Raw genomic sequence first — 115,343 nt, forward strand, 5'->3', positions numbered from 1 at the left:
ATTCAAAACAATTAAAGAGTAACCAGTTAAGGGGGTGATGTCAAGATTGCATCCCTTCCCACTCCGCATAAAGCGCGGCGATGCGGGAGGTCAAGGTTTCGTGTTCTTCTCCCATCCGGCGCGCCGTCCCATGATCGGCAAAAGACTCAGGGGCTGCCATTCGCTCTTCCAGCCCGGCAAGCACGTTTTCAGTCTTTTCTATTTCGGCTTCCAGCTCAGCCAGGCGTTTCTGGCGCCCCTTTTCCTCGCGTTGCCGCTGCTTCTCTTCCTCGCGCTGGCGCAGTCTGTCCTCTTTGGAGGCGGTTGCTGGTCGTTGGTCGGCGGTCGGTGGTGCTTGGTTGGCTTGCTCTGCCAGAGGCACATCCTCTGCTTTTTTGGCTAGATAATACTCATAGTCTCCCATGAAGCTGTTTATCTTCCCGTCCCCAACCTCCACAACCCGGGTGGCCAGGCCGTCGATAAAGTGCCGGTCGTGGGAAACGAAGACTACGGTGCCGGAAAAGGCCGCCAGGGCGCCAAGCAGCACCTCCTTGCTGAACAGGTCCAGATGGTTGGTCGGTTCGTCCATGAGGAGCAGGTTGGAGGGGCGTAGGAGCATCTTGGCCAGGGCCAGGCGGTTGCGTTCGCCACCTGAGAGCACCGAGACCTTTTTTTGGATGTCGTCCCCGGAGAAGAGAAAGGCGCCGAGGATGTCCCTCAGCTGCGGCACCATGTCGAAGGGGGCGTCGGCCAGGATCTCTTCATAGACGCTCTGCTCGCCGTTCAGCTCCTGGGCCTGATCCTGGGCGAAATAGTCGCGGACGACGTTATGGCCAAGAGTCAGCTCTCCCCCCTGGAAATTCCCTCCGGCCAGCACCTTCATCAGAGTAGACTTGCCGGCACCGTTGTGCCCCACCAGGGCAACCCGTTCTTCCTTTTCTATGGTGAGATCGATGCCATCGAGGACCACATTGCTGCCGTAGGCTTTGCGCACCCCCTTCAGTTCCACCACCATCCGGCCGCTCTTGGGCGGATCGGGGAAGCGGAAACGGATTCTCTTTCGCTCCGGCGGCAGGACGATCCGCTCGATCTTTTCCAACTGCTTGATGCGGGACTGGACCAGGGCCGCCTTGTCCGCCTTGTAACGGAAGCGGGAGATGAAATCCTCGATCTTTTGCACTTCTTCATCCTGGCGGCGTTTCGCCTCCCGCAGGGCCGAAACCCGCTCTTCCCGCAGGACAAGATAGCGGCTGTAGTTGCAGTGGTAGTCGGTGAGGGTGTGGTTCCAGACCTCGGTGATGCGGGAGCAGACCTGATCCAGGAAAAAGCGGTCGTGGGAAACGAGGATCACCGAATAGGGGTAGGACTGGAGGTAGCCCTCCAGCCAGTTGCGCGCCTCGATGTCCAGGTGGTTGGTGGGCTCGTCCAAGAGCAGCACGTTGGGCTTTTGCAACAAAAGTTTGGCCAGGGCGATGCGCATCTGCCAGCCACCGGAAAACTCGCCGCATTCCTTCTGCCAGTCGCTGGCGAGAAAACCCAGGCCGGTGAGGACATTGCCCACCTCGGCTTCCATGGCGTAGCCCCCCTTGAGGCGGAACTCCTCCTGGAGATGGCCGAAGCGGTACAGGAGTCCTTCGTGCCCCGGATCTTCATGGGGCATTTCGGCCAGCCTGGCCGTGAGAACGGCCAGTTCCTTTTCGATGGCCTGCAGCTCCGAAAGGGCGGTCATCACTTCGGCAAAGAGTCCTCTTCCCTTGGTGACGATGCCGTCCTGGGGGAGATAGCCGACGGTTGCTCCTTTGGCGAACTGGAGATCGCCGCTGGTATGTTCCACCTGGCCGGCGATGATGCGCATGAGCGTCGACTTGCCCGCTCCGTTCTCGCCGACCAGGCCGACCCGCTCCCCCTTCTTCAGGTGCCAGTCGATCTGGGTAAAAAGCGGCTTACCCGCAAAATCTTTGGAAAGTTGTTTCAGGTGCAGCATTGGAAATCCTTGGAGATAAGTATGAACAACGGCGGGTATTGTAGGGGCGAGGGGTGATTTTGTCAATTAAGGTTCGGATTGCACCCGATTGAAACAGACGAAGAAGGCGAGTTAAAAAATAAAACTTATGTCTCCACATTCATGTATGCCGGTTCCATGCTTCACAAATTCTGCGTCGGCAAGCTTATCCAACGCCACACGTGCCTTTGACAGAAAAGACCTTTGAATATCCAATCTTTTGTGACCAGGCAGAAGCCTCGACACGTGCTCAATGGAATCTATACGTTTTATCGAATCGTGTAACTTCCACGGGTCCGTGCTCGGGTAGCTGGCGTACACAGTGCCCTCATAAAGAAGATCTCCGGTGCAAAGGTATCCCGTCTCTTCCTCAAATACGCAGATATGTCCGGGCGAGTGTCCCGGTGTGTGTAATATTTTGAGCTGCCGGTCCCCCAAATTGATTACATCGTTATCATGCAAAACATGCCGGGGCTTTCCCACGAACGGGTGATAGTTGTATGGGTCGAAACACCTTGGCAACTTTTGCGAAAATGGTTCTTTAAACAAGTTTGACAGGATCTCCTGTGACGAAATCGGCAAACCGTGTTCGAGCCATCCTTGATCATCTTCGTGAATGGCCAATTCATCGAATTCCCCGTGCCCACCGATATGATCCCAATGACAGTGCGTCGTAAGGACAACAATCTGAAGTTGCGTCAGCTTGCGCACAACGTCACTTATCCGGCCAATACCCAACCCAGTGTCTATCAGTGCAGCCTTGCGGCTTCCTTCGAACAAGTAGGAATGGCCCTGTTCCCAGTGTCCATATTCACTGATCGCTGTAGTTCTGCGGTTGATACATTCTATTGTGAACCAAGAATTTGTCATATTGTATTTTTGCAGGCGGAGAAAACAGCGGGATCAGCCGTCGACATGAGGCAAAATCTTGACTGTTTCGTCCTCAACAATGCACTTTGTCCTATGTCGAGGGCAGACCCTTTATCTGTCCCTTAATGCTAAGGTTTGTAGATTTTTTGGAGCATTCGGATCACTTCTGATGAGGTCGAATTGATTTTGGCCTTGTCAGTGTAGAAAATTCAGAACTGAAAGTTGTAAGCGCTACTATTGCCTCGCAGTGGCTAAATCATTTCTTCCGCTTATCCCCCTGGAGATAATCGGCCAGGATCGACCGGCTGTGCTCGTCATCGTGGCAGTAGACACAGAGGTTTTCCCAGTTGCTGCCGTCGGGCGGGTTGTAATTATGATTGCCGTCCTTGTGATGGACGGTGAGCAGGTGGAGATTGTCCAGGTCGAATTCCCGGCCGCACTTGGCACAGATCCAGCCATGGAGCTTGAGGGAACGCTCCCGGTAGTTGTCCGGCGCCTTTTGTCCTGCCTTCATTTTGCGAATTATCTCATCGGCTTCTTCTTGTGTTTTTGCCACAGGTTTCGGGGCGCGTGGACGAAAGGATGGGGCCATGATTTCCTCCGGTTTTCCTTAGTTTTTTATAGTAAAGATCGTCTGCAAAAGCCAGCACATTTTCGGAGCTGTAGTCATTCAAACTCCTGTAGAAGGGGTAAATATCAGCGAGATAATAGTTTTTTCTTATGAAGTGTTGCGAAACTCTGTTATACTCTCAGGGTTTTGTGTGCGGTACAGCTGCCGGTGTGGCGGCAGTATCTCTCAAATGCCATGAAACAAGGATTCCGCCGCGCGGGGGTTACCCCCTGCTGCCAGGCTATTAAACAAAGAGGGTCGATGGGCGAAAAAACAGCCTGTCCCCGGTAAAGGATTGAGAATGTCGAAAAAAATGTTGATCAATGCGCTCCATGCCGAAGAGGCGCGGGTGGCTATCGTCGAGGACGGTCACCTGGTGGAGCTGGATATCGAGATTGCCGGGAGCGAACAGACCCGCGGCAACGTCTACAAAGGTGTGGTGGTCCGGGTGGAACCTGGCCTGCAGGCCGCATTTGTGGATATCGGCCATAAAAAACTCGGCTTTCTCCAGATGGGGGAAATTCACCCGGAAAACTGGCAGTGGCGTGACGATGTGCCCGAAGAGCAGCGTAACCGGCGGCCCCGCATCCAGGAGATCCTCCGCCGGGGCCAGGAGCTCATCGTTCAGGTGGAAAAGGGTGAACGGGACAATAAGGGCGCCGCCCTGACCACCTACATTTCCCTTCCCGGCCGCTATATGGTGCTCATGCCGGGAAGCGACTCCGCCGGTATCTCCCGCAAGGTGGAGAGCGAAAGCGAGAGGAAAAAGCTCAAGGAGATGGTGGCTGACCTGGAGATCCCGGAAGGTATTGGCTACATCATGCGCACCGAGGCGATGGGGCGGACCAAAACGGAACTGGCCAAGGATCTGCAGTACCTGGTTAAGCTCTACAGCAGCATTCGGGAAAAGGGGGCTGAACTCAAGGGCGCCGGTCTGATCTACCAGGAATCGGATCTGGTTATCCGCACCATTCGCGATTACTTCAACGCCGAGATCGATGAAGTGCTTGTGGACAGCAAGGATGTCTACAAGCAGGCACGGGCTTTCTTCAAGGAAACCATGCCGAAATATGAAAAGCTGGTGAAGATGCACCAGGAAAAAAGGCCGATTTTCTCCCGTTATCAGCTGGAGGAGCAGATCGACCTTATCTACGAGAAGAAGGTGCCGCTGAAATCGGGAGGCTCCATCTTCATCGAACCCACCGAAGCCCTCGTTTCCATCGATGTTAACTCGGGAAAATCCACCGGCGAAAAAGGGGTCGAGGATACCGCCTTCAAGACCAATCTGGAAGCGGCCGCCGAGGCGGCCAGACAGCTGCGCCTGCGCGACCTTGGGGGGCTGATAGTCATCGACTTCATCGACATGCGCGAACGCAAACACAACAACGAAGTGGAGAAAGCGCTGAAGACCGCCCTCAAGGGGGACAAAGCCAGGGTCACCGTTGGCAAAATATCCCAGTTCGGCCTTTTGGAGATGTCCCGGCAACGGATCAAGCAGACCATCAACCAGGCCAGCTCCCTGGAGTGCCCCCACTGTGAAGGTCGGGGCAAGGTCAAATCGGTGGAGGCCATGGCTGTATCCTTTTTGCGTAAGGTCCATGCTGCTGCCGCCAAGGGTACCGTCGCCGAAGTGCGTGGTGGCCTGCCCCTTGAGGTTGCTTATTTTCTGTTGAACCGGAAGAAGCGGGAGTTGGCCCAGATTGAGACCGATTACGATCTGGATGTGACGGTAAAGGGGAAGCCATCGTTTTTGCTGAACCAGATAGAGCTTGAGTTGATCAAGCGGGAAAAGCCATTTACGGAAGAGATAGCGCCGGAAGTCCCCACTACGGAAGCGGGAGTGCCTGCTTTGGCGGCTGCTGCAGCAGAGGCGCCTCCTGCCGAAGAAGGGAAACCGAAGAAAAAGAGGCGGCGCAAGAAGAAACACCATGTGGAGGGGGAAGCTGCACCACTGGGCGAAGAGATCGCGGTACCTCCCGCCGTTGAATCGGCTGAAGAGGAAGGACACGAGGCTGCAGCGGAGACCACCGAGACCGTTGAAGTATCGGGAGCCGAAGTTGCCGAAGAGCACAAGAAAAAGCGCCGGCGTAGACGGCGCCGCGGCGGCAAGGGGGCAGGCGAGGCTGTTGCTCCGGCAGAGACCTCCACAGTGCCGGAGATCGCAGCCTCTACCGGGGAAGCAATATCTGAGCAGGCTGCTGAACCGGCAACGGAAGGTGAAACCACTGCCGAGGAAAGCAAGAAAAAACGCCGCCGCCGTCGCAAACGAGGTGGCAAGCAAGCCACTTCCGAGGCCGTAGCCGGGGCCGGGGCCGAAACGGCTCACGCCGGGGAAGCTGCCCAGGAGGTGCCGCAACAACCTGAAAAGCCGGCGGAACAGCCGGCAGAGGAGAAGGCTAAAAAACCCCGCGCTCCGCGAAAAAAGAAGCCGGCGGCTGAAGCTGTACCGGAAGCTCCTGCACCGGTAGAGGTGCCCGAAACAGAGCCGGCAAAACCGAAACGGGCTGCGCGCCCTCGAAAGGCAGCGCCTGAAAAGAGTGAGGAACCCCAGGCCGAGCCGGCTGGCGAAGCTCAGGAAAAACCCAAGCGCAAACGGGCTCCACGTAAGAAGAAAGAAGAATCCCCGGCTGAGTAAATTTTTATATCGCCAGTTGCGGAGGATGTATGGATATCTTCAAAATCGCAGCGGTCGCAGTTCTTATTGCTTCATCGACGGCTAACGCCGCCCGGTTTGGAGGGGTGGAAGAGGTTTCGGCGTACCTGGCTCCCCACTATTTCCAGTGGGAGGAATTCCATCAGGGCGAGAAATTGCTCCGGGAGCAGGGCTGGTTGATGGCCGCCGGCGGAGTCGCCAGAATAAACCTGGTCAAGGCAGAGGCAGGTTCCCTTGTCGCAACGGGCAAGGCTGAGCTGTTCGGCGGGATTGCCGATTACGACGGGCAGACGCAGGGGCCGGAGAATCTGCCGGTGAAAACTGACGTCAATTACTTCGGTACAAGGGAGGATATCGACCTTGGCTGGCGAATTTCCCAACAGAAGGTGTCCATGGAGCCTTTCTTCGGTTTTGGTGCCCGCTGGTGGCTGAGAGATCTGGAAAATTCCATGACAATAGATAGAGCGGGCATGCCCGTGGAGGTGAATGGCTATACCGAGGACTGGCGCAGCTTTTATCTGCGTCTGGGGGGGCGGCTGGACGTTGCCGTGACTGACGACTGGCGCATCTTTACCGAGGGGGGGGCGAAATACCCTTTTTATACCGAAAACGTCGTGGAAATCTCTGGTAGGGATATCACGATCAAACCGGACGGAAGCTGGTCTGCCTTTGCCGAGGTGGGGGCACGCTACAAGAAGCTCAAGTTCAGCACTTTTTATGAAGGTTTCCGCTACGACCAATCTCCAGGAGTCCTGGTCGGAACCAACCAGTTCTTCCAGCCCACCTCAAAATCCGATATCTTCGGTCTCAGGCTAGGCTGGGCCTTCAGGTAAATATGCAGACGGTTATCTTTATAGGAATATTCGGCGCATTAGGGTGCCTGTGCCGCTACTACCTTTCTGGCTGGGTCTATGACATCGTCGGCAGGGCTTTTCCCTACGGCACCTTTGCCGTCAATATTATCGGTGCCTTTCTCATCGGTCTGATCATGGAGTTTTCCCTGCGCAGCACGCTGGTTTCTCCCCAGTTGCGCGTTGGGCTGACCATCGGTTTTCTTGGAGGGCTTACCACCTTTTCCACCTTCAGCTACGAAACATTCCGCCTTCTTGAGGATGGGGAACTGCTGATAGCTTCGGTAAACGTGCTCACCAGCGTCCTGGTATGTCTGGTGTTTACCTGGTTGGGAATCGCGGCGGCTCGATATATCTAGACCCTCCTTCAATCCCCCCATTCCATAGGGGGAAAGCGAACATACGTGAGCAGGAGAGTGCAGGAGGAATTGACTATGACCAAGCTGACCGGCGAACAGGTATTGATGCGGATCTTTATCGGTGAAAGCGACCGCCACGGCCATATCCCCCTCTACGAGGCACTGGTGGAACTGTTGCGCAGGGAGGGACTCGCCGGGGCGACGGTAATCCGCTGCATTGCCGGCTTCGGCGCCCACAGCGTCTACCATACGGATAAATTACTCCGTCTCTCCACCGATCTGCCCGTCATCGTCGAGGTGGTGGACAGCCAGGAAAGGATTGACGCCGTCATGCCTGCCATCGACGGGATGATGGACGGCGGCATGATCACCCTGGAAAAGGCCACCGTCATCCGCTACAGCCACCACGATAAAAAATAAGCCTGACTTCCCCCACCTGCCGCTGTTTTTCTTCTGCAAGTTGCATCGTCTCGCCCCTCTGCTATACTTCTCATGAGCTTTTCGCCATGTTCCCCTCTATGGCTTCTCATCGCATTCCTGCAAAGGATTTCCCATGCCGTTCAATATGAATTTCAGTCCTGAATGGATTGAAGAGCAGTACCTTCTTTGGCAAGAACACCCTGAGCGGCTGCCGGTCGACCTGCAGGCATTTTTCAACGGTTTCGAGTTGGGGCTGGAAGGTGGCGAAGGCAAAGCAGACCTTCGTTTTGCGATCAAGCAATCGGCGGTGCAGTCGCTTATCTACCGCTACCGGGACATCGGCCACCTCCTTGCCTGTACCGATCCCCTTTCTCCCTGCCAAATCGACCACCCCCTGCTCAGTCTTGAAGCATTCGGCCTGGATGCCTCCGACCTGGATAAGGTTTTCCATACCCGCCGCTTCATGAAGGAAAGTGCAACTCTGCGAGAGATCCTGCAGGTAATGCACGATACCTACTGCCGCTCTATTGGTGTTGAATTCATGCATATCCAGGAACCGGCGGAGCGGCAGTGGCTGATGGACCGCATGGAGCCGGTGCGAAACAGCCCCTCCTTTTCCATTGGCCAAAAGCAGGAGATAGCCGGCCATATTTACCAGGCAGCGCTATTCGAGGCATTCCTCAACCGCAAGTTCGCCGGCCAGACCCGCTTCTCCCTGGAAGGGGGGGAAAGCCTGATACCCCTACTCAAGTGGCTTATGGCAGGAGCGGCCGAACGGGGTGTCACTGATCTGATCCTGGGGATGCCCCACCGTGGGCGGCTTAATGTATTGGCCAATGTGTTTGACAAGCCGCTGGAGGAAATTTTTGCCGAGTTCGCCGATAACAGCCAGCATGGGATCATCGGCGAGGGAGACGTAAAATATCACAAGGGATATTCCATAGATGTAACGCCGGTGGGCGGCCATACCATTCATCTTACCCTGGCGGCCAATCCAAGCCATCTGGAGGCCATCGACCCGGTGGTGGAAGGAAAATGCCGGGCACGCCAGGATCGCTGCTGCGACAGCCGCGGCGACCTGGTCCTGCCGGTCCTTATCCACGGCGATGCCGCCTTTTCCGGGCAGGGGGTGGTGGCCGAAACCTTCAACCTCTCCCAGCTGGAAGGCTACCGCACCGGCGGCACTGTGCACATTGTCCTCAACAACCAAATCGGCTTTACTACCCTTGCTGCCGATGCCCGCTCCAGCTGTTATGCCACCGATGGGGCGAAAATGGTCCAGGCTCCCGTTTTCCACGTCCAGGGGGACGACCCGGAGGCGGTGGTCCATGCGACGAGGCTAGCCCTGGAATACCGGCAGGCTTTTCGTCGTGATGTGGTGGTGGAGGTCATCTGCTACCGGCGCTACGGACATAACGAAGGAGACGAGCCCTACTTCACCCAGCCCCTCATGTACGAAAAGATCAAGAACCGTCAGCCGCTCCATGAGCTGTACGCTATGAAACTGAGAGATGAAGGCGTTGACGGCGCTGAGCTGGAAAAGCTCTTCCGGGCAGTTTCTGCCCATCTTGAAGCCGCTATCGGGCAGGAAGCCACCGACTCCGACGTGGGGTTCCGGGAAGGGTGGGGCGGAATCGAGCGGGATTACGCCCCCCATAAGGTCGAAACCGGAGTCGGGGCAGGAGAACTTATTTCCATGATGGAGGTTCTGACGGCCTTTCCGGATGGCTTTACGCCACATCCGAAACTGGCAACCCTGCTGAAACGGCGGCTTGAAGCGGTGAAACAGGGCAACGGCATCGACTGGGCCACCGCGGAGAATCTGGCCTTTGCTTCACTTCTGCAGGAAGGTACTTCCCTTCGTCTTTCCGGACAGGATGTGAGAAGAGGCACCTTCAGCCAACGTCATTGCACCTTCTTCGATTATCACACCGAAAAGATGCATGTTCCCCTTGCTGCCCTGGCCAAAGATAATGCAGTATTCAACGCTTACGACAGCATGCTTTCCGAGTATGCTGTGCTCGGTTTCGAATACGGCTACTCGGTGGAGTCCCCCTTGGGACTGACCGTATGGGAGGCCCAGTACGGAGATTTCGCCAACGGTGCACAGGTTGTCATCGATCAGTTCGTCTCCTCGGGGGAAAGCAAGTGGGACCGGGGAAGCGGTCTGGTCCTGCTGCTTCCCCACGGCTACGAGGGGCAGGGAGCCGAGCATTCCAGCGCCAGGATCGAGCGGTTCCTCCAGCTCTGCGCCATGAACAACATGCAGGTGTGTTATCCGACAACTCCGGCCCAATATTTCCATCTGCTGCGACGTCAGGTAAAGCAGCCCTTCAGAAAGCCGCTGGTTATTTTCACTCCCAAAAGCCTGCTCCGCAATCCCCTCTGTGTCTCAACCCTGGATGATTTCGGCGGCTGGTTCCGGGAGATCCTGCCCGCAGAAGACAACCCGGACAAGGTTCGGCAGGTGCTGATCTGCTCAGGCAAGATCTATTTCGAGCTGCTTAAGGAGAAGATGGCTGCGGGGCGGGAAGACGTGGCACTGGTGAGGATCGAGCAGCTTTATCCTCTGCGTCTTGACCTGCTTCGCGATACCCTTCTCAGATACCGGCAGGCCTCCTTTCGCTGGGTACAGGAAGAACCGCGCAACATGGGGGCATGGATTTTCATCCGGCCGCAGCTTGAGGAAATAACAGGCGGCAAGGTGGCATACGTGGGGAGGGAGGAGGAAGCGGCGCCGGCCGTCGGGTCCCATCGGCAGCACATGGTGGAGCAGGAACGGGTGATAAATGATGCATTTGCCTAGAAATTTATGGAGAGACCCATGGAAATAAAAGTTCCGGCAGTGGGGGAATCGATCACCGAGGCGCTGGTTGCCAAGTGGCACAAGGGGGATGGCGAGCGGGTGGAGAAGGATGAGGTCCTCTGCGAGATCGAGACCGACAAGATCACCCTGGAGATCAATGCAGATGCTTCCGGAACCCTTGCCATCCGGGCAAAGGAAGGGGAAACGGTGCAGATTGGCGCTGTCATCGGCACCATTGATGAAAAAGGTGCGGCAGGGCAGGCCTCTGGCCCGGCGAAGCCATCAGGCCCGGAAAAGGAAAAAACAGAGCCGCAGCCGCCGCTTTCTCCGGCGGTGCGGAAGATGGCCCAGGAAAAGGGAATAAAGGCTGAAACCATCAAGGGGAGCGGCAAGGGGGGCAGAGTAACGGTGGACGACCTGCTCAAGCAACAGCCTGAGCCGAGTCCGCAACCTACTCTTTTCGTCCGCTCGGAGGAGCCTGCGCCATACCAGACCGTTGAGGAAAGCAGGATCACCCGCAAAAAGATGACCCCGATCCGCAGAAAGATTGCCGAAAGACTGCTGGCGGCGCGGCAGCAGACGGCCATGCTCACCACCTTCAATGAGGTCGATATGGGCAGGATCATGGAGCTGCGCCGGCAGCACAAGGAACACTTCCAGAAGAAATTCGGGGTGACCCTGGGGTTTATGCCCTTCTTCATCAAGGCCTGTATCGATGCCCTCCGTGAATTCCCCATGGTCAACGCCCGCATCGACGGCGATGAAATAGTCCAGCAGCATTTCTATGACATGGGTATAGCCATTGGCGGCGAAAAGGGACTGGTGGTGCCGGTTATCCGCGATGCCGACCGGTTGACCCTTGTGGAGATGGAGAAAAAGATACGATCGCTGGTGGAGCAGGTCGAGAACAACCGCTTGAGCCTTGAAGATTTGACCGGCGGCACCTTCACCATCAGTAACGGCGGCGTTTATGGTTCCATGCTCAGCACCCCCATACTCAATCCGCCCCAGAGCGGTGTGCTGGGGATGCATGCCATTCAGGACCGGCCGGTGGCCAGGGACGGGCAGGTGGTGATCCGTCCCATGATGTACCTGGCGCTCTCCTACGACCATCGCATTATCGATGGGCGGGAGGCGGTGGGGTTCCTCAAGAGGGTGAAAGAGTATGTCGAGGATCCGGAGGAAATGCTGTTGGAGGGATAGCGGCTTCGCCAAAAGTCCATCTGCGGCGTTGCGCACCCACTTCGTCACTGCGGCGTACCTGGTGTACGCCTCATTCCTCAGTGGCTGCACGCCTTGCAGCTGGAACTTTTTGCTGTGCCGGAAATTGTCTGGCAAAAACATATTGGAAAGGGAGTTTATGCAATGTCCGATGAAATGTACGATCTGATCATTATCGGTGCCGGGCCGGGGGGCTATGTGGCGGCGATCCGCGCTGCCCAATTGGGGATGAAGGTGGCGGTGGTGGAGCGTGGCGAACGCCTGGGCGGGGTTTGCCTCAATGAGGGCTGCATTCCCAGCAAAGCGCTGCTTGATTCCAGCGAGCTCTTTGCCCTGGCACGGGATAAATTTGCCCTCCATGGTATCGGCATCAACGCACCCACCCTGGACTTGACGAAAATGATGGCCCGCAAGGACGACGTGGTGAAAAAACTCACCGACGGCATCGCCTTCCTTTTCAAGAAGAACAAAATAATACGCATCCTGGGAACGGCCAAGCTTGGGGCGGCCGGCAATGGGGAGCGGCGGGCGGTGGAGGTCCTGGGGGCAGGGGGAGAAAAGCAGGCGATAGTCGGCAAACACATACTTCTTGCCACCGGCAGTCAGGCCATAGAGGTGCCGGGGCTCCCCTTCGACGGCGAGACGGTGGTGAGCGCCCGCGAAGCGCTATCTTTTCCGGAAGTGCCTGAGCACCTGCTGGTGATCGGCGGTGGTTATATCGGACTGGAGCTTGGTTCGGTCTGGCTGCGCCTGGGAAGCCGGGTGACAGTGGTGGAGATGTTGCCGAACATTCTGCCCAACACCGACCGGCAGGTTGCCGACACCCTTTTGCGGTCCCTGAAAAAGCAGGGAATGGGATTCATGCTGGGGGCCAAGGTTGAAGGTTTGCAGAAGAAGGATGGCAAGGCATCCGTCACCGTCAATGTCGCCGGCAAGGGTGAACAGCTTTCCTGTGACAGGGTGCTGGTCGCTGTGGGGAGAAAATCGCTTACAGACGGGCTCGGGGGGGAAGAGGCCGGTATTGCCTTCGACTGCGGCAGGATCAGAGTTGACGATAATTTTGCCACCTCTGTCCCCGGAATTTATGCCATCGGCGACCTTATTCATGGCCCGCTCCTTGCCCACAAGGCGATGATGGAGGGTGAGGTCTTCGCCGAAAGGCTGGCAGGTCAAGCCTCGGTGGTTGATTATGAGTTCATTCCCGGTATCATTTACACATGGCCTGAAGCGGCATCGGTTGGAAAAACCGAGGAACAGCTGCAGGCGGAGAGCCTCTCTTATTCTGTCGGACGCTTCAATTTCATGGCCAATGGCCGGGCCAGGTGCATGGACGAGACGGAAGGATTCGTCAAGGTGCTTGCCCACAAGGATACGGGCCGGGTGCTCGGTGTCCATATCATTGGTCCCCGTGCCTCGGATATGATTGCCGAAGGGGTGACGGTGATGACCTACGGCGGCACCGCCGAGGATATAGCACTCACTTTCCATGCCCATCCGACGTTGTCGGAGGCGGTTAAAGAAGCAGCGCTGGATGTGGAAAAACGAGCAATCCATGCGTGATTCGCGTTGAAAAACGCCCATCTGCGGCGTTGTCTTCGTCGCTACGCTGCTCACATACTGATGTATGCTGCGCTGCTCGCTCCTCGACGCCTTGCACCTGGGCATTTTTGAACGCGAATGAAATGGGCGGGTTGATATTCAAGAGGGGGTTGTTATGGGAAAGAATTTAGCAATCAAGATCCTGGAAGCACACCTGGTTGAAGGGGAGTTGGTGCCCGGCAAAGAGATCGCCATTCGCATCGACCATACACTCCTTCAGGATGCCACCGGTACCATGGCTATCCTGGAATTCATGGCCATGGGGGTGGAACGGGCAAAGGTGGAGCTGGCGGCCCAGTACATAGATCACAACCTGCTCCAGACCGATAACAGGAATGCCGACGACCATGTCTTTCTCATGACTGCGGCCCAGAAATTCGGCATTCACCTATCCAAACCGGGGAACGGCGTTTCCCACCAGGTGCACCTGGAGCGTTTCGGCGTGCCGGGCAAGGTCATGCTGGGTGCCGATTCCCATACCCCGACCGCGGCAGGCCTGAGCATGCTCGCCATCGGCGCCGGGGGGATGGACGTGGCCATGGCCATGGCCGGGCATCCATTCCACCTCTCCTGCCCCAAAATCATGGGGGTAAAGCTCATCGGCCAGCTGCAGCCATGGGTTTCCGGCAAGGATGTCATCCTGGAGATGCTCCGCCGCCACACGGTCAAAGGGGGAGTAGGGAAGATCATCGAATATTACGGGCCGGGGGTGGAGACCCTTTCGGCCACCGACCGGGGGACCATCGGCAACATGGGTGCCGAGCTTGGCGCCACCACCTCCGTCTTTCCTTCCGACGGGCGAACCAGGGAATTCCTTGAATCCCAGGGGCGAGGCGACTGCTGGCAGCCCTTTGCCGCCGATGCCGATGCCACCTACGATGAATACGACGAGATCGACCTCTCCCAGGTGGTGCCCCTTATCGCCTGCCCTTCCTCACCGGACAATGTGGTGCGAGTCAAGGACGTGGAGGGGATCAAGGTGGACCAGGTAATTGTCGGCAGCTCGGTGAATTCCTCCTTTCGCGACCTGATGACCGTCTGCCGAATTCTGGACGGGCGACGGGTGGCGCCCCAGCTCTCATTCAACATCAATCCGGGGAGCCGCCAGGTGCTGGAAAACGTGGCGGACCGCGGCGGGCTCATGTCGCTGCTCCTGGCGGGTGCCCAGGTCCACCAGCCCGGCTGTCTCGGATGCATCGGCATGGGCCAGGCACCGGGCACCAACCAGGTCTCCCTGCGCACCTTCCCCCGCAACTTTCCCGGCCGAAGCGGTACCAAAGACGACAAGGTCTACCTCTGTTCACCGGAAACCGCAGCTGCCGCAGGTCTTTTCGGCGTCATTACCGATCCGCGCAAGCTCTCCGACATGATGCCATGGCCGAACGTGCAGAATCCGGAACGTTACGTGGTGGATGATTCCAGCGTCATCTATCCAATTGAGGATACCAGCGGCGTGGAAATCGTCACCGGCCCGAACATCGTGCCATTCCCGGATTTCGAGCCGTTGCCGGAGGACCTGCAGGCCGAGGTCATCATCAAGGTGGAGGACAACATCTCTACCGATACCATCATGCCCGCCGGCAACAAGGTTCTTCCCCTGCGAAGCAACATCCCGGCCATCAGCCAGTTCGTCTTCGGCCAGATTGACCAGGAATTTCCCCAACGTGCCCAGGCAAAAGGCAACGGTGTAGTGGTGGCTGGAGAAAACTATGGGCAGGGCTCATCCAGGGAACATGCCGCCCTGGCGCCCCGCTACCTGGGTATCCGCGTCAAGCTGGCCAAGAGCTTCGCCCGCATCCATAAAGCCAACCTGATCAACTTCGGTATCCTGCCCCTTATCTTCAAAGATCCTGCCGATTATGACCTGATCGTGCAGGGTGACGTCCTCACCTTCAATGGCCTGCGCCGACAGGTGGCAGAGGGGGCCACGGAAATACCTGTGAGGATAGGGGACAGGGAAATCAAAACAATTCTGCAGGTATCGGAGAGGGAAAGACAGGACCTGCTGGCCGGCGGTACACTGAATCACGTGAAAAAAGGGAATCTGTAGGGGCGGCCCCATGTGGCCGCCCGAAGCGCACGCGCTGTGTGACCCACCAAGGCAGGGCACTCACGCGGGGGTGCCCCTACATTCCGTAACCAGTCGAGGTACATATGGAAACACATCTGCGCGACGTATTTCCCGATGAGGATCTGCTCCACATGTACGGACAGACGGCTCTCTGCCGCGAATTCGAAGAGTCGTGCGCCGAACAGTATACGAAGGGGCACATCACCGGGTTTCTCCATCTTTACAGCGGCCAGGAAGCGGTGGCGGTCGGTTCAACCAAGGCGCTGCAGCAGAACGATTACATCCTTTCCGCCTACCGGGAGCATGCCCAGGCCATCGTCCGCGGCGCCGAACCCAAGAGGGTCATGGCGGAGCTGTTCGGCAAGGCGACCGGCCTGTGCAAGGGAAAAGGGGGCTCCATGCACCTTTTCAGCCCCGAGCTCAACTTCATGGGGGGCTATGCCATAGTCGGCGGCCAGTTTCCTATTGCCGTAGGACTAGCCTTTGCCTCCAAATTCAAGAACGAAGGGCGTATCGCCGCCTGCTTCTTCGGCGATGCTGCAGTCAACCAGGGCAATTTCCACGAGGCGCTGAACTGGGCCAGGGTTTGGGAACTGCCGGTGCTTTTCATCTGCGAGAACAATTTTTACGGCATCGGCACTGAGGTGCACCGCTCCTCCGCCCTGCCGGACATCCACCGCCGCACCTGCGGCTATGATATGCCCTCGGAACGAGTGGACGGCATGGACGTGATAGCAGTTTATCAGGCAGTCAGCCATGCCGCGGAATGGGTCAGGGAGCAGAGTCGCCCCTATCTGCTGGAGGCCATGACCTACCGCTTCCGCGGCCACTCCATGGCCGACCCCGGCAAGTATCGCAGCACCGCCGAGCTTGAGTTGTGGAAGAGCCGGGATCCACTGCTCAAGCTCGGCAGACGACTGGTGCAAGAGGGAATTGCCGAACAGGAAAGACTTGATGCCATTCGTGCCCAGGCGGTGGAGACGGTGCAGGAGGCGGTCAAGTTTGCCGAGGAGTCTCCGTGGCCGGAGGATGGGGAAGTCTACACGGATGTGTATATCTGACTTTCACCCCCTTTCCCTTGATGTACCCGCAGGGCATAAAGGAGAGGGTTGGGGATAGGAGAAACCGGAATGCTGGAGCATTGACCCCCTCATCCGGCCTTCGGCCACCTTCTCCCTCAAGGGAGAAGGGTAGATCGAGTGAGAACCGGAAGTGACATGAAAAAAAGAGGTCCACATGTCTGAAATGACATACAGAGATGCAATCAACCTGGCCTTGAAGGAGGAGATGCGACGCGATCCGCTGGTGGTGACCTGGGGCGAGGATGTGGCCCTGTACGAGGGGTCATTCAAGGTAACCAGGGGGCTTTTGGCCGAATTTGGCGAGGAGCGGGTCCGAGACACACCTATTTCTGAAAACACCATCATCGGCGTTGCCATCGGCGCGGCAATGGGGGGCTTAAGACCGGTCCCCGAGCTGATGACGGTTAACTTCGCCCTGCTTGCCATGGACCAGATCATCAACCATATGACCAAGATCCGCTACATGTTCGGCGGCCAAGCGAAGCTGCCCATGGTCATCCGTGCTCCAGGCGGCGGGGGAAGCCAGCTGGCGGCCCAGCATTCCCAGTCCCTGGAAACTTTTTTCATGCATACCCCCGGTATGTACGTGGCGGTACCTTCGACCCCGGCCGATGCCAAAGGGCTGTTGAAAACCGCCATTCGCAATGACAATCCGGTCCTCTTTCTGGAACATGAGCTGCTCTACAACAGCAAGGGAGAGGTCCCCGAAGATCCTGAATACCTGGTTCCCTTCGGCAAATGTCAGATCAAGAAGACCGGCAGCGATGTCACCATCGTCACCTATTCGCGCATGACCATACTGGCCCTGGCTGCGGCCGAGGAACTGGCCAAGGAAAAGATCAGCTGCGAGGTGGTGGACCTGTGCACCCTGACACCGCTGGATAGCGACACCTTTGTCGGCTCTATTCAGAAAACTGGACGGGCGGTGGTGGTGGAGGAATGCTGGCGGACCTGCGGACTTGGCGCGGAAATAACCTCCCGCATTTACGACGGCTGCTTCGATATGTTGCTGGCGCCGGTACAGCGTGTCGCGGGGCTGGATGTGCCCATGCCATATTCACGCAAGCTGGAAAAACTGTGCATCCCACAGGTGGGGGATATCGTCACGGCGGTGAAGGAAACCCTGAGCGGGAAATACTGAGGAGATAGTCTGATAAGGTATCACCCCCTCCCTAACCCTCCCCCATGAAGGGGGAGGGAATGTTAGTAAATACAGGTTGCGAGGTTCCATATGGCCACTGACATAACAATGCCCAAGCTGTCCGACACCATGACCGAAGGACGCCTCATTTCCTGGAAAAAATCGGTGGGGGACCAGGTAGAACGTGGCGACATCATTGCCGAAGTGGAAACGGACAAGGCGAACATGGAATTGGAGTCGTTCGGTGCCGGCATCCTGCTGGAGCAGCGGGTAAAGCCGGGAGAAATGGTGCCGGTGGGAATGGTAATCGGAGTGGTCGGGGCACCGGGGGAGAAGGCGGAAGCGAAGCCTGAGGTGGTGCCGGAGCAGCCTGCCGCCGAAGTGATCCCCCCGGCGGTCGACAAAACCTCCAAAAGCGCGGCACAAGGCTCCACCGGTGCCATGGCCGGTGATGTTCCCGAACGGATCATGGAATTGCCTGAGGCGCGGGAATTTACCAAGCCAGGTGCCGGAGATAAGGCTTCGCCAAGGGTTCGGCGCCTGGCAAGGGAAAAGGGGATCGACCTGACGCAGGTTACCGGCAGTGGGCCCGAAGGGCGTATCCTGCAGGAAGACCTGGCGCGGTTTGGGGTTCATGAAGAGAAGAAGGAGAAAAGACCCGCTGGGGAAGCGGCAGAGCAGGCAGAAGCTCCATCGGCTGCCGGACAGCCACTAAGCCGCATGCGGACAGCCATTGCCCGCAAGGTGAGCGAGTCCTGGCGGCAGATTCCCCATTTCACTGTAATGGTTGCCGTCGAGGTCGGTGAGGCGGAGAAGGTCTACCGGGAGCTGAAGCAGGCCGGCACGGCGGTAACTCTCAACGACATCATCATTAAAGCCGTTGCCGCCACCATCGGCAAATTTCCCCTCGTCAACGCTTCCTTCAGCCAGACCGGTATTGAAACGCACGATGAAATCAATATCGGTGTAGCGGTAAGCCTGGATGAAGGACTAGTGATGCCGGTAATCAAAGGCTGCCAGACTCTTTCCGTCAGGGAAATTGCCGCACGGAGTCATGAAGTCATCGACCGGGCCCGCAATGGTACCATCGGCGAGAACGAGCTCAGCGGCGGTACCTTTTCCATTTCCAATATGGGCATGCTGGGGGTCGAACAGTTTTCCGCCATCATTTATCCTCCCCAGGGCGCCATACTGGCTGTTGCCGCGGCATTAGACGAGGCCGTGGTGAGGGGAGGGCAGGTGGTTCCATCCAGAATCATGCGTATGACCCTTTCCGCCGACCATCGCCTGATAGATGGCGCCTATGCGGCTCGCTTCATGGCAGAGCTGAAACGGGTGCTGGAGAACCCAGTTGTCCTACTCATCTGACAGAAGATGTTCTCTGCATACCAGGGAGCTCGGCCTTATGGATTTCGCCGCCGCCCATTCCCTGCAGGAGCGTCTTGCCGGAGATGTCTACAGGGGCGAATCTCCTGAGACGCTGCTTCTGCTGGAGCATCCGCCAGTCTATACCATAGGCAGCGGCGGCGATGCCGGCAACGTTCTGGACAGCGCCATCGAGGTGAGGCGAATCAACCGGGGGGGAGACGTGACTTACCATGGTCCGGGTCAGCTGGTCGGTTATCCGATCATGGACCTCTCCCAGCGGGGCCGCGACCTGCAGCGCTATCTTCGTTTTCTGGAACAGGTGCTGATCGATACTATTGCCGATTTTAAGGTGGCGGCCTTTCCTGTTGCAGGCAAAACCGGTGTCTGGACCGGCAGGGGAAAGATTGCTTCCATAGGGGTCGGCGTGAGGCGTTGGGTCACCATGCATGGCTTTGCCATGAACGTGGTCAACGACTTGATACCCTTTTCCATGATCAATCCTTGCGGCATGGCCAACTGTCCGGTTACTTCCCTCGGTGCAGAAACAGGCGCCCGGATTCCCATGGAAGAAGTACGTTCACATCTTTCTGCCCGGTTCCAGGAGTTGATGGATATATGGCTGCCGCTCAGTACCTGTTGACAAGCAGCACATTTTCCCAGGAGGTTGCATGGTTATCGATGATCTGAAATTACCCGTGGAAAAGCTCAGATGGGAATGCGATCCCCAAAGCTTCGATTTTGAAACCACCAGCGATATTCCCGGTCTGGAGGGGACCGTCGGCCAGGTGCGGGCGCTGAAATCCATAGAATTCGGCCTGGGGATGCAGGAGGATGGTTTCAATATTTTTCTTGCCGGGGAACCGGGCACCGGACGCAGCACCACCATCAACAACCTGCTCAGCAAAAGGGCGAAGTCCGAGCCTCCTCCCAAAGATTGGTGCTATCTGCACAATTTCAAGTCCCAGGACAACCCCATTGCCATTCCTCTCCCCGCCGGCATGGGCTGCCAATTTGCTTGTGACATGGATGAATTTGTGGAGGGGGTCAAGGCAAACATCCCCAAGGCCCTGGAAAGCAAGGAGTATGAGACGAACAAGCTGGCGATAATGGAGGATTACCAGGAAAAGAACAGTGAGCTGTTCGGCAACCTGGAGAAGGAGGCCGGTGAAAAGAGCTTTGCCCTGCAGCGAACCGTGTCGGGCCTGGTGATGGTGCCGCAAAAGGAGGGACGGAGCTACACCCAGGAAGAATACGATGCCCTGTCGAAGGAAGAACGGGACAAACTGGACGAGGTCGGCAAGGAACTGTCGGAAAAACTCAATGACGTGCTCAGGCAGGTGCGGGAGAACGAAAAGTCCACCAAGGAAGAACTGGCCAAACTTGACCGGGAACTGGGGCTTTTTTCCGTCGGTCACCACCTGGATCCGCTGCGGGATAAGTACCGCGAATTCCAAAAAGTGCTCGACTACCTGGAGACGGTGCAGGAGGATATCCTTCTCAACCTGGAGGACTTCAAGCCCCAGCCGCCGGCGCCGCAGCTACCGGGTATCAGGCTGCCGCGGCAAGAGCCATCCTTCGAGCGTTACAAGGTCAACTTGTTTGTGGACAACAAAGAAATCCAGGGAGCACCGATCATCTTCGAGGCCAACCCCACCTACAACAACCTTTTCGGCCGCATCGAACACGTCATGCAGATGGGGGGAGCCGCCACCACCAACTTCACCCTTATCAAGCCGGGTGCGCTGCACCGGGCCAACGGCGGCTATCTCATTGTCGACGCCCGCGAAGTGCTTATCAATCCCTTTGCCTGGGATGCATTGAAGCGTTGCATCAGAAACGGCGTCATCAGAATCGAGGATGTGCTGGAGCAGTACCGGTTCATGACGGTGGTTTCACTGAAGCCGGAGCCGATTCCTTTGCAGGCAAAGATCATCATGATCGGTTCACCCTGGATCTACTACCTGCTTTATTATCTTGAGCCGGATTACCGTAAATTCTTCAAGGTCAAGGCCGAGTTCGACAGTCGGGTGAATCGGACGCCGGAGATCATGAAGGATTATGCGCTGTTCGTCTCCATCCACTGTCGGGAGGAGAAGCTGCTTCCCTTCGACCGCACCGGGGTTGCCGCCCTCTTGGATTACTCGGCGCGCCTGGTGGAGGACCAGGAGAAGCTTTCCGCCCAGTTCATGGAGATCTCGGACATGATTCGCGAGGCTGATTATTGGGCCCAGAAGGAAAACAGCCCGGTGGTTACCCGCGAATATGTGAAGCGCGCCATAGCCGAAAAGAACTACCGCAGCAACCGTATAGAAGAGCGGATGCAGGAGATGATCACCGACGGCATCATTCTGGTGGACACGGCGGGGGGGGAAGTAGGGCAGATAAACGGCCTTTCAGTTATCACCCTGGGAGATTTCGCCTTTGGGAGGCCTTCGCGGGTGACGGCACGGGTCTATATGGGACGCGGCGGTATGGTGAACATCGAACGGGAGGTGAAACTCTCCGGGCCGATCCACGACAAGGGCGTGCTGATTCTAACCGGCTACCTGGGGGGGAAATATGCCCATGACAAGCCCATTTCTTTTTCCGCTTCCCTCTGTTTCGAACAATCCTACGAAGGGGTGGAGGGGGATAGCGCGTCATCGACCGAACTCTATGCGCTGCTCTCGGCCCTTTCCGGTGTGCCGCTCAAGCAGGGCATCGCCGTTACCGGCAGCGTCAATCAGCTGGGCAAGGTGCAGCCCATCGGCGGCGTCAACTACAAGATCGAAGGGTTCTATGCCGTATGCAAGGCCAAGGGGCTTACGGGTGACCAGGGGGTGATCATTCCAAAAAGCAACGAGCGCCATCTGATGCTGAGCGACGAGGTGGTCGAGGCGGTAAAAGAGGGAAAATTCCACATCTGGAGTGTTGAATCCATAGATCAGGGCATTGAGTTGCTGACAGGTGTCCCTGCCGGAGAGCTGCTTGCCGATGGCACCTACGCTGCAGGAACGATCAACGGTATGGTGGACAAGCGTTTGCGCGAGATGCAGGAAAAGATGAAAAAAATGACGGCAACGGGCGAAAAAGAGGAAAAGGCAGGTAATAACAGGAATGACAAGTAACTTCCCGGTCGGCGTGCCAATGGTTCATCCACCGTGTGGGGACTGTTTCAGGCGCAGGACCAGACAGGTAAGTTCGAACCAGAGACGGACAAGGATCATTGCCGCCAGCCGGCCCGGCAGATGGTCGGAAAGGCGGTCGAGAAAGCGGTCGTAAAATTTGAGGAATACATGTTTTCCCGCTCCGGTGGCAAGCCCTTTTCTAAAGTTGTGCCGTACATCCACTGCCAGTGCCAACTGCCAACCGTTATCGCGGACATAGGTGCCGGTATCCAACCAGAGTTTTTGCCGTTCCCGCCACGGCAGCGCCTGGATGCGGCGCCTGAAGAGCTGGAAGAAGGGGCGAAGCTGCAGTTCGGTGGTGCGGTCCTGGGTTGCATAGATGCGGGGAATGTCCAGCAGAAAATCTTCCCTGCCGATTGCTGCCAGATTGAGAATGAGGGCATTTAAGGTTTGTCGGGTCGAAAGCCCCTCACTTTCGAAGCGGCGGGCGGATGTGTTGACGATTGCGGGAATGAGAATCCATTCCCCCTTTGCGGCTACGGCTTCGGCAAGCCTCGTATCTTCCAGAAACGGCAGTGATTCTTCAAAGAGCCCTATTTCGCGAAAGAACGAGCGGCGCATGAGAAAGCTCTGGTCGCCGTGGATACAGTGGCGACGGGCAAGCCTGGCCTTGGTTTCCAGGTAGTGGTAGCCGAAAGAGCGTTTCCCGTAATCATGCAGAAAGCGGAGGGCAAAATGTCCCGCCACCCGCTCGTCGTCCCGTGCGGCGATGGCGCCATTCAGGCACTGCATCCCTTGTTTGAGAGCATCGCCTGATGCAAAGCTTGAATCGGCATGGAGAAAAAGAATGGTCTCGCCGCAGCTTGCGGCGACGCCGGCATTGAGCTGGCGGCCGCGTCCCTTCTCACTGTGGATTACCGAAACGGGAAAGGGCGCTTCTTCCACCAGGGACCAGGCCCTTGCCACCGTTGCATCGCCCGAGCCGCCGTCGCAGATGATCAGCTCGAATGCCACCCCATCCTGGGCCTTCAATGTGTGGAACAGGTCGTCGATGACTGCAGCCTCATTGTAGACCGGCACTATTATGGAAAGTTCGGGTTTTATCGCAGGAAATGCCATTCTGTCTCAGTGCTGAATAAGGCTGTCGGCCCTTGACACCAGGTCGGGGAGGTCAGGTTTGGTCAGGATGTCGTTGGCGCCGATGCTCTTCCATTTATTCTTATTATCTTCCGAGGCCAGGGAAGAAAAAATCACCACCGGCAATCCTTCGAATCCACTTTCTTTCCTGATCAGAGAGGTCAGGTGCAACCCATCCATCTTCGGCATTTCGATGTCGGTAATAAGCAGATCAACCTCGCTTCTCAAGTCGGTATTGGCGCTTCTGCTACGGGCCAGCTTTTCGTTCAGCAGATGCCATGCTTCCTCGCCGTTTTCAGCCTCATCCACTTTGTAGCCTGCGTTGCGTAACGTTGTGCAGATGGTCTGGCGGATAAATGCCGAGTCGTCAGCCACCAGAATCCTTTTGGCTGACCTGTCGAAAACGGGTGACATCTCCAGCTGTTTCTGCCCCAGTTCGGTCATGACATCTGCAGCGCACAGTTCACCGACAATCTTCTCAAAGTCCAGGAGGAGAATGATCCGGTTTTCCATCTTGACCACCCCGGTTATCCTTGAATCGCTGGCGTGCTTCACCGGAGGTTCAACCGATTGCCAGGAAATGCGGTAGATGCGCGATACCGAATGTACCAGGACACCGACGATCAGCCTGTTGAATTCAAGGACGATGACCTTGTCCGTGGCAATACCATCGGTATTTTTGTTCAGGACGATGGCCAGGTCGATCAGGGTAATCACCTTGTCCCGCAGCTTGATCATTCCCTTGATGGAAGGGGACGGGTTGATGGTTGTCCTGATCTCCGGCACCCGGATGATCTCCCGAACCTTGGCTACATTGACGCCGAAGTAGCAGGGAACGACCTTGCCGTTGCCGTCAATTTCATCAACCCGGAATTCGACTATTTCCAGCTCATTGGTGTCGCTTTGCAGCAGAATATTGTTGTTAATGTCCATGGGGCTCTCGCTTTGCAGGTTTTATTTGAACTGCCCATTTAAACTCTATCGGCAGTTAGCCGCGAAAGCTTAGGGGTAAATCATTTTTTATCATCCATGGCACAAATATCCACCTTGTTGTCGTAAAAGGTGCTGCCTTCTCCCCTGTCGGTCAGCCGTTGGGAGGTGAGGGCATTGACCGACCGTGACCCCGGCGCGTAGGTCAGCCACCATACCCCTTCAGCAACTACTACCCCCCTGGGCACCTTTGAGGTAATGCGCAAGGTGAAGGTTACCTCGCCCAGGTCATTCCGGGCGCGTACGGCCTTTCCGTTCTCAAGGCCCTTTTCCTCGGCGTCCAGCGGGTTCATCTGCAGAAGCATTCCTCCCTGCTTGCGGCGCAGCTCTTCCTGTTCGTAAAAAGACGCGTTGAGGGCATATGGCGTGGGCGCCGTCATCAGTCGAAAGGGAAATGGGTCGTTATCTCCGTGGGGGGGGAGGTAACAGGGAAGGGGATGCTCTTCCCGCGGGTTGAAAATCTCGATTCTGCCCGAGCTGGTGCGGTACGGGAAGCCTGTCTCCGGCAGCCGAAGCTGGACGGCCCTGCCGACCGCGAGCGCTTCAACGTCAATGTCTTGTCGAAGACTGGTGGGAATGGACAGCAGGTGATCGATGAGATCATCGGCGGTCTGGCGGAAGAACGGATCATCCAGTCCCATGGCCTGGGCAAGCAGGCCGAATACCTCCCGGTTTGACTTGCTCTGGCCGACGGCAGGAATGACAGCCCTGGCTCGCTGGATATGGTAAGTACCGTAGCTGCGGTAGAGGTCGCTGTGCTCCAGGGATGAGGTGGCGGGCAGGACGATATCGGCATGGCGGGCGGTGTCGGTCATGAACCGCTCGTGGATGACGGTAAAAAGGTCTTCCCGCAACAGCCCCTTGATGACCGCATTCTGATCAGGGGTCACGGCGGCCGGATTGGAATGATAAACATAGAGGGACATGACCGGCGGATCATTCAGCCCGTTGAGGGCATTTCCCAGTTGATTCATGTTGACGATGCGGGTGGGAGCGGCCATGAAATCCTCCCGCGTCACCTCCTTCATGGCGAAGGCCGGGCCGGTGGATGTGCCGGGGAAACAGCCTCCTCCTTCCCTGCCGTAGGCGCCGGTGATTGCCGGCAGGCAGGCGATGGTCCGGATGGTCATGGCGCCGTTGCCATAGCGTGAGAGCCCGCTGCCGAGTCGAATGTATGCCGCTTCAGCTTTGCCGTATTCCCTTGCCAATCTCTCGATCTTTTCTCCAGCAATTCCGGTGATCGCCGCTACTTTCTCAATGGAGTAATCGGGCAGAACCTGATCCTTCAGCTCCTGGAAGCCCTGCACCCGTTGTGCGACGAATCCGTGATCCACCAGATCATCCCGCACCAGAATGTGCATCATCCCCAAAGCCAGGGCGCCATCGCTGCCGGGGCGTACCAGGATCACTTCATCGGCGGCTGACGCGGTTGCCGTTTCATAGGTATTGATCAGCCAGATCCTTGCCCCGTTCCGCTTTGCATCCTGCACGCCGCGCAGGAAATGGATACTGGTCGCTGCCGCGTCGATTCCCCACAGGATAACCAGGTCGCTCTTGGCAACGGATTCCGGTGGCGGTGGTGGCGTTTCCCCCATCACCGCCTGCCACCCGGCATCCTTGGCCGGTGAGCAGATGGTCCGGGCCAGGCGGGAGGCGCCCAGTGCATGAAAGAACGGATGGCCGCTGTTCCGCTGGATCAGCCCCATGGTGCCGGCATAGGAATAGGGAAGAATGGCCTCGGCACCGTATCTGCCGATGATCTCCCGCCAGCGCAGGGCGATTTCACCGATGGCGTCATCCCAGGTGATCGGCGTGAAGTTGCCGCTTCCTTTGGCTCCGCTCCGTTTGAGCGGCGTGATCAGTCGCAGCGGTGAATGGACGGTCTGTTCATAGTGGAGCATTTTCGGGCAGAGCAGGCCACGGGTATAGGGATGATCAGGGTCGCCGCTGACCCTGACGGCCTTGCCCTCGGAGATTTCCACCAGTAGCCCGCAGGTATCCGGGCAGTCATAGGGGCAGGCAGAGCGTTTTATCTGAGTTGTCACACAAAGCTCCCTTTCGTTACCGAATGAATAAAGACCTGCCGAGTTTAGCATGAAAGCAGGCACACAGCTTCACCCTCGTTGACTGAAATACCATAACTTGCGCCAAGGCGGTTTTTCCTGTTATAACTCACCCATGGATAACGGGCGCGAACGCATTTCCCTGGGGGAGATTTTCACAACCTTTTTTTATATCGGTGCAACCGGTTTCGGCGGCGGCATGGCTATCGTTTCCCTCATGGAGCGGTTCTGTGTCCACCGCAAACGCTGGCTCGGCCTCGATGAATTCATGCACGGCCTGGCCTTCGGCCAGATCCTTGGCCCTTTTTCCCTGAATACCGCCATCTTCATCGGCTATTACCTGCGCGGCAGCTTGGGTGGCATCACGGCTGCGGTGGGCTTCATCTCTCCGTCCTTTTTTCTTATTTCGCTTTTGTCCTGGCTCTATTTCAGATTTCACGAGCTGCCCCAGCTGCAATCGGCTCTCAAGGGGACAAATCCGGTGGTAATAGCGCTGATTGTAGTGGCTGCAGCCGGAATGGTACGCAGTAAGGTCAAGAGCGTCAATGACTGGCTGCTGGTGGCCATATCCTTTGCCGCAGTTGCCTTCTTCAAAGTAAATGCGCTGGTCGTTCTTGTGCTGGCTGGGATATGGGCCTTCGGGCGGGGATATTACCGGAAGGAACACCAATAATGGCCGCCATCTTCAACCTTGCCTGGATATTTCTCAAAATCGGCTTCATTTTTTTCGGTGGCGGCTACGTTTTGATACCTTTGCTGCATCGGATCATGGTCGAGCAATACCAGTGGTTGACTCTGAGGGAATTTCTCGATGGGGTGGCTCTGTCACAGCTGACTCCCGGTCCACTGGCCATGCTGGCCACTTTCACCGGTTTCAGGGCCGGCGGCTTCATGGGAGGTCTGATAGCGACCATTTTTATTTTTCTGCCCGGCACGGTCCTGATGCTGTTCTTTGCCAACCGTTACGAGAAACTGCGTGACATGGAACTGATGAAAGCCGCTCTTGACGGCATACTGCCGGCGGTGATAGGCTTGGTGGCTTCGGCGGCCTATAATCTGGGCACCACCTCGCTCGGTTCTCCCCGGGATTTTGTCATGCTCGTTGCCGGTTTTCTGATCCTTCAGTTCACCAAGGCCAGCCCCATGCTGGTCATACTGGGGGCTGGGGCAACAGGCTATTTCCTGCACTTTTCCTGATCATTCATGCTCAACTGACACCTACATCGCTTTCATCTTCCGGCCATCGGTGCATGCAGTAAACGCACTCTTCCGTGCCATGGAGGATGGTGTCCCGAAGCTGTTCCCCTTCATATCTGGCCGGGCATCTCCGGGGGAGCGGATAACGGTGTATGGTGTTATTTTTGATAAAAAACATGCTTGTCTCCTTTGCCGGAAGGTTTGAACATGCTCCCAACCGCACAAAAACCCCGGGGCCCCTTAAATCGTTGCATGGGGGGCGAACTGGGGTCCTTCATGTTTCTTCTGGCAGTTGACACAGTAAATGGCGTCCGGCACGACCTTCATCCGCTCGGTGGGTATCTCCTCGCCGCAGTCTTCACAAATGCCGTAGGTCCCTTCTTTCAGCTTGCGCTCTGCTTCTTCCAGGTGGGAAAGTTCTTCCTTCCTGGAATCCGCAACCGAGAGCCCGGTATCCCCTATGACATCCAGCAGGCTACGATCACCATCATCCAGAGCATTTTCATACTGGGCGTTGCTCTGTGCGCCCAGATTTTCGAACAGTTCAACCCGCAGGTCATTCCATAACCGGCGTTTTTTCTCCATCAGGATTTCTTTCAGCTCTTCATCGCGGCTGCCCATGACAACCTCCCGGATGTGGGATGAAAGGACTCAATAAAACTTTACCATGGATGGGAAAAAAGGAAATTACAGGGGTTTTTCCTCTTCAAGGACCTGCACCCGCAGCCCCTGGCCGGGAGCAGAGATGTAAAGGAAAAGAAGGTCCACCCGGTTAGGAAGATGAGGCTTGATACGGAAATCCTCTTTGAAGCTCCATCGGAAACTTCTGACTTTGCTGTCTTCGGCAATGCCGAGGCGGCGGATGATTTCGCCGGTCCTGCCCCTGGGGACGGCACTGTTGACGGTTTCGATTTCGGTGAAAAAGGAGGGGAGCCTGCCTGCTGCCGGATACTCGGCAAGGCAGAAATCATAGCAGAGGGATTCCCTGATCTTTTCCCCTCGGGAAGAGGGGAGAATGGTTTCAGCAAAGTGCCACAGGCTTTCAAAAAGCCCCGACAAGGGGGTATGCATGGGGATGTCCTGCTCTTCCCAGTAATGGGCAGCTGCATGGAAAATATCGGCCAGGGGGGCATGCTCCGCCAGTACGGACAGCGATGTGCCGAATCTGCCGCTGTTGTAGAGCAGGTCCACCAGTCTGGAGATTAATTCTATCCTGCAGATATCTCCATAGGTCAGCCAGGGAGTGCGTAAAATCTTGTATGGCGGGGCGGCAGAATAGGCATAGCCTTCGCTGTCGGCGATCTTGCGCATGGGGGCGCCCTTCAGCACCTTGAGCGGTTCTACCTGGATATGGTGAGGGTTCAATTGGAAAAGGCTCTGCAGGGAATGGAGAAAGCCCTGCAGGTCTTCTTCCGGCAGCCCCGCCACCAGGTCCAGATGGATGGTGACGTGAGTGTCCTGCCTCAGCCTTGCCACATTGCTAAAAAGTCTTTCCAGATCGGATTTCCGTCCGACCCGTTCCAGGGTTTCCGCATCCCTGGACTGGACTCCGATTTCGAAGCGGAAGGTGTCCCGGGGAACTCTCCCCAGCAGCTCTACGTTCTCATCGGTCAGAAGATCGGCGGCAATCTCGAAATGAAAGCGGCTTTGCCGGTTGTTGCAGAGGATGAAGTCCCAGATCTCGTTGGCGCGGGAGGCATCGTAGTTGAAGGTCCGGTCCACCAGCTTGACGGTCTGGACCTCCTTTGCCATAAGAATGCCCAGATCGTCCCTGATCCGCTCCATGGAGAAGGAGCGCACTCCCCGTTCCAGGGATGACATGCAGAAGGCGCAGGAGAAAGGGCAGCCCCGGGATGTCTCGAAGTAGACCAGCGGCTTTTTCAGGTCGGCAAGGCCTGCAGCAAAGGGGGATGGGATCGAATCAAGGCAGGCGATGGGGGCCCGTTCAGGGGCTGCGATTATATCTGCTCCCGTGCGGCAGAGGATGCCGTCAATATCTTCAATGGGTTGATCAGACAACAATGCCTCCAGCAGTTGCCGGCAGCTGGCTTCTCCTTCGCCCCTGACGATGCAGTCCACAGCCGGATGGCGGTCGAGGAGTTCAAAGACGCCATGGGATGCCTCCGGCCCGCCGAGGACAATGCAGGTTTCAGGCTGTACCAGCTTCAGGTCGGCAGCCAGTTTCAAGGTCTGGTGGATATTCCAGATGTAGCAGGAGAACAGTACCACATCCGCCTTTTCTGCCACGAGCTGGTGCAACACTGCGTCGGAGGGCTCGTTGATAGTGAATTCTCGGATGATGGTTTCCAGCCCCGCCAGGTCCCTGCAGGCAACGGTCAGGTAGGGAAGGGCCAGGGAGGCGTGGACATACTTGGCGTGGAGGGTGGTAAAGAGAACTTTCATGGCGGAATTGTAGCGGATGGGTATGTGAATGGCCAGTAAAAGTTAGGCAAATATCTACCGTGTCAGTTGCTGGTCATGGAATTGTTATGCTACTGTAGCGGTGTCAAAACCGGAAGGAGGAGAACATGAAAACAAGAATGCCTAAAATGCTTTACGCCGATGCAAAAGGAAACATCTTCGACCATCCGGATTTCTCTATGGCCGGCATGAATGGTACGGAAGCGGTGCTTCCAGAGGATGTGGAACTTATTCCGCTGCCGGAAGACAGCCGGCTCTTTACCATTCCCGATACGCCTCCCATTGCCTGGGACCGGAAGCAGGGGCGGTTTGTCACGGTGGATACGGTCCGCGAGGGAAAACGCAGTCAGCGGGTGCAGGCGGTCTCGGCTTTCATGGCTCCCGGCTATATGCGAACGCTGCTTCCTGCTTGTGATTACAGCCGAAAAAAGATCCATCTGCCGCTCTGGTCTTACACGGCCGTGGGCTGGGATGAGGAAAGCGAGCGTTTCGTGGTGGCGGCCAGCAGGGTGGACAGCAATCAGAACTGGAACCCTTGCAACTACGACGATCGCAAGCTTGATCCACTGGTGCGCAAACGCCTGCGGGAGATGCCGGACAACCGCCTCTTGGAGCAGCTGGCCCGATGTGCCGTGGATTACCATTGTTTTGCCGCCAAGAATTTATTTTTCCGCCGGTGGGAGGCGCCGTTGCCCACCTCTCCCGTTTGCAACTCACGCTGTCTCGGCTGTATCAGCCTGCAGCCCTCCGACTGCTGTCCCTCCAACCACGAGCGCATCTCCTTCGTGCCAACACCAGAGGAGATCGTCGAGCTGGCGCTGCCCCACCTGAATGAAGCCCCCGACCCGATTGTCTCCTATGGTCAGGGTTGCGAAGGGGATCCGATCATGCAGGCCGACACCATTGCCGAAGCCACCCGCCGCCTCAAGGCTGCTACCAGCAAAGGGACCGTCAACTTCAACTCGAACGGCTCGTTTCCCGAAAGGGTGCGCATGCTCTGCGATGCCGGAATGGACTCCATGCGCTTTTCCATGAATTCGGTGCAGGAGGAATTCTACAACCGCTACTATCGCCCGGTGGGATATAAATTTGAAAACGTGGTGGAGTCGGTGAAATGTGCGAAGGAACGAGGCCTCTTTACCATGATCAATTACCTGGTGTCGCCGGGGCTGACCGACAGTGAGGCCGAGGTGGATGCGCTGCTGAAATTCATCGGCGAGAGCGGAGTGGACATGCTGCAGATGCGAAATCTTTCCATCGACCCGGATTTTTATAATAAAAGGATGCAGCTCTCCGGACGGGGCATCGGCATGTATCGAATGTTGGAGCGGGTGAAAAGGGAGTTTCCGAGGATTCAGTTCGGTTATTTCAACAGGACCAGGGAAAACTTCTATCCGGAAGGACTGGAAAACAGCTGGCCCATCAAAAGTTGACGGGCGGAGTAAGGAAGGATCAGTCTCGCTTGTGGCAGTCGCTGCAATGCTGGAGCGGTCCTACCCCCAGCTTTCTATGGCAACCCAGGCAGAGCTTGTGGGCAGAGTCGTGATCCAGCTCGATGAAACGCGGTGGCCCATTGTGGCAATCGCCGCAGGTGAAATTCCTGCGGTGATTGACGTGGTCGAAGGTAATGTCGCCGTTATAGGCTTTGAAGGTATAGGCGCTTTCTGCGACGACCGCACAGGATAAGAGCATCAGCATCAGGAATATGCTTTTTTTCATAATTATTACCGTATAATCGCCGTTTAGAAATTTAGGTAATGTATAGATAAATGTCGCAACATTGTCAATGAGATCTTCCTTCAAGTTTCTCGCCAATCGCCCAACTCCAACTACCCTTTATTTGTAGTCGTCACAAGAATCTCGCAGTTCTCGCGATTTAACGGCGGCATGTTAAATAGCGAGCCTCTACTTTTTTAAACACCCTTGTTGTTACCCCTGCATTTTTCAAAATAATAGTGAAGTCTGCATGTCAAAACTGGCAGTTATCCCACGTAAAAAAGCACCTTTATGCATCGGGCGCGATAATTGCACAAATATAAAACGTTTTAATCTTGGCCCGATTTCAGTTCTTGTCTCTATATCTCATCACAAGTTTCACATTCGATCTGAATTCAATTAAATAATCAAAGGGAGGGCTTATGGGAAATGACTTGAGCAGTAAATCATTACCGCCTGAAAGGGGTAAGGGAAGGGGGCTGCTGGCGAATATGAGCGGGCATGCGAAGCTATCGCTGCTCGGGGGACTTTTAATGTGTCTTCTGACCCTGGGCTTTTTATTCGTTATGAACGCTCCGGTACAAGCCTTCGTAACCAAGGGGGCCTCGTGTTCTGCAGGATCTTGTCATGGGGCAACCAACACTGCAGCAACCATCACTACTTCAATCAACGGAACTCCGGGGACATCAATCACGGTAACCGCCGGTAGCACAATTGAAGTCGATTGGTTTTATACCAGCATGCTGACCAACGCGAACAGGTACTCCGGTACTAACCCTGAAATTGCAATTCCTGCAAACTGGACAATTGCAGCCGGTACTGCCAATACCACAGGCCTTACTGGTTGGAACACTGCATGGAATGCCACAGACGGTGCTACATGGAATACCAGCTATAGTACAGCCTCAGAGTTTCCCAACAGCCCTCAGGGGTTCTCTACCGATTATACCGGCACTTCATGGGATAACGGCTCCCGAAACGCTGCTTTCGATGACGGGACCGCTGGTGACCTTGATGGCACTGCAAACAGGATGGGGAGCGATGCACGAATCACTATTCCTTCAAACACACCAGCAGGGACTTATAATATTGTTGTACTTGGTATAGGTCATGATGCTGCTAACGCTAAAGCTCATGTTGAACAGGTGTTGACAATAACCGTTCAAACAGTAGCAAAGCAAACTCCAACTATCAATACATGGCCTACAGCCAGTGCAATCACTTACGGACAGGCACTTTCCTCCTCGACTCTGAGCGGCGGCAGTGCATCAGTTCCCGGTACCTTTGCCTGGATTACATCATCGACAACACCAGCTGTAGGAGCACCAGCACAAGCTGTTCGATTTACTCCTACGGATACTGTCGGTTACAACACCGTTGATGGCACTGTTCCCATTACCGTTAATAGGGCCGCTCTCACGGTAACCGCCAGTAGTCTGAGTAAAACTTATGGTAGTGCCAACCCGGCCCTCACCGTTGCCTACGCCGGGTTTGTTCTTGGCGATACCGCTTCCAGCCTCACCACTCAGCCGACTGCAACGACGTCTGCCACGGGTTCAAGCCCAGCAGGTACCTATGCTACGGTGCCCAGCGGCGGCGCCAGCAACAACTACAATTTTACCTATGTGAATGGGACCCTAACGGTTAATAAGGCACCTTTGACCGTAACCTCAAGTAGCCCGAATAAAACTTACGGCAGTGTCAACCCGGCACTCACCCTTTCTTACAGCGGCTTTGTCCTTGGCGAGACCGCGTCTAATCTCACCACCCAGCCCACAGCAACAACAGCGGCCACGGTTTCCAGTCCGGCAGGGACCTATGCTACTGTTGCCAGTGGTGGAGTGAGCAACAACTACAGCTTCACCTATGTAGATGGTACACTGACCGTTAACCAGGCAGCACTTACCGTTACGGCAAACGATGCCGGCAAGACCTATGGTGCTGCGAACCCTACTCTGGCAGTGTCATACAGCGGTTTCGTTCTCGGCGAGACCGCTTCTAACCTGACAACTCAACCAACTGCATCCACAGCCGCTACAGCCTCCAGTGTGGTTGGTACCTACCCCATTACTGCCAATGAAGGCGTAAGCAGCAACTACAGCTTTACCTACGTTCCCGGCACGTTGACTGTAAACAAAACAATGTTGACAGTTACGGCCGACGATAAGTCAAAGAGCCAGGGGACAGCAAATCCGCCCCTTACTGTTTCTTACGTCGGCTTCGTCCTTGGCGAGACTGCATCAAATCTTGCCACCCAGCCGACGGCAACCACTACAGCAATTGCGTCCAGCCCGGTGGGAACCTATCCCATCACGCCAAGCGGCGGCGTCAGCAGCAACTATGACTTCAATTATGTCGCCGGTACGCTTACGGTGACTGACTTCGTCAAACTTGATCAGACCATCACCTTTGCAGCTCCCTCCGCTAAAACATACGGAGATACGGATTTCAACCCGGGTGCCACGGCCAGTTCAGGTCTGCCGGTCAGCTACACCAGTTCCAACACTTCCGTTGCGACCATCGTTGGTGGCCTTATCCACATCGTTGGAGCCGGTACGACAACCATTACCGCAAACCAAGCTGGGGACGCTACCTATAACGCCGCTACGCCAGTCCCCCAGACGTTGACAGTGAACACGAAGACTTTGACTGTTACTGCCGGCAGTGCCGGCAAGACCTATGGTGCTGCAAACCCGGCACTCAGTGTTGCCTACAGTGGTTTTGTCGGATCTGACACTGCAGCCAGTCTGACTACGCAGCCGACTGCAACCACAGCCGCTATAACCACCAGCCCTGCCGGTACCTATTCAACAACGGCCAGTGGCGGGGTAAGCAATAACTACAGCTTCAACTACGTGGCCGGAACTCTGACCATTAACAAGGCCGCACTTACCGTAACTGCCAACGCCTCCAGCAAGACCTATGGTTCAGCCAATCCCCTCCTGACCGTAGCCTATACCGGTTTCGTTGCCGGTGACACTGCCGCTTCACTTATCAGCCAGGCAACTGCAACCACTACCGCAACGACGACAAGTGCCGCCGGAACTTATCCGATCACCGCATCGGGCGCAACAAGCGATAACTACAACTTCACCTATGTTGCCGGTACGCTGACCGTTAACAAGGCAACTCTTACCGTAACCGCCAATAACGCCAGCAAGCTCTACGGCGCTTCCAACCCGGTCATGAGCGTTATTTATGCCGGTTTTGTCAATGGCGACACCGCTGCTTCTCTTGCCACTCAACCAACGGCGTCCACAACGGTAGTCGTAGCAAGTCCTGTCGGCAATTATCCGATTACGGCAGCCGGTGGAGCCAGCAACAACTACAACTTCACCTATGTTGCCGGAACCCTGACCGTTGACAGGGCACCGCTCACCGTAACCGCCAACAATGCCGGCAAGACTTACGGCGCTGCCAATCCGGCCCTGACCGTAGCCTACACCGGTTTCGTTGCCGGTGATACTGCCGCATCACTTACCAGCCAGGCTACCGCAACCACCGCCGCAACGACAACCAGTGGCGCCGGCACCTACCCGATCACCGCAGCCGGCGCAACAAGCAACAACTACAACTTCACCTATGTTGCCGGAACATTGACCGTTGACAAGGCACCGCTTACCGTAACCGCCAACAATGCCGGCAAGACTTACGGCGCTGCCAATCCCGCCTTTACCGTAGCCTACACCAGTTTCGTTGCCGGTGATACTGCCGCATCACTTACCAGCCAGGCAACCGCAACCACCGCCGCAACGACAACCAGTGGCGCCGGCACCTACCCGATCACCGCAGCCGGCGCAACAAGCAACAATTACAACTTCACCTATGTTGCCGGAACCCTGACCGTTGACAGGGCACCGCTCACCGTAACCGCCAGCAACGCCGGCAAGATCTACGGCTCTGCCAATCCGGCCCTGACCGTGGCCTACACCGGTTTTGTTGCCGGGGATACCGCCGCATCACTTACCAGCCAGGCAACCGCAACCACCGCCGCAACGACAACCAGTGGCGCCGGCACCTACCCGATCACCGCAGCCGGCGCAACCAGCAACAACTACAACTTCACCTATGTTGCCGGTACGCTGACCGTTGACAAGGCACCGCTCACCGTAACCGCCAACAATGCCGGCAAGACTTACGGCGCTGCCAATCCGGCCTTGACCGTAGCCTACACCGGTTTCGTTGCCGGTGACACCGCAGCATCACTTACCAGCCAGGCAACTGCAACCACCACCGCAACCACGACCAGCGGCGCCGGAACTTACCCGATCACCGCAGCAGGCGCAACCAGCAACAACTACAACTTCACCTATGTTGCCGGTACGCTGACCGTTGACAAGGCACCGCTCACCGTAACCGCCAGCAACGCCGGCAAGACCTACGGCGCTGCCAATCCGGCCCTGACCGTAGCCTACACCGGTTTTGTCGCCGGTGATACTGCCGCATCACTTACCAGCCAGGCACCTGCAACCACCACCGCAACCATAACCAGCGGCGCCGGCACCTACCCGATCACCGCAGCCGGCGCAACCAGCAACAACTATAACTTCACCTATATTGCCGGAACCCTGACCGTTGACAAGGCACCGCTCACCGTAACCGCCAACAATGCCGGCAAGACTTACGGCGCTGCTAATCCGGCCCTGACCGTGGCCTACACCGGTTTTGTCGCCGGTGATACTGCCGCATCACTCACCAGCCAGGCAACCGCAACCACCGCCGCAACCACGACCAGCGGCGCCGGAACCTACCCGATCACCGCAGCCGGCGCAGCCGGCAACAACTACAACTTCACCTATGTGGCCGGTACGCTGACCGTTGACAAGGCAATCCTGACCGTGACGGCGGATGACAAGACCCGTGCTGTGGGTGCACCCGATCCAGAATTCACTGCAAGCTACTCAGGTTTTGTCGCCGGTGATACCTCAGCAGTCCTAAGCGGTTTTCCGATCTTGAATACGACCGCTACAGAGACGAGCCCTGTCGGTACCTACCCGATTACACCCGTTCAGGGAACACTGGCCGCGGCAAATTACGACTTCACATTCGTCAACGGTACTTTGACAGTGGAGGCGGCCTCAGTTACGTACCCACTCACGGTATCCATTGCAGGGGCTGGCAGTGTCCACAGCAGCGACGGCTTTATCTCCTGCACCGGCACCACAGGCTGCAGCTATGATTATGCCAGCGGCACAATCGTTACGCTGACAGCAACAGCTTCCAACTCTACTTTTACCGGATGGAGCGGTGCCTGTACCGGAACCGCCCCCTGCGTTGTGACAATGAATGCAATTCAGAATGTTACAGCCACATTTGAGTCGGCTCAAAACGTCAGAATTGGCTCAAACTACTACCTATCGATTCAGTCTGCTTACAATGCGGCCAATGATGGTGCAACCCTGGAAGTAAGGGATCAGAGCTTTATGGAGTTCATGGAAGATATTTTGTTCAACCGTCCTGTTACCGTCATACTCGATGGCGGTAAGGACGCAGGATGGAATAGTAGCGGCTTCAGTTCTGTCAACGGCTCATTGACTATCAGCGATGGAACAGTGGATGTAAGGGGTTTGGTAATTCGTTGAATGGCTATTCTAAAGCAGCAAATGGAAGAGGCTCAATATGAACGGACAAACAGCAAGAAGTGAAACTGAAGGGCGGCGCCAGATGGCGCCGCCTAAGCCCATGACAATTTTAGGCAAGGTGGCAAAAGTCGGTTTTTACCGAGATACACTGCCGCTCTTGATAATAAACATCAAGAAGGAAGATGCCGGCCCCCTTCCTTACAGGGAAGGCGAAAGAGTTTCCATTCCCTTTGTGGTAAACGGGCTACCTTACATTGCCGGGCTGCGTGCAACAACTCGCTCAACCACAGTGATGATCTGTTCTGATCTACTGGATGCGCAACTGAATTCGGTGCGATTGGTGGATGTATTATTCAGCCTTGGATGGACTCACAGGGAACCGGCTTTGGAACTTACCTTCAGGAGTGGAACGGTATGCTGCCTCTGAGTTGATAACGGCAGTGCCGGCTGGTTGAGGTGCATATCCGACAGAAAATCTAAAAGGCAAGAAGCTGTGGCTTAAATGCCCTTGCTTTCTTGCCTTTTTTTCTGACGGCTAATGTGCTGCTTCAATAGGAAATACGAAAACTCTCGAATTGCCCGGAAAATGGCTCTTTCTTTACATTGACTCCGCTTACCTCTGCCCGACTTGGTCCTTCATGGCACCACCCAATCAAGGTCTCCACATCGGTTTCTTCACCCTCGAAACATCCCTGAACGGACCCGTCAGGGAGGTTTTTCACCCAGCCGCAGACATTCAACCTCTGTGCGGTCTGCTGGGTGCTCTGGCGAAAAGCCACCCCTTGCACAAGACCGGTTATTGTTACCATGGCACGAATCTTCACTTGTCATCCCTCCAGCATCTTCAAGAATTCATCTTCCGTCAGCACATTCACACCAAGCTGCCGGGCCTTGTCCAGTTTGCTTCCCGCCTCGGCTCCGGCAACCACATAGTCAGTCTTTTTCGAGACCGAGCCGGCGGCGTGCCCACCTTCATTTTCTACCATGTTTTTTGCATCATCACGGGTGAAGCGGGTGAGGGCGCCGGTGAAGACGAAGGTCTTGCCGGTAAAGCGTCCTCCCAGCCTTTTTTCTTCCACAGCCGGTCTGACTCCTGCGGCAAACATGCGCTCGATCACCTCCCGATTGGCCGGGTTGCGGAAAAAGGTGCGGACGCTCTGGGCCACCTGGGGGCCGACTTCGCGGATGGAAAGCAGCTCCTCTTCCGTCGCCTTTTCCAGGTGCTCGACGCTGCCGAAGGCACTGGCCAGAAGCTTTGCCGTGTGCTCCCCAACGTGCCTGATGCCCAGGGCGAAGATGAAGCGTGACAGCTCCCGGTGCTTGCTGGCCTCTATGGCATTAAGCAGGTTCTCCGCCAGTTTGTCCCCCATGCGCTCGAAACGCATGAAGTCTTTCTTTGTCAGATAGTAGAGGTCGGCGACGGTCTTAACCAGCTCAAGCCGCAGCAGCTGCTCCACGTACTTGTCACCCATCCCCTCTATATCCATGGCATGGCGCGAGGCGAAATGGATGATGGTCTCCCTGATCTGGGCCGGGCAGGTGAGCCCCAGGCAGCGGATTGCCACTTCTCCCGGTATCTTGACGATCTCCGAACCGCACTCGGGACAGGCAGCAGGAACCGCCAAAAGCTCCGCACCCTCCAGCCGCTTCTCTGTCATGACCTTGACCACGGCCGGAATGACATCGCCGGCTCGCTCCACGACCACCGTATCTCCTTTACGGATGTCTTTTTTCTCCATTTCTTCCCAATTGTGGAGGGTTGCCCTGGACACCATCACCCCCGAAACCTCAACCGGCTTGAGATGGGCAACGGGGGTGATGACACCGGTGCGCCCAACCTGGGGAACGATATCTTCGACGACCGTTACCGCTTGTCGCGGCGGAAATTTCCAGGCAATGGCCCAGCGGGGAGAGCGGGTTTTTTCCCCCAGATCGCGCTGCAGATCGAAGGAGTCCACCTTGATCACCACACCGTCAATTTCATAGGGGAGCGACTCCCGTGTCTCGCCTATTTCCCGGTAATAGGCCAGGACAGCGTCGATACCGGCAACTTTTTTGATCAAAGGGTTTACGGGCAGCCCCCATTGGGGCAGGGTGGCGAGCATTTGGCTTTGGGAGGTAAATTCATATCCTTCAACAAGACCCGGCGCATAGCAGAAGATGGAGAGGGGCCGCCTGGCGGTAATCCGTGGGTCCAACTGGCGCAGGGAGCCCGCAGCAGCGTTACGCGGATTGGCAAAGGGGGGAAGGCCGGCTTCTTCCCGATCCATGTTCAGTTTCTGAAAGGGGGCCAGCCCCAGGTAAACCTCGCCCCTGACCTCGACCAGGCTGGGCGGGGGCGAGCAATGGAGGCGCAGGGGGATCGACTTGACCGTTTTCAGGTTCTGGGTGACATCCTCTCCCACATAGCCGTCGCCGCGCGTGGACCCGAACGTGAGGGAGCCTTCCTCATAGATAAGCTCCACCGCCAGCCCATCCATCTTTGGCTCGCATACGTACTCAATCTCCTTTGCCATGGGTAGGCCCAGGTAACGCTTGATGCGCTCGTCGAAATCACGCATCTCTCCCTCATTGAATGCGTTTTCTAGGGAGAGCATCGGCAGGCGGTGGCTTACCTGGTTGAATTTATCCAGGGGGGCCGCCCCGACCCGCTGGGTGGGGGAGTCCGCGGTGACAAGGTCCGGGAATTCCTTTTCCAGCTGTTGCAGTTCGCGCAGGAGCAGATCATACTCGGCATCGGTGATTTCGGGCCGGTCTTCCACATAGTAGAGGTAATTATGACGGTTGATTTCCCGGTGCAGCTCCTGTATTCGAAGCTGTGCGGCTGTTCTGTCCATGGGTGGATTGGCTCCTCGGCGGGGTGTACGAATATGGTGTTTATAGCACAGCGGGGGAGGGTTGGCAAATGCAGGGAAACCCAACGTATTTTTAGCTGACAATAATTTTTGTCATGGGTAAAATGCCCCCCCTCAATCCCCTTATTAGGCAACCAACTGCGGGAGCGGGCGGGTATCAGTCAGGAAAAGCTGGCGGAACACGTCGGGGTATCAAAGGGTCAGATACAAAAATATGAATACGGCAAGGACAAGATGAATACGGATAAGCTTCAGCGGGTGGCGGATGCGCTTTCAGTGTCTGTTCAGGAGTTTTTTGCAACCGGAGAGGATGTACTGCCCCTTGCCGTTTCCGAAAAACTCCTCCTCGACGCCTACCGCTCCATCCCCAACAAAGAAATTAAAGAAAGTATCCTCAAGATAACCACCAACGCTACCAGGCACGACGATAAGGAATAACAGTCGAAATCTGTCCTTAAAGTTGTCATGAATTTTGGGATGTGTTACTGTTTTCGTGGTAGCGGCCCTCTATGACTTCTGACGAGGAGACAGATATGAAAATAACAATGGAAGAAATGACGATAGAGCTTTTGGGACTTCCTGTTGCGAAGCGGGCCTTGCTGGCAAAACAATTGATCTCCAGTCTCGACAATGCGGAGGGTGAAGACGTCGAGGCGCTGTGGGTGCTGGAGACAGAAGCCCGCTATGCAGAGATTGAAAATGGTACTGTGGAATGCCAACCGGTGTATGAGGCGTTGAAGGAAGCAAGAGAAGAATTGAAATGAAGCCTGTTGTCATCCACCCTGAAGCGAAAAGGGAGATGATTGCTTCTGCCGTTTTCTACGAGGAACGCATTTCCGGACTTGGCAAGCTCTTTCTTGACGAGGTCGAGAAAGGTTTCAAACTGATAGCCGAACGCCCCGAAGCATGGACCAAATTTTCTTCCCCGAATCGGCGCTTGATCCTTCCCGCTTTTCCCTTCGGCATTATTTTCCGCAATGAATCAGATCGAATTTACATACTTGCCGTCATGCACTTGCGACGTGAGCCGGGCTACTGGAGACGTCGCCATTAATCGGACGCTTGGCACACATATCGCCTCCTTGATTTAAAAATCTGCCTCTGTTATCAATGACCAGCCGGGTACAATCTGACCCGGCTGTTTTGTGTCTGACGATCCCATGGGAGACGGAATTTGCTCGATTTATTCAACCTCAATCCCCAGCAACTGGCGGCGGTAAAACATACCGAAGGGGCGCTCCTGGTCCTGGCCGGGGCGGGTTCCGGCAAGACCGGGGTCATCACCTACCGCATTGCCCATCTGCTTCTGGACAAGAAAGTGCCGCCGGCCAATATCCTGGCGGTGACTTTCACCAACAAGGCGGCCAAGGAGATGCGGGAGCGGGTGGATGGACTGGTGGGGCGGGCCGCCTGCAAGGGGCTCATCATCTCCACCTTCCATTCCCTGGGGGTGCGCATCCTGCGCCGGGACATAGAGCGGCTCGGTTACAAGAAGAATTTCTCCATCTATTCGACCACCGATCAGATCGGCCTGATCAAGCAGATCATGCGCGAGGTCAATATCGACGGCAAGAAGTTCGATGGGGATACCATCATCTGGAAGATCTCGGCGGCGAAAAACAAGCTGATCACCCCGGACCGCTACGTTCCCCGCTTCGGCGACGAATACGAGCTGCTGGCAGCGGAGGTCTATCCCCGCTACCAGTCGGCACTGAAGGCCTTCAATGCCATCGATTTCGACGACATCATCATGCTGACGGCTGACCTGCTGCAGAATCACCCCGAGGTGCTAAAGCACTGGCAGGAACGCTTCCGCTATGTGATGGTCGATGAATATCAGGACACCAATGCCTCCCAATATCTGCTGGTACACCTCCTGGCCGGCGGCTACGGTAATCTCTGTGTGGTGGGGGATGACGACCAGAGCATCTACGGCTGGCGCGGCGCGGACGTGGGCAACATTCTTGATTTCGAGAAGGATTTCAAGGAGTGCCGGGTCATCAAGCTGGAACAGAACTACCGCTCCACCGGCAATATCCTGGAGGCAGCAAACCATGTCATCGGCCACAATGAAAAGCGTAAGGAGAAACGGCTCTGGACAGCTTCCGGCAGCGGCCGTCCCCTGGACATCATTGTCGTTCAGGATGATGAAGAGGAGGCCACCACGGTGGTCGAAAGGGTCCAGGTGGAGCGGCTGGCCCACAATCTTGCCTACAGCGACTTTGCCATCCTTTACCGTACCAATGCCCAAAGCCGTGCCTTCGAGGAACAACTGCGCTTCGAGGACATACCCTATGTGCTCATCGGCGGCATGCAGTTCTTCGAGCGCAAGGAGGTAAAGGACGCCATTTCCTACCTCAAGGTGATCGGCAACGCCAATGACGAGATAGCTCTGTTGCGCATCGTCAACTTCCCCAAGCGGGGGATCGGCGACAGCACGGTGGTGAGGATCAACCAGTGGTCCATGGAGCAGGGCTGTCCCCTGTTCGAGGCCTTCGGTAGGGTCGACGAGATCGAGGGGGTCGCAGAAGCGACAAAGCTGAAAGTGCGGGATTTACACCGGCTGCTGGCCGAGGAGATGACCATTTTCGAGCAAGAGGGTGAACTGGCGGAAAAAGGGAAGCGGCTTTTCAAACGTCTGGGACTGGAGGACGAGCTGTACCGGACCATAGATGATCCGGTGCTGGCCAGGAGGAAGGCGGAAAACATCGAGCAGATCGTCAACTCCATGGCTGCCTATGAGGAGAGGATTCCCATGCCTTCCCTGTCCGGTTTTCTGGAAAAAGTCTCCCTCATGGACGAGGACCGCTTCTCGGGCAAGGACAAGAAGGAGCACGGCCGAGATGCCGTGACGCTCATGTCGCTCCATTCCAGCAAGGGGCTGGAGTTTCCTTTTGTCTTCCTGGTGGGGATGGAAGAGGAGATCCTTCCCCACAAGCGGTCCATCTATGAGGATTTTTCCGTAGATGAGGAGCGCCGGCTCTGCTATGTGGGGATCACCCGCGCCAGAAAACATCTGGTGATGACCCGCTGTCTGCAGCGCAAGAAGTACGGCAAACTGCAGGAACGGGTGCCGAGCCGGTTTCTTGAAGAAATTCCGGCGCATCTGGTCAAAGAGCAGCAAGGCATCGCAGCCAAGACCTTGACCGAAGAGGAAACGGATAAAATGGCCGATGATTTCTTTGCCAGGATGAAGGCGATGCTGGAATAACTGCTGTCAGGGCAACGGCAGATTTTGCTCCGGCGACTGGCATTTCCATTTTCCCATGTTACCTTTATTACTGTAGGGATTCCTGCGGTGGGGAGGAGCTATGGACCTTTATCAATTTGCCATGAAGATGGAAGTGGACGGCAAGGCTTTCTATGAAAAAATGGCGGCAGAAACCCCGCACCGGGGCCTGAAGAGTGTCTTCTCCATGCTTGCCGCCGACGAGCAGAAACACTATGACACCATTGTCGCCATGCGGGAAGGTGGCGCTGTGACAATGGCCGACACGACGGTTCTGGAAAACACCAGGAACGTTTTCGAAGGGATTCGCGCTGAAAAGACCTTGGCGGAAGGCCTGAGGAAGGAGCATGACGCCTTCCAGTACGCCATGAAGATCGAGGCGGACAGTGTACGTCTTTACGAGGACATGGCAAAAAAGGAAAATGATGCAGCGATTATTGCCCTGCTGCAGAAGATAGCCGATGAGGAGAAGAAGCATTACAACATCGTGGAAAACCTCTACGACTACACCCTGCGGCCGGAGTATTTCCTGGAGTGGCGGGAGTTTTCCAATCTGAAGCCGCTTTAGAACAACCTGCTCGTTCACTTGCCGATGGTCTTCTGCCCCGGCTTCCAGCCAAGGGGGCAAAGGGCGCCGGACTGCAGGGCTTCCAGCACCCGCAGAGTCTCCTCGACGCTTCTGCCCACATCCATGTTGTGCACCACCTGGTACTGCAGGATTCCTTTGGGGTCGATGACGAACAACCCCCGCTGGGCGACCCCTTCCGCTTCATCAAGAATCCCGTACTGTTCTGCGGCTTCCTTTTTCAGATCGGAAAGGAGAGGATAGTTCAGCTTGCCCAGGTCGCCCCGCTTGATCCAGGCCAGATGGGCGTATTTGCTGTCCACCGAAACGCCCAGCACTTCCGCTCCCAGTTTTTTGAACTGGGGAAGGGCTTCATTGAAACCCTTGATCTCGGTGGGGCAGACAAAGGTGAAATCCATGGGATAGAAAAAGAGCACCAGCCATTTTCCGCTGTAATCCGACAGGCTGATGGTGGAGAATTCTTTCCCCGGTTCAGTTCCGACAACCCCGTCAAGGGTGAATTCCGGCGCCGGTTGTCCCACCTTGGCCTGCTTTGCCTTCATCATATCCTGCATGCTGTGCATCATCATCCTGGCCGGCATGTCTGCAGCTGCCTGTACCGGTGTTGTGGCGAAAAATAAACACACCACGCCTGCCATGACGACCATGTATCTCAAGTTCATCTGTGGCTCCTTGTGCCTGGATTTGTCATCTGTTGATTGTATCCAAGCAGGATGGCTTTGCAAGGCTTTGCACCGGCGAAAAACAGTTCTCCTTTGCCGGCTTTTGTGGTAGAAGGAGAACATTCTTATGTGAAAAGGAGAATTGGTGATGAGTGAAGAGCAGAATCCCCAGGTGGTGATGGAAACATCTATGGGAACGGTAAAAATTGAGTTGTTCAAGGACAAGGCGCCCATCTCGGTGCGCAATTTCCTTTCCTATGTGAAAGACGGCTACTACGACGGCCTCATATTCCATCGTGTCATAAAGACCTTTATGGTCCAGGGGGGTGGCATGGATGCCGACATGCAGCCTAAAAAAACCAAGTTCGCCATCAAAAACGAAGCCGCCAACGGGGTTTCCAACAAGCGCGGCACCCTGGCCATGGCCAGGACCAGCGTTGTCGACAGCGCCACCTCGCAATTTTTCATCAATGTGGTTGATAACCCGTTTCTTGACCACCGGGGCAAATCTCCCGACCTCTTCGGCTATGCCGTTTTCGGCCAGGTGAGCGAAGGAATGGATGTGGTCGATGCAATCAAGGAAGTCAAGACCGGTTCCAAGGCAGGTCATGGTGACGTGCCGGTGGAGACAGTTTTCATCAACTCCATCAAGCTGGTCGAGTAGTTGCATTTACGCACAAAGAAAAGGCCGGGGAAGATTCTGCGGCCTTTCCTTTTGCCTGAAGCCTGCTCCCCTGCTCACCCCCCCTCGATCCCCCCTATGAAACAGGGAATCACCCCCTGCTCACTCCGTTCGCTTCCCCCCTATGAAATAGGGGGGACTGAGGGGGGTCACATTGCCGCTATGGGGCAGAGGAGATTACCTCTCCCGTTACCTTTTCCCGTTCCACTCCAGTTATCCTCACCAGTTGCTCCGTCTTCAACAGGTCATCATCCCCCTCCATGAAAACCGGAATATAGTTGCGGGACAGCCCCTTGAGCAGGTCGCCTTCCCGGGTCTGGACAAGTACCTGAAGTTTTTCGCCGATGAAGCTGCGGTAAAAGGATTTTTTCTTTTCTTCGGACAGCTTGCGCAGGGCCTTGGCCCGCTCCTTGATGACACTGCTGTGGACATGACCTTCCATGGTTGCGGCTGGGGTTCCCGAGCGGGGAGAAAAGGGGAAAACGTGGAAATAGGCAAGTGGCAGGGATTCCAGGAACCGGTAGCCATCCTGGAATTCATCATCGGTCTCGCCGGGGAAACCGGTGATGATATCGGTGCCGATACAGATGGAGGGGAGGTCGGTATCGAGCTTCTCCATTACCGAGCGGAAATCAGCGGTGGAGTAGTTGCGGTTCATGGCCTTGAGCACGCGGTCGTGGCCGCTCTGCAGCGGGATATGCAGATGGGGACATACTGTAGCTGATTTGGCAAGGAAGCTGATCAGGGCATCCGAAACCTCGGTGGGTTCCACCGAGCCGATGCGGATCCTTTCCACCAGCCGCTCTTTTTCGGCGGCGTTCAATAGGTCGAGCAGCGACAGAGGCGGGTTCAGGTCCAGCCCATAGGCACCCAGATGGATTCCGGTAAGGACCACTTCCTTAAAGCCGCGCTCGGCAAAGGTCCGGATACCGGCTAAAGCTTCTTCCAACGAGACGCTTCGGCTTCTGCCCCGTGCATAGGGGACGATACAGTAGGAACAGAAGGCATCGCAGCCGTTCTGCACCTGGAGAAAGGCCCTGGTATGCTCGGCGAAGCTCTCCAGTCGTGTCCCCCGTTCATTCAGTTCACGGGAGATGTCTGACACCAGCACCCGCTGGTTTTCGCCAAGATCCTTGAGCATTTCGGCAATGCCTTTTTTTTCGCTGTTGCCGAGGATGAGATTGACCCCCGGCATGTCCTGCAGTTCTTCGAAGGCGACCTGGGCGTAACAGCCGGTGACGACGATCTTTGCCGAGGGATTCTGCCGTGATGCGCGGCGGATGAGGCGGCGGGATTCGGCGTCGGTTTTGGAGGTGACGGTGCAGGTATTGATGACGTAGATATCTGCAGCACCATCAAAGGGGACAATGGAGAAGCCTTCCTTGCCCAACGTTTCGGCCATGGCGGCCGATTCGAACTGGTTTATCTTGCAGCCGAGCGTGGTTATGGCCACCGTCTGTTTTTGTTTATTCACCATTCACCATCACCCATCTATTGCTTGTGGTACCGTCTGTTTTTTCCAATCACCAATCACCAACAACCATCAACTGCTTTTTCGATCCAGCCGCCGCCCAGCACAGTGTCCCCTTCATAAAAAACCACCGCCTGTCCGGGGGTGACCGATTTTTCCCGCTCGGCGAACCTGACCTCCACCCGGCTACATGGCAGCGGCTTGACCGTGCAGGAGACGGGCTGGTGACGGTACCTGATCTTGCATGTTGCCACGATGGCAGCATCAGGTGCCGGGTTGATCCAGTTGGTGTTGGCCGCAACAAGGCCATGGCTGAACAGGGCATCCTTCGGCCCTACCACCACCTCTTTTGTTTCGGCGTTCAATTCAAGGACATGGAGCGGCTCGGGATGGGCAATACCCAATCCCCGGCGTTGGCCGATGGTATAGCGGTAGGTGCCCCGGTGCCTGCCGAGTATCTTGCCGCTCCGGTCGACGATATTGCCGGAGAGAAGCTCCTTGCCCCGCTCTTCCTCGATGAAACGTACGTAATCGTTGTCGGGGACGAAGCATATTTCCTGGCTTTCCCCCTTTTCCGCCACCCGCAGATTGTACCTGGCGGCAAGTGCCCGCACCTGCGTCTTGGTCATTTCCCCCAGGGGGAAAAGGGTCATGGCCAGCTGTTCCTGGGTGAGGGTGAAGAGGAAATATGACTGGTCCTTGGTCTGGTCTACCCCCTTAAGGAGATGGAAGCGGCCAGTGTCGTCCCGCAGGGTCCTTGCGTAGTGGCCGGTGGCGATAAAATCGGCACCGAGCCCACGGGCTTTTTTCAGGAGCAGTTCGAACTTGATCCATTGATTGCAGCGGACGCAGGGATTGGGGGTGCGGCCCTTCAGGTACTCATCGACGAAGTCTTTAATGACCAGGTCTTCGAATTCATCCTCGAAATTGACCACATAAAAGGGAATACCCAATTGCTCCGCCACCCGCCTGGCGTCATGGATGTCGTCCAGGGAGCAGCAGGTATCGAATTTTTCGCCCTCGGCGGCAGCAAATTTGCCATAGTCCCAGACCTGCATGGAAATGCCGATCACTTCAAAGCCCTGCTCCTGGAGAAGGGCTGCCGAAACCGATGAATCGACGCCACCGCTCATGGCGATGACAACACGTTTTTTGCTCTTTTCTTTATTCATGGGCCTTATCTGTCTCTATTTTTGCTGAAGCCGCTGCAGGATCTCCGGCAGGACCCCCAGTAAGTAATTTACCTCTTCTTCGGTATTTGTCCTGCCCAGTGAGAAACGAACGGAACCTTTGGCCGAAGCAGGATCGACCCCCATGGCAGCGAGGACCGGTGATGCCTTGAGGGTTCCTGAGCTGCAGGCGGAACCGGACGAGACGGCGATGCCTTGCAGATCCAGGTTCAAGAGCAGTGAGTCTGCCTCAAGTCCTGTGAAAGATATGTTGGCAGTGGTCGGCAGGCGGTTTTCACGATGGCCGTTCAGACTTGCCTGTGGAAAGATGGCCATGATACCCTCTTCCAGTCGGTCACGCAACTGCTGCACTCTTGCAGCCTCGGAAGACATCTCCTCCCTGGCGATCTGGCATGCTTTGCCCAGAGCGACAATCCCTGCGACATTCTCCGTGCCGGCTCGCCGGTTACGCTCCTGGGCGCCGCCGTGGAGCAGGGGATGCAGTTTGATCCCCTTTCTGACCACCAGTGCACCGATACCTTTGGGGGCGCCAATCTTATGGCCGGAGAGGGATAACAGGCCAATGTCCATGCCACGGCAGTCAACCGGTACCTTGCCCACCGCCTGCACGGCATCGCAGTGGAAATAAACTCCGCGTTCCCTGCAGATGGCCCCAATTTCCCGAACAGGGAAAAGGACGCCGGTTTCATTGTTGGCAAACATGGCCGATACAAGAATGGTTTGGTCGCCGATAGCCGACTTCAGCTCCTGCGGGTCCACGAGGCCATCTCTATCGACCGGCAGCCTGGTAATCCGGTATCCCTCATGTTCCAGATAGTGGCAGCTGTTGAGCACGGCTGGATGTTCAACTGATGTGGTTATGATATGGTTGCCCTTGCTGCGATTGGCGGCGGCGACACCTTTGATTGCCATGTTGTCCGACTCGGAGCCGCAGGAGGTGAAAATCATCTCGGACGGTGCGCAGCCCACCAGCCCGGCCACCTCTTCACGGGCTTTCTCCACCGCACCCTTGACCATCCTGCCTGCCCAATGGATGCTGGAAGGATTGCCGAACTGCTCCCGGTAAAAGGGGAGGATCGCCTCAAGAACTTCCGGATGGACCGGAGCTGTGGCATTGTAATCCATGTAAATCATTTTGACCTGTAAATGTGTAGGATTATGAAGGTAATGGCAGGTGGCAAATCAGGCTTCCAGGTTGCGTCGCGCTTCCTGGGCCAGGTCTTCCAGGGTAATACCATCGAGAAATCCCCGGATTTTTTCCCCCAGCCCTTTCCAGATGTTGTGGGTGACACACTGGGAGATTCGCGAGCAGCCGGTGCTGCCCTCATCCATGCAGGCCACCGGGCTGAGCGGCTCTTCCACGGTGACGACGATCTCTCCGACTTTGATGAGGGAACTCTCTCTGGCCAGGATGTAGCCCCCCCCGGGCCCACGGATACTGGTGACGATGCCGCCGTTTTTCAGGCGGAAGAAGAGCTGTTCCAGGTAACTCAGGGGGATTTCTTCCCTTTGGGCTATTTCTTTGAGCGATACAGGCTTGCTGGTAGAGTAAAGGGCAAGATCAACCATTGCCCTTACTGCATATTGAGCCCTTGTTGACAAGCGCATGCTACTTTCCTTCTTCGATCCGCTTTTTCAATTGCTCATGCTCAAGGGTGAGAGCGGAAAATTTGCGTTCTAATTCCCTGATCTGGTCGAACAGGCAGGAAATGGCCTTGGCTTCAGGATCCGGAAGCTGGCCATGCTGCAGATCCATTTTTTCCGCGGGTTTTTCAACGGCCATTACGGCCCGGCCAGGTATGCCGACAACGGTGGAATTGGGGGGGACTTCCTTAACGACGACTGAATTGGAGCCGATCTTGCTGTCCCTGCCCACGGTAAACGGTCCAAGGACTTTGGCCCCCGAGCCGACCACCACGTTGTCTTCCAGTGTGGGATGGCGCTTGGTTTTCTCCCAGCTGACTCCACCAAGGGTTACGCCATGGTAAAGGGTGACGTTGTCGCCGATCTCGGCTGTTTCGCCTATCACCACTCCCATTCCGTGGTCGATGAAGAAACCCTTGCCGATCCTGGCGCCGGGGTGAATTTCTATGCCGGTGAAAAATCTTCCCCAGTGTGAGCAGAAACGGCCGAGAAAGAACAGCTCGTGCTTCCACAACCAGTGGGAAACACGGTAGAACCAGATGGCATGAAGACCCGGATAACAGAAAAACACCTCCAGCTTGCTTCTTGCTGCAGGGTCCCTGTCGAATACCGCCTTGATGTCCTGTTGTAACCTTGAAAACATGGCTTTCCTTTCATGGCTGCACAAAAGTTAAGCCAGATTAAACCATACCTTACTATTTCAGTCAATTATTATGTGAGGGGGATTAAACCGGGGGAATTTCAGCGTGTCAGGGGGATGGCGAAGGAGAAAGTGGTTCCTCTGTCCTCTGAGCTTTCGACCCAGATGCGGCCGTTATGGGCATCGATTATCCTTTTGCTGACGGCCAACCCCAGACCGCTTCCTTTTTTAAGGGAGCCCTTGGCTGATTTCAAGTGGTAAAATTCATTGAAGATCCTGGTCACGTAGGCTTCCGGAATTCCTTCCCCTGTGTCCGATATGGAAATCTTCAGCTCAAGATCGTCCGCATCCACCGAAATGCCGATCTCGCCGCCCCGGGGGGTGAATTTGATAGCATTGCCGATCAGGTTGGTAAGGACGCATTTGATCTTGTCGCCGTCAAAGGATCCAAAAATATCGCTCTGTAGAGAGGTTACGGTCATCTGCACCCCATTGCCGCTGGCAAAAGGAGCGAGGACCGTGTAAACCTCCCGGATGGGATCCATTATGTTCTGTTTTCCTATGGTCAGGGCATAATCCTTGAGATCGAACCTGGAGCTGTCCAGCAGTTCCTCGATAAGGTCCATGAGCCGGTCGCAGCTTTCAATGGCGGCGTCCAGATGCTCGCACTGTGTTTCCGTAAGGTTCTCCGTGTCCGACTCTCTCAGTTGCAGGCAATTGCTGTGCAGGACTGCTACCGGCAGACGCAGGTCGTTGGTGGCCGTGTAGATGAATTCCGATTTGAGCAGGTCAAGGGCCTTCAGTCGCTCGTTTGCCTCGGCCAGCAGGTGCTGGTCCCTTCTTTCCCGGGTCACATCAATAAGGGCAAGGATGGCGTAGTTTCCTTCCAGGCGGTGATTACTGACCGAGACGGCGACACAACGCTTTTCCCCTGAGGATGTCTTGAAAAGGACGTCGTATTTTCTGGAAAATTCACGCCCCAGGAAGAAGTTGATGTGGTTTTCCATGCCCACCTGCAGGCTTTCTTCTGCCAGGAAATCCTTCAACGACATTTTCAGCATCTGCTTTCCACTGTAACCGAGCATTTCAGCAGCGCTTCTGTTGACATACTGCGGCTGTCCAGCCGCATTCAATACCATCAGCCCTTCCGAAGCATGTTCGAAGAGACCTTCGTAAACCGTCTTCTCTCTAAGTTCTTTTTCCAGCTTTTCTTTCGTCTCCCGCAGTTCGTCCGATTCCTCAAGAACTTTCTCAAAAAGAGATGCATTTTTTATGGCATTTGCTGCGGCATCGGCGATCGATTGACAGAAAGCAAGCTCGCGACTACCGAACGAATTTTCCCCACCCTTTGTTCTCAAAATAAGGGCGCCGATGATCTCCTGTTCGTGGTGTATGGGGATGACGAGGATGGTGTCGAAATCAATATCTTCAATGTATTCCCTGACCTCAGCCAGAAGTGGATGACGCTTGGCATCTTTGACGACAAAAGCCTTGCCGGTGCGGATCATCTCCTGCAGTTCGGGATAACGGGACAGTTCGATTCTTAATCCCTTTGCTGAGGGATCGTCGTTGGAGGCGAGAACATGACCATGGCTACTGTCGCTGAACCTGACGATGGAGCAGCGCCTCATGTTGACGTGTTCAGCAATCCTGGCGACAATGATCTGCAGAATCTTTGCGGCATTGAGCGTAGAGGCAATTGAGAGGGAAAGGTCAAGGATGATCCCGGCATCTGTTTTCTTCTGTTCCACCAGTATCAGTGCGTCACGTTTGTAAAGGTTCGCCTGGACTCGTGCCAGGAGCTCATTGGTGGAGAAGGGCTTGGTAATGTAATCATCGACTCCTTCGGCAAAAGCGGAGAGCAGGTTGTTCTTTTCCTTGCTTGCCGTAATGACGAGGATCGGAATGGAGGCTGTCTGGAGATCGCTTTTGATCAGGCGGGAGGCTTCGATGCCGCTCATGTCGGGCATCATCAGGTCCATTAGAATGATATCCGGGCGGAAATCCATTGTCTTCATGACGGCTTCGCGGCCGTCACCGGCCTCTTCGATTACAAATTGAAGCGGGGCCAGGATGTCGCGCAACATCTGCCTGGCATACTTTTGATCGTCTACAATGAGAATTTTCGTCGCTTTCATCGCACCACCCGGTTTGTCATTGCAGCAAATAACATACCAGCAGGGCCATCAGTTCTGAAGCGTGGCTAGTCGCGGTCAATGGGCGGGCAAGATGATAAGCAGGGATTCTGGCGGGTTATCCGCAAACCGATATCGGCAGATTTCGTCTCAGAAAAACGATATATGAGAGGCTTTGAATGTTGAGGTGGTAACAAGATAGGTGGTGAAAAGGTGTTATTTGGTTAAATCACGTTTCTATGGGGCAAACTGGCGCTTTTGCAATGTTTTTAGCTGGTCCGCCACCCTTTCAGCCGGGGCCTCGCCTGCCAGACGAAGGAATTCCGGAACACATTCATGGGGACTGCAGCAGGGAAAGGCCGTGGCGGAGAGGTGGTGGACCAGTTTCATGGTCCTCAGGCCGTCGAACCAGTCATGAAAAGCCTTATGCCGAGACCTGTGGTCCTTGTTGTTCTGCCGCAGCTTGTCCCAGGTGGGTGAAAACACTGTCTGATCAAGAAAAACAGTTAATTCCGGCGATATTCCTTTGGCTAGCTCCATTAGCTGTGCTGCTTCGGAGCCAAGATTGTCGGCGACCAGCTTCAGCCATTCCTTAAGGATCAGAAAGCATTCGCTCTGGTGGAAGACGATGGCATTCGGCTCGCCGGCCAGCACTCGGGACATGGACCTGCCGGTACCGAACGGCACCCGATGGGAGGCGCGAGGGGAAGGATGTACCACGGTGCCGCACAACTGCGAGACTCCGGCAACCCGGTGCATCTGCTGAAGGAAATAGAAGTCCTCGCCGGCGGCACGGCTGTTCATTCCGCCCATGCGGGCATAATCCATGGCGCGGCAGGCCATGGCGCTTCCTACCGTGTGGAAGGCATAGGGGGACCCGGCAATCTCCAGGCCCAGCACATAACAGCGGAGAAAGAGCTCATAGGTGTCGATCGCCTGCTGCTCCGCATATGTTGCCGGCTGCTGGTGGCGAAAGGGGATAACGGCGCCCCCTGCCGTCGAATACTGAAAGTGGCGGGTAATTGCATGGAGGTAATCGGGCTCGACCAGCGTGTCGGCATCAAGGTAGATAAGAAGAGGACTGCAGCTGGCATAATCGAGACAGGGGAGGGCCAGGTCGGCGCCGATTTTTCGTGCAAGGCCTACTCCGCCCCCCTTGATGGGCATTTCACTTCCGGGCGAGGCAGCATCCACCCATGCCAGATTAGGTATGGACAGCTCGGCATCACCCGATTCAAGCATTTTGAGCGTAGCATCGTTATCCGTCTTGTCCTCTGGCGGCGCATCCTCCCGGTGATTGACCACCACCAGCACCAGGAACCGGTCGAGTAGCTCGGGGGGGTTCTTTGCCAGCGACTTCAATGTATGAAAAAGTCGGGGGCTTTCTGCCAAAGCCGGGATGATGACTGCTCCGGCATGGAGGGTCTCCGTCCTGCCGGAAATGGACCAGGCGCGGACACCTCGTTTACGGAGATAATCCGAGACAGGGGTGGGAATCATGGCCGGCAAAATGGAGTGGACTGGGTTTTTTGATGGGAAAGGATCCCCAGTGCTTCCGCCAGGGGATCTGCGGCGCCGTCCAACCAATGGATGACCGTGCCGTGCCGTTCCATGCGGGAGAACCACGTGCACTGGCGCTTGGCAAAGTCGTGGATGGCGCTGTTCAATTTCTGGAACATGTCGTTGCGGCTCAGTTCCCCCTTGAGGTGCCTGGCAATGAAGCGATACTCCAGACCATAGAATTCAAGGGTCTCGAAGGGGATGCCGGTGTCGTGCAGCCGTTCCACCTCCTGGATCATCCCCTGGTCGAGCCTGAGTTTCAGCCTCTCGGTTATGCGTTGGCGAAGGATCGGACGATCCCACTGGATGCCGAAGATCAGGGGGGACAGGCCGGGGAGGAACGGCGCCTGCGGGGGAGCCTCATATTCGGCGATTTCGATGGCCCGCACCAGGCGGTGATGGTCAAGGAGGTCGGTGGAGTTGTGGAGACGGGGATTGGCGTTTCCAAGGCGCTCCATGAGAGCCTCGTGAGAAAAACCGGCCAGTTGCCGTCGCAGCTGGGCGTTCTCAGGCACTTCTACCAGTCTGTACCCCTTCAGCACCGATTCAAGGTACATGCCGGTTCCCCCAACCATCACCGGCAACTTGCCACGCTCCGTAATATGGTTGTAGGCTTGCTCGAAGCGGCGCTGGAACTCAAAGACATTGAATTCATAACCGGGATCGACGATATCGATCAGGTGATAGGGAACTTCCCCATACTCGGACAAGTCCTTGCCGGTGCCGATGTCCATGCCCCGATAGACCTGCCTGGAATCGGCGGAAAGGACCTCGCCGAAAAACCGCCGGGCCAGTTCCACCCCCAGCCTGGTTTTGCCCGAGGCGGTCGGGCCAAGTATGACAAGAAGGTTGAAGAGCATCGAGGAACTACTTCTTCATCTTCAACTGGGACAGCATGTCGATCCCCTTCAAGAGGTCCAGTGCCCTTGAGAGCTGGTAGTCATCCTTTTTCGACTTGTCGACAGCGCCCCTGGGGGCAGGCTTTTCCTGCTTCTGTTCCTGTTTCTGCTCCGTTGCACCCCCTTTTCCCTCGAAATGGTTCTCCAGGTCTTTTTCCCTGATGGCCTGGTCCTTGTCCGGCTCTCCATTCTTCGGTTTCATCATGCTGACGACGATATCGGGGGTGATCCCCTTGGCCTGGATGGATCGACCATTGGGGGTATAATATTTTGCAGTGGTGAGTTTGAGGCCGTCGCCGTTTTTCAGGGGCAGCACGCTCTGAACCGATCCCTTGCCGAAGCTCTGGGTGCCCATGATGATGGCCCGTTTATGATCCTGCAGTGCTCCGGCGACAATTTCCGAGGCGCTGGCGCTGCCGCCGTTGATCAGCACCACCATCGGATAGCGGGGTTCCTTTTCCCCCACATAGGCGGTCCAGCTTCTTTTTGCCGACGGCTCACGTCCCTCGGTGTAGACGATGAGGCCGTTGGAGAGCCCTTCGCCAATGAAGCGATCAGCCACCATGAATGCCGAATCCACCAGCCCTCCGGGATTAAAACGAAGATCGAGCACCAAGCCGCGCAATGTGCCACCATTTTCTTCCCGCAGCTTCTTCAGGGCATTGGTGAAATCTTCACCGGTCCTCGCCTGAAACTCGGCAATGCCGATATAGCCGAAACCCGGCTCCAGGGTTTTTGCCTTGAGACTTTTAGTTTTGATGATGTCCCGTACCAACGGGAAGATCAACGGGGTGCTGGAGCCGTTGCGCAGGATGGTAAGGGTGACGCTGGTTCCCTTTTCGCCGCGCATCAGGCTGACCGCCTTGGAGATGTTCATGCCCCTGGTCAGCTTGTCGTCGATCTTCCAGATGTGGTCCGCCGGCTTGATGCCGGCCTTGAAGGCAGGGGTGTCTTCGATGGGGGAGACCACCACCAGCTTGCCGTCCAGCATGTTGATTTCGATGCCCAACCCGCCGAAGGAGCCGGACATGTGCACCTGCATTTCCTTGAACGGTTCAGCCGCAAGGTATTCGCTGTGGGGGTCGAGGGAGGCGAGCATTCCCTTGACCGCGTTCTGCATGAGCTTCTTGCTCTCCACCTCTTCAACGTAATGTTTTTTGACGATGGCGACAACCTCGACGAACAGTCGAATGTAGTCCTGGTCGTCAGTCCGGGTGATGCTTTTCCGGGTGTTGATGATGCCGATGATGGCTGAAGCCAGGATAATGATGATCAGGATCAGGGAGAGGATTATTTTTCTGCTTCTGCCCATGCGGGACGCGCCTCCATTCTGTGAATAAGCCGAACGGCTTAATTTAGATTCACCCCGGCAAATTGTCAACTTGAAAGCAGTTTCCCCTTAACCATCTTTTAATTTGCCTGTAACACCAATGCCACATAGTGCATTTAGGATGTGGCCAGTCAAAACGATCCGCGAATCTAAAGCCGGGTTATCCGGCAAACCTAAAGGAGGAGAAAATGAAAGCAGGAGTTGCAGCAGTGGCACTTTTAACCGCCGCTCTTATGAGCCAGGGGGCAATGGCCAAGACACTGGAGGATGTGCTCAAGGAAAAAGGCGTTATTACCGAGGAAGACTACAAGGCCGTGACCAAGAGCAAGCCCCTGGATTACAAGCTTGGGAAGGGGTTCACCTTTAATTCCCCGGATGAAAAATTCCAGATGTCCCTGGGAGCCCGCCTCCAGAGCCGTTATACGTTTACCGACAGTGATGGCGGCCAGAATACTTCCGAATTCAGGGTCCGCCGGATGAAGCTGTTCATGAACGGCTATGCCTACAGCAAAGACCTCACCTACAAGCTTCAGGTGAATTTTGCCGATTCGGGAAAGCTTCTTGAGGATGCCTGGCTCAATTACCGGCTCATGGACGAGGCACAGTTTCTGGTCGGACAGGAAAAAGTCCAGTTCGCCCGTCAGGAAATCACCTCTTCCGGCTCCCAGCAGTTCGTCGACCGCTCCAATGCCACCGATACCTTCAAGATGGGACGCGATACCGGGCTCATGGTCCACGGCAAGATTGCCAAAGGGATATTCAACTACAACCTGGGCGTTTACGGCGGGGTAGGTCAGAACACCCAGCGCAAATTCACCAACAACGCCTTTGCGGCAAGGGTCGCCGTCAACCCTTTCGGCGACATGGCCTATTCTGAAGGGGATCTGGACAATAGCCAGAAACCGCTCCTGTCCATCGGCGCCGGCTACTTCATGGATACCCTGGCAAAAACCAGCGCCACAGCCCTGGAGAGCAACAACCTGACCTTTGCCGGGTCCAACGGCTGGCTGGGTAAAGGATTGAGCAAATTCGGCACTGAAAAGATCGATACCAACAGCGTCGGCATCGATGCCGCTTTCAAATGGATGGGCTTCTCCGCTCAGGGTGAATACTTCCTCGGCCATGCAAACGGCCAGGATACTGATAAGACCCTCCGCGCCCACGGTTTCTATGCCCAGGCCGGCTATTTCATCATTCCCAAACATCTGGAAGTGGCAGCCCGTTACTCCTTTGTGGACCCTGACCGGGACAAGGCCAACAACATTCAGACGGAAACCGCCGGGGCCGTTTCCTACTACTTCAACAAGCACAACCTGAAGCTGCAGGCTGATGTGACCAATATTCACAAACAGCCGGCTCGTTCAGACGACATGCAGTACCGTTTGCAGGCACAGATTATCTTCTAATCAGGCTGCCCAGCTTGATAAGCCTCCTTCATTGTTATCGGCCCGCCTCCCGGCGGGCTTTTTTTTATTTCGTCACAGCTCCCGAAGCCATGAGGACCTGTTTTTACCAATCATTAACCTTTTTGTAACACCACCGGCATATTCCTTGGCTACCCTGTAGGAAAAGAAAAGGACAAAAGGAGAACGAAAATGCAATTAACGCCAATGGGAGACTACTACGTCTGGTACTGTGAGTGGTGCGACTCGCGCAACATGACATTGTGGACAAGAATGGACAGCAAGGAAGTTTCATGTGGTTGCTGTCACCGCAGCTTTCCCCTTTCTGCCGAACCCCCATCGAAAAAAAGCACCGGGTTTGCCGCAGCTCAAGCCAACCTTCACTAAGAGGAACATTTGCTGATGATCAACAAAATGAAAAAATATATGGCAATACTGGCAGCGGTAGCCGTGACGCTTTCAGCCGGGCAGTCCTTTGCCGAGACGGTACTCAAGGGGGCAGGAGCAACCTTTCCGTATCCTCTGTACAGTAAGTGGTTCAGGGATTACACCCTGGTTGATCCGGTCGTGGCATTTACCTATGATGCCATCGGCAGCAGCGGGGGGGTAAAGCAAATCATGGCGCAGGCGGTGAATTTCGGCGCAAGCGACCGCTTTCTCACGGATGAGGAGCTGGCAGCCGCCCCGGGAAAACTCCTGCAGATCCCGACAGTAATGGGGGCAGTAGTGCTGAGTTACAATATCCCGGGCCTGCATTCGGAACTGAAACTTACCCCGGAGGCCGTCAGTGCCATTTATCTGGGTGAAATCAGCCGCTGGAACGATTCCCGGCTGGTAGCTCTGAACAAAGAGCTGAAGACCATCGATCAGAAAATCATTGTTGTCCACCGCAGTGACGGCAGCGGCACCACCAGCATCTTTACCGATTACCTTTCCAGTGTCAGCAGCGAATGGGCCGGAAAGGTAGGCAAGGGTAACACCGTCCAATGGCCGGTCGGCATAGGGGGCAAGGGGAGCAAAGAGATGGTCGAGCACATCAGAACGGTGCCCTTTTCCATCGCCTACATGGAAAATGCTTATACCATGGTCAATAATCTCCCCACAGCCGTGCTGAAAAACAAGACCGGCCGCTTTGTCAACCCGACCATGCGCTCCATCAGGGCAGCGGCGGTTGATGCCATAAAACATGTGAAGAATGATTACCGCGTATCACTGGTAAACCAGGCGGGCAAAGACGCCTATCCCATAGTCGGACTGACCTGGCTGCTTGTCTATCAGGAACAGAAAGACCCGGTGAAGGGAAAGGCGCTTGTGGAGTTTTTGAACTGGGAGTTGAAGAAGGCAGAAAAAATGACCTCGACGCTTTTTTACACGCCCCTTCCCGAAAAGCTGGGCAGTATGGTAAACCAGGTGATCCGGAGCATCCGTTACTGAAGGATATCCATTTTTTACCTAATAAAAAAAGCCATTTCCTTGCGGAGATGGCTTTTTTAATGCAATTTCTTCGCGATCAGCCCTGCTTGCTGAACTCGACCAGGCTCCTCACCAGTTCTCCCTCCAGCGTCGGGTCAATATGGGGAATCTTGCTTTGGCCGCCGAGCTTGCCCCGCACCTCTTTCGACCACCGATAGATCAGTCCTGCCTCAACCTGGATAACGACCGGCTCCTTGATCCTGCCTTGACTGCGAAAGGTGGCATAGTCGTCGTTTTGGGCGGTCAATGCCTTGTCAAGCCGGTCTGCCAGGTTAATGCCGCTCACATTTCCATTCCCAACCGCCAATACCCAAAGGTGGCGTCTCTCCGCAATTTGAGGGCCGACCATGAATTCGCGGATGTCCGCTCCTGAATGGCCGTTAAGTCCGGCGACGGCAGCTTCAACTTCCCCTTGGGTCACCTTCTCTTCAAAGCGGTCGAGGAATTTGTCACGGCCGGTGAATTCAATGAACAAGGGATCGCGAGCAGTGAAGCGGATGGTATCGCCGATGTGGTAGCGCCAGAGGCCGGCACAGGTGGAAAGTATTACGGCATAGCGCCGGCCTGTTTCTATTTCTGCCAACGGTACTGCAGCCACATCGGCCGGCGGGATGCCGCGGTCATTCAGATGTTCGAAGGGAACAAATTCAAAAAAGGCACCGTAGTATGGGGCCAGCCGCATTTGGGGGTCGCCGTGCACCTGGAAGGCCATGAAGGCTTCCGAGGATGGCAGAACCTCCAGGAAGTGGGGAGGGTGTTCCTGGAACAGGTCGGCAAATTCGTGCCGGTAGGGGGAAATGCTGGTACCGCCATGAATGATCAGCTCCAGGTTTGGCAGCAAGCTTGGGAGCGGCGCCTTTCCCAGCTCTGTACAACGCTTCAATAGGAGCAGAATCCATGGGGGGACGCCGGAGATGGCCCTGATGTTCCTGTCCCTGAGAAGCAGGTGGGCCAGGCGCTCCAGTTTCTCTTCCCAGGGGAGGGCGGCGGTGGCTGCGTCGGGTGCTATGAACGGATTAAGATATAAAGGGGGATGGCTCAGGGTGATGGCGCTCATGTCGCCGCTTTTGATGCCATTCCCCATGTCATTCAGCTGGGTATTGCCGGCCATGTAGAGCAGTTTCCCACTGAAGAGGCGGCTGTCCCGGTTCTGATGCAGGTACATGGCCGTCAGGTCCAGGGCTGCCCGCCGGTTGGCGGCAAACATCTCCATGGAAAAGGGAACATACTTGCTCGGCGCGGTGGTGCCGGAGGTTTCGCAGAAAAAGGGAATCTTTCCCGGCCAGGTCTGGTCTTTCAGCAGCAGTTGCCGTCGCCCTTCCTGCACCTGCCAGCCCTTGGCCAGATAGTCTTTGCGGAAATCGTCATAGGTTCTGATCGGGACCCTCTCCCGATAAAGGGGATAAGCCTGGGCAAAGGGAAGGCGTGTAAGTTCCGTAAACCCGTAGTCCATGCCGAAGCGGGCTTTACTGCCGCGAACAAGCAGGTGGGAAAATATTTTTTCCTGGGCTGCCACAGGATCGCGTTTGAGGAATTTCCTCGCCGCTATGGAGGCTCCGGATTTGAGAATTTTATCAAAAATGGGATTAGCAAGGTAGCTGGAAATTTCCATATCTAGACCACCGCAAACAGCACTGGCGCAACCAGCTTGTCATACCAGGCCTTTATGATGGGATTATAGTGCAAATGGTGAAATATGAGCGAGGCATGGGCGACGCTATCTCCTGCAGAACCGGAACAGACAACCCGTACCTTGCCCCGTGGGAACAGTTGTCTGCATGTATCGGGGGTACGCAGTGCTGCCATGGTTGGCGAAGTCGGGACTAGCAGGTCGCCTTCCTGTTCAGCCAGAAGTGTCAATGCCGGGCCGTTGAAAATGGGCCGATGGGGGAGGGGCCTGGAAAATCCTTTGAGCGCCAATACCCGCTGGTAGCCCCCGGCAGCCGAAGTCCTCTCAATGACATCCATGATTTTTTTCCTGATGGTCAGGTGCCGGCCGGATAACTGCCGGTTTTCCGCACCTGCTTCGAAGAGTGCCTTGAAACAGCGGCGGGCGCGGTCAATCTGCCTGTTTACGTCTTCTTCGGCGGATGGATCGGCCTTGAGAATCCGTTTCAGATTGATCTCAAGCATCCGGACGCCGCCTGATTTATCCCGTTCCGGCCTGATCAGGTCCTCGGTGCAGAGCACCGGGCTGGCCATCACTATGCCTTTGATGCCAAGTTTTTCGGGTTCCATCCATTCCTGGAGAAACCGTGCCAGAAGGCCCGAGCCGAAACTGACGCTGAAGATGACCGGCTTGTTGCCGTGGTTGTTTATATCTTCGATGAGATCGGCCAGCTGGGCAAAGAATAATTCTGACGTGAACCCGTTGCGCGGATAGTTCATATAATAAATGCTGCCGTATTGCCTGAAGAGATCCCGCTGGAATTCGACCAGCTCGGTGGCGTCGGGGACGAAACCGCCGATAACGATGGTGGGGGTGCTGCCATATCCCTTTTCCTTGAAGATTTGAGAACGATTGGCAAGGATGCTGGCAACGCTGTCCCTGAGCTGGAATTCCCGTCGCCGGTTCCGTGGGGTGAAGGGCTTTAGAGCCATGTGCCGGAGCAAACCGGTGGCAGTTGTCACCGCTCCCAGCAGGGCGGGATGCCTGGTGAAATTTTTCCGGACAAAGGGGATGACTGATCCGTTCATAATGTTCCTCCCTAGGGGTTTGCACCATTATGAACGGGAATGGTTACGGACGTGTTGCGGTTCGGGAAATTATCTGTGGAGAATGGAACTGCAGGAGACAGGTGCGTTGGAAGGTCTTGCCAGCAGGTATCCCTGGCCGAAAGATACCCCCATTTGCGTAAGGAGGTCTAATTCCTCCTTGCGTTCTATGCCCTCGGCGATGACCTTTGCTCCTATCTTGCCGCAAAAGGTCACCAGCGCCTCCACCAAAGCCTGCCTGGTTGCCGAGGTGTCGATGTCACTGACCAGGAAACGGGCCAGCTTCACGTATTCCGGCTCCAGCTGGGCGAGCATTTTCAGGCCGGCATAACCGGAACCCAGGTCGTCTATGGCAATGGAATAGCCCTGTTCCCGGTAATAGGAAAGGACCCGGTTGAAGAGGCCATAATCTTCGATCAGTGTCCGTTCCGTAAGCTCAAAGGTGATGTTCGATCGCTCGATGCCCAGTTCTTCAAGGAGTGCAGCGGTGACGCCCCGTTCGTGATCGTTGGCCTGGAGGAGGCTCGGGCAGACGTTGAGGAAAAGTCGTTCGGAGATGCCCAACTCCTTTGACCGGATCAGCGCATTCCTGCGGCAGAGCATTTCCAGCTGAAAGGTAAGTCCATGTTCAGCGGACTTGGCAAAGAGCAATTCCGGATCGGAAAAGGGGCTGGGTCTGCCGACGCGGCTCAGTGCTTCGTAGCCATGGACGGTGCCTTCACCCAGGGAAAAGATGGGTTGAAAGACAGGAGTTATCAAGCCACCGGAGATAATATCTTCAATTTCCTGTCGCTCATGGAGATGTACCGGACTTATGGACGTAGAGCCGCTGAACAGCTGCTGGAATGCGCGAAACAAGGTGTTGTCTGCGTTTTCCCCGCTATTATTGGCAAGAAATACACCGTAGATGGTGAACAGATCTTCTGCCCGTCTCTCGCTAAAGTTCCTGCTCATGTGCGGCAGGGAGAAATAACGGCACAGCTCGTGGCGGATGGTTGCCAGGTCCCCTTGAAAATCACTTTCACGGTAATCCCTGTCCGGCACGATGAGCAGGAAAAATTCTCCTTCGCTGGCTTTGTATCCCCCTTCGATGCGACCTGACAGCTTTCTGTCCATGGTTCTGATAAAAAGGGCAATGGACTTGCCAATCTTTGCATGAACCGGTTCTACGAATTTGAGGGCGACAATGGCCGCATGACCGCTTCTTTTAAGATGTTCCTTGAATTTCAGAAACAGGTAGCTGCAGTCGGAGAAGGAGTTTTCCAGCCTGGGAATGCGCCGCTGGTCCGGGGCAAGGTAAAGGGGTTTCAGTTGCAGATTGTTCATGGGTCCTCCTTGGCTTTTGGCCAGGTCGTCAATCATTGAGCAGTGCAGCCAGTTCGCTGCCGTAGTGGCGGATGTTGGCTTCGCGGTAGGAATCCCGCAGCTCCCTCAGCTTGTCTATCTGCCGGTCCAGTTCCGAAAAATCCACACCAAGAAATCTGAAAATAAATGATTTCACAGTTCCTCCTTTTAAGGCCTCAGTCTTTGGCTGCTGCCGCCAGCAGAAAAATGCCGGTCATCTTGAAGAGCATGGTGTTGGTTGCGTTAACTTGCAACACTTGTATCTCTGCCCGCTTCTCCTCTTTGATACGTTTGAAGCAACGCAGAAGCAGGGCTATGCCCATGGAGTTTATCCGCCCTGCATTGCCGAAGTCGAATTTTACCAGTTGCTGGTTCACCTTTGCCGGCAGCGCCATGAGCTGCGTCTCGGCCTGGGCGTCTATATTTCCTGCCAGTGAGAAATAATTGCACAGCACCTTGGGGTGGGGCACGATCTTGAATGATGCATCCATTGTTCTTTCTCCTCCTTTTTTGTTCAACCGGTGGTTGTTATGTGAAAGCCATGTATGGTTTCCGGCGGGATCTGTGATGACTTTTTAAGATGTCCGCCGATCAAAGTCTCTTTGCCCGGATTTACGCAAACATGGAAATGATCCAGGAAACGCCAGATGATGAAAAGTCCTCTTCCACCTGCATCATCTGCCGCTCCCATGTCCGCCGAATTTTTTGCCAGATATTCAAGCACCATGTCGGCGCCGAGGCTGCCCCAGCCGTCTTTAATTTCCATGGCCAGGGTTTCCCCATCAAAGGCGAAGCGGAAAACTATACCCTCGTCCGGCAGAATCTGTCTTCTTTCCCCCTTGCGGAAGATTTTCATACCGTCATCACTCTTGGGAGCGCCGTAGAAAGCATTTTCCAGCATTTCATCCGCCAGCAGCGCACCCTTTTGGCGGAGCATCTCGTATTCCATCGAGTCTCCGACGATGGAATCCTCAAGTGCCTTGATGATCTGTTCCTTCTCTTCCGAAAATGAGAGTTGGAATTCTTGAATTTCTGTCCCCCTTTTCACATATTGGCCAAGGTGCCACTGCCTTTTTAAGATGAGATTACCAATGGCGACGGACAGGGGCTGATCTCCATCGCCGGTCGCTGCCTTTTCCTGCCGATTTTCTATGATCAGATGCCGCACCTGGTCGAGCATGAACCTTTCCAGTGAATGAGGCGGCATTGATGCCGGCGCAAGGACCAGTATCTCCAGCCCTGGGAAGTAACCGCGCAGTTCTTCCACCAGCTGTGGCCTTTTCCCCGGATAGAGAGCACTTGAGATCACTGCCAGTCCGGGATCTATCCGGGCAGAGGCAATTTCGCCCAGGGTTACTTTGAGAAAGCGGTCGGCTATGACGCTGATAACTTCGGGGACATGGAAGAAACAGCTGCTCATGGCCTCAGCATCGGCATTGTCGGCGAAAAGCGCGAGAATGGTTTTATTCTGCTGCATGGGGGGCTCCTTTAAATGTCGAAGAGGCGATGAAAATAGTCACGTCATCGGGGAACGATTCGCTGCCGGTGAAAAGCTCTGCCTCCCGCAGCAGTTTTCTTTTCAATACGCTGGGCTTTAAATGGATATTTTTCGCCAGGGATGCTGACAGGCGTTCATAACCGAATTCCTCGCCAGCCCGGTCGGTACATTCCACAATGCCGTCGGAATACAGCAGCATGGTGTCGCCATATTCGAAAGAGGTTAAACACTCTCCATAGCTGTTATTTTCTTCGAACCCCAGGGGAAAGCCGGAGACGCTGTCCAGCATCATGAGCAAACCTGAACCGGACCGGTGGATATAGGGAAAATTATGGCCGGCATTGGCAAAGGTAACCTTGCCGTTTTTGGTGTCTATGACGGCTATGAGGCAGGTCATGAGCAGTGTCTGGCGGGCGGTGGCCAGAATGGCATTGTTCATGCCGAACAATAATCCGGCAGGGGTGTCAACCCCTTGGGAAATAAGGCAATTCAGGCTCGCTTTGGCCGCGGTAGTGACCATGCCCGATTGGACACCATGGCCGCTGACGTCGGCGACCAGCAAACCGATTCTGTCTTTATCCAGCTGAAAATAATCGAAATAGTCTCCGCCTATTTCCGAGGAAGTGGTTATTTCTCCGCTGACGGTCAATCCCTCGAAGCTGAATTCGGAAACGGGAAGCAGTGCCTGCTGTATTTCACCAGCTTTTTTTACCTCACTCTGAATACGTTCGCCGAGACTTTCCAGTGTTTGAACCAGTGATGCCTGTGTCATAGAGATGGTCATCATCAGATCCGATACGGAAACCATCCCCGCGTACCGCTGTGCTTCAGTGATTACGAAGCAATCTGTCTCAAGGGACGGATCAAAGTCCAGTAATCGCGAAAGTGCCCCATTCACGTCCAGGTCCGCTTCCATTGTCATGCAGTCTTCTTCTTGAAGAACCATGATCGGTTTTTTGCCAAAGAGTTCCATGGCGAATGGACGCCCCAGATGGTTGTAAAAAAGAGCTCTCCGGCTGATAATGCCGGTAAATGTCCCTTCCGCTAATATGGGCAGGGCCAGCAGCGATGGGTTTTTCTGGAAAATCTCCACTACCTCCGATACCGGTAATTGGGGGGAGATCGGTTCCTGTTTCTTGAGAATTTCACCTAACGTTGGAATGATATGCTGGCAGTATGTCATCGTTCATCCGCCTCTCTCTCATTAACTTTGTACCTATCATAGGAGCGAAGCGTTAAGATGATGTTACAGGCGGATAAATGTTCAATGAAGGATGATAATTTCTGATTGGAAAGACTGGAACAAAGAAAGGGCACACTGTCGTGTGCCCTTTCCGGATGCCCATGATGGATAGGTTTTATTTGATGGTCTTGATGGTCTTTTCCACCATCTTTGCCACATTGGCCGGAAGGGGCGCATAGAGAATCTTCTCTGCCATCTTCTGGCCGTGCTTCAGTTCCCAGTTGAGGAACTCGACCAGCTTCTTCCCTTTGGCCTTGTCCTTCTGATCCTGGTAAACGAGCAACCAGGTGAAGCCGACAACGGGGTAGGAGTCTTTGCCCGGCTGGTTGACCAGGGAGACGCGGTAATCGGCGGGCATGGATTTGGCGGCGCCGGCAGCGGCGGCGCTGGTGGATTTGATGGTCGGCTCGACGAAGACGCCGCTCTTGTTCTTGAGGCTTGCATAGGGCAGCTTGTTTTCCACGGCATAGGCCAGTTCAACGTAGCCGATGGTGTACTGGGTGGTTTTGACCTGTCCGGCGACCCCTTCGTTACCCTTGCCGCCAAGACCTACCGGCCATTTTACCGAGCTTCCCTTGCCCACTTTGCCGGACCATTCCTGGCTTACAGACGAGAGGTAGTCGGTGAAGATGCTGGTGGTGCCGCTGCCGTCGGAGCGGTGAACAACAATGATCGGTTGGTTGGGGAGATTGACGCCCGGGTTGTCATTGGAGATCTTCGGATCGTTCCATTTGGTGATCTTGCCCAGGAAGATATCGGCCACATCTTCGGAGGAGAGCTTCAAGCCTTTTGCTACGCCGGGAATGTTGTAGGTGACGACCACCGCACCCATTACCGTTGGGATGTGGAGCAGCTTACCTGGAGCGGCCTTCAGGTCGCTATCGCTCAAAAATTTGTCGGAAGCGCCGAAATCGACGGTCTGGGCGGTGATCTGTTTGATGCCGCCGCCGCTGCCGATGGACTGGTAGTTGAATTTGACCGACGGATCGACCTTGGCATATTCGGTGAACCATTTTGAATAGAGGGGGTAGGGGAAGGTCGCCCCGGCGCCGTTGATGAGTGTTTCGGCCGAAGCCGCCCCGCCAGTGGCGGTCAGCGCCAGGAGCAGCGCTGCTGCAAGTTTTTTGCGAAAAAATACCGACATTTGTTTCCTCCTTTTTGTGGATGTTGCTTTTATTCTGGTTATAGTGAACTGCTTTTGTTACAGCGTTGTTACTGAAGGGCAAAGATTGGGTGGATATTCTATTCTTCCTCGATCTTATAGCCGAAGCCACGCACGGTCTTGATCATGTCCCCGGCAGACCCCAGCTTGGTTCGCAGTCGCGTCACATGGGTGTCGACGGTTCTGCTGTCCCCCACATAATTGTAGCCCCAGACGTTCTGCAGCAGGATGTCTCTGCTTTGAACCCTGCCGGCCCGCTCCGCCAGATCCAGAAGCAGTTTGTACTCTATAGTGGTGAGGAGGATCTCTTTATCGGCAACGGTTACCAGATGACGTTCCGTGTCGATGGAGACCGGCCCGACACTGAAGACCTTTTTCCGTGGCTGTTCCGGTAGTGTCCGACGCAGCAGTGCCTTTACCCGCAACATGAGTTCCCTTGTGGAGAAGGGTTTGACAATATAATCATCGGCACCCACTTCGAAACCGACGACACGGTCTATCTCCTCCCCCTTGGCGGTCAGCATGATAACCGGTATGGAGGCGGTTTTCCCATTGCCCTTCAGGATTTTGCAGATCTCTGTGCCTGCCATGCCGGGAAGCATCAGGTCAAGCAGAATAAGGTCGGGCGGATTCTTGCGCGCTGCTTCGAGGCCGACAAGCCCATCGAGGGCAATAAGCGGCCGGTGCCCTTCCTTTTCCAGGTTGAAGGCAATCAGTTCCGCCAGGTCCCTTTCATCCTCGATTACCAGTATCGTATGCATCGTTCCGTTCTTTCCTTAATAGCCTGCCGATCGATTGGTGACCATGCTACGGGGTTCAGGTTGCATTCATGTTACAGATCTGTAAAAAGAAGGTGATAGGAGTTAGTTTCCATCCGGAAACTCCGGATGAGAAACTAGTGGTTTCCGATTCGGAAAGAGGGGATTTTTTGTTCTGGCAGGGAAATCAAGGGCTTGCGCGGAGACGTACATCGGTACGTCGCACAAGTAAGCCCGCAGATTGATGCCGCCAGGGCAGAAAAGAACCCTTTCCGGATGGAAACTAGTTAATATCCTGAGCGTTTCAGCAGATTGGCAAGGGGAGGTATTTGTTTGGGCGGGATCGGATGGGAGACGGGCGGATGCCCTGTCGCTATTGGCGGCAAGGCATCCGCCCGCAAATGGAATAATCTGGTCTAGTTCGGTAGAGGATCGACGGGTGCGGCTTTATTTCGGGCAGTCCTGCCGCCAGAGGCAGCTTTCCTGACCACATTCCGAAGCCTTGCCGCTGGCAAAGCAGGGGTCGTTTCCTTCGGTATCCTGGATGGTCTTGATCAGATCGGTCTTATTCAACTTGCCGGCTTTGATGCCGCGCTGTTTGGCTATTTCCTTGACTTCATCAACTTTCATCGCTTTTCCTCCTGGGTAAATTAACTTGAGTTCGACAATAATTGCTAATTCTACCAGGAGAAAATCCCTTTGCAACCGGTGATGAAATCTTTTGTTTATTCGTTACGGCATGTTGCAAAGGTTTTTTTGTTGTGGACGGGGATAAATATGGCATGGTAGATAGGTAGGCAATACAATGGAGGGCTTAAATGATCGACAGACAGCGGTTGTATGCCACGTTCATGGAATTGTGCAGCATCGACTCCGAACCGAAAAACGAGCGTCCCATGGCCGACCGGCTTACGGCGATACTGAAGGAATTGGGCTTCAGCGTGACCGAGGACGACACCGGCACCAGGATCGGCGGTAATGCAGGCAATCTGATCGCCCGTCTCGAAGGCACCAAACCTGGGGCTCCGCTGCTCTTTTCCTGCCACATGGACCGGGTGGCACCGGGTGTGAGGGTAAAGCCCCGCATTGAGGGCAATTACATTGTCAGCGACGGCACTACCGTGCTCGGTGCCGACGATGCAGCAGGCTTGGCGGCGATAATCGAAGGGGTGACGGTAATCCGTGGGCAGAACATTCCCCATCCCACCCTGGAGGTTCTCTTTACCGTAGCCGAAGAGCTGGCCCTGACCGGTTCCGCCCACCTGGAGAGCAGCCGGATAACCTCCCGCTGCGGTTTCGTCCTCGATGCCGGCGGTCCGGTGGGCGAGATCGTTGTCCAGGCCCCCGAGCAGGCGAAGATCAATGCCGTTTTCCATGGCCGGAGCGCCCATGCCGGTTTTGCCCCCGAAGAGGGTATATCGGCAATCCAGATGGCCGCCCTGGCCATAACCCGCATGAAACTGCTGCGCATCGACCCGGAAACCACCGCCAACATCGGCAGCATCCAGGCTGCAGGTCCGACCAACATCGTCTGCGACCGCTGCAGTCTGCAGGCCGAGGCCCGCTCCCTGGACCCGGCCAAGCTGCAGGCCCAGGTGGAAGTGATGGTGGAGGCAATGGAAAATGCTGCCGCTGAAATGGGGGGTAGCGTGGAGGTCGATGTCCAGCGCTGTTATCCATCCTACCGGCTGGAGCAGGATGCGGAGCCGGTGCGACGTGCCGCCGAAGCTGCCGGACGGATCGGCGTGCCGGTCCGGTTCAAGCCCACCGGCGGCGGCTCGGACGCCAACCATTTCAACAACCGGGGTATTCCGGCGGTGGTTCTAAGCTGCGGCTATGAGAAGGTCCATACCACCGGGGAGCGGATAGCCCTGGAACAGCTGGATTTGCTGGGCCGGTGGGTGGTTGCGATTGTTTCGGGGGGGTGAAAATGCTCATGGGGCTTAGGGTGGTAACACTGAAAAGAAAGTAACTTGCCCAGGTCCATTTTACGGGGCAAACAGTTCAGAAAGAATCGTCAAAACCTCTTCCTGGGTCGGTTTAGGGATTTTACCGAGTCTCTGAATCAGCCGAGTCTTATCGACGGTCCTGATTTGATCGAGCACCACTTGTCCATCCTTGCCCTTGAATGTGCAGGTCACTCGTGTGGGGTAATCTCTGCCTTTGGTCGTCATCGGCGCAACGATGACCGTGGCGATATACCGATTCATTTCGTCGGGCGAGATAATGAGGCATGGTCGTGCCTTGCGGATTTCACTACCGACAGTCGGGTCAAGGTTGACCAGATAAACATCGAAACGTTTGACTACCATTCCCATTCATCCCGGTCCCATTCAGACTGCCCGCTCAAATTCTCATCGACCATCTTGTCGTCACCGCTTTCAGACATCAGCCTGAATGCATCGGCCCACCCCTGCCTTGGGTGGGAAGCTGAGCGAATGATGATCTTCTCGTCTTCCACTTCCAGGTCTACTTCGGTCCCCAGATTGCTTTGCTCAAGAAGAATCTTGGGAATCCGAATCCCCTGAGAATTTCCTATTCGAATTATGTTTGTGCGCATGGGCATTTCCTCTTCGAAAAAAAAGATCCGTATGCACATTGTAATTACTTTTCTTCGGAGGTCAATAATTTTTTGAGGCTCTCTGATAAACGGGGTTGTGGTTTTGCAGCATCGGTGGGAGCGAGGGCAACAGCATCCGCCAACAAATGTGCAGGTTTGTTCCCTTTATGCTCCTCCTTTTTGGAGAGTCAGCAGATAATTGAATTCGCCGATCTCTCCCAGGTATGTCTTGAGAAAACCGTGTTTTCGGAGAGTCTCTTCAGCTTCCTGTTCGGACAGACGTATGCTTACCGGAGGTCCGGGCCCTTTATCTATTTTCTTGAATTCTATCACGGCAAGCACGCCATCATTCTTGAGAACCCTTTTGATCTCCTTCAGCGTTTCGTCCTGCCCTGCCGGTGACAGGTCGTGAAGGATCGTGGCCATGAGGCAGAAGTCGATGGACCCGTCATCAAGGGGAATGCGCTTGGTTATATCGGCCCTGACCGGCTTGATATTCCGTATCCCCTGTTGCCGGATCGATTCCTTAAGGAGCTCGATCCCCTCTTCCCACATGTCCACGGCATGAATCATTCCCCGTTGATCCAACAGCTTTGCCATTTCCATGCTGTACCGTCCCACTCCGCAGGCCACATCCAGCACCTCGATGCCCGGGGCGAGGGGTATCCGGGAAAAGAATTCGGTGGTGTCGATCAGGTCGAAGCTGCTCTTTCCGGCAGCAACCGGTTTTTTACTCATATTTTCTCCTTGTTATGGATTTTTCCGCTATGGGCGATCGACACCCATTTTCTTCTGGGGACGACCAGGTTTCCGGGGAATTACGGACACAATGCTTAATTCCTCTGGCTTTGGGTTACCTCATTTTAGGGCATCAAGGAATGCCTACAACTGAGCATTTTGCACCGACCTCAGCTTCTTTCGTCGTACATGCATATCGGCGCCGCCGATTTCACTTATGGCAAACAAGGCTGCCACCATCACTACACCAAAAATGTGGTCATCTCAATTGGAAAATTAAAAATATTGGCCTCCGAAAGGAAAAGGAAGGGGAGGGTTAAAACAAAACGGCCGGGTGCTGATGACCCGGCCGTGGTACGTCCTTCCTAGAGCATTTCAGCCGTCGATTTCACTCTTAGAGGCAGTGCCAGGCTTGCACTTTTGGAATTACGACTCTAACTGCAGGCCCGGCAATATTGGGTTCCTCTGGTTTCCTGCGATTATTTGATCTTCCAGAGAACGGCATGCCTTGCGATTGACCCCTGGCTGAGTTGGCTGCGACCCACCGCCTGCCCATGATCGTTGATGTCCACGGCGAAGCTGTTCCCGCCCAGTGTGCCCAAGTCTGTCATTACGCCTTTCTGCCAAACGAAGGCCTTTGTCGTGCCTAAAGTTCCCGTACTGTAACCTACCACCTGTCCCTTATCGTTCACATGGAACGCTCCGCTTTCACCTCCGTCAAGAGTCCCAAGGTCGGTCATGACCCCATCATTCCAGATGAAGCCATGCTGGGAACCCGTTGAGGATGCGCTGTCGCCTATGACCTGCCCCTTATCGTTGATGCCGGAAGCAGTACTCCAATTTCCACCCAGCGTACCAAGGTCCGTCATCTTTCCTTTCTGCCAGATGAAGGCATGTCTGGCCCCTGTAGACGTATAACTATAGCCGACCACCTGGCCTTTTTTGTTGATGGCATAAGCGTAGCTGGATCCCCCGCCGAGGGTTCCCAGGTCGGTCATGACGCCGTCCTGCCAGATGAAGGCATGCTCACCTCCCGAGGATAGTGTGCTAGAGCCTATGACCTGCCCCTTATCGTTGACGTCGAGAGCAATGCTCTTATTTCCACCCAGTGTTCCCAAGTCTTTCATCTTCCCTTTCTGCCAGATGAAGGCATGAGCGGTCCCTGCAGAAGTGCCACTATAGCCAACCACCTGGCCTTTCTTGTTGATGGCCAAACCGTAGCTATACCCCCCACCCAGATTTCCCAGGCCTGTCATGGCGCCGTCCTGCCATATGAAAGCATCCACGGCACCTGAGGATGTCAGGCTTGTGCCCACCACCTGTCCCTTGTCATTGTTGGCCAGTGGCTCACAATAATCTCCACCCAGCGTCCCCAGGTCGGTCATTACGCCGTTCTGCCAGATAAAGCAATGAGACTCCCCCAAAGATGTACTGCTTTGACCAAACACCTGCCCCTTTTCGTTGATGCCGCCGGCAGCACTCGGATTGCCGCCCAGTGTTCCGAGGTCCGTAATCGTTATCCCTTTAATTTTGCTCGAAGCAGCACCTTCTTCACTGCCATCCCCATTACAGCAAAGGGCGTTGGAAGGCAGCAAAGAAAGCAGTGCTAAAGGTAAAAACGCTTGTATCACCAAGTTTTTAAACATGCCCTTCTTCTTTGGATGCCCGGAGAATTTGAAAACCGAGTGATGTCCCTCTTCCTTTGAGACCACCATGTCTTTTTCCTCCTTTTTGATGTTTGTCCCATCCTTTTGGGCCGCGCTTTGTTTATAGAAAAACGGTACCAAAATTAGCATGCACTGCCACTACCCACTGCGTGCATTATTAGAAATTTCTACATGTAGCAGGTGCAGGGGTCACTGTCGCCACTGGACTATTGTTCGCGGACTGCCCATGGATCGGGAAAAGGAGGGGGAAAAGCTGGTAGTATGTGACAGGTTCTATTAAAGAAAATAATAGTGCATCCCCTGAATTTTAATCAGGGGATGCATCGGGGATCAAGGCAGGGAATATCAGACAATGGTGTGGTGGATATTCTTGCCCTGACTATGTAAATGACCGTCTCGGCTACTTTGGTGGCGTGGTCGGTGATGCACTCCAGGCACTTGGACATGTAGCTCATCTTATGCGTGGCTGATTGTCTTGGGGGCCGAGAGCATGAAAGTGAAAGCTCCAGCTGGATCTGCTCGTTCAGGTAGTCGACCAACTGAATCATTTTTATGGGAAAAGCAGTGCCAAGCTTGCAGTTACAACTCTGCTGCTAGCCTGGCACTATTGGTCCCTCTGTTTTCCCTGCGTCTTACTTAATGCTCCAGAGAACGGCATGCCTCGCTAACGACCCCGGGCTGGTCTGGCTGTGACCAACCGCCTGTCCATGATTGTTAATGCTCACGGCCCAGCTGTCCCCGCTCAGCGTGCCCAAGTCGGTCATTACGCCGTTCTGCCAAATGAAGGCCTTGGTCGAGCCGTAACTTGCCGTACTGTAGCCCACCACCTGTCCCTTATCGTTCACATCGAACGCTCCGATTAGATCTCCGGCAAGCGTCCCCAGGTCGGTCATGACGCCGTTCTTCCAGATGAAGCTATGCTGGGAACCCGTGGAGGATGCGCTATCGCCTATGACCTGCCCCTTTTCATTGATGCCGCTAGCAATGCTCCAACTTCCACCCAACGTCCCCAGATCGGTCATCACCCCCTTCTGCCAGATAAAGGCATGCATGGCTCCTGTAGTATTACTATAGCCAACCACCTGTCCGTTCTTGTTGATGGCATAAGCGATGCTAGATCTCCCTCCGAGTGTTCCCAGGTCGGTCATGACGCCGTCCTGCCAGATGAAGGCCTGCTCACCTCCCGATGAGGATGATCTATAGCCTATGACCTGCCCCTTATCATTGATGCCGACAGCAGTGCTCCAATCTCCACCTAGCGTTCCAAGGTCGGTCATCACTCCGTTCTGCCAGATGAATGCATGCATGGCCGCTGTAGAAGTCCAACTATAGCCAACCACCTGTCCGTTCTTGTTGATGGCAGAAGCGTGGCTATATCCTCCCCCGAGACTTCCGAGGTCGGTCATAACGCCGTCCTGCCATATGAAAGCAAGCGGGACCCACGAGGATGTCACGCTTGTGCCCACGACCTGTCCTTTGTCATTGATAGCGACTGGCTCACAATAATCCCCACCCAGCGTCCCCAAGTCGGTCATTACCCCGTTCTCCCAAATGAAGCAATGAGCCGCCCCCGAAGACGTACTACTTTGACCCATCACCTGCCCCTTTTCGTTGATGCCGCCGGCTGAACTCCGATCTCCGCCGAGTGTTCCAAGATCAGTAATAGTTATCCCCTTAATCCCGCTCGAAGCAGCAACTTCATCATTGCCATCCCCAGCCCAGCAAACAGCGTTAAAAGACAGAAAAGAAAGTAGTGCTAAAATTCTGAACGCTCTCTTGATCTTTGAGCATGCGGAGAACATTAATGCTGAGCCATTTCCCTCTTCCTTTGGGTAGTTCATGTTGTTTCCTCCTTGTAGGTGTTACCTTTACGTGGGTAGCTTCGTTCGATGATGCTGCGGCTATTTGATGGTCCAGAGAACAGCATGGCTCTCCATAGATCCCTGGCTTGTCTGGCTGAAGCCCACCGCCTGGCCATGATTGTTTATGTCTACGGCCCAGCCGGCCCCGCCCAACGTGCCCAGGTCGGTCATTACGCCATTCTGCCAGAGGAAGCCTTTGGTTTGGCCGAAACCCGCCGTACTGTAACCCACCACCTGTCCCTTATCGTTCACATCGAATGCTCCGCTTTCAACTCCGGCAAGGGTACCAAGATCGGTCATGACCCCATCCTGCCAGATGAAGCCATGCTGGGAACCCGTGGAGGTTGCACCAACGCCTATGACCTGACCCTTGTTATTTATGCCATAAGCATGGCTCCAATTTCCACCCAGCGTTCCAAGGTCGGTCATCACCCCCTTCTGCCAAATGAAGGCATGCATGGCCCCTGTGGAAGTATAACTATGGCCAACCACCTGTCCGCTCTTGTTGATGGCATAAGCGATGCTATAGTCCCCCCCGAGGGTTCCCAGGTCGGTCATGACACCGTTCTGCCAGATGAAGGCATGCTGTCCTCCCGAGGAGGATGTGCTATAGCCGATGACCTGACCCTTATCATTGATGCCGATAGCAAGGCTCCGATCTCCACCCAGCGTTCCAAGGTCGGTCATCATTCCATTCTGCCAGATGAAGGCGTGCGAAGCACCTGTAGCAGTACCACTGTCGCCAACCACCTGTCCGCTCTTGTTGATGGCATAAGCGCTGCTATACCCGCCCCCGAGCGTCCCCAGGTCGGTCATGGCTCCGTCCTGCCATATGAAAGCGCGGTAGGCATGCGAGGATGTCACGCTTGTGCCGACCACCTGTCCTTTGTTATTGATGGAAGTTGGCTCACAATAATTCCCACCAAGCGTTCCCAGGTCGGTCATCACCCCGTTCTCCCAAAAGAAGCAATGGTCCTCCCACAAAGATGTACTACCTCGACCCATCACCTGACCTTTTTCGTTAATGCCGACGGCGCCACTCGTATATCCGCTGAGTGTTCCCAGATCCGTAATAGTTATTCCTTTAATCCCGCTCGAAGCAGTAACCCCATCGCCGCCATCCCCACCCCAGCAAAGAGCATTGAAAGACAGTAAAGAAAGCAGTGCTGAAGATAGAAGCGCTTGTGTCACCACCTTTTTGAACATCCCCCTCATCATTGAATTGCCGGAGAACATGAGCACTGCGTGATTTTCGACTTCCATTGTGACCACCATGTCTTTTTCCTCCTTTTGATGTTGTCCATTCCTTTTGATCCATGCGGGACGGCTGGAAACAAAATAGCAAAGTTATCTCGCACTGCCACAACCTGCTGCGTGCATGATTAGAAAATTCTGCACGTAGCAGGTGCAGTGGTCACTGCCGGCTTTGGGGCATTATTCAGGTCATACCCATGGATCAGTAAACAAAGGGGAAAGGCAGGTGGTACAGGATGGTTTATATTGGAAGAAAATAATGTAGCATCCCCTGAATTTTAATCAGGGGATGCACCGGGAGAATGAAAGACGAGGAAAATATCAGGCGATGGTGTGGCGGATGTCCTTCCCTTTAACCATGAAGATGACCATTTCAGAGATATTGGTGGCGTGGTCGGCGATGCGTTCCAGGCATTTGGACATGTAGTTGATCTTGATGGCCCGGCTGATGGTGGCGGGGTCCGAGAGCATGAAGGTGAGGAGCTCCCGCTGGATCTGTTCGTTCAGGTCGTCCACCACCTGGTCGTCCTTGCAGACCTTGATGGCCAAGTCTGCATCGGCGCGGACAAAGGCATCCAGCGATTCCTTGACCATGAATGACGCGGCCTGGGCCATGCGGGGCATGTCGATGAAAGGCTTCAGCGGCGGCTCCGCATTCAGCTCCCGTGCCCTTTTGCAGATGTTGGTGCACTGGTCGCCGATCCGCTCCAGATCTGTGACGATCTTCAGGGCCAGGGTGATGAAGCGCAGATCGCGGGCAGCCGGCTGGCGACGGGCAAGGACCTCCAGGCATTTCTCGTCGATCTCCATCTCCAGACCATTTATCTGGTGGTCGAAGGCAATGGTCTGCTCCGCCAGCGGAGTATCCCTTTCCACGACCGATTTCATGGCGTTGGAGATCATCGATTCCACCTTACCACCCATTTCCAGGAGCTTTTCCCGGATGACGTTCAATTCCGCATCGTAATGTTTACTGAAATGTTCCCGTTCCATTTAAATCCTCTTTAAAGTTCGATGTTCGAAGTTCGACGTTCGAAGTTGATTAAATAAAGTTCGATGTTCGCAGTTCGACGTTCGAAGTTGTAAATCTTTGAATTTCAGAGGTTCGATATTTGGGGGTAGCCTTAACCTCGAACTTCTAACCCCGAACGTCGAACGTCGAACGTTTTTTAACCAAACCTTCCGGTAATGTAATCCTCTGTCTGTTTCTTGTCCGGCGTGGTGAAAATCTTACGCGTTTCGCCGTCCTCCACCAGTTCTCCCAAGTAGAAAAAGGCGGTATAATCGGAAACCCGGGCCGCCTGCTGCATGTTGTGGGTGACGATGATGATGGTGTACTTCTCTTTCAGTTCCTCGATCAGTTCCTCGATCTTCAGTGTGGAGATCGGGTCCAGTGCCGAGGCGGGCTCATCCATGAGAATAACTTCCGGCTTGACGGCGATGGTCCGGGCAATGCAGAGACGTTGCTGCTGTCCGCCGGAAAGCTCCATGGCATTGCCTCTAAGGCGGTCTTTCACCTCATCCCAGAGGGCCACCCTTTTCAGTGACGATTCGACAATGCCGTCAGCCTCAGCCCGGTTGATCCTGCCGTTCAGCTTGTAACCGGCTATGACGTTATCATAGATGGACATTGCCGGAAAAGGGTTGGGCTTCTGAAAGACCATGCCCACCCGCCGCCTGATGGTGACGGGGTCGGCGCCCTTGTCGTAGATATCGGTATCGTCCAGAAGTATCTTGCCGGTTACCTGGGCCGATGGTACCAGATCGTGCATACGGTTGATGGCCCGCAATACCGTTGATTTGCCGCAACCGGACGGACCGATGATGGCGGTAACGCTGTTTTCGGGGAATTCCATGGAAACGCTTTTCACGGCATGGTTAGCGCCGAAATGAACATTCAGTTGTTCGAGTTTTACCTTGTTTTGCATTGAAACCTCATTTATCAGTTTTTCTGTCTGCTTCTACCGAAGTACCTGGCCGAGAGGCTCAGGGCGAACATGATCGTTACCAGCACCAGTGCGCCGGCCCATGCCAGCCGATGCCAGTCCTCATAGGGAGAGATGGCGAAGTTGAAGATCTGCAGCGGCATGGCAGCCATGGGTGAGGTAAGCTTGTTGCTCCAGAACTGGTTGCCAAGGGCGGTGAAGAGCAGCGGTGCTGTTTCACCAGCCACCCTGGCAATGGCCAGTAGTACTCCGGTCATGACCCCGGTCATGGCGCTTCTCAAGGTGACCTTGATGCTGGTCCGCCACAGGGGGACGCCCAGGGCGAGAGACGCCTCGCGCAAGGTACCGGGAACCATCTTCAATTGCTCCTCGGTGGTGCGCAGGATAATGGGAATCATGATCATTGCCAGGGCCACGGCGCCGGCCAGGGCGGAAAAGCCCTTCATGGGCACCACCAGCAGCGTATAGGCAACCATCCCGGTGATGATGGAGGGAATGCCGGCCAGGACATCCGCCGCAAAACGGATGGTGGTAGAAATGCGGCTGCCGCCAAACTCGGCCAGGTAAACGGCTCCGAAAATACCGACGGGAAGGCCGATTACGGACGCCATGCCAATCATCACCGCCGAGCCGGCCATGCCGTTGGCCATGCCGCCGCCGGTTTCACCGGTCGGCTTCGGTATCTGGGTGAAAAAGTCAATACTGATGGAACTCAAGCCCATCTTTACAATATGGACGAAGATAAATATCAACGGTACCAGCACCGCCAGTGCTGCGGCAAGCATAAGGCCGGTCATGGCCATGCTGGTTGTTTTGCGCAGGGCAACGCTTTTCATCGGCTACCTCCGCTTTGTCCTCTGGTCACGCTCCAGATAAGAAATCTGGCCAGGGCGTTGATGACGAGGGTCACCACCAGCAGGATCAGGCCGATTTCCATCAGTGCCGAAGAATGGATATTGGAGGTGGCTTCGGCAAACTCGTTGGCAATGACGCTGGGCATGGTGTAGGCGGGGGAAAGGAGTGACAGTGATATCTGCGGCGTGTTGCCGATGACCATGGTTACCGCCATGGTTTCGCCGATGGCCCGGCCCATGCCGAGTATGACTGCGCCGAGAATGCCCGATTTGCCGTAGGGGAGGACCGCCATGCGGATCATCTCCCAGCGGGTGGCGCCAAGTGCTATTGCCGCTTCCTTCTGGCTTTGAGGCACTGCCAGCAGCACCTCACGGCTGATGGAAGTAATGATCGGCACCACCATGATCATGAGGATGAAGATGGCGGCCAGCATGCTCACCCCGTAGGGTGCCCCCTCAAAAAAGGGGAGAAAGCCGAAATGGTCGATGAGAAACGGCTGAACAGTCTTCTGCAGCCAGGGAGCCATGACCAGTACCCCCCACAGGCCATAGATAACGCTGGGGATGGCCGCCAGAAGTTCCACCAGGGAGGCTACCACGGCGCCTACTCTTTTCGGGGCTATCTCGGTAATGAAGACGGCGCTGCCGACACTGAGGGGGGTGGCCAGGGCAAGGGCCAAAACGGATGAAACCACGGAGCCGTAGATGTAGGGGAGGGCGCCGAATTCTTCTTGCACAGCATCCCAGTTCTGGCCGGTGATGAAGCGCCAGCCCGATTTTGCCATGGATGGCAGACTTTGGTTGACCATCTCGTAGATCATAAGGAAGAGAATGGCGAGAATGCTGAAGGCGAAGATGACGGTGATTCCCTTGAAGATGAAATCACCGTTCAAGCCTGTTTTTATTTTCCATCGGTTGGGTATTGTTGCCTGAGACACTGTATGCTCCAAAATGATTCATGGGTGTGGCTGCCGCAACTTCGTCCGTTCGTTCGGTCGCCACAGCTGCAGACCTTGCGCCTTCTCTACTGTTCGCTGCTGCATCATCGCTTGTTCCAGCTTTGCTTCCGATCATGCACCGGCGGGTGTCCGCTCGCCGCTGTGGCTCTGTCACTCTCTCCCGAAGCCGCGGCAGCCGTGGGCAAATAGGCTACTTTATTGTCTTGACTGTCTTCTCCACCATCTTTGCCACATTGGCCGGCAACGGCGCATAGAGGATCTTCTCAGCCATCTTCTGGCCGTGCTTCAGTTCCCAGTTGAGGAACTCAACCAGCTTTTTCCCCTTGGCCTTGTCCTTCTGATCCTGGTAAACGAGCAACCAGGTGAAGCCGACGATTGGGTAGGAGTCCTTGCCCGGCTGGTTGACCAGAGAGACGCGGAAATCGGCGGGCATGGACTTGGCGGCGCCGGCAGCAGCGGCGCTGGTTGATTTGATGGTCGGCTCGACGAAGACGCCGCTCTTGTTCTTCAGGGAAGCGTATGGCAGCTTGTTTTCCACGGCATAGGCCAGTTCAACGTAGCCGATGGTGTATTGGGTGGTTTTGACTTGTCCGGCAACCCCTTCGTTACCCTTGCCGCCGAGTCCTACCGGCCACTTTACCGAGCTTCCCTTGCCCACTTTGCGGCCCCATTGCTGGCTGACGGAGGAGAGATAGTCGGTGAAGATGCTGGTGGTGCCGCTGCCGTCGGAGCGGTGAACGACAATGATGGCTTTTGCCGGCAGCCTGAGACCGGGGTTGTCTTTGACGATCCTGGGATCGTTCCACTTGTTCAGCTTGCCCAGGTAGATATCGGTCAGGTTCTCAGACGAAAGCTTCAGCCCCTTGCCGATGCCGGGTATATTGTAGGTCACGACCACTGCGCCCATGACGGTCGGGATATGGAGCAGCTTACCGGGCACCCGCTTCAGTTCGTCATCATTAAGAAATTTGTCTGAAGCTCCGAAATCCACGGTCTGGGCAGTGATCTGCTTGATGCCGCCGCCGCTGCCGATGGACTGGTAGTTGAATTTAACGGAGGGGTCGACCTTGGCATACTCGGTGAACCATTTTGAATAGAGGGGGTAGGGGAAGGTTGCCCCGGCGCCGTTGATGAGGGTTGCAGCCGAAGCTTGACCGGCCATGGCCGTTATCGCCGTGATGCTTAAGGTCAGGAAAATGTTTCGAACGAAGTTGAACATTGGATGCCTCCTTTTCAGTGATGGCTACCTTGATACCGCTGCAATGTTACAACTGTGTTACAACGGGGGAAAGATCAGGTAAAAACGACGATACAGTTATTTTAACAGGCTAATATTGGATTACAGCTCTGCACGATGACTTCTGGGCGAAAAGCGCACGGCGATGATCCTGACCAGTGCCAGAGACAGGACGAGACTAATTACCATCGCCAGTTCCTGCCATTCCATATCCCTGTACCAGAAGGCCATGACCTCGGTGAGAACGGTGACTATTACCGTGTCTATGATGTAGGTGACTTTGACCCTCCCCTCGGTGAAATAGGCGAGAGCGGTTCGCAACACCTCCACAATGGAGAGAACGGTCAGCACATCCACGAGGATTGTTCTGAAGGCTCCATGGAAATCCATCTCCATGATCAGCCGCAGATCGTAAAAAGTATAGAGAACTCCCGCCAGGATCGCTGCCAGGATGGCAATGATCAGCAGGCTCAGGAGCACCCGTGCCGATTGTTCGAAAAAGCGGCTCAATTTCAGATCTATTACATCTTCTTTCCACATATATTTCTCCTTTTTGGGAAAGGAGTATAACCTGCTAATGTTACAATTCCGTCACCTTCCGGTGAAAAATTGGAAACTGTTGACATTGGCGGGGGAAAAGGTATCTTCTGTCAGTTAAATTGGGCATTCAGTTGACGCAGGGAGTGAACATGGAAAAACTTTTGAACCATCTGAAGGGAAAATTCCTTGCCGGACTTTTTGTCGTTATCCCGGTGGGAATTACCATCTTCATCCTCATCTTCCTTTTCAACTTCGCTGACGGTATCCTCGGGTCCTATCTGGACAGCCTCTTCACTGCCATGACCGATGAGGAGATTCACTTCCCCGGGCTCGGTATGCTTACCGGTGCAGTGGTCATTTATCTTTGCGGGCTCTTGGCAACCAACGTGCTCGGTACCCAGCTTCTCAGATGGTGGGACAGGTTGCTCTCAAGGATTCCACTGGTGAAGTCGATATATACATCAAGCAAGCAACTCACCAAAGTCTTCAAAGAGGGTAAAACCTCCTATCGCCGGGCAGTGTTTGTTGAGTGGCCGCGCCGGGGAGTGCGGGCCATCGGTTTTGTCACCGCCGAAATAGTGCGGGACGGCGAGCCCCTGGTAGTGGTTTACGTGCCGACGATGCCCAATCCCACTTCCGGCTTTGCCCTCTTCTTCAAGCAGGATGAAGTTTTCGAAAGTGGAATGACGGTGGAGGAGGCGGTCAAGTTCGTTGTTTCCGGTGGAATGGTGGTAAGTTAGACCCCCTCCCGATCCCTCCCCCGCTGGGGAAGGGATCGGGAGGGGGCGGTGAATCCGGAGTGTGTATGGGTGTTTTGTTACAGGTACAGACTGATTTCATGTCTGTCCCCGATGTTATGCAGTGGATAGATATGAACAGGCTCTCCTGCGTGGTGACCATAACTCTCGATGGCGACCGGGAAATGACTGTCTACATGGAGCATGGCACCATTATTTATGCCGCTTCCCAGCACAAGGGCTTGCGCCTGGGGGAATACCTGGCAAAGACAGGCGCCATGAGCGAGGTCCAGGTACTCCAGGCCCTGGGAGAAAGCCGCAAATCCGGTATCTCCCTTATCCGTTACCTGGCCGACAACAAGATAATAGGGCTTCCTGCTCTAACCGAGGTCTTCACCAATCTGGTGGAAGATCTGCTCATGGAAGTTGTTCAGGTGGGCATGGCTTCGGTAACCGTCACGTCTCCGCTCCCCGATTTTGTCCTGAACGGGCCGGTCCACCTGCAGACCGGCCAGCTGGTCTTCGATGCCGTGCGCAAGCTGGATGAACTGAACCGGGACCGCCAGCAGCGGGACGAGTCCATAGAAAAGATCAGCCGACGCCTCTACGAGGAAGATTTTCAGCTGCCGGTCCTGCCCAACATGCTCATGCAGCTCATTTCCATCATGGAGGACGAAAAATCCACATTCCAGGATATGGCCAGGATTATCATGACCGACCAGGTCCTCATTTCCAGGATTCTCAAGGTCGCCAACTCCCCGTTTTATGCGGCCACCGGTCAGGTTGATTCCATCCAGTTCGCCATCGTCCGCCTGGGCATGCGGGAGATCATGAACATCGTCACCGCTATCCAGATCAATTCCCTCAATTTCACCGATGTTTCCAAGGAAAAGCTGCAGGCGATCCTGGACGATGCCCTGAAGACCGCTTTCATGGCCAGCGGCCTGGCCCGCCATTGCCGGCTCGATCCGGAAGAGGCATTTCTGGGAGGGCTGCTCCTGGACCTGGGGAAGACGGTAATTCTCAGTGTCGCAAAAGACTTCAACATCAATCAGGCGCTACTGGATGACCTGCTTAGCGAGCAGCATGCACAGATCGGCTCCCTCATTGCCAAAAAATGGAATTACCCCGAATCGATCCAGAATCTGATCCGTTACCATCACAAAAAGAATTTCGGCGGCATGGTCAACAGGATGATCGCCCTGGTCCAGGTCGCCGACAACTTCATCCAAACCGGTACCGACAAAGGCATCGATCCGGAAGTAATGGCAGCCCTGGCCATTCCCCCCGAAATTTTAACCCAGACCTATGAAACCTCCATTGCTTCATTTAACCAGATAAAGGCTTCCTAGATTACCAGGAAAGAACTAACCGCACGGGACACTAGGCCCCCTCGTCGCCCATCTCTTCTTTGTTTTGCTTCTGCAAACATGGGCGGAAATTTTATTCAATCCTGAATTTGGCCACCATTCCTTTTAAATCCATCGCCTGTTGGGAAAGTTCTTCTGCCGACATGACCAGCAACTCCACGGAGGAGAGATTTTCCTGGGCAAGTTCACTTATGTTCTCCACGGCCTTCACCACCATTTCCCCCCCTTTGCGTTGTTCAGCCGTGGCGTTGGCAACCTGCTGGGTCATTGAGGCCATGCCGTCAACTGATGCTACTATTTGCTTCGCAGACTTTGCCTGCTCCCGTGTGGCGAGGTTTACCTGCTGGGTGACCTGGTTCATATTATTCACGGCAAGCCGGATCTGCTGGTTTCCCTGGGCTTGTTCACGGGCTGAACTGGCAACCAGCGCAGTACTCTGCCTCATTTTATCCACGGCTTTCAGCACTTGACTGGAGGCATTCGCATGCTCCGCCGTCACGGTGGAGATGTCGCTCATCAGGCTGCTCGTTTGCTCAATGCCCTTGACGATATTGGCGAGGGTGTTCCCAGCCTTGGCGGAAAGCTCCATGGATGCCCGGGCTTCCCTTGAGGCCTTCTGGCCATATTTTACGGAGTCTTCGGTATCCGCCTGGACCTCTTTGATTACCTGGCCGATTTCCTTGGTTGCCCCGAAGCTCAGCTTGGCCAGTTTGCGCACTTCGTCGGCCACGACGGCGAAACCGCGTCCTGCATCACCGGCCTGGGCCGCCTCAATGGTCGCATTGAGGGCCAGCAGGTTGGTCTGGTCAGCTATATCGTTGATTACCTTGACGATGTTGCCGATTTCATTGGAGTGCTTCCCAAGGTTGACGATGGAAGCTGCTGTCAACTCGATCACTTCCGCCACCCGCTGCATCGCGGCAAGGGCCTCCTGGACAGCCTGCTGACCCGCATACCCTTCTTTTGCCGCCACTTTTGCCACGTTGTCTGCGTCAGCCACATTCTTCGCCACCTGCCGAATGGAGACAGCCATTTGCTCAACGATCACGGCAGTCTCCCCCGCCACCTGCTGGAGTACCTGACTGCTCCCCGCCACCTGCTCGTTCGAGACGGTCATTTTTTCAATAGTGGACGAGGTTTCGGACACTGAGGTCGCCATGATATCGGCGCTTCTTGCCACCTGCTCGCTGGACGCCCCCATCTCCTGGATGGAAGATGAAAATTCATCGGCATATCCTGCCAGTGAGTTGGCACTTTCTGCTACTGTCTGGATGGATGCCGCCATTTGCAACATGTTGCTGGAAGTCTCTTCACTGGCCGAAGCCTGGCTGTGAGCCGCCTTGGCCAACTGAGATGAATTGTCCGAGATTTGATTGGCAGCAGAGGCTACCTGCCCGGAGGTCTCCCGGATTTTGCCGACGATGGCACGCAGATTGTCCAGCATGCTATTCATTGAACGGCCCATTTCGCCTATTTCGTCATCTGCCCGTATCTCCAGGGTTTCCGTAAGATCGCCGTCAGCTACTTTTTCCAGCATGCCCTTCAGCTTCCCAAGAGGGCGCAACGCCAGGCGGCGGAAGAGCAGGTAAAATACGAGGGATATGCCCACAATGGAAGCAGCTGCCAGACCCAGTATGATTAATTGAGATTCCCGCAATTTTGCCTTGCTGTTAAGGGTGCTCAATACGATCTTGGCCATGCCGATTTGTTCGCCGTTTTGCATGACTGGGGTGGTGAACTCCAGCAGGTACTCCTTCTCGGCTTTTGCCCTGGCTGCATGTTTTTCGTCAAGCTGGGTCAAGGCTTGCCCTTGTTTATCCAGAAACTGTGCATAGACGATTTCCGCGTCGTTGGCGGAAATATCCCGCACATAGTTCTCCAGGTAGATATAGTTGAAACTGACGATGGGCTCCGCACCAATCGTGGCGAGAAAATGAACGAGGTTCTTTCCCCTTCGGTTCATGTCCGCCATCACGGAATTTTTTTCATAAAACGTGAGGGAAACGCTCATTACAGAGAAGACCAGGACCAGGGTCGCCAGTATCCCAGCTAAAAATTTTCTGGTAAGATTCCACCTCTTCATTTATCGAATCCCTCCACAAAAAGTGCTATGGCAATAAAACGCCCGGCATCCCTGTTCCAAACCCTGGAATAGAGGATGCCGGGCAAAAAATTCAGCTAATTATTTCACCGGTATGCTGACACTGATGGCCCCGCGCACATCACCTTCCTTATAGCCTTCCTTCTTTCTCCCTGAGATGTCCATGTCACCGGCAGGAGAACCATGGCAGGTGAGACACATCTGGGTAATATAGACAGGCGCCAGGTAACGGAAGGTCTTTTTGCCGCCGCTGGTTGTCTGTTCTGAATATGTTTTGCTGCGCACCCATCCATTTTCGAATTTCTTCAATACATCTGTTTCGAATTTGTCCGGTTTATTGGCAGGATTGCGATATTTAAGGCTGGTCTGCTTTACGGTAATACCGGTTTTTTTCAAAAACTTATCTCCCGTCTTCTTTCCGTATATTGCCGGAGAAAAACCTTTAAAAGCTATTCCCGGCTGGTTGATCTGGGGTTGAGCTTCGGTGACAACTTCTTTTGCCGAGTTATGCAGTTTCTGCAGAATGCCGCTGTTATAGTCTGAAGTGTTCAGGTTTTTAATGTCCAGGCCGGTCATTTTTTTAAAATCATCGGCAAGCTGCGCTTCATAGACTGCAGCTGTAAATCCCTTATCGGCTTTGCCTGACGTATTTATGAGGGATTGATTGTTGGCGATTACGGCTCGCCCTTTCAGCAAATAGTCGGCAAGGAGCTTTGCCAGCTTTTCATCATTTTGGGCGGCAAACAGATTTTGCGCGAAAAGAAGTGTTGCTGAAACAAGTCCCATCACCAGTACCACCGAAACCCTTTTTTTCATCATCGATGTATCCTCCTTATTTTTGCCTGCAGTTGCCATCATCTCCGGCAATCAACCAGGACGGCCATTTCATTCCATCAACTCGAAGAGAAATGCATTGTTAATCATTAAATCCTATTCCCACGTGGGAGCTTACAATTTTCTCAGGATGATTAAAACTCTTTTTTATGGAAACTTCGATTAGCAGTGTTCTTTTTGTCCAGACGGGTCCTGCCATGTTCAGCAAAGGTGTTGAAAATGCTTCAATTCCACCCGGACAGACCCTCTTTCCAATCCTCCTCTATTTTTATGATCATGCTCATTTTTGTCCTTGCATCTTCCTTTGTTATTATTTATTGTGATCATGGTCATATGATGGAGACGCAAATGCGCATCAGCGAGCAGGCAAAACAGGAGAGCCGGACACGGCTTCTGGAAAAGGCTGCAGAGTTATTCGTAAACAAAGGATTTGAGGATACCACCACCCGAGACATTGCCCAAGCGGCTGGGTTGGCTGCTGGTACCATGTTCAACTATTTCCCCAGCAAGGAAACCCTTGCCATGACCATGGTCACGGAAGCTTTGGAAAACGGCATCGGCGATTTTAACCGCCGGCGTACCGGAGAAGAAGACCTGGCCGAGGAGCTGTTCCTGTTCATCAGCTCAGGACTGCGCCGGCTGCGGCCGTTGCGCCACTTTCTCGGCCCGGTCCTGGAGCGTTCCCTGAGCCCCTTTCCCCGGAAGAACATCTGTCATGAAGGAGAGGCTGCTCGTCTGCAGCACCTGAATGCCGTGCAGGCCATTATCGAGCGGCACGGCTTCACGGAGGCTCCCGATGAGGTAACCATAACCATTTACTGGTCCCTCTTTCTCGGCATTCTCGCCTTCTGGACCAGTGACGAATCGGTGAATCAAGAGGCAACCCAGGCTCTGATAGACTACTCCATCCGGACCTTCGTTCACGTGATCAGCGGTAGCGGATCGGAAGGGAGTGTACACGATGCAGTGTGAAAGCGGCTATAGGACCGATTCCGCCGGCAGAACCGGCAGTACCCTCACCAAAGAGACCGAGAGGCAACTGGCGGAATTGATAGAGCGGGTTGCTGGTAAGAAGCCGCCGGTCAGTTCTTACTCACGCATGTGGATCATGGGGTCGACCCAGGCGAAGGTTGCCATGACCTTCTTGGCATCATGGGTTCAGTGCCTGTTTTCCGATGCCGACCGAAAGGAGCGGATGCGGAACGAGGCGCGGCTGAAGGCCGCCCTGGAGCTGTTGGGGACCATGGGGTACCTGCGGGGTGCCGTCATGAAACTGGGACAGCTGCTGGCAAACCTGCCGGAGGTGATCCCGGAAGAGGTGGCGGAGATATTGGGGAAGCTCCATTTCCAGGCGCCGGCCATGCATTTTTCCATGGTTCGCGAGGTCTTTCTCGACGAGTTCAGACGGGAGCCTGAAGAGATCTTTGCCTCCTTCGAACGCAAGGCTTTTGCTGCGGCTTCCCTGGGGCAGGTGCACCGGGCGCGCCTCCACACCGGCGAAGAGGTGGCGGTGAAAATCCAGTATCCCCACATTGCCAGGACGATCCGGGCAGACATGCGCAACCTGCGTCTGTTGCTGCAACCCATGCGCATGACCGAGGATTGGCCGAACCTTCTGGATAAGCTGGCAGACGTGGAGCAGATGCTTCTGATGGAGGCCGATTACCAGCAGGAAGCCGCCTTCGGTACCGAGATACGGAGCCATTTCTCTCCGGAGGAGGGTATAGTGGTTCCCCGGGTGTTCGGGGAATACTCAACAGGCCGAGTCCTGACCACCGAATATCTGCGCGGACTGCACCTTGACCAGTTTCTCGCCCTCGATCCCGATCAGGCTCTGCGGGATCATTTCACCCACCTTTACACTGCAGCGACCATGCGGCTTCTCTACCGGGTCCACTGGCTCATGGCCGATCCCAATCCCGGCAACTATATCTTCATGGAGGACGGTCGGCTGGGAATCGTCGATTTCGGCTGTACCCGCGTCCTTTCGGAAGATGAATGGTCTCTCCAGCGCCAGGTGGAAGACGCTGTCTTGAAGGGTGACGAGGCGGAAATGAAAAGGCTCGTTGCCAAAGCCAGCCTCTATGAAAGCGCTGAAGAAATGGGACCGGAACGCCTGGAGGTTGTCGGACGTTCCATCCGGTGGATGTTGGAGCCGTGGCAGACGGAGGGGCTATTCGATTTCGGCGACCGGGATTTTTTCTGCCGAGGTGTCGATGCGCTGATGGATGTGGCGAGGAGGCGCTATACCCGCGGCATGCCGGTCCATATCTGGAGCACCCGTTTCATTCTGGGGGCGCGGGCAATCGTCTACCGGCTTAAGGGGCGCTGTGATTTCAGAAAGATCTATGACAAGGAATCGGGCGGAGCTGACAGAACACGAATTCATGCAGCTGATGAGGTTTTCAATGACTGATGAAACGCTTATCAAGGCAATGCCCAAAGATGCGACCATCGACCCGACCGGGGAGCGGCTGGCAGAACTGGTGAGCAGCATTGCCGGCAGGAAAATGCCGGTCTCCTCCTTTTCCCGCATGTGGAACCTGGGTTCGGCCCACGCCAGGGTCACCCTGGGTTACTTTGCCTACTGGCTCCGCAGTCGCTTTGCCGATGATGATGGGAAGCAGCGCCTTAAAAACGAGGCGCACCTGGCGGCAGCCCTGCAGTTATTCTCCACCATGGGATATCTGCGGGGTGCAGTGATGAAGGTGGGGCAGATGCTGGCCAACCTGCCGGAGATTGTCCCGGAGGAATTTGCCGAAGTCCTTTCGGCGCTCCATTTCGAGGCCCCTCCCATGCATTATGCCATGGTCAGGGATGTTTTCCTGGACGAGTTCGGGCGAGAGCCGGAGGAACTGTTCGCTTCCTTCGACCGTCAGGCTTTCGCCGCCGCTTCCCTGGGGCAGGTACACCGCGCCCGGCTGCATAGCGGGGAGGAAGTGGCGGTAAAGGTCCAGTATCCCCACATCGCCCGGACTATCAAGGCAGACCTGCGCAATCTCCGAATTCTGCTGCAACCCATGTGTCTCACCAGCGACTGGCAGAACACCCTGGACAAGCTGACGGATTTGGAGCACGTGCTGCTCATGGAGACCGATTACGAAAATGAGGCCCGTATCAGCAACGAGACGAGGCAGTTGTACGGCGACGAAGACCAGGTGGTGGTGCCGAGGGTCCATGAACAGTATTCCACGAAGCGGGTTTTGACGACGGACTATCTGGCCGGCAAGCACCTTGAGCAACTCCTGGCTGAAAATCCCAGCCAGGAGGAGCGTGATCATTTCTGTACGCTCATTTCCAAGGCCATTTACAGGATTTATTACCGTCTGCACCGGGTGCATGCCGACCCGCACCCCGGCAACTTCATATTTATGGAGGATGGACGCCTGGGGCTCATCGATTTCGGCTGCTCCCGGGTCATCACCGATGATGAGTGGCGGCTGATGATGGCTATCGAGCAGGCCGGCATCGACGGGGATGAAGAGGCTTTGAGCCGTTTGATTGCCGAAGCATGCCTGTGCAAGAACCCCGGGGAGATCGAACCGGACCGGCTGGAAACGGTGCGGCGCGGGGTCGATTGGCAGCTGAAGCCTACGTTGACTGAAGGGCTCTACGATATGGGGGACCGGGAGGAATTTCTGCGAGGCGTCACCAGTTTAATGGAGATGACCCGCAAAGGATATACCCGCGGTTCCCCCTTGTACCTCTGGACCAATCGCTTGTGCCTCGGTGCCAGGGCAGTGGGGTACCGCCTGAAAGGACGCGTCCATCACCAGAAGATCCAGCGGCAGGAATTTGCCGCCGTAAAAGGAGATGCTCCATGTTGAGACTACGCGATGTAACCAAGACCTATGACGGAAAGTCGGAAGTGACGGCCCTTGCAGGGATCACCCTCACTATCGATCCGGGCGAAATGGTGGCGATCATGGGGCCGTCCGGCTCCGGCAAGTCAACCTTGCTCAACCTTTTCGGAGGGCTGGATGTTCCTACCTCGGGCCAGGTCATGGTGGCGGGGAAGGATCTGGCGGGGGAAAACGAGAAGGAACGGTCGCTGTTTCGCCGCTCGAAAATTTCTTATATTTTCCAGGCCTATCACCTGATGCCGACCTTGAAGGTAAGCCAGAACGTGGCGCTGCCCCTGCATCTGGCCGGCGTATCTTCCACCGAGATCAGTCGCAGGGTTGCCCAGGCCCTGAAGGACGTCGGCTTGGAGTCGCGGGCGAATCACCTTCCCGACGAGCTTTCCGGCGGCGAGCGCCAGCGGGTCGCCATTGCCCGGGCGCTGGTGACCGGGGCGCCGCTCCTTTTGGCGGACGAGCCCACCGGCAACCTGGACAGCGCCCGTGGAGAGGAGATCCTGAAGCTGCTCCGTACCATCCACCGTGAGCGGGGCACCACCATCGTCATGGTCACCCACGACCACCACGCCGCTTCCGCCTGCGACCGCCTGATAAGCCTGCGGGACGGCAGGGTTGAGGGGGATGGCGCCGTTGGAGGTGGGAAATGAATTTCCTGCTTCGCACCCTGTCTCTCTCCTACGTCAGGCGCCACCTGATGAAGACGCTGCTGACCCTGCTGGGTGTCGTGGTCGGCGTCGCCACCTTCAGCGCCATTCGCAGCGCCCAGGGAACACTGGTCAAGGGAATACGCTCCACTGTCGACCGTGTCGCCGGCAAGGCCCATCTGCAGATAACCATGGCCGGCGGAGTGCCGGAGGAGGCCCAGGAGAAGGTCCGAACCCTTCCGGGTATCCGGGCCGTCTCACCGGTCATCGAACAGATCGTGGTGCCGGAGCGGGGCGAACTGGGGAGCCTGATGGTGATCGGCATTGACCTCCTGGGGGACCGGGAGATGCGGGAATACGGTTTCGAGGGAGATGATGCCGACCTGGACGATCCGCTGCTGTTCCTCGCCCAGCCCGACTCGGCCATCTTCACCCGCGACTTTGCCCAAAGGGCGGGGCTAAAGACCGGTGACACCCTTCCGGTGCGGGTATCTACCGGGGTGAAGCGGGTTGCGGCACGGGGACTCCTTTCCGCCAAGGGTTTTGCCGAGGCCTTCGGCGGCAACCTGATGGTGGTGGATGTTTATGCCGCCCAGGAGCTATTCGGCCGGGGCCGCCGCTTCGACCGCATCGATGTGCGGCTTGCGGAGGGGACAACGGTGGCCCAAGGGACGGCAACGCTTCAGAAGGTCCTGGGGCCTGCCTATGGCGTGGAGACGCCGGACCGTCGGAGTGCACAGATGGAGCAGACGGTGAACAATTTCGTCGTCGGCTTCAATGTTACCAGCGGCTTTGCCCTTTGCATCGGTACCTTTCTCATCTTCAACGCCTTCAACGTGGCGGTGAACCGCAGGCGGCGCGACATCGGCACCCTGCGCGCCCTGGGGGCCACGCCGCGGCAGGTGCAGTCCCTCTTTCTCTTGGAGGCGCTGGTAATCGGCCTGGTCGGGGGTGCTGTCGGCTGTCTGGCTGGAGGTGCCATTTCCGAAGGGTTTCTCCGCATGATGGGGCAGACGACGGAAACGGTGTACGGGATTGCCTCCTCCGGAAGCTCCGTTATGTTTCCCCCTGGAATCGTCCTTGAGTCCATGCTGCTCGGCGTTGTCGCATCTCTCGTGGGAGCTTGGAATCCAGCGCTTGCCGCCTCCCGGATTTCTCCGACTGAAGCCTTTGCCAAAGGGGCTTTCCAGGCAAAGATTGCCGGAAGCCATGGGCTCCGAATCGCAGCCGGCGCCGTTGCTTTCGGCTGCGCCATTCTCATTGCCCTTTTTCCCCCTTTTGGCGGGAACCCACTCATCCTATCCGTGATGGTCCTCGGCGGAATCGGAATGGTGCTCCTCGTCGGCCCGTTTTCCCGCGTGCTCCTGCGTTTCTTCGCCCCGCTTCTTATGGGGTTTTCGCCGGTTGCGGGACGTCTCTGTTCCAATGCCCTCCTGGGAGCTCCCCGCAGGACCTCCGGCACGGTCATGGCCATGGCGCTTTCACTTACATTCGTTCTCGGATTCGGCGGATACATGGGATCTATGACAGAATCGATGGCCAAGTGGATGGATGATGTCCTCACCAGCGACCTTTACGTGCGGGCGTCCGCCAACTGGTCGCGCCCCGATTTCCTCTTTCCGGGAACATTGCGGCAGGAACTTCAGAAGGTGTCGGGCGTGCGGGCAGTTGAATCGGTGAGGACGATCCGCCCCATGTACCAGGGACATCAGATCGTAATCAGCTCCTTCGAGGTTGAGCCGGTACTGAAGCGGATCGAGTACGAATATTTCAGCGGCAACGAGCAGTCCATACTCCAGGGGGTCGGCAGGCAGGGGATGTGCTTCGTTTCGGATAATTTTCAGAGCCGCTTCAACCTGGGCGTTGGGCAGGAAGTCGAACTGATAACCCCCCAGGGGCCCGTGCGGTTTCCCATAGCCGCCGTTGTGCGCGATTTTGGCTCGGACCAGGGTTCCATTTATATGGACCGGAGTACTTATCTGCGCCATTGGCAGGATGACCGAGTGGATATCTATGACGTGTCAGTGGTTGGCGGAGCTGATGTGGGCCAGGTCCGCAACCTGATTCGGGCGCAGTTGGCGGGGAAGATGCCGGCTCTGATCTCGACCAGGCAGGAGTTCGTTGCCGAGATCAAGAAGGCTATCGATGCCTTTCATGCCCTGACACGGGTCACCCTGTTCCTTGCTTTGGCGGTGGCGTTCCTGGGCATCGTCACATCGCTTCTAATTTCAGTGTCGGAACGGACCCGGGAAATCGGCGTATTGAAGGCACTCGGCGCGATCCCGTCGCAAATCGTCCGGAGCGTCGTGGCGGAGGCACTCGTCATCTCCCTGGTGTCGGTCTTCGTGGCAATCCCTGCCGGAAATCTTTTTGCTGCCTTCATGGAGGGGGCGGTGGCAAGGTTCTTCACCGGCTGGAGCATGCCCCACCTCTATCCATGGAATATCCTGATCCAGCTTTTCATCGCCCTTCCGTTCGTATCCGCGTTTGCCGCCTGGGTTCCGGCGCGCCAGGCGGCACGGCTGAAGATAACCGAGGCAATCGAGTACGAATGACCCTTTCTCCCCCTTAAGAAAGGGGGCTGTGGGGATTTTTCTGCGATAGTATAAATCCCCCTGAATCTCCCTTTCCTAAAGGGGGACTTGGTCCGGCGGCAGTTTGCGAACATCGGCAAAACCTGTGGATAAGGAGGTACACATTGGCGGAAATAGCGATAAAAATAGGCGGAGTCCTCTCCGCCCTGGTCGGCATCGGTCACTGTTTTTTCTACCGTGGTTTCGGCTGGCAGGAAGATTTCGAGAAAACCCGATTGCTGACTGCCCAGGTGCTTTACACAATCCATCTGTTTCTTATCCCCATGTTTTTGTTCTTTGCCTACGCTTCCCTCTTCCATACGAGTGAACTGGCTGGAGGAAGCCCGCTCGGTATTGCCGTCAGCACCTTCTACGCACTTTTCTGGTTTTTTAGGCTTTTCTGGCAGATGGTCTATTTCAAGCCGGCCCAGATAACCGGATTCGAGAAGCTCTTGCCGTTGCATTACTTTCTGATGGTCTGCTTCGTTGCTTTAACCGCGGCCTATGCTCTTCCGCTAGTATGGCAGCGGTGATGATACAAGGGAAATTCGGCTGAAGTTCCCTTTCCCTGTCGGTTTGCCAAATATCAGCTATGGAGACAGTCATGCACAAAAAAAACGGATTATCGATTACAACTGCGGCATTGTTGCTCTTAGTCTTCACCACCACCCTGGCCCTGGCGGCACCCGATGCCCGGGCACTGCTCAAAGAGTCTGAGGCCCGCCACCGGACGAAGACCCAGCAGTATTCCGGCAATCTTGCCGTGGTCAACAAGGATGGCAAAGTCCGCAAAAAGGGCTGGAAAAGTTACCGGCAGGGCTACGCCGGTGACGCCAAGACCCTGACCCGGTTCACCGAACCGCCGGAGGTGAAGGGGGTCGGCTTCCTCTCCATCTCCCGCCCCGCCGGACAGAATGCCGACCAGTGGCTCTATCTCCCCTCCATGAAACGGGAACGGCGCATTGCCGCCCAGGATCGGGATGCGTCATTCGTCGGTACCGATTTCAACTACGAGGACATGGAGGAGTTCGACCACGAAAAGCACAAAGTGGCCATGCAAGGAGAACAGACCGTGGATGGGCAGCTTTGCTATGTGATTACGGCGATTCCACTGGAAAGCGCCGGCAAGTCGGTCTACGAGAAGAAGACCCTTTACCTGCGCAAAGATATCCTCTACCTGTTGCGTATGGACCTTTACCGGAAAGGTGACAAGCAGCCCGGCAAGATATTCAGCCTTTCCGACCTGCAGAATGTGGAGGGGCACTGGGTCGCCAAGAAATGGGAAATGAGCGACCTGAAAAAGGGGAGCAAGACGACGGTGATCTTGAAGGATGTGACCTTCGACAAGCCCCAGCCGGCAAACCGCTTTACATTGCAGAACCTGAACCGTGAAGGTGGCGATTGAACCATGTTTGCCTTTCCCTTTGCCTGATCCTGCTGCTCGTCTGTCCTTATTCAGCTGAAGCGGCGGAATATTCAGGCTATGCCGAGATCAAGGGATTCCTCTATCCCGAACGGACCCACGGCCACAGTCCGTCGGTGGTGGGCTGGGGGACGCTGTTCAACAAGGTGGAGCAGCGGCTGGGGGAGGCTCAGCTGACCGGATCCCTGCGGGGGGAGTGGCTTTCCACCGATGATCGGGGAGGGCGCCTGTTCGATCCGATCGACCGGCACATCCGCCGCCCGCCTTTGTCGGTGCAGGATTTGTGGCTGCGCTTGCCCCTGTCGCCTGACGTGGATCTGCAACTGGGGCGCTTTCAGTTGGGGTGGGGCAAGACCGACGGGTATTCTCCGGCCGATGCCTTTCTCCCCCGTGATCTGACTGATCCCTTTGCCGACGAGAAACTGCCCCTCTGGGCGGTACGGCTGTCTGGACAGAGGGGCTCCGTGCGCTACGAAGCGGTCGGCAGCCCAATTACCACACCCTGGCGCCTTCCCGTACTCGGCAGCAGGACTGCTCCGCTCAATGGGGAGATTCCCGGCACCGTGACACTGGAAGAAAGGGACAGCTCGCCGCCGGTGCCCGGATTCGGCGCGGTGCGGCTGTTGGCCACCCTGGACCAGTGGGATGTGGGGGGCTGGGTGCGCGCCGGTATCCGTCCCGCTCCCCTCCTGGAGTTCCAGGTTGATCAGGCTCTGGAGACTGCCAACGGGCTGGTGATTCCGGTGGAGCGCCGCTATGTGGAGGAAGAAGGGGTTGGGATCGAGCTTTCGCGGGTGGTGGGCTCCTGGGTGATCCGGGGGGAGGTTGCCGGGCTCTTTTCCCGTGACAGGGAGCTGGGCAATGCGGTCATTGGGGCGCTGAGCGCCGAAAAAGGCTTCGGCGACGGAACCTTGCTCATGACCCTGGCCGGGAATGCCATCGATCCGCCGGTGGATGAAATCCTGCTCTTCGACCGGGCGATCCTCCCGGCGCTCATTACCGCCTGGACCCGTACCGAGGAGTGGGGAGAGTGGAAGGCGGTCTGGAGTGTGGGGCTTAAGCATGGGGATGGTCTCGTGAAAGCTGAGGTTTCCTACAACCTCACCGATGTCTGGAAGCTGACCGTGGGAGGGGAGGCCCCTTACGGATCAGGCCAGGGGGGATTCGGCGCCCTGGATGCAGCCAGGCGCCTGCGTATGGCGGTTCGCCGGAGCTGGTGAAAAGATTCGGTTGCTAAAAACAGAGTGAGGAGGGGGTATGAGCATGTTAGGCATTGACAGAGTGAAGGAACTTTTTCACGCGACATCATCTTCCGTCAGCTTGGGGACCAGCAGCAAAGGGGAGTTGAACATTGCTCCTGTGGGCAGTGCCTTCATGCCGGACGAAAGCAGCATAATCCTGTTGCGGGGGCCGTTGCGACAGACCTATCTGAATTTGCAGGAAAATCCTGAAGCAGTGTTTCTGGTCGCGAACAAACATCCGTTCCGCTGGCTCAAATTTTTCGTGACCGGAAAGTTCGGCGCATCTTTCGGATATCGGATACACACCCGGTTGAGAGAGGTCAGGCCCGTGACCAGTGCGGAAACCGAAGCCATTCTAAAGAAGCGCTTCGGCCTGGTAGCCGGGTCGAGGGGAGGCAGGAAAATTCAGGCCACTCTGAAGCATATGATGATCTTCGATATTACGCAGATAAGGGAAGTAACGCCTTTTTAGTATCTTACACAAGGCAGGAGGGGAAAACATGGCAAGCCTGCAGAGCGTGGTCCAAAGATTGAAGCTGAAATACAACAAGTCCTATACCGCTCCATGGGTTCACCTGGAAAAACTACGGGCGATACAGGAAGATGCTGCTGAGCGGATTCCGTTGCCCAAAGACGTGAGGACTCAGACGGTTGTTGCCGGGGGGGTGGATGCCGAATGGGTGCATCCCCATGAAGCGACAAAAGAGAAGGTGCTGATGTATCTCCACGGCGGTGCGTACGTCATGGGGTCGTGCAACACCCACCGCCCGCTGGCGGCGCAGATCGCCAGGGCATGCGGAATGCGCGCCCTGTTGCTGGAATACCGGCTTGCTCCTGAGCATCCCTATCCTGCGGCAATTCATGATAGCGTCGCAGCCTACCGCTGGCTGCTGTACAATGGGGTTCATCCCGACGATCTTGTTATTGCCGGGGATTCAGCCGGGGGTGGCCTTGCCCTGGCGACTCTCTTGTCTCTGCGGGATTCGGGAGAGCCCATGCCTGCGGCTGCGGTATGTATCACCCCATGGGCCGATCTGACTGGTGCTGGCGAATCCGTCAAGACCCGTGCCAAGGCCGATCCCTGTCTGTGGCCCGACCATTTTTCCTTTGCCGGTCACTATGCAGGTGCCCATGATCGTTGCGATCCGCTCCTTTCCCCCTTGTACGCGGACCTGGCCGGATTGCCGCCCCTGTTGATTCAGGCCGCCGGCGACCACATCCTGTTGAGCGACTCCACCGGGCTTGCCCAGCGGGCGAAGGATGCGGGCGTTGCCGTCACCCTGGAGGTCTGGCAGGGGATGTGGCACGCCTTCCATCTCCATGCGCCGCAGTTGCCGGAGGCCAGGAGCGCCATTGAAGCCATCGGCAGCTTTGTCAGGCGACAGCTGCAAACAAGGGGACTCGGCGCGCGTGCCTGTTTATAGCTGCAGTCGGCGGTCGGCGGCTGCCGATCGGCAGGGATGTGACGAACTATAAATGAAAAAGGAGGTTCTTATGTTTATCAAACGTGTGGTCGGCGGGCTGCTGGCGTTGGTAGTAATGATGGGGCTCGGCGGGTGCGACAAGCGTTCGCTCTTCCAGTCGATCATGAATCGTGAACGTGAAAGTGCCAAGCTGACCGTCAAGATGGAGAATCTCCCCTATGGCAAGGTGGTCTACCTGACCAATGGGCCTGCGGCCGGCAGCGAGCCTCCCATCGTCATGCTGCACGGCTTTGGCGGTGAGAAAGACAACTGGAACCGTTTTTCGAAGGAACTGACCGATGAGTATCGCGTGATCATTCCCGATCTTCCGGGGCATGGGGAAAGCGTTCAGGATTCCGGTCTGAATTACGGGATCGACGAGCAGGCAAAGCGCCTGAAACAATTTCTCGATGCGTTGGGGGTAAAAAAGGCCCACCTGGTGGGCAATTCCATGGGGGGCGCCATTGCCCTGCGCTATGCCTACCTTTACCCCCAATCCGTCGCCTCTCTCGGCTTGTTTGCCGCGGCGGGGGTTGAACAGACCGTTGCCGATTTTCACACTGCCATGAAAGCAACCGGCAAAAATCCTCTGCTGGAGATTCAAAACGCAAAGGATTTTGAAGATGTCATGAGCAGATATGTCTTCGTGGATCCTCCTTATATTCCCGGTTTCATAGTCGATATACTGGTGGAAGAAAAGCTCAAGCGGAGGGCCCTGGAGAAGAAGATGTTCGTCGAGCTCATGGCAGACATGGACCAGACGAGCATCCTTTCGTCCATCAACTCTCCAACTCTGATCCTTTGGGGAAGCCAGGACAAGATACTGCACGTGGATAATGCGGAGCTGTTCCGGACCAAGCTCGCTGGAAGCCGCAAAGAGATCATCGATGGGGTCGGTCATTGTCCCATGATCGAGAAGCCAGAGGTTGCGAGGGAGGCATACCGTAAATTCCTCCAAGAGACAGCGCCTCAGGGCAAGCGGGCCGGGATTTGACAGTAACATGCTTGTCGTTGCGCCAACGGGCTGCAATTGCCATATGTTAAGGCTGGAGAAAATGAGATTGACGATGGGAACGTTTTGGAGTAGTTTGCGCAAAATTTATATTTTTCTTATGAAGGTTTCACATGTTTTCTGTCACCTCCCCTTATATCGTTTCGAATTGCATTAACGCGGTCAGAATTTGCCGTTGGGGTGCATCATAGTCTTTGGGGGGGTGCAGTAACAACTATAGCCAAAACCCCCATCGACATGTTGCCGCTGGGGGTTTTGTTTTACTGCAGGAAAGGGAAATGCTCTGCTGCAACTTTTCCGTAATTGGAAGGAGATATTTCGTGAAATATAAAGTCCGCATGATGATTCTTTTTTGCCTGGTTTTTTTTGCATCAGGTTGCTCAACCTTTCAGGCAATTTCTCTGGTCCGCGGGGGTGAAGCGCTATCTCCGGGCCAGAAAGAAAAGGTCCTTCCTACGGAATTCAACGGCCATATGATTCTGGTAAAAGGCAACATCAACGGATCGGCCAAAGAATATCGATTCATTCTCGATACCGCCGCATTGACCATGATTGACAAAGAAACGGCGACCGAACTGCGACTGGCAAGGGATGTGGAGGTCAAGACAAATGACAGTGCAGGGGGAACAAAAACAGCCCACCTGACAAAGCTGGGGCGTCTCACTATTGGCGACATTACCGTTACCAATACTGCCGCTGTCATCATGGATATGACCAAGATCCGGCAAATGACAGGCATAGAGGTTGACGGCATCATCGGCTCCAACTTTCTCCGCTTTTTTACGGTCAAGATCGACTATCAGCGGCAGCAGGTTTCCCTTTCCGGTGATCTGTCACCACTCAAGGCGGTTCCCGGAGCATCCCTGGTCAAATTCGAGCAATCCATGAAACAGGGCTTTGCCCCAATGGTGGAAGCTGCAAGTGGAGATGTTTCGTTCAAGGCGTTCATCGATACCGGCCTTACCTATCCCCTGTCCCTCCCGCTTTCCATCGTTAAGAAGGCAGACAAGGAATCGGTGATCGAAGGGAAAGGGTTGATGGGGGGCGGCTTTTTAGAGAACAACAAAAAGGAAGTACTGACCCGTCTCAACAGTTTCCGGATGGGGAGTAGTAGCGAATTCGGGAGAATTGTCGCCAACGGGACGGAAGGAAAGGACGTGGCTCTCATCGGCAAGGAATTCCTTTCGCGATTTGTCGTCACGCTCAATTATCCTGCCGGAGAGATGCTCCTGGTTCCGGTTAGTGGCGTGAAAGGGGACGACAACATGTTTACCGCAGGCATCGGCGTTATGCGGGATGCCAACGGCAAATTCCTGGTTTCTGGCGTCTGGAGCGGTTCGCCAGCTGATAAGGCCGGTGTTGCCGCCAATGACGAGATAGTAATGGTTAACGGCAAAGGGGCTGCCAGTTATACGCTAGGGGAAATGCGCGCCATTTTGAAAACCAATGACGGCAAAGATGCTGTGGACCTGGCAATAAAAAATGCCGGTGGGGAGAGAAACCTCACGATCAAAAAGCAGTTCCTTTTTGCCCAGTAGTAATCACCGTTTCTGTAAAACCGGCGGAATGCTGTTGAATAACTATGTAAATGGGATGATGACCTTGTTTGCCGGTAAGCAGGTTTGACTTGGACTTTCGTTCCCCTTAGCTTTCCTTGATTAATGAAGTTAGCGGAGTATAAAGCGGCGTCGATTACAAAAGAGTGAAGTGTTGATTGGATGGGACGGGTCAAATGCACAGCCCGTTGGGCGACAAAATACCACAAGAGGAAATTATGAAACGGCTTGAAGGCAAGATCGCGATCATCACAGGTGCTGCAAGGGGAATTGGAGAAGCAATAGCTCGCGCATTTGTTGCAGAAGGTGCTTTTGTATACCTCACTGATATCAAAGACAAGCAAGGCGCAATCGTTTCAGAACAAATTGGAAACAAATCGACCTATCGTCGTCTCGATGTCAGGGAAGAAACTGACTGGCAACGTGTCACTTTGGAGGTCATCGAAGAGCATGGCAGGCTTGATATTGCCGTAAATAACGCAGGCATCACCGGCTTTGAAGATGGGATTATCGAGCAAAACCCAGAACATGCAAGCTTGGACAGTTGGCATGACGTCCATCGGACAAACCTTGATGGGGTTTTCCTGGGATGCAAATATGCAATCCAGGCTATGCGTAAGACAGGAATGGGTTCAATTATAAATATTTCGTCTCGATCCGGACTGGTTGGTATCCCAGGTGCTGCCGCCTATGCCTCGTCAAAGGCGGCAGTTCGTAACCATTCCAAAACAGTAGCGCTCTATTGTGCGGAGCAATGCCTCAATATTCGCTGTAACTCGATACATCCAGCCGCAATTCTGACACCAATGTGGGAACCACTTTTAGGCGGTTCCGCGCCGGAGCGGGCGGAGCGAATGAAGGAATTTGTAAAAGACACCCCGCTTCGTAGATTTGGCACACCTGAGGAAGTTGCTGCTGTGGCTGTTCTTTTGGCCTCAGACGAGGCAGCATACATGACGGGCACAGAATTAAACATTGACGGTGGAATGCTGGCTGGTTCGGTAGCAATTCCAGTTGTAGAATGAACGCCGAATAGTCCAACCAATCGGCAAAATGGGGTCAGGATTGGGGAGTGACAGAGGGGTCAGCCCTTGAGTGTGACAGAGGGGTCTACCATAGGATTTAAGCAGATGACGGAGCATTTCCTCTCGTGTAAAATACCGTCTGACGGGGGTGTGGCTTATGGGGTCAGTGGCCTGTTCATTCAGACTCACTCGGGCCTGAAATGCCGCCCCCGTCATCTGCGTCATCCTCAAAGGTCGACCGGGATGGTGCCGCAAGTGGCTCTGTAAGTAGACGAGACCTTGGGATGACTAACTCGTCTGGTAAAGGAGCCCCTTGTGAGAAAGAGTTCTCCCCTTGAACTGCGCGTTGGTGTCGACGTCGGCTGTCACAGTCACAATGTCGCCATTGGCCTTTCAAACGGCGAAATTTTGGAAGAGTTCTCGATCAAGCATGAGCCGGAAGGATTCCGGCAGTTCTTTGCATGCATCGAGAAGCACGAGAAGAAGCATAGCTTGCCTGTTTCAGTAGCGATGGAAGGCTACAACGGCTATGCCCGGCCCTTGGACACGCTGGTGCGTGCTCGGAACTACCGGCTATTCAACATCAACAACCTGAAGCTCGCCAGGTTTAAGGAGATCTTTCCTGGTGCAGCGAAAACCGATGAGATCGATGCCAGAAAAGCGCTGGAGTTGTTCCAGCTCCGCGATTACCTTCCAGTTGCCAAAGATGTGCTGCAGGAGGTACGTGCCACGCCCAAAGAAAATGAAGTGCTTAAGCGTCTGTCACGCCGTCGCCGTCGTTTGGTAAATGAGCGCGTGCGGGTGCTGAACAACTTCCAGGCCGACTTGCAATCCGTCTGTCCGGGCCTGTTGGAGATCACCGGCGATGCTGGCAATCTCTGGTTTCTGCGTTTCATTACGAGTGTAGACAGCCTCCCAAAGCTGGCCAGGATGCGTGAAGGTACAATCCGTAAGCTCCCTGGTATCGGGGCAAAGTACACGGGCATCATCATAACGTGGCAGAAACAGGCTCACTTCAGCCACGAAGTCGAGTGGGTCAGCGACATGATCCTTGAAGACGCGTGGCGGATACTGGAGTTGCACGAAAGCATAGACAGTCTAGATCGACGAATGGCTGCAGTCGCCATCGATTCGGAGATTGCGCAGAATCTTTCAACTATACCTGGATTCGGCTCTACGACTATTGCAGAACTTGCAGGTGAAATCGGTACAGTCGAGCGGTTCAAAGACGAACAGAGCCTGGCATTGTATCTTGGAATGACCAATCTCGACAACAGTTCTGGTAAGAAGAAAGGCTCTAAACCACCAAAGCAAGTGAATGAGCGAGCGAAGGCAGCCATGATGACAGCTGTCGACAGACACAGAAAACAAGTCCCGCAGTCACAAACGTACTATCGAAAAAAACGAGCAGAAGGAAAGAAGCACAATCAAGCAGTACGCGCCCTTGGTCGTCATTTGTGCCGAGTTATCTTCAAGATGTTGAAAGAGAACAGGGGGTACTTGCTGCCCCAATGACAAATTTTTCTTGAAAATTCCAGCGGGATGTTCAGCCCTTGAAAAAGGAAAATGTAGTGTCGATAGCCCAAAATTCTCTTTTCAAGGGCCGCCCCCATATTCTTCAGGGCCGACCCCATATTCTTCATTCGTTCTTCATTCGGAGTATAACCCCATTATTTATGGAAAGGAGAGCGAGTCATGGCAAATCCGTTTGTGCATGTGGAACTCATGACCACTGATGTGGCTAAGGCAAAGGAATTTTATAACGGACTGTTCGATTGGCAATTGGAAGATATCCCGAAGATGGATTACACCTTGATCAAGGTCGGTGAAGGGACGGGTGGCGGCATGATGAAAACAGTCCAGCCAGATTTACCGTCCCACTGGATAGCCTACGTGCAGGTAGAGGATGCGGCCGCTGCCACCGAAAAAGCCCGGAAACTTGGGGCGACGATTTGCAAGGAAGTGACCCAAATTTCCGGTGGCTGGTTCAGTGTCATCACCGATCCGACTGGGGCAACACTGGGGATATGGCAGATGAACCCTGCTGCCTGTCAAAAGCCTGCGGCCTGAGCTGAGGTTTGTCTTTTTGAGATCACTTGCAAAAGAAGTTGAACATTCTCGAATTAGGACAAAGGTTAAATTGTCGAAAAATCAATGGGGAGGGGGCAGCCCTTGAAAGTGAGACTGTGCAGGAGAAGCAAAAACAGAAATTGAAGCTGGAGAATAAGTATATCCAGTTAGCAAACATTGGAATGCTTCTGCAGGTGGCGAGTAAAATTGGGAGGCGAAACATGGAACCTAGAATAGAAATACTAGAACCTAAAAAACTCATTGGGATTCACAAGAAAATGTCTCTATCAAACAATAAAACTGCCGAACTGTGGCGAGAATTCATGCCAAGACGAATGGAAGTAAAAGACAGATCAACAACAGATTATATTTCAATGCAGAAGTATGATAACTGCTGGACTTTTTCTCCGGACGCGGTGTTTGAAAAATGGGCAACAGTTGAGGTCTCTTCCCTTGAGGAGATCCCTACGAGTATGGAGACATATTTACTGCAAGGTGGGAAATATGCGGTGTTTACCCATCACGGTCCCGCGAGTGCTGCGGCCGGAACTTTTCAATACATTCTTGGCGAATGGCTGCCGAAATCATCATACAACTTAGATGATAGAGAACACTTCGAAGTTCTGCCTGAAGGCTATAATCCAATAGATCCGGAAGCCAAAGAAGAAATATGGGTTCCGATAACAGGCTGAAGTTTAGGTGCAGAGGAGCATCATGGAGAATCAGGGCATTTCCTGGCAGTATGACGAATTCAAGCAAATAGGCACCGATTACAGCAGCAAGACGGAAGTAGATAAGTACGACTCGAGCCATGCCGATTTTCGCGACATTAAGGCCGAAAGCATAAAAGTACTGGATCTGCTTGAAGTTACGAAGGAACATACGCTTATCGATTTTGGGTCGGGCACCGGTACTTTCGCCATTGAAGCGGCCCTGCGCTGTGCCAGGGTACATGCTGTCGATGTCTCGCGAGAAATGATCGACTGCGCTGCGACCAAGGCAATGAAGGCTGGAGTGACCAACCTTCATTTTCATCATGCCGGCTTCCTGACATACCGGCATCAAGTTGCTCCAGTTGATGCAGTGGTGACGACCTTCGCCTTTCATCATCTGCCTGATTTCTGGAAAGGGATTGCACTGAAGCGGGTGAATGCCGTGCTGAAGCCCAGCGGGAAGTTTTATATCCATGATGTGATCATCGAGGAAAACCAGGCGCTGAAGAACATTGCTGCATTGATCCAGAAGCTCGGGAAAGCTGGTGGCAAGCTGATGCGAGAGGATGCGGAGAGGCATTTCAAGGATGAATATTCGACCTATGACTGGGTGATGGACGGTCTCCTGGCTCGTGCAGGCTTTACCATCAGGGTCAAACGCATTGAGGACGGGGTGCTTGGGACCTACATCTGCACCAGGAATTAGCTTGAGGTAAACAATCAATGGCAATTGAACTCAGCAAACAGGAAGTCGATGACATCGTCCATTCTCTTCGCAAGTATTGCAAAGAAGAGCTGGAGCAGGAAATCAGCGGCATGCAGGCGAAGTTTCTTCTTGACTATATCATGAAGGAGATCGCTCCTTTCGCCTATAACAAAGGCATCAAAGACGCCGAAGCGTATTTCCAGGCAAAGGTTGAAGACCTGCCGGGCATCTGTTTTGAGGAGGGAATGACGTATTGGCACAAGAAGCGAAAATAACAATGCTGCAAGGGTATCAGGTCAAACATTGACAATATCGAATCTGTTAATGTCTAGACATGACACTATGAATTCTTGGTAGTTACACACATTGAGGAGGTTAAATGAAACACGTTTTTGCTGTCTTTGCCATCTTTGCTCTTACAGGCTGTGCTTCGTTGCAGTCGGTCCCCACCGAAGCGATAACCAGGTTGCCGGTTGTCCGAGTCGGTAGTCAACCACCGGAAACCATGGAATATGTCACGTTCTACCCGGCAGGCTTTGCGTTTCCGGTAAAACTCAACGCAACAGGCTCGCTGTTTGCGTCTGCGAGCCGGGTTGAGTCCCAGGCAATCCTCGCCAAAGACTTGTACCTGTATAAGTATTGGGCGAGCCACGATGGGAAAACATGGGAAAACTCGCACAAATTGATCGGGGTGGAGTTCGGCGGCGGCTTTGATGTGAAGGGACTTCAGGCAAACATAAAGCTGGAGGCGAAGTAAAGGGTACTGGTGACCTATATCTGCACCAGGAAATAGCTTGAGGAAAACTGAAATATTATTGCCGGAGGGATAGATGAAAAGCTGTTGCAGATCCATAGTGCTTTGCTCTGTTTTTGCCATGGTGCTTACCGTTGCCCATGGGCACGCTGCCGACAGTTCTGCCAACGAAACGGCAAAGGAGTTGCTGACTCCGCCGACTGTGGCTGCCGGGGCGCATCCCTGGAGGTCGACGGCGAACCTGACCTGGCTTCCCGACAGCGACATCCGGAACAGTGGGGGAAAACTCGCCATGGAGGAGGTGGAGGCAACCTTCGGGAGGAGCTATTTTCTTACCCCCGACCTCACCGTCTCCACGGAAGCGGCCTATTCACTGAGAAACCTCGATGGGCCTGCCGGTGCACTCCTTCCCGAAGAATTGCATACCTTCTCGGTGAAGCTGGAGGCCGATTATCATTGGAAGCCGGATATTACCCTGACATTCCTGGTGGCGCCGGGACTCAACGGCGACTTCAGGGAGATCGGCACCGACGATATCCGCACCCAGATGGGGGTGCTGGGGCGCTACAATCTGTCGGAAAAATTGATCCTGCTGGCGGGACTGATATACCAGCAGGGCTACGAGAAACTGCCGCTTCTTCCCGTTGCCGGCTTGATCTACCGGCCCAACGATCAATGGATGTTGAGCCTGGCCGCTCCCCGACCGGGAATTACCTTCAGCCCGAACCGTACCTCAAGCTATTACATCGGCGGCGAGATTTCCGGTACTGAGTATCAGCTGCACGATAAATCCATCGGGGCAGAGAAGGTACTGTATCGTGACTTCAGAGCCTTTGCCGGGGCCGAATATCTTCTGTTCTCTGCCGTAAAAGTGAATCTTTCGGGCGGCTACGCCTTAAATCGAAAATTCCTCTTCTATGACGGGGCTCGGGATGATCTGGCGATCGCGGACGGTCCCTTTGCCAGGGTCGGGGTAAGTCTGAACTGGTAGCAGGCGTGGAAGACGATTACCGTCGAAGAGAAGCTGCGATATCAGCAAGGAATCTGTACAGGAACAAGCACCGGTAGAAGGAGATGCAATGGCAACCGTTGCGGAACATTACGAATATCTGTTGGCCGACTATTACTCATGGATGTTCGGAGACTTCGCCGGCAAAGTGGAAACTCACCACCGCTTTTTTTCCGTTAACCAGATTCAGCCGACCAAATCAGGGCTTGCCATGGATCTGGGCGCCGGTCCGGGATTCCAGTCCATCCCCCTGGCGCAGCTGGGTTTCCGGGTGCTGGCCGTGGATCTCAGCCTCAGGCTGTTGGAAGAGCTGCATTGCAGGTGCGGCAACCTCCCCATTACCCCCATCCATGGCGATTTGATGGATTTCGCAGCCTGGGGCGAAGCACCCATAGAGTTGTGCGTCTGCATGGGGGATACCCTGCCGCATCTGCCCGACTTTGAGAGTGTAACGCTTCTCCTGGAGCAGGTTTACCGATCCCTCGAACCGGGAGGGCGATTGGTGCTCTCCTTTCGCGACCTGAGCCTTGAGTTGCACGGCACCGACCGCTTCATACCAGTGCGCAGCGATGCGGATACGGTCTTTACCTGTTTTCTCGAATACGAATCCCATTATGTCACAGTCCACGATCTGCTCTATACCCTCAAGGAAGCCTGGGAGCTGCGCAAGAGCACGTACAGAAAAATACGGATATCGCCGGCATGGATTGTTGAACAGCTTGAAAAGGCGGGTTTTTTAATGGAAATGGCTGAAAATATGAACGGCATGATCACCGTAATCGCCCGAAAGCCTGTAGTCAGCCGATGATCCGCTGTGTTGCAAGGGACAAAATTCTCACTGTACAAAAGATACGGAGTGTTCACCCTGCTCCGCTATAAAACCATCGGAGAACTGTTGGTCAAGCTGTTTGAAACATTTGTTTTGCAGCATTCGGGAACCTTTTCCTTCCTGTTGCGTATATCCAGCTGGAACACGCAGCTTTCGGCCGGAACGGCATGGGCGAAGGAATCATGAATGAGTCATCATGGATATGGTTGGGAAATTGGAATGCGGGGGGCTTTTTTGAAAGCAATTTCAGTGCTGTTTCTACTTGTAACCCTGCCAGGTTGTGGGGTATTACGGACAGGTGCTGCCTCATTGAAATCAACCGCGGATTTTATGCCGATGGAAGCGGATCGACGCGTTTTTGCCGAAGCCGGCGGAGAGGATGTGGCGGCGGTGGCCGCGCAACTGCTGCCGGAGGCGGTCGCCACGGTCGAAAAACAGCAGGGCCGGCCTTTTCCCAAGCCGGTGGAGGTTTATGTTACAAGGGATGAGGAGAGTTTTGCCGCGTTTACCGGCGTGGCGAAGCAGGTGCGGGGTGCCGTCATTCTCAAGCTGTTCCTGTCAGGTGGGCTGAGAAAGGAGCCTGAGCGGATCCGCAGGATTCTTGTACATGAGCTGTCCCATATGCACCTCTGGCAATATGTTGGACTGTACCCCTACAATGCAAATCTGCCGTCATGGTTTCAGGAGGGGCTGGCGGTGCTTGTTTCGGGTGGAGGGGGCGCCGAGCGGGTCAGCGAGGATGCTGCAGCCGCTGCCATTGCGGCCGGCAAGGCTGTTACGCCCGAGTCGACGGGAAGTTTCTTTTTCAAAAAGTCTGGCGCCTCGTACGGGCTGGAACCCCACATGTTCTACCGGCAGAGCGGAATGTTCGTCTCTTACCTGAAGAGTCTGGATGAGGAACGCTTCGCTGCTTTCATGTCGGACCTTGAAGGGGGGCGTACCTTCGAAGATGCCTTCAACGATGCTTTTCGAGGCAGCGTCGGTGAACTGTGGCAGGTTTTTGCGGCGCGATGCAAAACAGCCGCTGACTTACGGCACCGGATTTTCAGAAGAACCCAGTCGCCTCAAAAAGCATCGTCACCGGAAACTCCCGTTCGGGTGACCTCGGCAGCTTTTAAATGGGAAAGATATGTGACTGCAAAATGACTGTGACGGGCAGTTCTGGCGAAATATTGCATATTGTTTTGTTTCCGATCGGCATTTTCTTGATATATGTCCTGGCCAAATTAGTAGCGTTGGCACGAAAAGGATATAAAGGGGCGATTGTATTGGGGGCACTTCTTGCCATTTTTGCCCCTGATCCGGTCTATGAAAAACAATGCAAACTAATCCGGAAAGCAAAGGCACAAGTTGAGTGCGCAGAGGAATCCGGAGATCCGCCCTCTTCCTAGTGTCACGTGCGGTTAACTCTTTTTTGATAATTTCGGGTCTTTTGGCCCCCAGCTGTGTTGCGGCTTCTGGCCTTAGGCCAAGCCAGGCCTGCGTTGCCGCGCCTTGCCGGGAACCAAATCCCTCGAAATTCTTGCAGGGAACTAATCTGCACGGGACACTAGGGGTGAAACAGTAATGCGGAAAATGCAAAAGGCAAAGTCAGTCAAAAAGTGTTTCCTGTTTGGATTCGGAACGCTTATCGCACTTATGACCATTGTTGTAGGAATCGCCATGATCTCCTCGGGCTCGGAAACAATGAAAATGACGCCGTATCATCCTTTTCGCTCAGCAAAAGCGAAAGAGCAATATCTGAAGGTATATGATCTGAAGGCCGGTAACTGGCCGGTTCCTTCGGAATCGAGGCTGGTGAGCACTTCTTTCGGAGAAACCTTTGTAAGAATCAGCGGACCGGCGGAGGCTCCACCGCTGGTTTTGCTGCATGGGATCAATGGAAATTCGCTGCAGTGGATAACGAACGTTGAAGCCTTATCGGCAAGATACAGAGTATTCGCGGTGGACAACATCTATGACTGTGGGAGAAGTGTCTATACGCGAGCCGTGAAAACACCGGATGATTATGTAGTCTGGCTTGATGAGTTGTTCGATGCACTTCAGCTTCGTAACGGTATCAATCTCATGGGGCTGTCGTATGGAGGGTGGCTGACAACCCAATACGCTCTCAGGCATCCGGGCCGCCTGGAGAAAATCGTGCTGCTGGCGCCGGTGTGCACTGTATTGCCGCTTTCATACAAATGGATCAGCCGGGCAGTGCTTTGCGCAGTGCCGCATCGCTACTTTACAAGAAGTTTTGTGTACTGGTTATTGGAGGATACGGCCAAAAAGGGCGAGGCCGGCCGGAAAGTGCTGGACGAAGAGGCGGAGTTTGCATTTCTGGCTTATCGCAGCTTCAAGCACAGGCCCATGGTCAATCCGACCGTTCTGTCTGATGAGGAATTGCAGGCCCTTAAGGTTCCCACGCTCTTCTTGATCGGCGAAAACGAAAAGATCTATTCCGCCCGGAAGGCCATTGAACGTCTTAACAGAGTGGCGCCCCGGATAAGATCGGAGGTCATTCCGAAGGCAGGTCACGATCTGACCGTCGTACAAGCGAAGCTGGTCAATGGAAAGGTGCTGGAATTTCTGAGCTTGTCATTTTGATCAAGGAGGAAATCATATGCGTGACAGGTTGAACGCAGCAACGGATTGCCATGCCCGGGCTCGGGTGGGAGTACTCGACAGCGAGATAGCATATGTGGATGCTGGAGAGGGTGAACCGATCGTATTTCTTCATGGGAATCCCACTTCCTCTTATCTGTGGCGAAATGTGATTCCACATCTGGAACAGGTCGGCCGCTGTCTGGCCCCCGACTTGGTGGGAATGGGCGACTCCGGCAAAATGCCCGGCGGCAGTTATCGCTTCGTGGATCAGGCACGCTACCTGGATGCCTGGTTTGATGCACTGGGGCTGACGCATAACGTCACCCTGGTGGTTCACGATTGGGGATCGGCCCTGGGCTTTCATTGGGGTGCCCGCCACCCGGAGCGGGTCAAGGCCATTGTCTATATGGAAGCCTTTGTCCAACCGCTCCGCTGGGATATGTGGCCCGAACATGCGCGGCCGGTCTTACAGGCGCTTCGGTCGCCCGCGGGGGAGCGCCTGGTTCTGGAAGAGAACATTTTTATTGAACGTTTCTTGCCGGGCAGTCTCCTGCGGGGGCTGACGGAGGAGGAATTGACGGCCTACCGTCGTCCCTACCTTGAGCCGGGCGAGGTGCGCCGTCCCATGCTGATGTGGCCGCGCGAGATTCCGTTTGACGGTGAACCGGGCGATGTGCATGACATCATGGCCCGCTATGCCGCCTGGCTTTCGACCACTTCTGTTCCCAAGCTTTTCATCAACGCTGATCCCGGCGTTATGTTGACAGGGGCACAGCGCGAGTTTTGTCGCACCTGGCCTTGCCAGCAGGAAGTCACCGTCCGCGGACGACACTTCATCCAAGAAGACGCCCCTGCGGAAATTGGCCGGGCCATCGCCGCTTTCCTGCAGTCCCTCTCAGATTAGAGGTCTGCGCGGAGCAAGTGATAAGCATTGAGAGGAGCCCTGATGGCGGTTTGGGGGGGACGCAAACATGGAGGGACGGGCCTGTATGATCTCGACAGATTGGTGGAATGAATTCTTCGCGGGGCCTTGGTCGCAGATCCAGGCCGGAGGTTACCCGGCGGAACGGACGATCGCTGAGTGCGACTTGATAGAGGTGGCGTTGGAGTTGGAACCTGGCGCGCGCATTCTCGATATACCGTGCGGGATCGGACGACACAGTGTGGAGCTTGCGCGACGTGGTTTCCAGATGACCGGCGCAGACGTTAAACCCGAATACATCGCGCTTGCCAAGTCGAGTGCCGAGAGTGCCGCCGTCGCGGCACGCTTTTTGGTCTGCGACATGCGAGAGTTCGCTTCCGCAGACCGGTTCGACGCGGCATTCTGCTACTTCGGCAGCTTCGGCTACTTTACGGAAGAGGACGACATCAGGTTCGTTCGGGCCGTTGCAGCGGCCCTCAAGCCGGGTGGGCGATTCTTAATCGAGGGACATGTCGCGGAGACGTTTTTGCCGATCTATCGCGAGAGGGACTGGTTTTGGGCAGGTTCGCCGGAAAACCGCGTGCGTGTTCTAGAGGAACGTTCATGGAACATCGAGACCAGTCGCATCGAAACAACCTGGACGATAGTCGGCGAAGGTGGCACCAGGTCCACCGCAACATCGATGCGTATTTACACCTACCCGGAGTTGCGAGCCCTGCTCGCCTCAGCCGGTTTCACCGATATGGAAGCTTTGGATGGCAAGACTGGCGGGCCGTTTCGACTCGGCTCACCCCGCGCTCTGATTGTAGCCGGGAAGCGCGCGGAAGACCCTGTAGGTGGACTATAGAGATGCCCGGACTGCCGGCCTCCGGCACCAACAGGTACGTGATACAGTTTTGAAAATTTGATGAGGAGTTACCATGTCGAACCTGTTCCCACGCATTGAGGCCTTGACCTGAGGACAGGGCGTCCCAACAGGGGCAGGCGCCATGTAATCCGGCTGGGCTGATGTATAACTTTGCCGTTCCCGATGTTGACGCAGAGTACGACCGACTCATGGCAGCGGGATTCCAACCCGTCATGCCGATTGACGACCATCCATGGGGTGACCGCGGCTTCGCGATTAAAGACCCCAACGGCATCATGCTTTATCTTTATTCCGATCGTGAGCCGAGCGAAGAATTCAAGCAGTACTACAAAGCTGTTGAATAGCGTCGACTCCATCAACCTACAGGGGACTACATGGCAAGAAACATCGAAATAAAAGCTTACATCGAGAGCGTAGATGCTCTGGTACCTAAAGCCGCGGCCATTGCCGACCAGGGGCCTATAGATATAATCCAGGACGATACCTTTTTTCGTTGCGACTCTGGCAGGTTGAAATTACGCGCTTTTTCCCCGGAGGAAGGCGAGCTGATCTTCTATCGCCGGGCCGATCAACAGGGGCCGAAGGAATCTTTCTATCTCCGTTCGCCGACATCAGCGCCCGAGGCATTGCGCGAATCCCTGTCCCTGGCCTACGGGCAGGCGGGCCGGGTGCAAAAGCACCGCACCCTCTTCCTCGCCGGCAGAACGCGCATTCACCTGGACAAGGTGGAAGGGTTGGGGGATTTCCTGGAACTCGAAGTTGTCCTGGAAGAAGGGGAACCGGCCGAAAAGGGTGTTCGGGAGGCCCACGAGCTCATGGCCAAGCTGGGGGTTGAGCCGTCGCAGCTTATAGAAGACGCATACGTGGATCTGCTTTCTGGAGGGAGAAAATTGCCGTGAGGTCAATGCTTCTTGTTGCAGCTGTTATTTCAGTCATGATCATCAGCGGTTATGGCGGTCAAAGACATGGACTGGAGCAGAATTATGGAAGAATCGGACATAGCCCTTTTTTTAGTGTACGCTGAGGTGCAGGAATGGTGGTTATAGGAAAACCGGCTCAGGATCTGGCGGGACAGGTGCAGCAATGGTGGTCTGCCCAAGGGGGAACTGCGGGGGGGCGGAGCTTTTACGAGATTCCACCCGATGGCAATATGAACCTGATCTTCCGGTTCTCGGCTTCCGGTTGGAGAATGTCCCTGTTGGGTCCGAGAACCGAGAAGGCGTGCGTCGAGATCGACGAAGCCTCCGATTATTTCTGCCTCAGCTTCAATCCGGGGCAGACGCCGCGTTTGGCTGACGTGCGCCCTTCGGAACTGGTCGATACCTTTGCCGACCTTCCCGGACTAGGGGGGATGAGTAGCGCATCCCTGGCTGACCGCCTGTATTCCTTGCGGGATCCGCTGTCGCGAAAACTCGTCATGGAGGAACTGGTGCGCGGCTCCCTGCCCCTTGTCCGTGATGAGCGCTGCCGCCATGCCGCCACACTTCTGAAAGCCCATGGGGGACAGCTGCGGATCGATGAGCTCGCTGCCGGGCTCGGCCTCCATGTGCGCAGCCTGGAGCGTCTGTTTATCGATCATTTGGGGGTATCTCCCAAGCAGCTTGCGCGTCTCATCCGTTTCAACCGGCTTGCCTGTGCACTTCGTGCCGGCAACTTCGCCAGCCTTGCGGATATAGCCTATGCCTGCGGCTATGCGGACCAGTCCCACATGATACGGGAATACAAGGAGTTCACCGGTTGCGTCCCCGGCGAAATCGGTTCCTGCGACATGCGTCCCGTGGCAGGGGCGCCTGGGACGCGGATCGTGCACCGCTTTCGTTCATAGGCAGAGTTCATCATGTCGCATTTGTACAATATCGTGGAGTTATTTTCATGCTATCTGTTGGTTTATAATCCACACATTGTACGGAGTTGAATATGCCCAGTTTACGAAGCCGCATCTTTCTCACAGTACTCAGAAACCGCCACCTGTTGAAGTTCAAGCTGAAAAAGGAGACCGCCCGCGAGTGGGAGACCTCCCTTCCCGCGGTGCGCGCCTCGGCCGCAAAGACGTCCAAGATGTTCGGGAAGCTGCCGAAGGGTATCCGATCGGCGCCCGTCGCCATAGGGGAACTATCCGCCGAATGGATTGAACCCATTCAGGCTGATAACGATTCCGTCATCCTCTATTTCCATGGCGGAGGGTACATACTCGGTTCCATCGAGGCCCACCGGGGGATCGTCGCCAAGTTCGTCAGCGGGAGCGGTGCCCGTGCCCTGCTGTTCGGTTATCGTCTGGCGCCGGAGCACCGCTTTCCTGCCGCCCTCGATGATGCGGTTGCTGCTTACCGGTGGCTGCTCTCGGTGGGAATTTCACCAGCGAAAATCGTCTTTGCAGGAGATTCCGCCGGAGCGGGGCTCTGCCTGGCGACGCTGCTTGCCGTTCGAGACCGGGGAATGCCGCTGCCGGCTGCCGCAGTGGCCCTTTCTCCCTGGACCGACATGAAGCATACCGGCGAATCGTTGCAAACCAATGCTTCGAAATGCCTGGCGCCGACCGGTTCCTGGGTCGTCTGCGCCAATCATTACCTTGGAGGGCACGACCCTGGTGATCCGTATGCATCTCCTCTCTACGGGGACTTGCGTGATCTCCCGCCGCTTTTGATATATGTGGGGGGGGACGAAACATTGCGGGACGATTCGGTCCGCTACGCACGGAAGGCGAAAGATGCGGGAGTGGAGGTGACGCTCAGGGTCGGAGAGGGGATGTGCCATTGCTATCCGGCATGCGCCCCGCTGTTTCCTGAGGCAACCAGGGCCATGGAGGAAATCTGTTCTTTCATCAAGAGGCATCAGGGGAGGCTCGACTGACATGAACAGGGAAACCAGCGAGGACATGATCATGACTGCAGAAAATCAACTTGTGGAAGAAAGCGATACCAGGTTCATCAAGGGCTATTTCAGGGAAGGTCCCAACGGCCCCCTTGCCTTCTTTCCCACCAAGGAAAAGAAGCGACTTGCCATTTTGCGCAGGTTGATCAACAGGTTCGATCCCCAGCGCACCTATACGGAAAAAGAAGTGAACGAGATTCTTGCCGAGACGTTCCCTGATTACGCCATTCTGCGGCGAAACCTGGTCGAGTACGGCTTTCTGGACCGGTACGCCGACGGCAGCTGCTATTGGGTGAAATGCTGAGGGGACTCCTGTTATTGATTCTCCGGTCATATGGACTGTACAAGGGAGAAAAGATGCTTTTTAAATGTCGTTTTGCCGTTCTGTTTCTCTTGGGGGCGTTTTTTGCGCCCGGGACAGTCCATGGGGCCGATGGGCCCAGTGATGTAGCGGCCCGGGATATGGAACTGCGCCTTGCCGTCACGCCCGCGGTCATGGATTATGCCGTAAATACGATAAAGCCGGTCCTTGACGCCAGTCCGGACAAAGACCGGCTGTCGCAACTTTTGAAAGTGGTAGATGTGCTCAAGGACCCGAAGACAGGCGTGGACGCCAACCGGATAGCACCCGATGCCTACTTCATCTACAACCTTCTCGATAAGGTCAAGCTGGGATTTCTCTACACCTGGAAGTTTTCTCCGGAGCAAAAAGAGATGCTGCAGCGCTGGCATTCCAAATACATGAACGACCATCCTGCCGACGTCTTTTTTGCCCCCACGGCCGATGAAATTATCAAAACCAGGGCCGGTTTCGGCTGCACCCACTATGCCC

Annotated in this window: 108 protein-coding genes (1 of these 108 only partly in view); 61 read left to right on the forward strand and 47 right to left on the reverse strand. The window is 55.2% G+C overall.

The window, feature by feature from the left end; translation table 11 throughout:
* Positions 1–40: 40 nt before the first annotated feature.
* From GEOB_RS09670 to GEOB_RS09680, 3 genes are all read right to left on the reverse strand, one after another.
* Positions 41–1,963, reverse strand: coding sequence for an ABC-F family ATP-binding cassette domain-containing protein (locus GEOB_RS09670; RefSeq protein ID WP_012647027.1), 1,923 nt, complete (start codon positions 1,961–1,963; stop codon positions 41–43).
* A gap of 111 nt (positions 1,964–2,074) precedes the next feature.
* A complete protein-coding gene (locus tag GEOB_RS20670; RefSeq protein ID WP_012647028.1) occupies positions 2,075–2,851 on the reverse strand; it encodes an MBL fold metallo-hydrolase in 777 nt (258 codons plus the stop codon).
* Positions 2,852–3,107: 256 nt separating this feature from the next.
* Positions 3,108–3,443: a YajD family HNH nuclease gene (locus tag GEOB_RS09680; protein WP_012647029.1), complete on the reverse strand. Its 336-nt coding sequence runs from the start codon at positions 3,441–3,443 to the stop codon at positions 3,108–3,110.
* Positions 3,444–3,762: 319 nt separating this feature from the next.
* Here GEOB_RS09680 and GEOB_RS09685 point away from each other — a divergent pair, with 319 nt between their 5' ends.
* The 13 genes from GEOB_RS09685 to GEOB_RS09745 all read left to right on the forward strand — a co-directional run bounded on the left by GEOB_RS09685 (position 3,763) and on the right by GEOB_RS09745 (position 22,139).
* The gene (locus GEOB_RS09685) at positions 3,763–6,096 is read left to right on the forward strand and encodes an Rne/Rng family ribonuclease (protein WP_012647030.1); all 2,334 of its coding nucleotides are present in this window, start codon (positions 3,763–3,765) and stop codon (positions 6,094–6,096) included.
* 29 nt (positions 6,097–6,125) lie between these two features.
* Positions 6,126–6,947: a hypothetical protein gene (locus tag GEOB_RS09690; RefSeq protein WP_012647031.1), complete on the forward strand. Its 822-nt coding sequence runs from the start codon at positions 6,126–6,128 to the stop codon at positions 6,945–6,947.
* A 2-nt stretch (positions 6,948–6,949) separates the two neighbouring features.
* Positions 6,950–7,324: a fluoride efflux transporter CrcB gene (gene crcB / locus GEOB_RS09695; RefSeq protein ID WP_012647032.1), complete on the forward strand. Its 375-nt coding sequence runs from the start codon at positions 6,950–6,952 to the stop codon at positions 7,322–7,324.
* 75 nt (positions 7,325–7,399) lie between these two features.
* Positions 7,400–7,744, forward strand: coding sequence for a DUF190 domain-containing protein (locus tag GEOB_RS09700; protein WP_012647033.1), 345 nt, complete (start codon positions 7,400–7,402; stop codon positions 7,742–7,744).
* Between the two features lie 133 nt (positions 7,745–7,877).
* Positions 7,878–10,550: a 2-oxoglutarate dehydrogenase E1 component gene (locus tag GEOB_RS09705; protein WP_012647034.1), complete on the forward strand. Its 2,673-nt coding sequence runs from the start codon at positions 7,878–7,880 to the stop codon at positions 10,548–10,550.
* An 18-nt stretch (positions 10,551–10,568) separates the two neighbouring features.
* Positions 10,569–11,753 carry a 2-oxoglutarate dehydrogenase complex dihydrolipoyllysine-residue succinyltransferase gene (odhB, locus tag GEOB_RS09710; RefSeq protein ID WP_012647035.1) on the forward strand — a complete coding sequence of 395 codons (1,185 nt, stop codon included), beginning with the start codon at positions 10,569–10,571 and terminating at the stop codon, positions 11,751–11,753.
* Positions 11,754–11,915: 162 nt separating this feature from the next.
* On the forward strand, positions 11,916–13,331 hold the full coding sequence (lpdA, locus tag GEOB_RS09715) for a dihydrolipoyl dehydrogenase (protein ID WP_012647036.1): 1,416 nt from the start codon (positions 11,916–11,918) through the stop codon (positions 13,329–13,331).
* A 154-nt stretch (positions 13,332–13,485) separates the two neighbouring features.
* Positions 13,486–15,420 carry an aconitate hydratase gene (locus GEOB_RS09720; protein ID WP_012647037.1) on the forward strand — a complete coding sequence of 645 codons (1,935 nt, stop codon included), beginning with the start codon at positions 13,486–13,488 and terminating at the stop codon, positions 15,418–15,420.
* 104 nt (positions 15,421–15,524) lie between these two features.
* Positions 15,525–16,502: a pyruvate dehydrogenase (acetyl-transferring) E1 component subunit alpha gene (gene pdhA, locus GEOB_RS09725; protein ID WP_012647038.1), complete on the forward strand. Its 978-nt coding sequence runs from the start codon at positions 15,525–15,527 to the stop codon at positions 16,500–16,502.
* Between the two features lie 175 nt (positions 16,503–16,677).
* On the forward strand, positions 16,678–17,664 hold the full coding sequence (locus GEOB_RS09730; RefSeq protein ID WP_012647039.1) for an alpha-ketoacid dehydrogenase subunit beta: 987 nt from the start codon (positions 16,678–16,680) through the stop codon (positions 17,662–17,664).
* Between the two features lie 90 nt (positions 17,665–17,754).
* Complete coding sequence (locus GEOB_RS09735; RefSeq protein WP_012647040.1) at positions 17,755–19,032, forward strand: dihydrolipoamide acetyltransferase family protein; 1,278 nt, start codon at positions 17,755–17,757, stop codon at positions 19,030–19,032.
* Positions 19,033–19,045: 13 nt separating this feature from the next.
* Entirely contained in the window at positions 19,046–19,672 is a 627-nt protein-coding gene (gene lipB / locus GEOB_RS09740) for a lipoyl(octanoyl) transferase LipB (RefSeq protein WP_083767199.1), read from the forward strand.
* Positions 19,673–19,700: 28 nt separating this feature from the next.
* On the forward strand, positions 19,701–22,139 hold the full coding sequence (locus tag GEOB_RS09745) for a Lon protease family protein (protein WP_012647042.1): 2,439 nt from the start codon (positions 19,701–19,703) through the stop codon (positions 22,137–22,139).
* 24 nt (positions 22,140–22,163) lie between these two features.
* On the opposite strand, the gene GEOB_RS09750 is transcribed toward GEOB_RS09745, so the two are convergent.
* The 3 genes from GEOB_RS09750 to GEOB_RS09760 form a co-directional block, all read right to left on the reverse strand.
* Positions 22,164–23,258, reverse strand: coding sequence for a TIGR04283 family arsenosugar biosynthesis glycosyltransferase (locus GEOB_RS09750; protein ID WP_012647043.1), 1,095 nt, complete (start codon positions 23,256–23,258; stop codon positions 22,164–22,166).
* A gap of 6 nt (positions 23,259–23,264) precedes the next feature.
* On the reverse strand, positions 23,265–24,209 hold the full coding sequence (locus tag GEOB_RS09755) for a chemotaxis protein CheV (RefSeq protein WP_012647044.1): 945 nt from the start codon (positions 24,207–24,209) through the stop codon (positions 23,265–23,267).
* An 80-nt stretch (positions 24,210–24,289) separates the two neighbouring features.
* The gene (locus tag GEOB_RS09760) at positions 24,290–26,311 is read right to left on the reverse strand and encodes a molybdopterin oxidoreductase family protein (RefSeq protein ID WP_012647045.1); all 2,022 of its coding nucleotides are present in this window, start codon (positions 26,309–26,311) and stop codon (positions 24,290–24,292) included.
* 133 nt (positions 26,312–26,444) lie between these two features.
* Between GEOB_RS09760 and GEOB_RS09765 the strand changes: the two genes are divergently transcribed.
* Both GEOB_RS09765 and GEOB_RS09770 read left to right on the forward strand, forming a co-directional pair.
* Positions 26,445–27,002: a chromate transporter gene (locus GEOB_RS09765; RefSeq protein WP_012647046.1), complete on the forward strand. Its 558-nt coding sequence runs from the start codon at positions 26,445–26,447 to the stop codon at positions 27,000–27,002.
* Complete coding sequence (locus GEOB_RS09770) at positions 27,002–27,526, forward strand: chromate transporter (RefSeq protein WP_012647047.1); 525 nt, start codon at positions 27,002–27,004, stop codon at positions 27,524–27,526. The genes GEOB_RS09765 and GEOB_RS09770 overlap by 1 nt, the downstream gene beginning before the upstream one ends.
* A 10-nt stretch (positions 27,527–27,536) precedes the next feature.
* On the opposite strand, the gene GEOB_RS20295 is transcribed toward GEOB_RS09770, so the two are convergent.
* From GEOB_RS20295 to GEOB_RS09780, 3 genes are all read right to left on the reverse strand, one after another.
* A complete protein-coding gene (locus GEOB_RS20295) occupies positions 27,537–27,704 on the reverse strand; it encodes a hypothetical protein (RefSeq protein ID WP_012647048.1) in 168 nt (55 codons plus the stop codon).
* Between the two features lie 62 nt (positions 27,705–27,766).
* Positions 27,767–28,147 carry a TraR/DksA family transcriptional regulator gene (locus tag GEOB_RS09775; RefSeq protein WP_012647049.1) on the reverse strand — a complete coding sequence of 127 codons (381 nt, stop codon included), beginning with the start codon at positions 28,145–28,147 and terminating at the stop codon, positions 27,767–27,769.
* A 66-nt stretch (positions 28,148–28,213) separates the two neighbouring features.
* Positions 28,214–29,929 carry a B12-binding domain-containing radical SAM protein gene (locus GEOB_RS09780; protein WP_012647050.1) on the reverse strand — a complete coding sequence of 572 codons (1,716 nt, stop codon included), beginning with the start codon at positions 29,927–29,929 and terminating at the stop codon, positions 28,214–28,216.
* A 125-nt stretch (positions 29,930–30,054) separates the two neighbouring features.
* Here GEOB_RS09780 and GEOB_RS09785 point away from each other — a divergent pair, with 125 nt between their 5' ends.
* Positions 30,055–31,380 (forward strand): radical SAM protein, encoded by a 1,326-nt coding sequence (locus tag GEOB_RS09785; RefSeq protein WP_012647051.1) that lies wholly within the window; start codon positions 30,055–30,057, stop codon positions 31,378–31,380.
* A 19-nt stretch (positions 31,381–31,399) separates the two neighbouring features.
* Here GEOB_RS09785 and GEOB_RS19750 read toward each other — a convergent pair whose 3' ends face one another.
* Positions 31,400–31,666: a cytochrome c3 family protein gene (locus GEOB_RS19750; RefSeq protein ID WP_154650478.1), complete on the reverse strand. Its 267-nt coding sequence runs from the start codon at positions 31,664–31,666 to the stop codon at positions 31,400–31,402.
* Positions 31,667–32,085: 419 nt separating this feature from the next.
* Here GEOB_RS19750 and GEOB_RS09795 point away from each other — a divergent pair, with 419 nt between their 5' ends.
* On the forward strand, positions 32,086–37,245 hold the full coding sequence (locus GEOB_RS09795; RefSeq protein ID WP_012647053.1) for a beta strand repeat-containing protein: 5,160 nt from the start codon (positions 32,086–32,088) through the stop codon (positions 37,243–37,245).
* A gap of 37 nt (positions 37,246–37,282) precedes the next feature.
* On the forward strand, positions 37,283–37,672 hold the full coding sequence (locus GEOB_RS09800; RefSeq protein ID WP_012647054.1) for a hypothetical protein: 390 nt from the start codon (positions 37,283–37,285) through the stop codon (positions 37,670–37,672).
* Between the two features lie 121 nt (positions 37,673–37,793).
* Here the strand turns inward: GEOB_RS09800 and GEOB_RS09805 are convergent, their stop codons facing one another.
* Both GEOB_RS09805 and ligA read right to left on the reverse strand, forming a co-directional pair.
* A complete protein-coding gene (locus GEOB_RS09805) occupies positions 37,794–38,069 on the reverse strand; it encodes an acylphosphatase (protein WP_012647055.1) in 276 nt (91 codons plus the stop codon).
* A 3-nt stretch (positions 38,070–38,072) separates the two neighbouring features.
* On the reverse strand, positions 38,073–40,082 hold the full coding sequence (ligA, locus tag GEOB_RS09810; protein ID WP_012647056.1) for an NAD-dependent DNA ligase LigA: 2,010 nt from the start codon (positions 40,080–40,082) through the stop codon (positions 38,073–38,075).
* Positions 40,083–40,190: 108 nt separating this feature from the next.
* On the opposite strand from ligA, the gene GEOB_RS09815 reads away from it, so the two are divergent.
* From GEOB_RS09815 to GEOB_RS09835, 5 genes are all read left to right on the forward strand, one after another.
* Complete coding sequence (locus tag GEOB_RS09815; RefSeq protein WP_012647057.1) at positions 40,191–40,538, forward strand: helix-turn-helix domain-containing protein; 348 nt, start codon at positions 40,191–40,193, stop codon at positions 40,536–40,538.
* 95 nt (positions 40,539–40,633) lie between these two features.
* Positions 40,634–40,864: an addiction module protein gene (locus tag GEOB_RS09820; protein ID WP_012647058.1), complete on the forward strand. Its 231-nt coding sequence runs from the start codon at positions 40,634–40,636 to the stop codon at positions 40,862–40,864.
* Complete coding sequence (locus GEOB_RS09825) at positions 40,861–41,154, forward strand: type II toxin-antitoxin system RelE/ParE family toxin (RefSeq protein WP_012647059.1); 294 nt, start codon at positions 40,861–40,863, stop codon at positions 41,152–41,154. The genes GEOB_RS09820 and GEOB_RS09825 overlap by 4 nt, the downstream gene beginning before the upstream one ends.
* A gap of 120 nt (positions 41,155–41,274) precedes the next feature.
* Complete coding sequence (locus GEOB_RS09830) at positions 41,275–43,311, forward strand: ATP-dependent helicase (protein ID WP_012647060.1); 2,037 nt, start codon at positions 41,275–41,277, stop codon at positions 43,309–43,311.
* A 100-nt stretch (positions 43,312–43,411) separates the two neighbouring features.
* Positions 43,412–43,897 carry a ferritin-like domain-containing protein gene (locus tag GEOB_RS09835; protein WP_012647061.1) on the forward strand — a complete coding sequence of 162 codons (486 nt, stop codon included), beginning with the start codon at positions 43,412–43,414 and terminating at the stop codon, positions 43,895–43,897.
* 14 nt (positions 43,898–43,911) lie between these two features.
* Here GEOB_RS09835 and GEOB_RS09840 read toward each other — a convergent pair whose 3' ends face one another.
* Positions 43,912–44,478, reverse strand: a complete 567-nt coding sequence (locus GEOB_RS09840) for a peroxiredoxin (protein WP_407638385.1) — start codon at positions 44,476–44,478, stop codon at positions 43,912–43,914.
* Between the two features lie 247 nt (positions 44,479–44,725).
* On the opposite strand from GEOB_RS09840, the gene GEOB_RS09845 reads away from it, so the two are divergent.
* Positions 44,726–45,241: a peptidylprolyl isomerase gene (locus GEOB_RS09845; protein ID WP_012647063.1), complete on the forward strand. Its 516-nt coding sequence runs from the start codon at positions 44,726–44,728 to the stop codon at positions 45,239–45,241.
* Between the two features lie 178 nt (positions 45,242–45,419).
* Here GEOB_RS09845 and mtaB read toward each other — a convergent pair whose 3' ends face one another.
* The 9 genes from mtaB to GEOB_RS09890 all read right to left on the reverse strand — a co-directional run bounded on the left by mtaB (position 45,420) and on the right by GEOB_RS09890 (position 56,110).
* Positions 45,420–46,736 carry a tRNA (N(6)-L-threonylcarbamoyladenosine(37)-C(2))-methylthiotransferase MtaB gene (mtaB, locus tag GEOB_RS09850; RefSeq protein ID WP_012647064.1) on the reverse strand — a complete coding sequence of 439 codons (1,317 nt, stop codon included), beginning with the start codon at positions 46,734–46,736 and terminating at the stop codon, positions 45,420–45,422.
* A gap of 53 nt (positions 46,737–46,789) precedes the next feature.
* The gene (gene mnmA / locus GEOB_RS09855) at positions 46,790–47,902 is read right to left on the reverse strand and encodes a tRNA 2-thiouridine(34) synthase MnmA (RefSeq protein WP_012647065.1); all 1,113 of its coding nucleotides are present in this window, start codon (positions 47,900–47,902) and stop codon (positions 46,790–46,792) included.
* Between the two features lie 15 nt (positions 47,903–47,917).
* Positions 47,918–49,054 carry a cysteine desulfurase NifS gene (nifS, locus tag GEOB_RS09860; RefSeq protein WP_012647066.1) on the reverse strand — a complete coding sequence of 379 codons (1,137 nt, stop codon included), beginning with the start codon at positions 49,052–49,054 and terminating at the stop codon, positions 47,918–47,920.
* 48 nt (positions 49,055–49,102) lie between these two features.
* The gene (locus tag GEOB_RS09865) at positions 49,103–49,528 is read right to left on the reverse strand and encodes an Rrf2 family transcriptional regulator (protein WP_012647067.1); all 426 of its coding nucleotides are present in this window, start codon (positions 49,526–49,528) and stop codon (positions 49,103–49,105) included.
* A 1-nt stretch (position 49,529) separates the two neighbouring features.
* A complete protein-coding gene (gene cysE, locus GEOB_RS09870) occupies positions 49,530–50,207 on the reverse strand; it encodes a serine O-acetyltransferase (RefSeq protein ID WP_012647068.1) in 678 nt (225 codons plus the stop codon).
* A 98-nt stretch (positions 50,208–50,305) separates the two neighbouring features.
* Positions 50,306–52,342, reverse strand: a complete 2,037-nt coding sequence (locus GEOB_RS09875) for a hybrid sensor histidine kinase/response regulator (RefSeq protein ID WP_012647069.1) — start codon at positions 52,340–52,342, stop codon at positions 50,306–50,308.
* A 234-nt stretch (positions 52,343–52,576) separates the two neighbouring features.
* Positions 52,577–53,839 (reverse strand): glycosyltransferase, encoded by a 1,263-nt coding sequence (locus GEOB_RS09880; RefSeq protein WP_012647070.1) that lies wholly within the window; start codon positions 53,837–53,839, stop codon positions 52,577–52,579.
* Positions 53,836–54,759, reverse strand: a complete 924-nt coding sequence (gene miaA / locus GEOB_RS09885; protein WP_012647071.1) for a tRNA (adenosine(37)-N6)-dimethylallyltransferase MiaA — start codon at positions 54,757–54,759, stop codon at positions 53,836–53,838. Before miaA ends, GEOB_RS09880 begins: the two co-directional genes overlap by 4 nt.
* A 7-nt stretch (positions 54,760–54,766) precedes the next feature.
* Positions 54,767–56,110 (reverse strand): S41 family peptidase, encoded by a 1,344-nt coding sequence (locus tag GEOB_RS09890; protein ID WP_012647072.1) that lies wholly within the window; start codon positions 56,108–56,110, stop codon positions 54,767–54,769.
* A 206-nt stretch (positions 56,111–56,316) separates the two neighbouring features.
* Between GEOB_RS09890 and GEOB_RS09895 the strand changes: the two genes are divergently transcribed.
* From GEOB_RS09895 to pstS (GEOB_RS09900), 3 genes are all read left to right on the forward strand, one after another.
* The gene (locus tag GEOB_RS09895) at positions 56,317–57,534 is read left to right on the forward strand and encodes a porin (protein ID WP_012647073.1); all 1,218 of its coding nucleotides are present in this window, start codon (positions 56,317–56,319) and stop codon (positions 57,532–57,534) included.
* 189 nt (positions 57,535–57,723) lie between these two features.
* On the forward strand, positions 57,724–57,918 hold the full coding sequence (locus GEOB_RS19755; protein WP_012647074.1) for a hypothetical protein: 195 nt from the start codon (positions 57,724–57,726) through the stop codon (positions 57,916–57,918).
* Between the two features lie 15 nt (positions 57,919–57,933).
* Entirely contained in the window at positions 57,934–58,965 is a 1,032-nt protein-coding gene (gene pstS, locus GEOB_RS09900) for a phosphate ABC transporter substrate-binding protein PstS (protein WP_012647075.1), read from the forward strand.
* 76 nt (positions 58,966–59,041) lie between these two features.
* On the opposite strand, the gene GEOB_RS09905 is transcribed toward pstS (GEOB_RS09900), so the two are convergent.
* From GEOB_RS09905 to GEOB_RS09945, 10 genes are all read right to left on the reverse strand, one after another.
* Complete coding sequence (locus tag GEOB_RS09905) at positions 59,042–60,616, reverse strand: GH3 family domain-containing protein (protein ID WP_012647076.1); 1,575 nt, start codon at positions 60,614–60,616, stop codon at positions 59,042–59,044.
* Positions 60,617–60,618: 2 nt separating this feature from the next.
* Positions 60,619–61,701, reverse strand: a complete 1,083-nt coding sequence (locus GEOB_RS09910) for a hypothetical protein (protein WP_012647077.1) — start codon at positions 61,699–61,701, stop codon at positions 60,619–60,621.
* Positions 61,702–61,770: 69 nt separating this feature from the next.
* A complete protein-coding gene (locus GEOB_RS19330) occupies positions 61,771–63,045 on the reverse strand; it encodes an EAL domain-containing protein (RefSeq protein WP_012647078.1) in 1,275 nt (424 codons plus the stop codon).
* A gap of 28 nt (positions 63,046–63,073) precedes the next feature.
* Entirely contained in the window at positions 63,074–63,220 is a 147-nt protein-coding gene (locus GEOB_RS20300) for a hypothetical protein (RefSeq protein ID WP_012647079.1), read from the reverse strand.
* A gap of 19 nt (positions 63,221–63,239) precedes the next feature.
* Entirely contained in the window at positions 63,240–63,554 is a 315-nt protein-coding gene (locus tag GEOB_RS09920; RefSeq protein ID WP_012647080.1) for an STAS domain-containing protein, read from the reverse strand.
* Between the two features lie 23 nt (positions 63,555–63,577).
* A complete protein-coding gene (locus tag GEOB_RS09925; RefSeq protein WP_012647081.1) occupies positions 63,578–64,540 on the reverse strand; it encodes an ATP-binding protein in 963 nt (320 codons plus the stop codon).
* Positions 64,527–65,744 (reverse strand): SpoIIE family protein phosphatase, encoded by a 1,218-nt coding sequence (locus tag GEOB_RS09930; RefSeq protein ID WP_012647082.1) that lies wholly within the window; start codon positions 65,742–65,744, stop codon positions 64,527–64,529. Before GEOB_RS09930 ends, GEOB_RS09925 begins: the two co-directional genes overlap by 14 nt.
* A 175-nt stretch (positions 65,745–65,919) precedes the next feature.
* Complete coding sequence (gene pstS, locus GEOB_RS09935; RefSeq protein ID WP_012647083.1) at positions 65,920–66,948, reverse strand: phosphate ABC transporter substrate-binding protein PstS; 1,029 nt, start codon at positions 66,946–66,948, stop codon at positions 65,920–65,922.
* A gap of 98 nt (positions 66,949–67,046) precedes the next feature.
* The gene (locus GEOB_RS09940) at positions 67,047–67,727 is read right to left on the reverse strand and encodes a response regulator (RefSeq protein ID WP_012647084.1); all 681 of its coding nucleotides are present in this window, start codon (positions 67,725–67,727) and stop codon (positions 67,047–67,049) included.
* Between the two features lie 444 nt (positions 67,728–68,171).
* Entirely contained in the window at positions 68,172–68,354 is a 183-nt protein-coding gene (locus GEOB_RS09945) for a hypothetical protein (protein WP_012647085.1), read from the reverse strand.
* Positions 68,355–68,542: 188 nt separating this feature from the next.
* Between GEOB_RS09945 and GEOB_RS09950 the strand changes: the two genes are divergently transcribed.
* Positions 68,543–69,652: a M20/M25/M40 family metallo-hydrolase gene (locus tag GEOB_RS09950; RefSeq protein ID WP_012647086.1), complete on the forward strand. Its 1,110-nt coding sequence runs from the start codon at positions 68,543–68,545 to the stop codon at positions 69,650–69,652.
* A 60-nt stretch (positions 69,653–69,712) separates the two neighbouring features.
* On the opposite strand, the gene GEOB_RS09955 is transcribed toward GEOB_RS09950, so the two are convergent.
* The 13 genes from GEOB_RS09955 to GEOB_RS10010 form a co-directional block, all read right to left on the reverse strand.
* A complete protein-coding gene (locus GEOB_RS09955; protein ID WP_012647087.1) occupies positions 69,713–70,036 on the reverse strand; it encodes a type II toxin-antitoxin system PemK/MazF family toxin in 324 nt (107 codons plus the stop codon).
* Positions 70,030–70,284, reverse strand: a complete 255-nt coding sequence (locus GEOB_RS09960; protein WP_012647088.1) for an AbrB/MazE/SpoVT family DNA-binding domain-containing protein — start codon at positions 70,282–70,284, stop codon at positions 70,030–70,032. Before GEOB_RS09960 ends, GEOB_RS09955 begins: the two co-directional genes overlap by 7 nt.
* A 165-nt stretch (positions 70,285–70,449) precedes the next feature.
* The gene (locus tag GEOB_RS09965; RefSeq protein WP_012647089.1) at positions 70,450–71,022 is read right to left on the reverse strand and encodes a class I SAM-dependent methyltransferase; all 573 of its coding nucleotides are present in this window, start codon (positions 71,020–71,022) and stop codon (positions 70,450–70,452) included.
* Between the two features lie 479 nt (positions 71,023–71,501).
* The gene (locus tag GEOB_RS09970) at positions 71,502–72,737 is read right to left on the reverse strand and encodes an HAF repeat-containing protein (protein WP_012647090.1); all 1,236 of its coding nucleotides are present in this window, start codon (positions 72,735–72,737) and stop codon (positions 71,502–71,504) included.
* Between the two features lie 263 nt (positions 72,738–73,000).
* Complete coding sequence (locus tag GEOB_RS20550; RefSeq protein WP_268741651.1) at positions 73,001–73,135, reverse strand: hypothetical protein; 135 nt, start codon at positions 73,133–73,135, stop codon at positions 73,001–73,003.
* Positions 73,136–73,321: 186 nt separating this feature from the next.
* A complete protein-coding gene (locus GEOB_RS20430) occupies positions 73,322–74,530 on the reverse strand; it encodes an HAF repeat-containing protein (RefSeq protein ID WP_012647091.1) in 1,209 nt (402 codons plus the stop codon).
* Positions 74,531–74,590: 60 nt separating this feature from the next.
* Entirely contained in the window at positions 74,591–75,826 is a 1,236-nt protein-coding gene (locus tag GEOB_RS19335; protein WP_012647092.1) for an HAF repeat-containing protein, read from the reverse strand.
* A gap of 300 nt (positions 75,827–76,126) precedes the next feature.
* Positions 76,127–76,798, reverse strand: a complete 672-nt coding sequence (gene phoU / locus GEOB_RS09985; RefSeq protein ID WP_012647093.1) for a phosphate signaling complex protein PhoU — start codon at positions 76,796–76,798, stop codon at positions 76,127–76,129.
* 176 nt (positions 76,799–76,974) lie between these two features.
* Entirely contained in the window at positions 76,975–77,733 is a 759-nt protein-coding gene (pstB, locus tag GEOB_RS09990) for a phosphate ABC transporter ATP-binding protein PstB (RefSeq protein ID WP_012647094.1), read from the reverse strand.
* Between the two features lie 14 nt (positions 77,734–77,747).
* Complete coding sequence (gene pstA / locus GEOB_RS09995; RefSeq protein WP_012647095.1) at positions 77,748–78,587, reverse strand: phosphate ABC transporter permease PstA; 840 nt, start codon at positions 78,585–78,587, stop codon at positions 77,748–77,750.
* Positions 78,584–79,543, reverse strand: a complete 960-nt coding sequence (gene pstC / locus GEOB_RS10000; protein WP_012647096.1) for a phosphate ABC transporter permease subunit PstC — start codon at positions 79,541–79,543, stop codon at positions 78,584–78,586. The genes pstA and pstC overlap by 4 nt, the downstream gene beginning before the upstream one ends.
* 211 nt (positions 79,544–79,754) lie before the next feature.
* On the reverse strand, positions 79,755–80,783 hold the full coding sequence (gene pstS / locus GEOB_RS10005; RefSeq protein WP_012647097.1) for a phosphate ABC transporter substrate-binding protein PstS: 1,029 nt from the start codon (positions 80,781–80,783) through the stop codon (positions 79,755–79,757).
* A gap of 120 nt (positions 80,784–80,903) precedes the next feature.
* Entirely contained in the window at positions 80,904–81,341 is a 438-nt protein-coding gene (locus GEOB_RS10010) for a phosphate-starvation-inducible PsiE family protein (RefSeq protein ID WP_012647098.1), read from the reverse strand.
* Between the two features lie 149 nt (positions 81,342–81,490).
* On the opposite strand from GEOB_RS10010, the gene GEOB_RS10015 reads away from it, so the two are divergent.
* Together GEOB_RS10015 and GEOB_RS10020 are read left to right on the forward strand one after the other, a co-directional pair.
* Positions 81,491–82,081 carry a DUF502 domain-containing protein gene (locus tag GEOB_RS10015; protein WP_012647099.1) on the forward strand — a complete coding sequence of 197 codons (591 nt, stop codon included), beginning with the start codon at positions 81,491–81,493 and terminating at the stop codon, positions 82,079–82,081.
* 65 nt (positions 82,082–82,146) lie between these two features.
* Positions 82,147–83,430, forward strand: a complete 1,284-nt coding sequence (locus GEOB_RS10020) for an HDOD domain-containing protein (RefSeq protein ID WP_012647100.1) — start codon at positions 82,147–82,149, stop codon at positions 83,428–83,430.
* Positions 83,431–83,521: 91 nt separating this feature from the next.
* Here the strand turns inward: GEOB_RS10020 and GEOB_RS10025 are convergent, their stop codons facing one another.
* Both GEOB_RS10025 and GEOB_RS10030 read right to left on the reverse strand, forming a co-directional pair.
* A complete protein-coding gene (locus tag GEOB_RS10025; protein WP_012647101.1) occupies positions 83,522–85,531 on the reverse strand; it encodes a methyl-accepting chemotaxis protein in 2,010 nt (669 codons plus the stop codon).
* A gap of 99 nt (positions 85,532–85,630) precedes the next feature.
* Positions 85,631–86,368 carry a Tll0287-like domain-containing protein gene (locus GEOB_RS10030; protein ID WP_012647102.1) on the reverse strand — a complete coding sequence of 246 codons (738 nt, stop codon included), beginning with the start codon at positions 86,366–86,368 and terminating at the stop codon, positions 85,631–85,633.
* 363 nt (positions 86,369–86,731) lie between these two features.
* Here GEOB_RS10030 and GEOB_RS10035 point away from each other — a divergent pair, with 363 nt between their 5' ends.
* From GEOB_RS10035 to GEOB_RS10190, 31 genes are all read left to right on the forward strand, one after another.
* Positions 86,732–87,355 carry a TetR/AcrR family transcriptional regulator gene (locus tag GEOB_RS10035; protein WP_012647103.1) on the forward strand — a complete coding sequence of 208 codons (624 nt, stop codon included), beginning with the start codon at positions 86,732–86,734 and terminating at the stop codon, positions 87,353–87,355.
* Complete coding sequence (locus tag GEOB_RS10040) at positions 87,345–88,799, forward strand: ABC1 kinase family protein (RefSeq protein ID WP_012647104.1); 1,455 nt, start codon at positions 87,345–87,347, stop codon at positions 88,797–88,799. Before GEOB_RS10035 ends, GEOB_RS10040 begins: the two co-directional genes overlap by 11 nt.
* The gene (locus GEOB_RS10045; RefSeq protein WP_012647105.1) at positions 88,792–90,210 is read left to right on the forward strand and encodes an ABC1 kinase family protein; all 1,419 of its coding nucleotides are present in this window, start codon (positions 88,792–88,794) and stop codon (positions 90,208–90,210) included. Before GEOB_RS10040 ends, GEOB_RS10045 begins: the two co-directional genes overlap by 8 nt.
* Positions 90,204–90,890, forward strand: coding sequence for an ABC transporter ATP-binding protein (locus GEOB_RS10050; RefSeq protein ID WP_012647106.1), 687 nt, complete (start codon positions 90,204–90,206; stop codon positions 90,888–90,890). The genes GEOB_RS10045 and GEOB_RS10050 overlap by 7 nt, the downstream gene beginning before the upstream one ends.
* Positions 90,887–93,442 (forward strand): ABC transporter permease, encoded by a 2,556-nt coding sequence (locus tag GEOB_RS10055; RefSeq protein ID WP_012647107.1) that lies wholly within the window; start codon positions 90,887–90,889, stop codon positions 93,440–93,442. The genes GEOB_RS10050 and GEOB_RS10055 overlap by 4 nt, the downstream gene beginning before the upstream one ends.
* Positions 93,443–93,585: 143 nt before the next feature.
* Positions 93,586–93,993, forward strand: a complete 408-nt coding sequence (locus GEOB_RS10060; protein ID WP_012647108.1) for a hypothetical protein — start codon at positions 93,586–93,588, stop codon at positions 93,991–93,993.
* Positions 93,994–94,064: 71 nt separating this feature from the next.
* Positions 94,065–94,865, forward strand: coding sequence for an outer membrane lipoprotein-sorting protein (locus GEOB_RS10065; RefSeq protein WP_012647109.1), 801 nt, complete (start codon positions 94,065–94,067; stop codon positions 94,863–94,865).
* Positions 94,862–96,103 (forward strand): hypothetical protein, encoded by a 1,242-nt coding sequence (locus GEOB_RS10070; protein WP_012647110.1) that lies wholly within the window; start codon positions 94,862–94,864, stop codon positions 96,101–96,103. Before GEOB_RS10065 ends, GEOB_RS10070 begins: the two co-directional genes overlap by 4 nt.
* A gap of 37 nt (positions 96,104–96,140) precedes the next feature.
* Positions 96,141–96,596, forward strand: a complete 456-nt coding sequence (locus GEOB_RS10075; RefSeq protein WP_012647111.1) for a pyridoxamine 5'-phosphate oxidase family protein — start codon at positions 96,141–96,143, stop codon at positions 96,594–96,596.
* A 28-nt stretch (positions 96,597–96,624) separates the two neighbouring features.
* On the forward strand, positions 96,625–97,548 hold the full coding sequence (locus GEOB_RS10080; RefSeq protein ID WP_012647112.1) for an alpha/beta hydrolase: 924 nt from the start codon (positions 96,625–96,627) through the stop codon (positions 97,546–97,548).
* Positions 97,549–97,618: 70 nt separating this feature from the next.
* Positions 97,619–98,581 (forward strand): alpha/beta fold hydrolase, encoded by a 963-nt coding sequence (locus GEOB_RS10085; RefSeq protein ID WP_012647113.1) that lies wholly within the window; start codon positions 97,619–97,621, stop codon positions 98,579–98,581.
* Positions 98,582–98,919: 338 nt separating this feature from the next.
* The gene (locus GEOB_RS10090) at positions 98,920–100,137 is read left to right on the forward strand and encodes an aspartyl protease family protein (RefSeq protein WP_195892544.1); all 1,218 of its coding nucleotides are present in this window, start codon (positions 98,920–98,922) and stop codon (positions 100,135–100,137) included.
* A 236-nt stretch (positions 100,138–100,373) separates the two neighbouring features.
* A complete protein-coding gene (locus tag GEOB_RS10095) occupies positions 100,374–101,180 on the forward strand; it encodes a glucose 1-dehydrogenase (RefSeq protein ID WP_012647115.1) in 807 nt (268 codons plus the stop codon).
* A gap of 315 nt (positions 101,181–101,495) precedes the next feature.
* Complete coding sequence (locus tag GEOB_RS10100) at positions 101,496–102,695, forward strand: IS110 family RNA-guided transposase (protein WP_012647117.1); 1,200 nt, start codon at positions 101,496–101,498, stop codon at positions 102,693–102,695.
* A 180-nt stretch (positions 102,696–102,875) separates the two neighbouring features.
* Positions 102,876–103,250, forward strand: coding sequence for a VOC family protein (locus tag GEOB_RS10105; protein ID WP_012647118.1), 375 nt, complete (start codon positions 102,876–102,878; stop codon positions 103,248–103,250).
* Positions 103,251–103,276: 26 nt separating this feature from the next.
* Positions 103,277–103,942, forward strand: a complete 666-nt coding sequence (locus tag GEOB_RS10110; protein WP_012647119.1) for a GyrI-like domain-containing protein — start codon at positions 103,277–103,279, stop codon at positions 103,940–103,942.
* A gap of 22 nt (positions 103,943–103,964) precedes the next feature.
* Positions 103,965–104,669: a class I SAM-dependent methyltransferase gene (locus GEOB_RS10115; RefSeq protein WP_012647120.1), complete on the forward strand. Its 705-nt coding sequence runs from the start codon at positions 103,965–103,967 to the stop codon at positions 104,667–104,669.
* A 17-nt stretch (positions 104,670–104,686) separates the two neighbouring features.
* Positions 104,687–104,944, forward strand: coding sequence for a DUF2164 domain-containing protein (locus GEOB_RS10120; RefSeq protein WP_012647121.1), 258 nt, complete (start codon positions 104,687–104,689; stop codon positions 104,942–104,944).
* A 104-nt stretch (positions 104,945–105,048) separates the two neighbouring features.
* Complete coding sequence (locus GEOB_RS10125; RefSeq protein WP_012647122.1) at positions 105,049–105,426, forward strand: hypothetical protein; 378 nt, start codon at positions 105,049–105,051, stop codon at positions 105,424–105,426.
* Between the two features lie 73 nt (positions 105,427–105,499).
* On the forward strand, positions 105,500–106,414 hold the full coding sequence (locus tag GEOB_RS10130) for a DUF6268 family outer membrane beta-barrel protein (RefSeq protein WP_012647123.1): 915 nt from the start codon (positions 105,500–105,502) through the stop codon (positions 106,412–106,414).
* Positions 106,415–106,502: 88 nt separating this feature from the next.
* Entirely contained in the window at positions 106,503–107,240 is a 738-nt protein-coding gene (locus GEOB_RS10135) for a class I SAM-dependent methyltransferase (protein WP_012647124.1), read from the forward strand.
* A gap of 330 nt (positions 107,241–107,570) precedes the next feature.
* Complete coding sequence (locus GEOB_RS10140; RefSeq protein WP_154650481.1) at positions 107,571–108,407, forward strand: peptidase MA family metallohydrolase; 837 nt, start codon at positions 107,571–107,573, stop codon at positions 108,405–108,407.
* Positions 108,408–108,827: 420 nt separating this feature from the next.
* A complete protein-coding gene (locus GEOB_RS10150; protein WP_154650482.1) occupies positions 108,828–109,850 on the forward strand; it encodes an alpha/beta fold hydrolase in 1,023 nt (340 codons plus the stop codon).
* Between the two features lie 16 nt (positions 109,851–109,866).
* Entirely contained in the window at positions 109,867–110,754 is an 888-nt protein-coding gene (locus tag GEOB_RS10155) for a haloalkane dehalogenase (protein ID WP_012647128.1), read from the forward strand.
* 85 nt (positions 110,755–110,839) lie between these two features.
* On the forward strand, positions 110,840–111,619 hold the full coding sequence (locus GEOB_RS10160) for a class I SAM-dependent methyltransferase (RefSeq protein WP_012647129.1): 780 nt from the start codon (positions 110,840–110,842) through the stop codon (positions 111,617–111,619).
* Positions 111,620–111,780: 161 nt separating this feature from the next.
* On the forward strand, positions 111,781–111,984 hold the full coding sequence (locus tag GEOB_RS10165) for a VOC family protein (protein WP_083767138.1): 204 nt from the start codon (positions 111,781–111,783) through the stop codon (positions 111,982–111,984).
* A gap of 30 nt (positions 111,985–112,014) precedes the next feature.
* Entirely contained in the window at positions 112,015–112,539 is a 525-nt protein-coding gene (locus tag GEOB_RS10170) for a class IV adenylate cyclase (protein ID WP_012647130.1), read from the forward strand.
* 134 nt (positions 112,540–112,673) lie between these two features.
* A complete protein-coding gene (locus GEOB_RS19340) occupies positions 112,674–113,465 on the forward strand; it encodes a helix-turn-helix transcriptional regulator (protein WP_012647131.1) in 792 nt (263 codons plus the stop codon).
* A 92-nt stretch (positions 113,466–113,557) separates the two neighbouring features.
* Entirely contained in the window at positions 113,558–114,490 is a 933-nt protein-coding gene (locus GEOB_RS10180) for an alpha/beta hydrolase (protein WP_012647132.1), read from the forward strand.
* Between the two features lies 1 nt (position 114,491).
* Entirely contained in the window at positions 114,492–114,815 is a 324-nt protein-coding gene (locus GEOB_RS10185; protein WP_154650483.1) for a DUF2087 domain-containing protein, read from the forward strand.
* Between the two features lie 53 nt (positions 114,816–114,868).
* Positions 114,869–115,343: the 5' portion of a hypothetical protein gene (locus GEOB_RS10190; RefSeq protein WP_012647134.1), read on the forward strand. Its footprint extends 443 nt past the window's final position; only the first 475 of its 918 coding nucleotides appear in the window; it begins with the start codon at positions 114,869–114,871; its stop codon lies beyond the right edge, outside the window.

The organism is Geotalea daltonii FRC-32 (assembly GCF_000022265.1).
In the GTDB taxonomy this organism is placed as follows: domain Bacteria; phylum Desulfobacterota; class Desulfuromonadia; order Geobacterales; family Geobacteraceae; genus Geotalea; species Geotalea daltonii.

Coding starts and splice junctions, on each gene's coding strand:
- GEOB_RS09670 (WP_012647027.1), bottom strand. CDS start 1,963: ATGCTGCACCTGAAACAACTTTCCAAAGATTTTGCGGGTAAGCCGCTT.
- GEOB_RS20670 (WP_012647028.1), bottom strand. CDS start 2,851: ATGACAAATTCTTGGTTCACAATAGAATGTATCAACCGCAGAACTACA.
- GEOB_RS09680 (WP_012647029.1), bottom strand. CDS start 3,443: ATGGCCCCATCCTTTCGTCCACGCGCCCCGAAACCTGTGGCAAAAACA.
- GEOB_RS09685 (WP_012647030.1), top strand. CDS start 3,763: ATGTCGAAAAAAATGTTGATCAATGCGCTCCATGCCGAAGAGGCGCGG.
- GEOB_RS09690 (WP_012647031.1), top strand. CDS start 6,126: ATGGATATCTTCAAAATCGCAGCGGTCGCAGTTCTTATTGCTTCATCG.
- crcB (WP_012647032.1), top strand. CDS start 6,950: ATGCAGACGGTTATCTTTATAGGAATATTCGGCGCATTAGGGTGCCTG.
- GEOB_RS09700 (WP_012647033.1), top strand. CDS start 7,400: ATGACCAAGCTGACCGGCGAACAGGTATTGATGCGGATCTTTATCGGT.
- GEOB_RS09705 (WP_012647034.1), top strand. CDS start 7,878: ATGCCGTTCAATATGAATTTCAGTCCTGAATGGATTGAAGAGCAGTAC.
- odhB (WP_012647035.1), top strand. CDS start 10,569: ATGGAAATAAAAGTTCCGGCAGTGGGGGAATCGATCACCGAGGCGCTG.
- lpdA (WP_012647036.1), top strand. CDS start 11,916: ATGTCCGATGAAATGTACGATCTGATCATTATCGGTGCCGGGCCGGGG.
- GEOB_RS09720 (WP_012647037.1), top strand. CDS start 13,486: ATGGGAAAGAATTTAGCAATCAAGATCCTGGAAGCACACCTGGTTGAA.
- pdhA (WP_012647038.1), top strand. CDS start 15,525: ATGGAAACACATCTGCGCGACGTATTTCCCGATGAGGATCTGCTCCAC.
- GEOB_RS09730 (WP_012647039.1), top strand. CDS start 16,678: ATGTCTGAAATGACATACAGAGATGCAATCAACCTGGCCTTGAAGGAG.
- GEOB_RS09735 (WP_012647040.1), top strand. CDS start 17,755: ATGGCCACTGACATAACAATGCCCAAGCTGTCCGACACCATGACCGAA.
- GEOB_RS09745 (WP_012647042.1), top strand. CDS start 19,701: ATGGTTATCGATGATCTGAAATTACCCGTGGAAAAGCTCAGATGGGAA.
- GEOB_RS09750 (WP_012647043.1), bottom strand. CDS start 23,258: ATGGCATTTCCTGCGATAAAACCCGAACTTTCCATAATAGTGCCGGTC.
- GEOB_RS09755 (WP_012647044.1), bottom strand. CDS start 24,209: ATGGACATTAACAACAATATTCTGCTGCAAAGCGACACCAATGAGCTG.
- GEOB_RS09765 (WP_012647046.1), top strand. CDS start 26,445: ATGGATAACGGGCGCGAACGCATTTCCCTGGGGGAGATTTTCACAACC.
- GEOB_RS09770 (WP_012647047.1), top strand. CDS start 27,002: ATGGCCGCCATCTTCAACCTTGCCTGGATATTTCTCAAAATCGGCTTC.
- GEOB_RS20295 (WP_012647048.1), bottom strand. CDS start 27,704: ATGTTTTTTATCAAAAATAACACCATACACCGTTATCCGCTCCCCCGG.
- GEOB_RS09775 (WP_012647049.1), bottom strand. CDS start 28,147: ATGGGCAGCCGCGATGAAGAGCTGAAAGAAATCCTGATGGAGAAAAAA.
- GEOB_RS09780 (WP_012647050.1), bottom strand. CDS start 29,929: ATGAAAGTTCTCTTTACCACCCTCCACGCCAAGTATGTCCACGCCTCC.
- GEOB_RS09785 (WP_012647051.1), top strand. CDS start 30,055: ATGAAAACAAGAATGCCTAAAATGCTTTACGCCGATGCAAAAGGAAAC.
- GEOB_RS19750 (WP_154650478.1), bottom strand. CDS start 31,666: ATGAAAAAAAGCATATTCCTGATGCTGATGCTCTTATCCTGTGCGGTC.
- GEOB_RS09795 (WP_012647053.1), top strand. CDS start 32,086: ATGGGAAATGACTTGAGCAGTAAATCATTACCGCCTGAAAGGGGTAAG.
- GEOB_RS09800 (WP_012647054.1), top strand. CDS start 37,283: ATGAACGGACAAACAGCAAGAAGTGAAACTGAAGGGCGGCGCCAGATG.
- ligA (WP_012647056.1), bottom strand. CDS start 40,082: ATGGACAGAACAGCCGCACAGCTTCGAATACAGGAGCTGCACCGGGAA.
- GEOB_RS09820 (WP_012647058.1), top strand. CDS start 40,634: ATGAAAATAACAATGGAAGAAATGACGATAGAGCTTTTGGGACTTCCT.
- GEOB_RS09825 (WP_012647059.1), top strand. CDS start 40,861: ATGAAGCCTGTTGTCATCCACCCTGAAGCGAAAAGGGAGATGATTGCT.
- GEOB_RS09835 (WP_012647061.1), top strand. CDS start 43,412: ATGGACCTTTATCAATTTGCCATGAAGATGGAAGTGGACGGCAAGGCT.
- GEOB_RS09840 (WP_407638385.1), bottom strand. CDS start 44,478: ATGCACAGCATGCAGGATATGATGAAGGCAAAGCAGGCCAAGGTGGGA.
- GEOB_RS09845 (WP_012647063.1), top strand. CDS start 44,726: ATGAGTGAAGAGCAGAATCCCCAGGTGGTGATGGAAACATCTATGGGA.
- mtaB (WP_012647064.1), bottom strand. CDS start 46,736: ATGGTGAATAAACAAAAACAGACGGTGGCCATAACCACGCTCGGCTGC.
- mnmA (WP_012647065.1), bottom strand. CDS start 47,902: ATGAATAAAGAAAAGAGCAAAAAACGTGTTGTCATCGCCATGAGCGGT.
- nifS (WP_012647066.1), bottom strand. CDS start 49,054: ATGATTTACATGGATTACAATGCCACAGCTCCGGTCCATCCGGAAGTT.
- GEOB_RS09865 (WP_012647067.1), bottom strand. CDS start 49,528: ATGCGCTTGTCAACAAGGGCTCAATATGCAGTAAGGGCAATGGTTGAT.
- cysE (WP_012647068.1), bottom strand. CDS start 50,207: ATGTTTTCAAGGTTACAACAGGACATCAAGGCGGTATTCGACAGGGAC.
- GEOB_RS09875 (WP_012647069.1), bottom strand. CDS start 52,342: ATGAAAGCGACGAAAATTCTCATTGTAGACGATCAAAAGTATGCCAGG.
- GEOB_RS09880 (WP_012647070.1), bottom strand. CDS start 53,839: ATGATTCCCACCCCTGTCTCGGATTATCTCCGTAAACGAGGTGTCCGC.
- miaA (WP_012647071.1), bottom strand. CDS start 54,759: ATGCTCTTCAACCTTCTTGTCATACTTGGCCCGACCGCCTCGGGCAAA.
- GEOB_RS09890 (WP_012647072.1), bottom strand. CDS start 56,110: ATGGGCAGAAGCAGAAAAATAATCCTCTCCCTGATCCTGATCATCATT.
- GEOB_RS09895 (WP_012647073.1), top strand. CDS start 56,317: ATGAAAGCAGGAGTTGCAGCAGTGGCACTTTTAACCGCCGCTCTTATG.
- GEOB_RS19755 (WP_012647074.1), top strand. CDS start 57,724: ATGCAATTAACGCCAATGGGAGACTACTACGTCTGGTACTGTGAGTGG.
- pstS (WP_012647075.1), top strand. CDS start 57,934: ATGATCAACAAAATGAAAAAATATATGGCAATACTGGCAGCGGTAGCC.
- GEOB_RS09905 (WP_012647076.1), bottom strand. CDS start 60,616: ATGGAAATTTCCAGCTACCTTGCTAATCCCATTTTTGATAAAATTCTC.
- GEOB_RS09910 (WP_012647077.1), bottom strand. CDS start 61,701: ATGAACGGATCAGTCATCCCCTTTGTCCGGAAAAATTTCACCAGGCAT.
- GEOB_RS19330 (WP_012647078.1), bottom strand. CDS start 63,045: ATGAACAATCTGCAACTGAAACCCCTTTACCTTGCCCCGGACCAGCGG.
- GEOB_RS09920 (WP_012647080.1), bottom strand. CDS start 63,554: ATGGATGCATCATTCAAGATCGTGCCCCACCCCAAGGTGCTGTGCAAT.
- GEOB_RS09925 (WP_012647081.1), bottom strand. CDS start 64,540: ATGCAGCAGAATAAAACCATTCTCGCGCTTTTCGCCGACAATGCCGAT.
- GEOB_RS09930 (WP_012647082.1), bottom strand. CDS start 65,744: ATGACATACTGCCAGCATATCATTCCAACGTTAGGTGAAATTCTCAAG.
- pstS (WP_012647083.1), bottom strand. CDS start 66,948: ATGTCGGTATTTTTTCGCAAAAAACTTGCAGCAGCGCTGCTCCTGGCG.
- GEOB_RS09940 (WP_012647084.1), bottom strand. CDS start 67,727: ATGCATACGATACTGGTAATCGAGGATGAAAGGGACCTGGCGGAACTG.
- GEOB_RS09945 (WP_012647085.1), bottom strand. CDS start 68,354: ATGAAAGTTGATGAAGTCAAGGAAATAGCCAAACAGCGCGGCATCAAA.
- GEOB_RS09950 (WP_012647086.1), top strand. CDS start 68,543: ATGATCGACAGACAGCGGTTGTATGCCACGTTCATGGAATTGTGCAGC.
- GEOB_RS09955 (WP_012647087.1), bottom strand. CDS start 70,036: ATGGTAGTCAAACGTTTCGATGTTTATCTGGTCAACCTTGACCCGACT.
- GEOB_RS09960 (WP_012647088.1), bottom strand. CDS start 70,284: ATGCGCACAAACATAATTCGAATAGGAAATTCTCAGGGGATTCGGATT.
- GEOB_RS09965 (WP_012647089.1), bottom strand. CDS start 71,022: ATGAGTAAAAAACCGGTTGCTGCCGGAAAGAGCAGCTTCGACCTGATC.
- GEOB_RS09970 (WP_012647090.1), bottom strand. CDS start 72,737: ATGGTGGTCTCAAAGGAAGAGGGACATCACTCGGTTTTCAAATTCTCC.
- GEOB_RS20550 (WP_268741651.1), bottom strand. CDS start 73,135: ATGTCCAAGTGCCTGGAGTGCATCACCGACCACGCCACCAAAGTAGCC.
- GEOB_RS20430 (WP_012647091.1), bottom strand. CDS start 74,530: ATGAACTACCCAAAGGAAGAGGGAAATGGCTCAGCATTAATGTTCTCC.
- GEOB_RS19335 (WP_012647092.1), bottom strand. CDS start 75,826: ATGGTGGTCACAATGGAAGTCGAAAATCACGCAGTGCTCATGTTCTCC.
- phoU (WP_012647093.1), bottom strand. CDS start 76,798: ATGGAACGGGAACATTTCAGTAAACATTACGATGCGGAATTGAACGTC.
- pstB (WP_012647094.1), bottom strand. CDS start 77,733: ATGCAAAACAAGGTAAAACTCGAACAACTGAATGTTCATTTCGGCGCT.
- pstA (WP_012647095.1), bottom strand. CDS start 78,587: ATGAAAAGCGTTGCCCTGCGCAAAACAACCAGCATGGCCATGACCGGC.
- pstS (WP_012647097.1), bottom strand. CDS start 80,783: ATGTTCAACTTCGTTCGAAACATTTTCCTGACCTTAAGCATCACGGCG.
- GEOB_RS10010 (WP_012647098.1), bottom strand. CDS start 81,341: ATGTGGAAAGAAGATGTAATAGATCTGAAATTGAGCCGCTTTTTCGAA.
- GEOB_RS10015 (WP_012647099.1), top strand. CDS start 81,491: ATGGAAAAACTTTTGAACCATCTGAAGGGAAAATTCCTTGCCGGACTT.
- GEOB_RS10020 (WP_012647100.1), top strand. CDS start 82,147: ATGGGTGTTTTGTTACAGGTACAGACTGATTTCATGTCTGTCCCCGAT.
- GEOB_RS10025 (WP_012647101.1), bottom strand. CDS start 85,531: ATGAAGAGGTGGAATCTTACCAGAAAATTTTTAGCTGGGATACTGGCG.
- GEOB_RS10030 (WP_012647102.1), bottom strand. CDS start 86,368: ATGATGAAAAAAAGGGTTTCGGTGGTACTGGTGATGGGACTTGTTTCA.
- GEOB_RS10035 (WP_012647103.1), top strand. CDS start 86,732: ATGCGCATCAGCGAGCAGGCAAAACAGGAGAGCCGGACACGGCTTCTG.
- GEOB_RS10040 (WP_012647104.1), top strand. CDS start 87,345: ATGCAGTGTGAAAGCGGCTATAGGACCGATTCCGCCGGCAGAACCGGC.
- GEOB_RS10045 (WP_012647105.1), top strand. CDS start 88,792: ATGACTGATGAAACGCTTATCAAGGCAATGCCCAAAGATGCGACCATC.
- GEOB_RS10050 (WP_012647106.1), top strand. CDS start 90,204: ATGTTGAGACTACGCGATGTAACCAAGACCTATGACGGAAAGTCGGAA.
- GEOB_RS10055 (WP_012647107.1), top strand. CDS start 90,887: ATGAATTTCCTGCTTCGCACCCTGTCTCTCTCCTACGTCAGGCGCCAC.
- GEOB_RS10065 (WP_012647109.1), top strand. CDS start 94,065: ATGCACAAAAAAAACGGATTATCGATTACAACTGCGGCATTGTTGCTC.
- GEOB_RS10075 (WP_012647111.1), top strand. CDS start 96,141: ATGAGCATGTTAGGCATTGACAGAGTGAAGGAACTTTTTCACGCGACA.
- GEOB_RS10080 (WP_012647112.1), top strand. CDS start 96,625: ATGGCAAGCCTGCAGAGCGTGGTCCAAAGATTGAAGCTGAAATACAAC.
- GEOB_RS10085 (WP_012647113.1), top strand. CDS start 97,619: ATGTTTATCAAACGTGTGGTCGGCGGGCTGCTGGCGTTGGTAGTAATG.
- GEOB_RS10095 (WP_012647115.1), top strand. CDS start 100,374: ATGAAACGGCTTGAAGGCAAGATCGCGATCATCACAGGTGCTGCAAGG.
- GEOB_RS10105 (WP_012647118.1), top strand. CDS start 102,876: ATGGCAAATCCGTTTGTGCATGTGGAACTCATGACCACTGATGTGGCT.
- GEOB_RS10115 (WP_012647120.1), top strand. CDS start 103,965: ATGGAGAATCAGGGCATTTCCTGGCAGTATGACGAATTCAAGCAAATA.
- GEOB_RS10120 (WP_012647121.1), top strand. CDS start 104,687: ATGGCAATTGAACTCAGCAAACAGGAAGTCGATGACATCGTCCATTCT.
- GEOB_RS10125 (WP_012647122.1), top strand. CDS start 105,049: ATGAAACACGTTTTTGCTGTCTTTGCCATCTTTGCTCTTACAGGCTGT.
- GEOB_RS10130 (WP_012647123.1), top strand. CDS start 105,500: ATGAAAAGCTGTTGCAGATCCATAGTGCTTTGCTCTGTTTTTGCCATG.
- GEOB_RS10135 (WP_012647124.1), top strand. CDS start 106,503: ATGGCAACCGTTGCGGAACATTACGAATATCTGTTGGCCGACTATTAC.
- GEOB_RS10150 (WP_154650482.1), top strand. CDS start 108,828: ATGCGGAAAATGCAAAAGGCAAAGTCAGTCAAAAAGTGTTTCCTGTTT.
- GEOB_RS10155 (WP_012647128.1), top strand. CDS start 109,867: ATGCGTGACAGGTTGAACGCAGCAACGGATTGCCATGCCCGGGCTCGG.
- GEOB_RS10160 (WP_012647129.1), top strand. CDS start 110,840: ATGATCTCGACAGATTGGTGGAATGAATTCTTCGCGGGGCCTTGGTCG.
- GEOB_RS10165 (WP_083767138.1), top strand. CDS start 111,781: ATGTATAACTTTGCCGTTCCCGATGTTGACGCAGAGTACGACCGACTC.
- GEOB_RS10170 (WP_012647130.1), top strand. CDS start 112,015: ATGGCAAGAAACATCGAAATAAAAGCTTACATCGAGAGCGTAGATGCT.
- GEOB_RS19340 (WP_012647131.1), top strand. CDS start 112,674: ATGGTGGTTATAGGAAAACCGGCTCAGGATCTGGCGGGACAGGTGCAG.
- GEOB_RS10180 (WP_012647132.1), top strand. CDS start 113,558: ATGCCCAGTTTACGAAGCCGCATCTTTCTCACAGTACTCAGAAACCGC.
- GEOB_RS10185 (WP_154650483.1), top strand. CDS start 114,492: ATGAACAGGGAAACCAGCGAGGACATGATCATGACTGCAGAAAATCAA.